Raw genomic sequence first — 87,893 nt, 5'->3', positions numbered from 1 at the left:
AAGCCGTCATCCACAGGCCCGTAGGCTGGTCGAGGCGGGACCTCCCCGGGGCCTCCCGCCGGTTTGACCCCGGGATTCCGCAGCGCGTACCGTTGGCCGGTCCCCGGTATCGACCGGTGCCGCACGTCCACGGGAGCCATCCGACTCGCGTGGGTGGGCGGTGCCAGCCGAAAGGTGTCACGGATCTCGTGACGAGCACTGCCGATCCGCCCGGGGTCGATGCCCCTGAACCACCACCCGAAGGAAGAACCCGTGAGCAAGCGTACGTACCAGCCGAACAACCGTCGCCGCCACAAGGTGCACGGTTTCCGCCTGCGCATGCGCACCCGCGCCGGCCGCGCCATCCTCTCCTCGCGTCGCCGCAAGGGTCGCAAGAGCCTGGCCGTCTGACGGTCCGCCGCGCCGCCGCTCAGCTCGACCCCGCTGTGCTCCCACCGGCCCACCGGTTGGTCGACGCGGATTCGTTCCGTCTCGCCACCCGCGCCGGGGAGCGAGCGGGGTCGCGCACGCTGGTGGTCCACCTGTGGATCCCCGACGACGTCGACCGCCCGCCTCGTGTGGGCTTCGTCGTGAGCAAGGCGGTCGGTGACGCCGTCACCCGCAATCGCGTGAAGCGCCGTCTGCGACACCTCGCCCGGGAGCACGTCTCGTCGCTCCCGGGCTCTGCTGTGCTCGTGGTCCGTGCTCTCCCGGCCGCGGCCGAGGCGTCGTACGACGCCCTGGGCGAGGACCTGGCCCGCGGTCTCGCCCGGGTGCGCGGCCGTCTCGACGCGGGGCGTCCTGACCCGGTGCTTCCTCACCCGGTCTCGGGGTGAGAGCGGCATGAAGTACGTCCTGATCGCGCTCCTACGGGCCTACCGGGCGCTCATCAGCCCGCTCTACGGCCAGGTGTGCCGCTACCACCCCTCGTGCTCGGCGTACGCCCTCGAGGCGGTGACCCAGCACGGCAGCCTCCGCGGCAGCTGGCTCGCGGTGCGCCGGCTGGCCCGGTGCCACCCGTGGGCCGCCGGCGGCTACGACCCGGTCCCCCCTCGTCCCGCCCGTGCGCGCACGGGTACCCCGACCTCTCAGCAAGGAGCCTGATCGGTGGGCATCATCGGCGACATCTTCGGCTTCATCGCCACTCCCCTGTACTACGCCATCTCGGCGGTGCTGATCGCGTGGCACAAGCTGCTCTCCGCGATCGGGCTCGACCCGAACGGCGGCGCGGTCTGGATCCTCTCGATCGTCGGGCTGACGCTGGTGATCCGGGCGGCGCTGATCCCGCTGTTCGTCAAGCAGATCAAGTCCAGCCGGAACATGCAGCTCATCCAGCCCAAGGTCAAGGAGCTGCAGAAGAAGTACGGCCACGACCGGGAGCGTCTCGCCCAGGAGACGATGAAGCTCTACAAGGAGTCGGGCACCAACCCGTTCGCCTCGTGCCTGCCGATCCTGCTCCAGATGCCGATCTTCTTCACGCTGTTCCACCTGCTCAACGAGGCGGCGAAGGACGGCACCCCGCACGGCCTGCTGACCGAGGATCTCGCTCAGAACTTCGGCCAGTCCGAGCTGTTCGGCACCCTGCCGATCTCCAACACGTTCATCAACTCCGGCGGGCACGTCGGTGTGATGGTCCTCGCGGCCATCCTGGTCGTGGCGATGACGGCCACCACGTTCCTCACCCAGCGCCAGCTGATGAGCAAGAACATGCCGGCGGACGCCCTCAGCGGGCCGTACGCCCAGCAGCAGAAGCTGCTCCTGTACGTGCTGCCCGTCGTCTTCGCCGTCGGTGGCATCGCGTTCCCGATCGGCGTGCTGTTCTACTGGACCACCTCGAACCTGTGGACCATGGGCCAGCAGTTCTACGTGATCCGGAACAACCCTGCTCCGGGCACGCCGGCCTTCGCGGCCAAGCAGGAGCGGGACAAGGCGCGTGCGGAGCGCAAGGGTGGGACCGTGGAGACCACGGTCGTCGAGGCCGACCCCGAGCCGACCACCGAGCGCCGGCCCACGCAGCGCCAGCAGCCCCGCAAGCAGACCCGACAGCAACGCAGGTCCTCCGGTGGGCAGGGTCCCGCACGAGGCAAGACCGAAGGTGGGAAGCAGAAGTGAGCCAGGAGACGACCGAGCCGACCGAGCCGACCGAGGTGACCGAAGCCGCGGCCGAGGTCGCCGACGCGCCCGCCGCTGACGAGGCCCCTGCCCCCCTTTCGCGGGTGGAGCAGCTGGAGGCCGAGGGCGACATCGCCGCGGACTACCTCGAGGAGCTGCTCGACATCGCCGACCTCGACGGCGACCTGGACATCGACGTCGAGGGCGACCGCGCCGCCGTGTCGATCGTGGGCGCCGACCTGGCCCAGCTGGTGGGCCGCGACGGTGAGGTGCTGGACGCCCTGCAGGAGCTCACCCGCCTCGCGGTCTACCGCGAGACCGGCGAGCGCTCCCGCCTGATGCTGGACATCTCCGGCTTCCGCGCCCAGAAGCGCGAGCAGCTGGTCGCCCTCGCTGCCGAGACGGTCGCGCGGGTCAAGGAGTCCGGCGCGCCGGTCTCCCTCGACCCGATGTCGCCCTTCGAGCGCAAGGTCGTCCACGACGCCGTCGCCGCTGCGGGCCTGGTCTCGGAGTCCGAGGGCGTCGAGCCCCGGCGCCACGTCGTCGTCCTGCCCGAGTGAGGTCGGGTCCCCGGTCGTGACCGACGATGTTTCACGTGAAACCAGCACACCCTCCGTGCCGCCTGCGGCCCGGAGGGTGTTCGCTTCCGACCGCCTCCCCCTCGCCGAGCGGTACGCCGAGCTCCTCGCGACCGACGGCGTGGTGCGGGGCCTGATCGGACCGCGCGAGGCCCCGCGGCTCTGGGACCGACACGTGCTGAACTGCGCGGTCCTCGGCGAGTGGATCGACGAGGGCGTCGAGGTCTGTGACATCGGCTCCGGCGCCGGTCTCCCGGGGATCGTCCTGGCCATCGCGCGACCGGACCTGTGCGTGACCCTGGTCGAGCCGCTGCTCCGTCGGACCACCTTCCTCACCGAGGTGGTCGAGGAGCTCGGCCTGGACACGGTCACCGTCGTCCGCGGCCGCGCGGACTCCCTGCACGGTGAGCGCCGGTTCGACGTGGTGACCTCCCGCGCCGTCGCTCCTCTGGGCCGGCTCCTGGAGTGGTCCATGCCGCTGGTCGCGCCCGAGGGTGCGCTGGTGGCGATGAAGGGGTCCTCTGTCGTGGAGGAGATCGCCGAGGCGCGTCCGGTGCTGGAGGCGCTCGGCTGCGCGGAGCCGGTCATCCGTGAGCTGGGCACCGGTGTGCTGGAGGAGACGACGGGTGCCGTGCGAGTTTCCTGGGCCGATCCGGCGGCGGTATCTTGGCCCCCGGCCGCACGCTCCAACCGCGGCTCGGGTGCGCCGGCGGCGCGGTCAGCGAAGGCTCGCCGACGTGGTCGGCCGCGCCCCGCGCGGTAGCACGCAGGATCACCGGTCCGCAGAGTTATCCACCGATCCAGAGCCCCCGCTGAGCGTGACTGTCCACAGATTCACCTAGTTTCTCCACAGGAGCCGCAGTGCCGGACCAGCCCCATGTTTCACGTGAAACCAGCAGCACCGGTGGCTTCACCGTGCGGACGGCGGCGGACCTCGCGTCGTACTCCACGGGCTTCGAGGACGACCAGACGCCGCTTGCCAAGGCCGCCCAGCACAGCATCCTGGCTCGACAGGGTGCTCAGGGCCGGCCGGCGGTCCCCCGCCCCGCGGCCACCCGCATCTTCGTGGTCGCCAACCAGAAGGGCGGCGTCGGCAAGACCACCTCGACGGTGAACGTCGCCGCTGCGCTGGCGCAGCTCGGCCAGCGGGTGCTGGTCATCGACCTCGACCCCCAGGGCAACGCCTCGACCGCGCTCGGCATCGAGCACCGCCGCGGCACCCCGTCGACGTACGACGCGCTCGTCGACGGCGTCCCCCTCGAGGAGGTCGTCGCCGTGAGCGAGGACCTGCCGAACCTGTTCGTCGTGCCCGCGACGATCGACCTGGCGGGCGCGGAGATCGAGCTGGTCAGCGTGGTCGCCCGGGAGAACCGCCTGAAGAAGGCGATCACGGGTCATCCCCTGGTCGGGAGCGCTGAGGACATCGGTGAGGACCGGTTCGACTACGTGATCGTGGACTGCCCGCCCTCCCTGGGCCTGCTCACGCTGAACGCGCTGGTCGCCGGCGACGAGATGCTCATCCCGATCCAGGCGGAGTACTACGCGCTGGAGGGCCTGGGCCAGTTGCTCGAGACCGTCGAGATGGTCAAGGCGCACCTCAACCCGGGCCTGGACGTGTCCACGATCCTGATCACGATGTACGACGCCCGCACCCGGCTCGCCGCCGGCGTCGCGGAGGAGGTCCGGGAGCACTTCGGTCCGCAGGTGCTGCGCACCGCGATCCCCCGCTCGGTGCGGGTCTCCGAGGCGCCGTCCTACGGACAGACGGTGATGACCTACGACCCCGGCTCCCCCGGGGCCCTGAGCTACCTCGAGGCCGCACGGGAGATCGCGACCAAGGGCCGCGCCACCACCGGGGCGTCGGCATGACCGCCAAGCCGGCCGCCCGGCGCGGCCTCGGCCGCGGCCTCGGCTCGCTGATCCCCACCGGCCCGCCGCCTGCGGATCCCGCGGACAGCACCACGGAGGACGCCACGCAGGACAGCACGGACGGCGCCGGCGCCTCCGGTGCCGCCCGGGCCGGCGCCGCGCGCGCTGGTGACGCAGGAGCGTCCGGGGCCGTGAGCGTCGCGCCGTCGGTGGACGGCGAGCCACTGGCGCCGGTCGCCGGGGCGTACTTCGCCGAGATCCCGGTCGGGCAGGTCGTGCCCAACCGCGCCCAGCCGCGCCAGGTCTTCGACGAGGACGCGATGGCCGAGCTCGTGCACTCGATCCGCGAGGTCGGGCTGCTCCAGCCGGTCGTCGTGCGGCGCACGGGCCCGGAGGCCTACGAGCTGGTCATGGGCGAGCGCCGCTGGCGGGCCTCACGGGAGGCCGGTCTCGAGCGGATCCCCGCGATCGTGCGGGAGACCGACGACACGGACCTGCTCCGGGACGCGCTCCTGGAGAACCTGCACCGCTCCGACCTGAACCCGCTCGAGGAGGCCGCGGCCTACGCGCAGCTCCTGGAGGACTTCGGCTGCACCCACGAGGAGCTCGCCCAGCGCATCGGGCGTTCTCGTCCGCAGATCAGCAACACCCTGCGGCTGCTGAAGCTGAGCCCTGCGGTCCAGCGGCGGGTCGCCGCCGGCGTGCTCTCCGCGGGGCACGCCCGCTCCCTGCTCGCCGTGGACGACGCCGGCCTCCAGGACCGGCTCGCCCAGCGCGTCGTCGCGGAGGGCATCAGCGTTCGCGGCCTGGAGGAGATCGTCGCCGTCGGCGAGACGGGCTCGGCCAAGCGGCCTGCTCGCGCCTCGCGGGCGACCACCGCCGACGTGGACGACCTGGTGGACCGGCTGGCGGACCGCCTGGAGACGCGGGTCAAGATCGACGTGGGACGGACCAAGGGCAAGATCACCGTGGAGTTCGCCTCCGTCGAGGATCTCCGCCGGATCGCCGACATCATGGACCCCCGGAACCGCAACGACCGGGTGATCTAACGACTTGTCGCTTTGTCGACAAATCGCTTCAGCGCTGAATCCACGTCGCGATCGGCGCCGCGAGGGTGTGCCGGGGCCCCGGGTGCGCGGCTGAGCGCCACCACGCACCCGGGGGAGCGAGCCGGAGGCTCAGCCCTGGCGCTTGGCCGCGCGGCGTGCGGCGCGGTCCCGCTTCTCCTCGGCGTCGAGGCGCTCGGCCTCCTCGGGCGTCGGGGCGGAGCCGCCGAGACGCGCGGGCAGCCACCAGGAGCCCGGAGCCTGCTCCTCGGCCGGGTAGGCGGCGATGGTCTCGTCGAGCAGGCTCGTCAGGGCCGCTCGCAGCTCGGCGGTCTCCGCGACCGGGTCCACGCCGGTCGGGTGGAGCGGCTCCCCGACCCGGATGCCGATGGTGGTGCCGCGGGAGAAGTCCCGGGGGTGGTCCTTGGTGAAGATCCGCTGCGTGCCCCAGAGGGTCACGGGGAGGAGGGGGACGCCGGCGGCCGCGGCGATGCGCACCGCACCGGTCTTGAGCTCCTTGATCTCGAAGGACCGGGAGATCGTCGCCTCGGGGAAGATCCCGACGGCCTCACCGCCGCGCAGGTCCTCCACGGCGGCGTGGAAGGAGGCCAGGCCCTCGCCGCGGTCGACCGGGATGTGGCGCATGGAGCGCATCACCGGTCCGCCGACGGCGTGGTCGAAGACCTCCTTCTTGGCCATGAAGCGCACCAGGCGGCCCGATGGGTTCGCCGCGAGGCCGCCGTAGATGAAGTCCAGGTAGCCGATGTGGTTGAAGGCCAGCAGCACGCCGCCCTCACGCGGGACGTGCTCGGTGCCGCTCATCTGGAAGTGCTGTCCGAGGAGGCGGAACGCGGTCTTGGCCGTCCAGATGATCGGGGGGTAGCTGATGTCGCGCATGCGGTGAGCGTAGGACCCGCGCGGCGGCGTCCGCGCAGGGGTCGTCAGCGGCGCAGGGCGAGGAAGTCGGCGATCCGGCCGATCGCCTCCTCCAGCACGTCCACCGCGGGCAGGGTGACGAGCCGGAAGTGGTCGGGGTCGGGCCAGTTGAACCCGGTGCCGTGGGTGACCAGGAGCTTCTTGGCGCGCAGCAGCTCGATGACGAACTCCTCGTCGTCGGCGATCGGGTAGACCTCGGGGTCCAGCCGCGGGAAGCAGTACAGCGCGCCGCGGGGCTTGACGCTGGAGACCCCGGGGATCTCGTTGAGGAGGCGGTGGGCGAGCATCGCCTGCTCGTAGTAGCGGCCACCGGGGCCGATCAGCTCCTCGACCGACTGGTAGCCGCCGAGCGCGGTCTGGATCGCGTGCTGCGCCGGCACGTTCGCGCACATGCGCATGTTGGCGATGAGCGTCAGGCCCTCGATGAAGTCGGTGGCGAGCTCCTTGGGGCCCGAGATCATCACCCAGCCGGCGCGGTAGCCGCAGACGCGGTAGGCCTTGGAGAGACCGCTGAAGGTCAGGCAGAGCACGTCGCTGCCGGCGTACGTCGCCGCGTGGTGGTGGACGGCGTCCTCGAAGAGGATCTTCTCGTAGATCTCGTCGGCCATCACCACGAGGTCGTGGCGACGCGCGATGTCGATGAGCCCCTTGACCGTCTCCTCGCTGTAGACGGCGCCGGTGGGGTTGTTGGGGTTGATGATCACCAGGGCGTGGGTGTTCTCGGTGATCTTGGCCTCGATGTCGGCGAGGTCGGGGTTCCAGTCGTCGTCCTCGTCGCAGCGGTAGTGCACCGCGGTCCCGCCGGCCAGGGTGACCGCGCCGGTCCACAGGGGGTAGTCCGGGGCGGGGACGAGGATCTCGTTGCCGTCGTCGACGAAGGCCTGGAGCACCATCGAGATGAGCTCGGAGACGCCGTTGCCGATGAAGACGTCGTCGACGCGGACGTCGCGCAGACCGCGGGACTGGTAGTAGTTCATCACCGCCGTGCGGGCCTCGTAGATGCCGCGGGAGTCGGCGTACCCCTGGGAGTCGGGGAGGTGGTGCACCATGTCGGCGATGATCGCCTCGGGCGCCTCGAAGCCGAACGGCGCGGTGTTGCCGATGTTCAGCTTGAGGATCCGGTGGCCCTCGCTCTCGAGGCGCTGGGCCTCGACCAGGATCGGACCACGGACGTCGTAGCGGACGTTGCGGAGCTTGCGGCTCTGGCGGATCTGGCGCACGGCGCCCATCCTGGCAGGCACGTGCCTAGCATGGTCGACCAGGAGGTGCCCCCCGTGTCACGCAAGGTCGTCCGGCTCACCCTCGACCACCTCGAGGCGCTGCCCGGTCCGTGCCGGGACTGCCTGTTCTGGGAGCTGGACCCGGTCACCCGACGCCGGGTCGACGACGCGCCGGCCGAGAAGCGCGCCTGGCTCTCGGAGGTGCTGCGCGAGTGGGGCTCCTGCGGCCAGGTGGTCCTCGTCGACGGCGAGCCCGTCGGCCACGTCCTCTACGTGCCGCCCGCCTACGCGCCCGGGGCGGCCGGCATCCCCACGGCCCCGGTCAGCGCCGACGCGGTGCTGCTGACGTCGCTGCACGTCGACCCGCGCCACACCGGCGGCGGGCTGGGCCGGATGCTCGTCCAGGGCATGGCCCGCGACCTGGTGCTCCGCGGCGGCATCCGCGCGGTCGAGGCGTTCGGGACGACCCTGCCGCACGCGGTCGCGCCGTGCCTGGTGCCGACGGGGTTCCTCTCCGCCGTGGGCTTCGGGACCCAGCGCAGCCACCTGACCAACCCGCGCATGCGGATGGAGCTGCGCTCGGCGCTGACCTGGAAGGACGAGGTCGAGGCGGCCTTGGAGCGGCTGCTCGGCGCGGTCCGCCCGGCCCCGAAAGCGGTACGGCCCCCGACCTCGTCCCGAGGGACGGTGTCGAGGGCCGCGAGGACCGGGCCGGTCAGGCGCTGATGAACTCCGAGAGCTCGTTGAGCAGCGTCGCCTTCGGGCGGGCGCCGACGATCGTCTTGACGACCTCGCCGCCCTGGTAGACGTTGATCGTCGGGATGCCGGTGACCCGGTAGGACGACGGGGTGACCGGGTTCTCGTCGACGTTCATCTTCAAGAAGGTGATCTTGTCGCCGTGCGAGCCGGCGATCTCGTCGAGGATCGGGGCGACCTGGCGGCACGGGCCGCACCACTCCGCCCAGAAGTCCACGAGGACGGGCTTGTCGGACTTGAGGACCTGCGCCTCGAACTCGGCGTCGGTCACGGCTGCGATGTTGCCCACGTGAGGGTTCCTTCCCTGGAGTGCGGAGTCATGCGGGGGTCGTGCTGCGGTGCGGTGCTGCTGGGTGCCGCTAGGTGCTGCGGGGTCTGCGCTCGGTGAACACCCCGTCGGGGGCGGTTGTTCCCCCGGCCGGGCCGTGGGGGAGCGGGTCAGGCGCCGGCGGTCTGCACGGTCTCGGCGGCGACCTCGGCGTCGACGCGCGCCTGCGCGTCGGCGGGGGTCTCGGAGACCGTGTCGAGGGCGGCGAGGAAGCGCTCGGCGTCCAGCGCGGCGGCGCAGCCGGTGCCGGCAGCGGTGATCGCCTGCCGGTAGTGGTGGTCGACCAGGTCGCCCGCGGCGAAGACGCCCGGGAGGTTGGTGCCGGTCGAGGGGTGCTCGACGACGACGTACCCGTTGGGATCGAGGTCGACCTGGCCGCGCAGCAGCTCCGAGCGCGGGTCGTGGCCGATGGCGATGAACAGGCCGGTCGCGTCCATCCGCCGGGTCTCCCCGGTGACGGTGTCCTTGAGGGTGAGGCCCTCGAGCCGGTCCTCGCCGTGGATCTCCTCCACGACGGTGTTCCACTCGATCTCGAGCTTGGGATCGGCGAAGGCGCGGTCCTGCATGATCTTGGAGGCGCGCAGCTCGTCGCGGCGCACGATGAGGGAGACCTTCGAGCCGAAGCGGGTCAGGAACGTCGCCTCCTCGATGGCGGAGTCGCCGCCGCCGACCACGGCGATGTGCTGCTCGCGGAAGAAGAAGCCGTCGCAGGTGGCGCACCAGGACACGCCGCGGCCCGAGAGGGCGTCCTCGCGGGGCAGGCCGAGCTTCCGGTAGCCCGACCCCGTTGCCAGGATGACCGCGCGGGCGGTGTGGGTGCCGGTGGCGGTCTTGACGACCTTCACGTCGCCGGTGAGGTCGACCTCGACGACGTCGTCGGGGACCAGCTCGGCGCCGAACCGCTCGGCCTGGGCGCGCATCTCGTCCATGAGCGCCGGGCCCATGATGCCGTCACGGAAACCGGGGAAGTTCTCGACCTCGGTGGTGTTCATCAGCGCGCCGCCGGCGGTCACCGAACCCTCGAACACGAGGGGCTGGAGGTTGGCACGCGCGGCGTAGACCGCCGCGGTGTACCCGGACGGCCCGGAGCCGATGATGATGACCTGACGGGGTGCGGTGTCGGGCATGGACGTCGACGTCTCCTCGGTGCGGTGGCTACCGGCGGCGAGCCCGCCGGTCGTGCATGGGGTCCAACCGATCGTAGGTGAGGAATGTTCCGCGGCTCAGCCCGCGGGGAGCGTGGTCGAGCGCAGGATCACGCCGGTGCCGCACTGGAGCAGGTCCGCGACCTGGCTGTCGCCGGCGGGCGCGCGGAAGACCAGCACGTGCGGCTCGCCGTCGTAGCGCACCGGGACGGCGACGCCGGGGCCCCAGTCGGCCGGGGTGCACTCGAAGAGCCGGCCGCCCGCCTGGGACCCGCCCGCCTTCGACCCGGCGCCCCCGGAGCGGCGGTCGCGGGCCGCCAGCTCGCCGGACGAGCGGCGCTCCCCGGCATCGTCGACGACCTGGCGGGCGCGCAGCGCGTCGGTGGCGAAGTGGTCGGCGCGCACGCGTACGGGCGCACGGTCGGCCGCGAAGGCCTGCAGGGAGTCCGTGGTCAGGGAGGTGCCGTCGTCCGCGTCCGCCCCGCCGTCGGTGCTGCCCTGCGGGGAGGGGGCGCGCTCGTCCTCTGCGCTCGACGCGGACGCCGGCTCGTCGCGCCCGGCGCTGGTGTCCGCGGCGGTGCTGGCGTCGGTGCCGCTCGAGCCGGGCACGACCTGTGCGAGCCCGAGGCCGGCGACCGTCACGACGGCGGCCGCGGCGAGCAGGCCGGCGGCGCGGCGGCGGCGACGCCGCTCGAGCTCGGTGACCGAGGAGGGCACGTCCGTGCCCTCGGCGAGCTGCGCGAGCACCCGGTCGAGCCGCGCGGCGACGTCGACGGGCACCGGCTCGACGTGCCGGGCGTCGGTGAGGCGGCGGCGCACCTCCTCCTCGCGGGGGTCCGGTGCCGGGTCGCGTCCGGTGAGCGACGGGCTCATGGTGCACCTCCTTCGTGCGTCTCGTGCGGCGTGGGGACGGCCGAGGATCCTGTCAGGCCGACCGGTCCTCCGACGGACGGGGCGGCCCCCGGGTTCCGCGCAGGTGACCCCGGCCGCACCGGACGCTCGATCTCGAGGAGGTCGGCGAGGCGGGCCCGGCCGCGCGAGCAGCGGGACTTCACCGTCCCCACCGCGCAGTCCAGGATCGCGGCCGCCTCCGCCACCGGGTAGCCCTCCATGTCGACCAGGACGAGCGCGGCGCGCTGCTCGAGGGGGAGCGTGGACAGTGCCGCCAGGATCGCCCGCCGGCGCTCGCCGCGCACGCTGACCTCGGCCGGGTCCTCGGTCTCCGGCGCCGCCGACGAGCGCGCTCCGCGGTCGCCGTACTCCTCCAGGTCGTCGGGGAGGACCTCGGTGCGCCGGACGCGGGAGGAGCGCAGCCGGTCCAGGCAGGCGTTGACGACCACCCGGTGCAGCCAGGTGGTCACCGCGGCGTCCCCGCGGAACGACGCCGCCCGGCGGTACGCCGCCACGAGACCGTCCTGGAGGCCGTCGGCGGCGTCCTCGCGGTTGCCGGTGGTGCGCAGCGCCACGGCCCACAGCCGGTCGCGGTGCCGGGCGACGAGCACGCCGAAGGCCTCGGAGTCCCCGGCGACGTGCGCGGCGAGGAGCTCGGGATCGGTGCGCGCGTCGGCGCTCACCTCGGTGCTCACGGGGCGCTCACCCGCGCACCACGACCTCGGCCACCTCGCCGCGGTAGCCGCCGTCGACTGCGGGGAGGGAGGTCAGCCAGACCACGACGTACCGCGCGGTCGTGGGCTCCTCGAGCTCGACGCGGCCCCGCTCCTCGAGCGTGTCGGACCCGGCCAGGGTGAGGTCGCGGACGGCCGTGGGCTCGGTGTCGGAGACGTAGACCGACACCTCGGTCGGGGCGCCCACCAGCGTGAGGCCCACCTCGGAGACCTCCTGCGGCGAGCCGAGGTCGAGGACGATCCCGACGCCGGTCTTGAGCCCGCCGGGGCCGAGCTGCTGCTCGTAGGTGGCCGTGCGCCACGCCGTCGCCGGGTCCGCGTCGGCGGCGAGCGGCACCAGGTCGGGGTTCTCCTCGCCGTCGCCGCCCTGGGGGTCGAGGTCGGTGACGCCGCGGACGGGGACGGCCGAGAGCGCCCGGGCCGAGGGGGAGGCGTCGCGGGGCGGGTCCTGGGAGCCGGTGCCGAGGGGGCCCCGGCCGCGGCCGAGGTTGACCCCGACGACGGTCGCGACGAGCACCGCCGCGCAGAGCGCCAGGATGATCGCCAGCCGCATCCACCGCCGGCCCGGGACCGGCTCCAGCTGCTCGGTCTCCTCGCCCACGGCCGGCAGGGCCGAGCCGGTGCCGCGGCCGTCGCCGTCGTCCCAGGGCCAGTACGACGGGTCGCCGGGCGCCCCGCCACCGCCTCCGCCGGCGTGCGGGCCGGCGTCGCCGTGCAGCACCTCCACGCGCGGGCGGCGCACCGGGGCCCCGTCGGCGGGCTCCGGCGCGAACAGCGGCCGGCTCGGAGGCTCCTCGAACGGCGGCGGGGGCGGCACCGGGTCGGTGCGGCGCTCGAGCCAGGTGACGTCGTCGGCCTCGTCGTCGAAGATCGGCAGGCCGGCCTCGGTGGGCAGCTCGGCCCGCGGCGAGGTGGGCCCGGGCTGGTCCTCGGGCTGGGGGTCGGCCTGGTCGTCGGGCTGGTCGCCGGGTCGGGGGGCGGGGTCGGGCTCGCGCTCGTGGGGCAGCACCTCGGGCACGGGCGGCAGCACGATCGTGGTCGGCCGGTGCAGCGCCGGGATCATCGCGGCGAGCGCCTCGGGCATGCCGGTGGGGTCGCCGACGAAGTCCTCGAGGTAGGCCGCCACCCCGCGGGCGGTGGTGACGTCGAGCAGGTCGCGGCGGGCGGCGTAGGGGTTGAGCAACGCCTCGCAGAGCGCGTCGAGCGGCCGGGGGACCCCGGCGCGGACCTGGCGGGGCCGCAGCACGTGGCCGTGCTCCTGGGGCGCGGCCGGGACCGCCGACGGCGAGACGCCCGCCCACCGGCCGGTGAGCGCGGCGTACAGCAGGCCGGCGAGGTCGACCACGTCGGTGGCGGTGCCGTCGGTGGGCAGCCCGTGGAGGGCGGCGTCGACGCACATCCCGATGACCTTGACCTGGCCGGTGCGCTCGACGAGGACGTTCTCGGGGACCAGGCGGCCGTGGGAGACGCCGGCGGCGTGGGAGGTGGCGACGGCGTCGGCGACCTCGCCGACCAGCCAGGCGGCCTTGCGGGGCGCGAGCGGCCCGCCGGTGGCGAGCAGGATGTCGAGGGAGGCGCCCGAGCCCCACTCGTTGACGACGTAGCAGACGCCCTCGAGCCGCTCGGCGTCCAGCACGCGCAGCACGCGGCGGTCCAGCACGGTCGCGGAGCGGCGGGCCGCCTCGATCAGGCCGGGTGCGCGCTCGTCGTCGGCGTCGATGACGTGCAGCGCGACGTGCCGCTCGAGGACCCGGTCGTGCGCTCGCCAGAACAGCCCGCCGCTGCTCTCCGACAACAGGTCGACGAGGCGGTAGCGGTCGGCGAGGACGTCGCCTGGCCGTGCGGTCTGCGGCACTGCCTCCTCATCCCCTTCGACGTCGACCACCGGGGCGGGCCGACCGGCCCCGGGCCCGGCCATCGTAGGACCGTCACCGACCCCGGGGCAGCGGAAGGCGTCGGGTGACCGTCTCGAGCACCGAGGTGACCTCGGTCAGCCGCAGCGCGCGGGCCGCCGCGACGAACACGACGATGTCGACGGCGACGACGACCAGGGCCCGCAGGACGGCGACCGGGTAGGACGACTCCTCCCCGACGACGTCGAGCAGGCCCGAGGTGAGCCAGGCGGCGGCGGTGGAGGCGGCCACCGCGAGCGCAGCCCGCACGAGGAACCGGACGAGCACCGGCGTGCGCAGGCCGCCCAGCCGGCCCCGGAGCACGGCGTAGGACAGCAGCGCGCCGACGAGGTACGCCGCGGCGTACGCGACGGCCAGCGCGGGCGCGGTGGCGGCGGCGTCGGTGGTGTGGACCAGCACGAGCGCGGCGAGCACGTTGGTGACCCCGACCGCGCACTGGATGAAGAAGACGGTGCGGGTCTGCTCGAGGGCGTAGAAGCCGCGGAGCATCAGGTAGTGGACGGTGAAGAGCACCAGGCCGGGCCCGAAGGCAGCCAGCGTGCCGATGTAGTTGGCGTAGGTCGGCGCCGCGGCGCCCAGCGAGATCACCCGGGCGAGCTCGGGGGCGACGACCGGCAGCAGCGCCGCGAACGGCAGCACGACCACCAGCGCGGTGCGCAGCGTCGAGGACAGCGTCCGGGCCAGGCCGGCGAGGTCCTGGTCGGCGGCGCGGCGCGAGAGCGTCGGCAGGATCGCGGTCGCCAGGGACACCGTGATCACCGAGTGCGGGACCATGATGATGAGGAACGCCGCGGAGTAGACCGAGTAGCCGGTGCCGTCCGAGGCGCCGTCCGCGGTGCCGCCGGAGGCGAGGCGGACCACGACGGTGTAGGCGATCTGGTTGACGATGACGAACAGCACCGTCCACACGCCGAGCCTGAGGGTGTGCCCCAGGCCGGTGCCGCGGAAGTCGAAGCGCGGTCGGTAGCTGAACCCGGCGGCGCGCAGGTAGGGGAGCAGCACCAGCAGCTGGGCGGCGATGCCGAGGGTCGACCCGAGGCCGAGCACGAGCTCCTGCTCGGCGGTGAACCCGCCGGACCGCTCGGCCTCCGAGGCGGTGCCGAAGAGCACGAGGTAGAGCAGCAGCACCGCGACCGAGATGACGTTGTTCGCGATCGGCGCCCACATCATCGGGCCGAACCGCCCGCGGGAGTTCAGGATCTGCCCGAGGAGCACGAACATCCCGTAGAAGAACACCTGCGGCAGGCACCAGCGGGCGAAGTCGACGACCGACTCGCGCGCGTCGGCCGGCACGCCGGGGTCGACGTACAGGTTCATCACCCAGGGCGCCGCCACGACCAGCGCGACCGTCACGGCGCCGAGGAAGAGCGCGGCGAGGGTGACGACGCGGTTGGTGTAGGCCTCGCCGCGGTCGGCGTCGTGGGAGGCGGCCCGCACCAGCTGCGGCACGAGCACGGCGTTGAACACCCCGCCCGCGAGCAGGATGTAGAGCATGTTGGGGATCGTGTTCGCGATGTTGAACACGTCGGCGTGGAGCAGGTTGCCGAGCGCCGCGGCGAGCAGCAGCGTGCGGACGTAGCCGCTGAGGCGGGAGACGATCGTGCCGGCCGCCATCACCGCGCTGCTGGAGAGGATCGAGCGCTGCTCGTCCCGGGGCGGGTCCTGCGGCCGGCCAGGCTGCTGGTCCTGCTGGTCCTGGGGGTCCTGGGGGCGGTCCTGGGGGCGGTCGGTGCGGGTCATCCGGTGGCCTCCTCGCGGCGGGCGCGCCGCACGCGGCGCACGAGTCGGACGGCGATCGCGCTGAACAGCAGCAGCGCGCCGGCGCCCATGATCACCCAGATCACGGCGCTGGCCTGGATCGAGCGGATCGAGACCTCCTCGGCGGAGCCGAGCGGCGTGGGGGTGTCCTCGGGGTCGTCGGTGTGGTCGGTGAGCACGAGCCGGACCCGGTGGACGCCCGGCTCGCGGGTGCTGGCGTCGAGCAGGACCGAGACCCGCTGGTTCGCCCCGACCTCGACGGTCCGGGGGCCCTCGATGGAGAGCGCGGCGGGGTCGTCGGTGACGGCCTGGATGCTGACCTCGATGGGCTCGGCGAGCTCGTTGACCACGGTCGCGCCGAAGCGACCGTCGGCGCTGGAGAGCGCGACGCCGCGCGGCGCCTCGATGGTCACGCTGTCGAGCTTGCCGTCGATCCAGCGCCGGGAGGCCAGGAGGGAGAGGCGCGTGGTGGTCGACCGGCCGCGGGAGGAGTACGACACCGCGGCGAACGCCTCGTCGGAGACCTCGCCGGCGACCTCGGTGTTGTCGCGCAGCACGCGCTGGAGCACCTGACCGGCACCGATCAGCCCGGTCGCGGTCTCGAAGGTCTCCGGGTCGAGGCGGCGCTCGGCCTGCCGGGCGGGGTAGTCGAGGTCGGCGAGGTCGACCGGCGTGCCGGTGCGGTCCGCAGCCTCGGCGACCGTGCCGAGGGAGACCCAGCCCTCGTCGAGCCCCTCGAAGAAGCCGCTGGCGGAGTCCGGCGCCCAGCCGGCGGGCAGCTGCACGACGAGCGGCTTGCGGCCCGGGGAGGTGAGTCGCACGGCCGCCTCGGCGAGCACCCGCTGGCGCAGCGCGACCGCGGCGAGCGGGTCGTCGGGGCCGGGCCCGCCCGAGGCGGCGCCGGAGGAGGTGACGACCAGCCGGCGGCCCCCCACGGTGGCCACGCCGGGGGCGTCCTCGCCGAGCATCCGGTCGGTGACCAGGAGCGTGTCGGAGGGGGAGACGGCACGGATCGCGGCGGGGTCGAGGTACCCGCTCGGCGACCCGAGGGCGGGGGTGGTCGGGACGTCCCAGGTGGCGGTCACCTCGGTGCTGCGGTCGCGGGTCCGCTCGAGGAGCCCGGGGTCGGTGGCGAGGGCGCCGGCCACGTCGAGGTCGCCGTAGGGCAGGGCGAGCACCTCGTCGCCGGACATGGCCGCGCTGAGCCGGTCCAGCCACGTCGCCGCCGCCTCCGCGGCGAGGAGCTCGTCGGCGGTCGGCTCGTGGCCGCGGCTCGCCCGGTCGCCGCCGTTCTCACCGTTCTCACCGTCGCCGCTGTCGCCGCTGTCGCCGTCGCCGCCGTCGCCGCCGTCACCTTCGTTGCCGCCGTCGCCGTCGGGCTCGGGGGAGAAGCTCGCGTCGGGCCCCTCCGAGGGCCCGCCCTGGTCGCCGGGCTCGGTCGGCCCGAGCGAGCGGGGCGGGTTCCCGTCCGCCAGGCGGCGTACGGCGTCGACGAGCGCGGGGTCGACCAGCCAGGAGACGGGCCGGTCGCCAGCGGAGGCGCCGAGGTCGACCAGCGAGCGCAGCGTCCCGCCGGTCTCGAGGGTCCGGGTCCAGGAGGTGACGTCGGCCAGCGAGCCGTCGGACTCGTGGTCGATGGGGCGGCGCAGCGGGACCACGATCGCGGTGCGGATCTCCCCGCGCGTCGTCCGCGGCACCAGCGGGAGGAACGTGCGGGCCCGGCCGTCCGCGCCGTCGACGCGGCCCGCGGCGGACTCGCCGAGGGCGTGGACGCCGAACCAGTAGACGCCGGCGGCGTCCACGGTGATCCGCGAGGCCGGCAGGGTCAGCCGGAACGGCGCGGCCTCGCCGGGCGCCAGCTCGTCGACGACGTCGGAGACCTCGACGATCCGGTTGCCGACCTCCTGCTCGGCGGGCACCTCGGTCGCGGCGGCCAGCTCGGCGGCGGTCGTCATCGGCGTCGAGCCGAGGAAGGGGTAGAGCTTGATCGCCGACCAGGTCTCGTCGCTGCGGTTGATCACGGAGCCGGCGACCCGGATCGGTCCGCGGCGGGGGATCGCGCCCGGCGTCAACGACTCGATGGTGACGCCGAGCGGCGCGGTGTCGGCCTCGACCGCGGCGACCGGAGCACGGGTCGCCACGACCGGGCTGGCGGGGGCCGGCGGGACCACCAGGCCCGTGACCGCGCCGGCCAACGTGAGGACCGCGGCCGCGAGAGCAGGCCGCAGCGACCGGGGGCGAAGCATGCGGACGACACTATCCGTCCGTCCGCACCTAGAATCGTCCCCCGTGTCCGACGCTCCCCTTCCCCCGCTGCAGCTCGCCGACGTCCAGCGGTCGGTGGCCGAGGAGCTCGACCGCATCGCGCCGGTGATCGACGAGCTCGGCCGCCGCTTCGCCGACGCCGGTCACGAGCTGTCCCTCGTCGGGGGGCCGGTCCGCGACGCGATGCTCGGCCGGCGGCACAACGACCTGGACTTCACCACCTCCGCCCGCCCCGAGCAGACCGAGCGGCTGCTCAAGGGCTGGGCCGACGCGATCTGGGACATGGGCCGGGCCTTCGGCACGATCGGCTGCCGCCGCGGACCCTGGCAGGTCGAGATCACGACGTACCGCTCCGAGGCCTACGACCCCTCCTCCCGCAAGCCCGACGTCGACTTCGGCGACAGCCTCGACGGCGACCTCGGCCGCCGCGACTTCACGGTCAACGCGATGGCCGTCCGGTTGCCCGGGCGCCAGGTCGAGGACCCGTACGGCGGCGTGGTCGACCTCGCCCACCGGGTGCTGCGCACGCCGGGCCGGCCCGAGGACTCCTTCTCCGACGACCCGCTGCGGATGATGCGGGCCGCACGGTTCGCCGCGCAGCTGGGCTTCACCGTCGACGACGGCGTCCGCGAGGCGATGACCGCGATGGCCGACCGGATCTCGATCATCTCTGCCGAGCGGGTCCGCGACGAGCTGGTCAAGCTGGTCTGCGCGCCGTACCCGCGACTGGGGCTGACCCTGCTGGTGGAGACCGGGCTCGCGGCGCTGGTGCTGCCGGAGCTGCCCGCGCTGATGCTCGAGCGCGACGAGCACCACCGGCACAAGGACGTCTACGAGCACACCCTGACCGTCCTGGAGCAGGCGATCGACCTGGAGGACCGGCTCGGCGGCGAGCCGGACTTCGTCTCGCGCTTCGCCGCGCTCATGCACGACGTCGGCAAGCCGCGGACCCGCAGGTTCCTCGACGACGGCACGGTCACCTTCCACCACCACGACGTGGTCGGGGCGAAGATCACCCGCAAGCGGATGCAGGCGCTGCGCTTCTCCAACGACGAGATCGAGGCCGTCACCAGCCTCGTCGAGCTGCACCTGCGCTTCCACGGCTACGGCTCGGGTGAGTGGACCGACTCCGCGGTGCGCCGCTACGTGCGCGACGCCGGCGACCAGCTCGAGCGGCTCCACGTGCTGACCCGCGCCGACTGCACGACGCGCAACCAGCGCAAGGCCGCGCGTCTGGCGCGCACCTACGACGAGCTCGAGGAGCGGATCGCGCGGCTCTCGGAGCAGGAGGAGCTGGCCTCGATCCGGCCCGACCTCGACGGCAACCAGATCATGGGGATCCTCGGCATCGGCCCCGGGCGCGAGATCGGCGAGGCCTACCGGCACCTGCTGGAGCTGCGGATGGACCACGGCCCGCTCGGCGAGGAGCGCGCCCGCGAGGAGCTGCTCGCCTGGTGGGCGGCGCGCTCGGCCTGAGCGCGGGTCAGCGGCGCACGGTCGGCAGGCCCGGCCCGCTGCGGTCCACCGGCAGCAGCGCGCCCGCGGGGACGCCCGGCGGCGGTGCGCACTCGCCGGTCGGCAGGGTGCACGCGAGGAGCAGGTCGGTCTCGCCGTCGAGCCCCCCGCCGACGGCGGTCTCGTCGTCGAGCCAGGAGTCGAGCTCGTAGACGTCGACCGGCGAGCGGGTCACCACCGGCGCCCCGCCGCCCTCAGGCACCAGCCGCACCGGGCTCCCGTCGGTCGGGTCGACGATCCGCCAGGTGCCCGCCGGGTTGGTCAGGGCGTCCTCGCCGCGCAGCGCCGCGAACCAGTCGGTGTCGTAGACCTCCGAGGCGGAGTCGGCCACCACGCTGCCCTCGCCGCTCGCGAGGTCGTGGGCGCGCACGCCGTCCGGCCCGGCGACGTACGCCGTGGTGTCGGTGAGCCCGAGGACCTCGGGTGACTCGGCGTCCTCGTACAGGTCGGCCAGGTCGTCCTCGCCGACGTCGCCCATCCCCTCGCTGCTGCGCACGACCTCCTCGCCGCGGACGGTGTCGACGACCACCGCGGTCGCCACGGGGGTGCCGAAGGCGTCCTGCTCGCCGGTGGCCGGGTCGATGAAGGCGAGGTAGCGCCCGTCGGGGGAGGTCCGCAGCGTGTCCGGCTCGACCCGCGCGCCGGTCTCCTCGAGGCGGTCCTCCGTCGCGAGCAGCAGCGGTGCGCCGGGGCCCTCGTGGTCGCCGGCCGGCACGAGGTAGACCCCGTCGCCGGCGACGACGTAGGCCTCGATCTGTTGCTCGGTGTCGATGACGGTCCCGTCGCCGAGGTGGACCGCGCCGTCCGCCGCCCAGACCAGTCCCGAGGGGTCGACGGGGGCGGCCGCACCGGTCCACGCCGCCGCGCCGTCGGTCCGGGGCTCCGCGGCCGAGCCGTCCTCCCCGCACCCGCTGAGCACGAGCAGCGCCGTGACGGTGAGGCCGGTGACCGTCGGCAGGAGTCGGGGGGTGCGCATGCTCGATCCTCTCAGGCCGCTCGTCGAGGCCGGCCGGGTCAAGGGAGGAGGGAACGGAGCCGGTCGAGGAAGCCCCCGCTGCCGGAGTCGCTCTCCTCGTAGGACTCCGCGGTGGTGGCCAGCCCGCCGGCGGTGATCTCCGCGGAGATCCGGCCCTCGCCGAGCCAGCGGGCGGTCTCCTCGAGGTGGGTGGTCGCAGCAGTGGCGAAGGCCGAGCCCTCGGGCACGTCGCCGAGCACCCCGCCGGCGAGCGTCATCCGCGCGACCTGGCGCTCGACGGCGGCGAGCCCGACCTGCACGTGCGCGAAGAGCAAGGACGCCTGGGCCAGCGTGACCGGCTGGACCTCGATGGTGCCGCCGTCGGCGAGGCCGAGGTCGGAGTACGGCGTGACGGTCATGTTCAGCGCCGCCCAGAGGTCGGCGAGGTCGCCGCTCCCGGGGGAGGAGTACTTCTCGGCCCCGGACTCATAGGTCGTCAGCAGCCCCTCGGGCAGCGCCACGATCCCCTCGGACATGTTCGGCAGCTTCACGGTGCGCAGCGGGTCGCCGAGCGAGCTGCCGCCGGCGAGCACGCTGTGGAGGTTGTAGCTGGTCAGGGTGCTGCCGTTGCCCCGGCCCAGCGAGCTGCTGAAGACGATCTCGCTGCCCCGGACCGCGATGCCCTGCACCTTCGGCGGCGTCGGGTAGGGGCCGCCGGACTCCTGCCACCTGCCGTTCATGCGGTCCCAGGTGTACGTCGAGAGCCGGCCGGGGCCGTCCTCGTTGTGCGTGCCGACGTACATCGTGTCGCCGACGATCGTGGAGTAGGCGCCGGCCTTGAGCTCGACCGGGGTGTCCAGCACGGGCACGGTGCTGCCGGGGGCCGCGTGCTCGATGGCGGAGAGGTCGTAGGCGAAGAGCCGCGGGGGCTTGTCGGAAGAGGTGACGTAGACGGTCCCGTCGTGGACCGCGACGCCGCCGGCGTGGTCCGGGGCGGTGTCGCCGGCGCCGCCGCGGCCGAGGTCGACGGTCTGCACCAGCTCCCCGGTCTCGGGGTCGATCAGCGAGAGCCGGGCCCGGCCGTCCTCGGTGTACGTCGTCTGGAGGAGGTGGCCGGAGTCCGGGTCGTAGCCGAGCCCCTGGGGGATGCCGCCGTCGTCGTCGCCGGTGGCGAGGGTGTCGGGGATGATCGGCCCGTGGTTGGAGGGGTTCTCCAGGTCGCGGCGCAGGGAGCGGAGCAGGCCGTTCTCCAGCCAGTCCTCCTGCTCGTCGGTGAGCGGGTCGGTGACCAGGAACTCGGTGGCCTCGGCGAGGCGCGTGCCGTGGGCCCGCCGGATCACCGCGAGGGCGAGCATCACCCCGGCCCGGAGGATCATCAGCGAGGCGCCGTCGGTGGCCTGCGCCTTCTCCCGCCGCCACAGGGCGATGATCCGCCCGGCGTCGGCGGCCATCACCTCATAGCTCGACTCCGCCGCCTGGAGGGCGAGCGCAGCGCGGTTGAGCCGGATGAAGGAGACCTCGCCCGCGGCGCGGGTCGCCCAGGCGCGCATGTTGAACCTGGTGCGGGCCGAGGGGCTCTCCCAGTCCGGGGTGTCCTCGGCGTAGCGGATCAGGGAGACCTCGTCGCTCGCGTCGTCCATCGAGCGGCGCACGTCGGACTCGAGCGCGGCGACCGCCCCCGGGTCGCCGGAGGTCATGTCGGCGTACATCGCCTCCGGTCCGTTCATGACGCCTGCCTACCCAGGCGTCCTCACGCGGAAACCGCGGCGCCCCACTAGGGTGCCGCCCATGGCCAGCACGGAGACCACCGAGGACCTCGAGGCGACCATCGAGATCGCCGCGCCGCCCGCCACCGTCTGGTCGTTGGTCGCCGACCCGACGCGCGCCCGCGAGTGGAGCCCGCAGGTGCTGCGGACCTTCGTGCGCGGCCGGCCGGTCCAGCAGGGCACGACGTTCCTCAACCTCAACCACCGCGGCCCGCTGGTGTGGCCGACGACGGCGAAGGTGACCACCTTCGACCCGCACGTGCGCTTCGCCTTCCGGGTCACCGAGAACCGCACGACCTGGTCCTTCACCCTCGCCCCGACCGCCGACGGCGGCACCCGGCTGACCAACCGCCGCGAGACGGCCGAGGGCATCTCGGGCCTCTCGCTGGTGATGACCCGCGTCGCCCTCGGCGGCGTCGACACCTTCACCGACGAGCTGCGCGCGGGCATGCGCGAGACGCTCGCGAAGATCAAGGCCGCCGCCGAGGCCTCCGCCTGAGGCGTCCCCCGCCGGCGCCGCAGGTCGGGCCGGGAACGCCGACGGCCCGCCCGGAGGACCGGGCGGGCCGTCGTACGTGAGTCTGTGGGGACTCAGTGGTGCGGGGAGGTCACTCCTCGCCGGCGATGAAGGCCTCGACGCGGCGGCGACCCTCGTCGTCGGGCAGCTGCACCGGCGGGGACTTCATCAGGTACGACGACGCCGAGATGATCGGGCCACCGATGCCGCGGTCCTTGGCGATCTTCGCGGCGCGGATCGCGTCGATGATGATGCCGGCCGAGTTCGGGGAGTCCCAGACCTCGAGCTTGTACTCCAGGTTGAGCGGGACGTCGCCGAACGCGCGACCCTCGAGGCGGACGTAGGCCCACTTGCGGTCGTCGAGCCACGCGACGTAGTCCGAGGGACCGATGTGGACGTTGCGGTCGTTGACCTTGTCGGCCAGCGAGCCGGTGAGGTTCGAGGTGACGGCCTGGGTCTTGGAGACCTTCTTGGACTCCAGGCGCTCCCGCTCGAGCATGTTCTTGAAGTCCATGTTGCCGCCGACGTTGAGCTGGTAGGTGCGGTCCAGCGTGACGCCGCGGTCCTCGAAGAGCTTCGCCATCACGCGGTGGGTGATGGTGGCGCCGACCTGGGACTTGATGTCGTCCCCGACGATCGGGACGCCGGCGTCCTCGAACTTCTTGGCCCACTCGGGGTCGGAGGCGATGAAGACGGGGAGGGCGTTGACGAAGGCCACGCCGGCGTCGATCGCGCACTGGGCGTAGAACTTGTCGGCCTCCTCGGAGCCCACGGGCAGGTAGGACACCATCACGTCGGCCTGGGTGTCCTTGAGGACCTGGACGACGTCGACGGCCTCGGCGGCGGACTCCTCGATGGTCTGGCGGTAGTACTTGCCGAGGCCGTCGAGGGTCGGGCCGCGCTGGACCTCGACACCGAGGGTCGGCACGTCGCAGATCTTGATCGTGTTGTTCTCCGAGGCGTTGATCGCCTCGGACAGGTCCTTGCCGACCTTCTTGTCGTCGACGTCGAAGGCGGCGACGAACTCGACGTCCTTGACGTGGTAGTCGCCGAACGCGACGTGCATCAGGCCGGGGACCGCGCCGGAGGGGTCGGCGTCCTTGTAGTACTCGACACCCTGCACCAGGGACGTGGCGCAGTTGCCCACTCCCACGATTGCTACTCGAACCGAACCCATCGGGGTCTTCCTTCCTTGAACCTGTACGGAGGTCTGTGTGCGCTGCGCTTGTTAGGTCTGCGGTGCTGCGGTCGCGTCGGGGGGCGGCGCCCCGCCGTGCTGGCCGAGGTTCCGCTCGGCGTTGATCAGGTCCGAGAGCCACCGGACCTCCCGCTCGACGGACTCCACACCGTGCCGCTGGAGCTCGGCCGCGTAGCGGTCGACCTCCTTCTCGGTCATCGACAGCTCGCGCTGCACCCGGTCGAGCCGCTCCTGGAGGCGGATGCGGCGGCCCTCGAGCACGCGCAGCCGGATCTCCATGTCGGTGCGCCCGAAGAACGCGAACCGGATGTCGAAGTTGTCGTCCTCCCACGCGGCCGGGCCGACCTCGGACATGAGGCGCTCGAACTCGCGGGTGCCGGCCTCGGTGACCTGGTAGACGATCCGAGGGCGGCGGCTGACGGTGACCGCGGTGCTGGTGGACTCCTCGATGAGGTTGCCCCGCAGCATCTTCTTCAACGTCGGGTAGAGCGAGCCGTACGACAGCACACGACCCCACCCGAGCATGAGGTTGAGCCGCTTGCGCAGCTCGTAGCCGTGCATGGGTCCCTCGTGCAGCAGTCCGAGGACTGCCAGCTCGATGGTCTCGCTACGACGTGCCACGCGACCTATCGTAGCGATATATCCACCCGTTGCGAACCAGCGACCTATCGGCGGGTGCCGGGTGACCGAGGTCGCGCTCAGCGACGGGTCTGGCCCGGTCTCGGTGCGTACCCTGTCCAAGGTCGTGCGTGGGCTCGCCCCGCCGCGCGGCTGTCCCGTCGTGCGTCACATCAGGAGAAGGACCAGCGTGAGGAATGGCAAGCGCCGGGCCGCTGGCCCCGCGGTGAAGAAGCAGCCGAAGCGGGCTCCCCGCACCCGCAAGCAGAAGCTGTGGCGAGCAGGCCGGTGGCTCCTCGCCCTCGGCCTGGTCGGCGCGCTCCTCGCGGGCGCGGCGTTCACCGTGCTCTACCGGACCGTCGACATCCCGGACCCGAACAAGGACTTCGAGACCCAGACCACCTTCGTCTACTTCGACGACGGCAAGACCGAGCTGGGCCGGTTCGCCACCCAGAACCGGGTCTCGATCGACCTCGACCAGGTGCCCCAGGCGCTCAAGGACGCGGTGGTCGCCGCGGAGAACGAGTCGTTCTGGACCGACAGCGGCATCGATCCGGTCGGCATCGTCCGCGCGGCGTTCAACAACGCGCGGGGCGGTTCGCGCCAGGGCGCCTCGACGATCACCCAGCAGTACGTCAAGGTGCTCTACCTCTCCCAGGAGCAGAGCTACCAGCGCAAGATCAAGGAAGCGATCCTCTCGCTGAAGGTCCAGCGCCAGCAGAGCAAGTCCCGCATCCTCGAGGGCTACCTCAACACCATCTACTTCGGCCGCGGCGCGTACGGCGTCGAGGCCGCCGCCCAGGCCTACTTCCAGCGGCCGGCGAAGAACCTGGACCTGCGCCAGAGCGCCGTCCTGGCCAGCGTCCTGAACAACCCCGGGCGCTTCGACCCCGCCAACGGCAAGGGCGCCCGCGAGGACCTGCTCGGGCGCTACCAGTACACGCTGAACCAGATGGCCGACCTCGACATGATCACCGAGGAGCAGGCCGAGAAGGCCAAGCGCCGGCTCCCGAAGTTCCCGAAGGAGGAGGCGCAGAGCACCTACGGCGACCAGAAGGGCCACATGCTCACGATGGTCCGCAAGGAGCTCGAGCGCCTCGGCTTCGACGGCGAGGAGATCCAGGGCGGCGGGCTGCGGGTCACCACGACCTTCGACCCCGAGGCGATGGCCGCGGCCAAGAAGGCCGTGGTCGAGGAGCGGCCCGAGGGGTTCCAGGACAAGGAGCTGCACGTCGGCGTCGCGAGCGTCGAGCCCGGCACCGGCGCGGTGCGCGGCTTCTACGGCGGGCAGGACTACCTCCAGTCCCAGATCAACTGGGCCGTCGCCGGCGGCCAGGCCGGCTCCACGCTCAAGCCCTTCGCCCTCGCCGCCGCGATCAAGCAGGGCTTCGCCCTCAAGGACACCTTCGACGGCAACTCGCCCTACGTGCTGCCCGACGGCACCGAGGTCACCAACCAGGGCGACGCCAGCTACGGCTCGGCGATCGACATGATCTACGCGACCCAGAAGTCCGCGAACTCCGCCTTCGTCGACATGACGATGGCGATGGACGACGGCCCGGAGAAGATCGTGGAGATGATGAACGACATGGGCATCCCGCCGGCGGAGGCCGGTCGGGGCGGGGCGGGCTTCCCGAGCACCTCGCCGGGCCTGGAGCCGGTCGCCACGGCCGCGCTCGGCAGCGCGACGGTCAGCCCGATCAACATGGCCAGCGGCTACGCGACCATCGCCAACGAGGGCGTCTACGCCGAGCCGTTCATCATCGAGAAGGTCGTCGACCGCACCGGGACGACCCGCTACTCCCACGAGGAGGAGGGCCCCGAGCCGCGCCGCGTGCTCGACGCCGACATCGCCGCCGACGTCTCCTACGCCCTGCAGCAGAACGTGACCGGCGGCTCCGGCACCGCGGCCCTCGCGCTCGGCCGCCCTGCCGCCGGCAAGACCGGCACCGCGACCAACGGCCGCGACGAGGTGTCCTCGGCGTGGTTCGCCGGGTACACCCCGCAGATGTCGACCGCGGTGATGTACGTCCGGGGCAAGGGCAACGAGCAGCTGCTCGGCTGGCTCCCGGACTACTTCGGCGGCGCCTACCCCGCGCGGACGTGGACCAACGCGATGCAGTCGCTCATGGAGGGCCTGCCGGTCGAGGAGTTCCCCGAGCCGGCGTACGTCGACGGCGACGCGCCGACCGACGGCCACGCGCCGTACGTCCCCCCGCCGTCGCCGACCAAGAAGCCCCAGCCGTCGCAGCAGCCGCAGCCCAGCACCGAGGTCGAGACCGAGGAGCCGACCCCGACCCAGGAGCCGACCCCGACCCAGGAGCCGAGCCCGAGCCAGCAGCCCTCGCCGAGCTGCGACATCCTCGGCTGCGACGAGACCTCCTCCCCGCAGCCCAGCCCGTCGCCGTCGGCGCCGGCGCCGTCCGGCAGCGCCACCCCCGGCTCGGGTCCGTCCCGGGCGCCCGAGCAGTCCGGTCGGGAGTGACCTCCCGGTGAGGAGCGCGGGCGACGGGCACGTCCACCCCACCCAGGACGACCCCGTCGCCCGCGCCCTCAGCGAGGGCGTCGGCGGCCCGATGGGCAGCCGCGGCGCCGGCCACCGCTGGTGGACGCCGGTGCGGGTGGTGCTGGTGGTCACCGCCGTGTGCTTCGCCCTCGGGATGGTGCAGAAGCAGGCCTGCTTCGAGGAGACCTGGAGCAACGGCCAGGATCGGTACGTCCACATGTGCTACTCCGACCTGCCCTACCTCTACACCGGGCGGGCGATGGTCGAGCGGGCCTGGCCCTACACCGACGACGAGCAGGTCCGCGACCGCTACGAGGTCATGGAGTACCCCGTCGGGATCTCCTACTGGGCCTGGGGGACCGCCTACCTCGCCCAGGCCGCGGACCACCTGGGGCTGCCCGACCTCGCCGAGCGCGCGCAGCAGCCGGTGGACACGCTCTTCGGCGACCCCGAGATCCAGTCGGAGATCCGCTGGTACGTCGTCGTCAACGCGCTCGGCCTGGCCGCCCTCGCGCTGCTCACCGCCTGGTTCCTCGCCCGCACCCACCGGCGACGGCCCTGGGACGCGATGATGTACGCCGCCTCGCCGGCCCTCGCGCTGACCGCGCTGATCAACTGGGACCTGCTCGCCGTGGTGCTCGTCGCGGCCGCGACGTGGGCGTGGTCGCGGGACAAGCCGGTGCTGACCGGCGTGCTGATCGGGCTCGGCACGGCGACCAAGCTCTACCCGCTGTTCCTGCTCGGCGCCGTGCTCGTCGTGTGCCTGCGGCGGCGGCGGATCCGCGACTTCCTGCTCGCCACCGCGGCGGCGGTCGCCGCGTGGGTGGTGATCGACCTGCCGGCGTACCTCACCGGGCCCGAGCAGTGGGCCGTCTTCTGGTCGTTCAACTCCGAGCGGGGGCCCGACCTCGGCTCGATCTGGCTGGTCGTGCAGCAGGCCACCGACACCGCGATCAGCGCCCACACCGTCAACATCGGATCCTGGCTGTTCTTCGGCGCCTGGTGCGTGGGCGTGCTGGTGCTCGGCCTCCGCGCGCCCGAGACGCCGCGGCTGGCCCAGCTGGGCTTCCTCGTGGTGGCCGGCTTCCTGCTGGTCAACAAGGTCTACTCACCGCAGTACGTCCTGTGGCTGCTGCCGCTCGCCGTGCTGGCCCGCCCGCGCTGGCGCGACCAGCTGGTCTGGCAGGCCGGCGAGGTCCTCTACTTCGTCTCGGTCTGGTGGTACCTCGGTGACTACCTCGCCCCCGCCGGCGGCGGCGACGCCGGCGTCTACTGGGTCGCGATCCTCATCCGGCTGGCCTGCGAGCTCTACCTCGTCGGCATCGTGGTCCGCGACGTGCTCCGCCCCCAGCACGACCCCGTGCGCGAGGACGAGTACGTCGCCCCGCCGCCGCGGCTCGTCACCGGCTGACCGGGGTTGTCCCGGCGCCGGCTACTCGACGACGACGCGGTCGAAGGCGGTGGCGGTGAACCGGACCCGCACGTCGACCTCGTCGCCGACCTCCGGCACGTGCGAGCCGGAGGGCAGGAACAGCATCGAGGCCTGCATGTGCGGCGGCTCGGCGAAGAGCCGCTGCTTGCCGTCGATGGAGAACGGGGAGCGGACGAAGCCGACCGCGTCCAGGCCGCCGCGGGCCAGGGTGGCGGCCCGCGCCCGGATGCCGGAGTCGCCGGTGGGCGCCTCGAGGCCGATGCCGTGGGCGGTCCCGCCGCTGACGACGAGCAGGTGGCCGGACTTCGGCGCGGTGCGGCCGCGGTAGCCGAAGGAGTCGCCCCGCTCGACCGGGTGCACGTCGAGCACGGTCGCGGTCACGCGCAGCGCCCCGCGGTCGCCCAGCCACAGGGCGGTGCCGACCCGGGGGCGGATCTCGTAGTCGGCGTACGACGCGCGCAGCGTGGCCAGCTCGTGGTCGGTGAGGTGGCTGACCCAGATCGTGTGGGTGTCGAGCTCGGCGGCCACCACGTCGTTGAGCAGCCGCTCGACCTCGCCGAGGTGGGAGCCCTGGGCGAGGGGGAGGTGCAGCGCGACGCCCTCGAGCCGGGCGCGGGGGTGCGCGCGGAGGCTGTCGGCCGAGGCCCACAGCTCGCGGGCGCCGTGGCCGTGGCGCTGCATGCTGGTCATCCGCTCCAGCACGAAGCGGGCGTCGGGCTGCCGGGCGAGCAGGTCGGTGAGGTCCTGGGGCCGGCTGACGGTGTGCACCACCCGGTCGGCGAGGGCGGGGTCGACCTCGAGCGCGGCGCCGAAGGGCCGCCAGGGGGTGAGCACCAGCAGGCTGCCGTCGAAGCGGGTCGCGACGTGGGACAGCTCGTCGTAGGTGCCGACCGCGATCGTGTCGACGCCGAGCCACTGGCTCTTGCGGGCGAGCCGGGCGAGGGTGAAGCCGTAGCCGTTGCCCTTGCAGACCGGGACCAGCCCGGGGTGGGCGTCGGCCACCGAGCGCAGGTGCGCGCGCCAGCGCTCGCCGTCGACGTGGAGGACCAGGCTCACCGGGTCACCCCCGCCGCAACATGTAGAGGTCGAAGGCGCGGTACAGCGGCCGGTGCAGCGGGAGGTCCCACTCCCCGGCGTACTCCACGGCCTCGCCGCCGGTGCCGACCTTGAACTGGATCAGGCCGACGTGCGGGTCGTCGGGGTCGAGGGTCTCGGTGATGCCGCGCAGGTCGTAGACGTCGGCGCCGGCGGCGATCGCGGCGCGCATCATCGCCCACTGGACGGCGTTGGAGCCACGGACCTCGCGCTTCTCCGAGGAGGAGGCGCCGTAGGAGTACCAGGCGTGCGCGCCGACGCGGATCGCGATGGTCGCGGCGACCAGGTCGCCCTCGTGCCGGGCGAGGTGGAGGGTGATCCGGTCCGGCTCCTCGGCGGCGAGCGCCTCGACCATGGTCCGGAAGTACGACAGCGGGCGTGGGGTGAACCGGTCCCGCTCGGCGGTGTGGACGTAGAGGTCGTGGAAGGCCTTGAGCTCGGTGCCGATGCCCTCGACGGTGCTGGTGGAGGTGACCTCGACGCCGGCCTTGGCGGCCTTCTTGATGTTGCGGCGCCACAGCTGGTTCATCCCCGCCAGCACGTCCTCCTCCGAGCGCCCGGCCAGCGGGACCTGGAAGACGTGCTGCGGCTGCCCGGCGGCGAACCCGCCCGCGACGGCCTGGGAGCGCCAGCCGAGCTCGCGCAGCTGGGAGACCACGCGGGCCCCCGCCCCGTCGCGCTCGGTGGGGGCGAGCTCGCCGAGGCGGTGCACGCCCTCGTCGGCGATGCCGGCCTTGATGGCCGCTGCGTCCCAGCGACGGGTGACCACCGGCGGGCCGATCCGCACGCCGAACGCGCCGCGGGCCTTGACGTGGGCCGCCATGGGGGTCAGCCAGGCGGCGAGGTCCTCGTCGGCCCAGTCGATGAGCGGGCCCTCGGGCAGGTAGGCGAGGTAGCGGCGCACCTTCGGCAGCTGGCGGTAGAGCACCAGCGCCGCCCCCACGGGGGCCTCCTCGCCGTCGCGGAACCAGCCGATCGACTGGCGCCGCCACTCCCGCTTCACGTGGCCCCACGCGGGGGTCTGGAGGAACGACGCGGAGCGCTGGGCCCGGACGAAGGCGAGGTGCTCGGACTCGGAGATCTCGCGGACGGTCAGCACCGCTCCACGCTATCCGACCCCCGCCGGGTCCCCGGCGCCCCGTGGGCCAAGTCGTGGGTCGGCCGTGGGTCGGCCGTGGGTCAGACGCGCTCGCGCAGCCAGGCGAAGTCCGCGAGGTGCTCCTCGGGGCCGCCCGGCGTCTCGCAGACCACCGGCGCCCCGGCGTCGCGGACCACCGCGGCGAGCAGGTCGGGGTCGATCCGCCCGGCGCCGAAGTTGGTGTGCCGGTCCGCGCCGGAGTCGAAGTCGTCGCGGCTGTCGTTGCAGTGCACCAGGTCGATCCGCCCGGTGATCCGGCGTACGTCGTCGACGACCGTCCCCAGCGCGTTGCCGCCGGCGTGGGCGTGGCAGGTGTCGAGGCAGAACCCCACCTGCTCGAAGCCCTCGGCGGTGGAGATCGCGTCCCAGACCCGGCCGATCCGGTCGAGGTGGCGGGCCATCGCGTTGTCACCGCCCGCGGTGTTCTCGATCAGCAGCGGCACCTTGATGTCGGTCGCCTCGATCGCCTTGCGCCAGTTGTCGAACCCCTTCTCGGGGTCGTCGGCCTTGTTCACGTGCCCGCCGTGGACGATCAGCCCCTTCGCGCCGACCTCGGCCGCGGCGTCCATGTGCTGCTGGAGGAGCTTGCGGCTCGGGATGCGGATGCGGTTGTTGGTGGTGGCGACGTTGATGACGTACGGCGCGTGGACGTACAGGTCGACGCCCGCGGCCTCGGCGGCCTCCTTCAGCGCGGCCGCGCCGCCGGCGTACCGGACCTGCGGGCCCTTGTAGTCCTGCGGGTCGCCGAGGAAGAACTGCACCAGGGGCGCCTGCCGCGCCTGCGCCTCGGCGACGGGGTCGGTCTGGTCGACGTGGGCGCCGATCGGGAGGGTCGTGGGGGTCCGCGGGGCCATGCGGGCCACCCTACGAGGGGCCGCCGACACGATTTCGGGGCGGTCGCCGCGCGCTGGTACCTTGTCCTGTCCTCGCGCGACCGCCCACCGACGGGTCCGGGAGCCGGGGACGCCCCGCCGCGCGGCTCGCTGCCGGTGGGGACGCAAGCCCTCCTGCCACGGAGAGACCGTGGCCGCCGAAGTCCACAGGAGGTGGAGACCGCTTTGCGTGCCTACGAAGTCATGGTCATCCTCGACCCCAGCCTCGACGAGCGGACCATCGCGCCCTCGCTCGACAAGTACCTCAACGTCATCCGCAACGACGGCGGTGCCGTCGAGTCGGTCGACGTCTGGGGACGTCGTCGCCTCGCCTATGAGGTGAAGAAGAACGCCGAGGGCATCTACGCGGTGATCTCGCTCAACGCCGAGCCGGCGACGGTCAAGGAGTTCGACCGTCAGCTCACGCTCAACGAGTCCATCCTGCGCACCAAGGTCATCCGGCCCGACGCCCGCTGAGCTCCCCGGAGCCCGGTGGGAGTCGTCCCCTGTGGATGACCCCTTCCCGCTGTCGGCGGCCTCGGCCACGATGTGCGGGATCGCAGACACGACTCTGACCAGCAGCACCAAGCCAAGGAGACCCTCATGGCAGGCGAGACCGTCATCACGGTGGTCGGCAACCTCGTCGACGACCCGGAGCTGCGCTTCACCCCCTCGGGTGCGGCCGTGGCGAACTTCCGGATCGCGTCGACGCCGCGCACCTTCGACAAGCAGACCAACGAGTGGAAGGACGGCGACGCGCTGTTCCTCTCCTGCTCGGTCTGGCGTCAGGCCGCGGAGAACGTCGCCGAGTCCCTCCAGCGCGGCATGCGTGTCGTCGTGCAGGGCCGCCTGAAGTCCCGCCAGTACGAGACCCGTGAGGGCGAGAAGCGGACCGTCTTCGAGATCGAGGTCGAAGAGGTCGGTCCGTCGCTGAAGTACGCCACGGCCAAGGTCACCCGCGCCCAGCGCTCGGGTGGCGGCGGCGGTGGCGGCGGGTTCTCCGGCGGTGGGGGCGGCGCCCCCTCCGGCGGTGGCGACGACCCGTGGGCCACCCCGGCACCCGCCCAGGGTGGCGGCGGCCAGGGCGGGTACGGCGGTCGCGGTGGCGGCCAGGGCGGTTCCGGAGGCGGTGCCCCTCAGGGTGGCGGCGCTCCCGCGAACGACCCCTGGGGCGCTCCCGGCGTGGGCTCCGACGAGCCCCCGTTCTGACCGTTCGGAACGTTCCGTCCGCGGGCTCCTCGGCTCACCGGCTGGTCCAGCACCACCCACTCACGCACATCCCTCAACCATTCCGCCCCTGCCCGCCTCGCGGCGGCGCCGGGTCGGGCTTCTAGAAAGGAAGCACCACAATGGCCAAGGCAGTGATGCGCAAGCCCAAGAAGAAGGTTTGCCAGTTCTGCAAGGAGAAGGCGACCGGTGTCGACTACAAGGACACCACCCTGCTCCGCAAGTTCATCTCGGACCGCGGCAAGATCCGCGCCCGTCGGGTGACCGGCAACTGCGTCCAGCACCAGCGCGACGTGGCCACGGCTGTGAAGAACGCCCGTGAGGTCGCCCTGCTGCCCTACACCTCGACCGGTCGCTGAGAGGAGCGGGAACGATGAAGCTCATCCTGACCCAGGAGGTCACCGGTCTCGGTGGCCCCGGTGACGTCGTCGAGGTGAAGGACGGCTACGGCCGCAACTACCTCGTCCCCCGTGGCGTCGCGATCCGTTGGACGCGCGGCGCCGAGAAGACCGTCGAGTCGATCAAGGCTGCCCGCGCCACCCGCGCGGTCCGCGACCTCGGCCACGCCGAGGAGATCAAGACCAAGCTCGAGGCCAACAGCGTGGCCGTCAAGGTCCGCGCCGGTGCCGGCGGCCGCCTCTTCGGCGCCGTCACGACCGCCGAGATCGCCGAGGCCCTCCAGGCCAGCTCCGGCGAGGCGGTCGACAAGCGCACGATCGCGATCAAGAACCCGATCCGCGCGCTCGGCAACCACGAGATCTCGGTCCGGCTGCACGACGAGGTGTCCGCCACGGTGGCCCTCAACGTCATCCCGGCCTGATCCCCCGCTGCCGTTCGGCAGCACCAGCACCACCCCACCGGGGCCGTCCCTCTCGTCGAGGGGCGGCCCCGGTGGCTTTTTCGGCACGGCTCTCGGGGTAGTCACGGACGTTTCTGTCCGTCCCGGGGGTAGTCACGGACGTTCCTGCCCGTGACTACCCCGACGACACCGACACGGACCCCGGATCCGGCCCGGCGTACGTGCCGGGGTCAGTGGGCGAGGACGGCGTCGATCCGGACCGTCTCGCCGCGGCCGATCTTCTTGGCGCGCACCTGGATGGTGCCGCTGACCAGCGGGTCGAACTGGTTGCGGATCTGGTAGACGTGGAAGCGCTTGTACGTCGGCGCCTTGAGGTTGACCGTGCGCCAGATGCTCTGCCCGATCTTGACCTGGACCTTGCCGAGCTTGGGGCCGCGCGGGGCGATGAGCCGCAGCTCGCGGACGTTCTTGCCCGGCATCGAGACGACGGAGCCGACCTTGGTGGTCTGCAGGAAGTCGTTGCCGAAGTACCCGCCCTGGCGGACGGTCTTCCAGCCGCTGCCCTTGCGGGCGGTCAGGTTGCGCGGCACGGAGAAGGTGAGGACCGCCGGCGTGGGGTCGACGTTGCCGGCCGCGTCGCGGGCGGTGGCCTCGAAGCGCTGGTCGCCCGGGGGCAGGCTGCGCAGGTCGGTGGTGCCGGGCGAGCAGGGCACGGGCGCCTGGTTGAGCGTGCAGCTGAAGCCGAGCGGGCTGCGCTCCTGGCTGCCGCTCGCGCCGAGGACGACCTGGAGGGTGCGCGAGGTGACCATCGGCCAGTCGGGGTTCTCCTCGTCGACCAGGCCGTTGACCCGGACCGAGCCCGCCGGCGCGACGGTGTCGACGCGGACGGCGACGGTGGCCGGGGCCGAGACGTCGTCGACGTCGGTCTCCGCGGCCTGGCAGCCCAGTCCGCAGAAGGAGCGGGGGTCCCGGGCGGCGTCGCCGGTGTCGACCGCGCGGACGCGGAAGGTGTAGGGCTGGGCCTCGGTCTCGGCCAGGTCGGCGTAGGACTGCTTCCAGACCTTGGCAGCGGCGTCGTAGGTGCCGCACGCGGTCCAGGTGGTCGGGACGGTGCTGCTCGCGAAGAACTGGCACTCGAAGCCGAGCGGGTCGAGGTCGGCGTCGGTGTGCCGGCCGGTGAAGGCGAAGGTCAGCTGCTTGCTGCTGACCCAGTTCTGGGCCGTCTGCGGCGTGGGCGTGTCGGTCACGGCCGCGTCGACGACGGGCGGGGCCTCGTCGTCGCAGGTGCGGCCCAGCAGCCCCGGGAGCGTCTGGTCGGTGACGGCCTCGCTCAGGCAGCCGGGCTCGGCCACCGCGGGGGCGGCGGCGGGTCCGGTGACGGTGACGACCGAGGCGAGCAGCGCGGCCGCGGGCAGGGCGACGAGTGCACGCAGACGTCGGGGTGTGGGCATGGGGGACTCCCTCTCTCTCCTGCCGGGGACAACGCGCGGGGGGTCCTGAGGCTATGGACCCGAGAGGTCGGCTGCAGGACTTTGCCCCGATCGCCCGGCCGTCGACGGCGCGCCGGCCCAGGCCCGGCCGGAGCAGGCGAAGAGCTGCCAGATCACGAAGAGGAGCGTGAGGACCGCGAGGGCCGCCGCCGCGGTGGCGAGCGCCTCGACGCCGGCGCCCAGCACCAGCACCGGCAGCGCGGCGACGACGGCGGTCAGGGTCACCGCCAGCCGCAGGCGGCGCGCGGCCGGGAGGTCCGCGGCTGCGGTCGCCCGCGCGGCCAGCACGTGGCACAGCAGCCCGACGAACCCGAGCTGCGGAAGGGTCAGCGCCCAGGCGAGGGAGGCGTCGACGTCCTCGAGCGCCTCGGCCACGGCGGGCACCCACAGCGGCACCGCGACCAGGCCGGCGAGCGCGGCGAGCCCCAGCAGCACGGTGCGCCGCTCGAGGTCGGCGGGGAACCGGGCGACCCCCACCAGCACGAGCACCCAGCCCAGGGGGTCCGGCAACCCGTCGTACTCGCCGAAGCGGGCGGTGAGACCGACGACGAGCAGTCCCATGGCGACGGACTGCAGCGGTTTCACGGGGTCAGGCTACGGACGCCGGTGACCAGCCAGGCGTCGCCGCGCGCGCGGTGGACCAGCACGACGAGGCGGGCGCCCATGAAGACCACGCCGAAGACCACCCACACCACGACCAGCCCGCCGCCCAGCAGGGCGACGGCGAGCACCGCGGGGGCGTGGAGGAGGAGGACGAGCAGGCCGGCCCGGGCGAGGTAGAGGCCGTCCCCGGCGCCGATGAGCACGCCGTCGAGGACGAAGACCACGCCGGCGATCGGCTGGGCCAGCGCCGCCACGACGAGCACCGGCACGAGCAGGTCGCGGACCGCGGCGTCCGCGGTGAACAGCGGCCCGAGGAGGGGGCTGGCGGCGGCGAGCAGCAGGCCGGTGACGATGCCGCTGACGATGCCCCAGCGGACCATCCGGTCGGTGACGGCCCGGGCCGCGGCGGCGTCTCCCGCGCCGAGGTGGCGGCCGGTGATGGCCTGGGCGGCGATGGCGATCGCGTCGAGCACGAAGGCGAGGAAGGTCCACAGCGTCAACGCCAGCTGGTGGGTCGCGAGGTCGATCTCCTGGTCCCGGCCGGTGGCGCCGATCGTGACGGCGTACGTCGTGACGAGCAGGGCCGCGCGCAGGGTCAGGGTCCGTACGACGAGGGCGACGCCGGCGCGCCCGGCGGCCCGGATCCCGCGTACGTCGGGCGCGAGCCGAGCCCCCTCGCGGCGGGCGCCGCGGACCACCACGGCCAGCAGCGCGACCGCGCTCGCGACCTGCGCGAGCACCGACCCGATCGCCGAGCCGGCCAGGCCCAGGCCACCCCAGGAGCCGACGCCGTAGACGAGGGTGACGTTGAGGACGACGTTGAGCAGGTTGCCGGCCACGGCGACGACGAGCGGGGTCCGGGTGTCCTGCAGGCCGCGGAGCACCCCGGTGGTGGCGAGCATGACCAGCAGCGGGGTCGTGCCGAGGAAGGCGATGCGCAGGTAGGTCACGGCGTGCTCGGTGACGGCCGGGCTGGGGCCGAACAGGCCGACCAGCGGCTCGGTGAGCGCGACCCCGGCGACGGTTACCAGGACGCCGATGAGCACCGCGAGCCACACGCCGTCGATGCCCTGGGTCAGCGCGCCGCGCGTGTCGCCCGCGCCGAGGTGGCGAGCGACGGCCGCGGTGGTGCCGTAGGCGAGGAACACGCACAGGCCGACCGCCGTCTGGAGCACCGCGCCGGCGACGCCGAGACCCGCCAGCTCCGGCGTGCCGAGGTGCCCGACCACCGCGGCGTCGGCCAGGAGGAACATCGGCTCGGCGACCAGGGCGAGGAAGGCGGGGAAGGCCAGGCGCAGGATGTCGCGGTCCAGGGCCGCGTCCTCGGGTCGACGCACCCGCGGAGCATAGTCCGGGTAAGAGGCAATCAGTGGTGCTGGCCCCTACGTGGGTAGCCCGCGGAGGGCGGTGGATAACCCCGGGTTGTCTGTGGAAACCACGGGGTCGGAGCGCTTTGTCGACAAACCGGCCGATGTCATCGGCGTGTCGCGGAGGCGAACGGAATCCGTGCCCAACTGATTTCGCTCCACATGTCCGATCGCGCGTTTCCGCAGGTCAGCGCGGTGCTTCGCGTCCGGTGGCCTAGTTCGTCCACAGGCTGGTCCCCATGCTGTGCACAGTCCGAGGCACGTCGTCCACGGGTTCACCCCGGTTATCCCCAGGACCTGTGGACAAGGTGGTGTCGCCGGACCGGCTCCGCCACGTACGGTCCTGGGGTCGCGGACCGATGTCGGTGGCCCTCCCTAGCGTCGGGGAGGAGCCGGCCCGGACCGTCGGGCGCCGGCGCTGCAGGACCGGTACACGAGCGGAGGAGGGCCCAGTGAGCATCGCCGAGTCGGACACCAGGGACGTCCCCGAGCCGCCGTTCGAGGAGTGGGGCGACGGCCCGGCGCCGTACGCCCCCGGCGAGCGGCCCTCCACCCCCGGTGACCGCACCCCGCCGCAGGACATGGCGGCCGAGCAGTCGGTGCTCGGCGCGATGCTCATCTCCAAGGACGCGATCGCCGACGTCACCGAGGTGCTGCGCGGTCCCGACTTCTACCGCCCCTCGCACGAGACGATCTACGACGCGATCATCGACCTGTTCGGCCGGGGCGAGCCCGTCGACATGATCACCATCGCCGCCGAGCTCCAGCGCAAGGGCGAGCTCCAGCGCATCGGCGGCGCGCCGTACCTCCACACCCTCTCGGCCAACGTGCCGATCGCGGCGAACGCGGCCTACTACGCCGAGATCGTCCGGGAGAAGGCGATCCTGCGGCGCCTGGTCGACGCGGGCACCAAGATCGTGCAGATCGGCTACGCCGGCGAGGGCCACGTCGACGACGTGGTGGACCGGGCGCAGGCGGAGATCTACCAGATCACCGACCGCCGCTCGAGCGAGGACTACGTCCCGCTGTCGGACATCATGGACGGCGTCCTCGACGAGATCGAGGCGATCAGCAACCGGGAGGCCGGCCTCTACGGCGTGCCGACCGGCTTCGCCGACCTCGACGACCTGACCAACGGTCTGCACTCGGGCCAGATGATCATCGTCGCGGCGCGTCCGGCCATGGGCAAGTCGACCCTGGCGCTGGACTTCTGCCGGGCCGCCTCGATCCACAACAACCTCACGAGCTGCTTCTTCAGCCTGGAGATGACGCGCTCGGAGATCACCATGCGTCTGCTCTCGGCCGAGGCGAAGGTGCCGCTGAACCACATCCGCAACGGCAACATGAACGACGACGACTGGGCGAAGCTGGCCCGGAAGATGGGCGAGGTCTCCTCGGCGCCGATCTTCATCGACGACAGCCCGAACATGACGATGATGGAGATCCGCGCGAAGGCGCGGCGGCTCAAGCAGCGCCACGACCTCAAGCTGATGGTCATCGACTACCTCCAGCTGATGACCTCGGGCCGCAAGGTCGAGTCGCGCCAGCTGGAGGTCTCGGAGTTCTCCCGGCAGATCAAGCTGCTGGCCAAGGAGCTCGAGATCCCGATCATCGCGCTCTCCCAGCTCAACCGTGGTCCCGAGCAGCGCGGCGACAAGCGGCCGATGATGAGCGACCTGCGTGAGTCCGGCTCGATCGAGCAGGACGCCGACATGGTCGTCCTGCTGCACCGCGACGACGTCTACGAGAAGGAGTCGACCCGCCCCGGCGAGGCCGACCTCATCGTCGCCAAGCACCGCAACGGCCCCACCCGCGACATCACCGTCGCCTTCCAGGGCCACTACTCGCGCTTCGTCGACATGGCGCACTGACCTGGTCGGTGCCGACAAGGGTCGAGCCTGAAATGCGGCCTCGAATCTGAAAGATCTCCAGTCCGCCGTCCGCGCGCCTCTTTCAGGCTGGATCGAACCGACCGGCCCGCCGAGCGTCGCGGACGCGCAGTCGTCCCGCGCGGCGTCGGTGCGGACCCCAGGTCGTCGATCGGCACCACTGGGCTCGTGGTGGGCGGGGGTGCGATCGGGATGGTTGTCGAGCGTTGCAGCGTCGGCTGGTCTTGTTGGTCGGTCTATGTCCTTCGGTGGAAGGCGACCTTCCCGTCGGGCAGGTGGGTGGTCTCGTACGCGGGGTCGTGGATCCGGGCGTGGTGTCTGGGGCAGAGGTTGCGGGCGTTGGCGAGGTCGGTCGTGCCGCCTCTGGACCAGGGGTGGTCGTGGTGGGCGTGGCAGAGGTGGGCTGGCCAGTCGCAGCCGTCGGCGGTGCAGGCGGGTTGGGCGAGGTTGAGGCCGCGGCGTTGGGCGCCGGAGAAGAGTCGGGTCTTGCGGCCGAGGTCGAGCAGCTCGGACCTCGTGCCGAGGACGGCGGGGATGAGGCCTGCTTCGCAGGCGAGGCGGCGGGCGGTGGCGGCGGAGATGACGCCCCCGTCGTCGAGCACTCCGGGCGCGAGGCCACCCACCAGCGAGTCGACGTCGATCGTCACCACGACGGTGGCGTTGAGGCCGCCGAGCTTGGGGAGCTGGTCGGTGGGGAGGTGTTCGAGGAGCTCGCAGAACGCATCGCCCATCCGCTCGGGCGAAGGGCGCCGCTCGACCTGATCGATCTGATCCGCCTCGGGATCCTTGGTCGCGGCCTGGTGCTTCGGGGCGGCGAACGCCAGCAGCGTCTTGTGCAGCATCGCCGCGTGGAGCTCGGGGATGGAGAACTTCCCGCGCACCGACCCCTTCCCGTCCGGGCACATCGTCAGCCAGGCGTTCGCGCGCGCCTCCCGCTCCTCACGTTCGAGGGCTCGGGCGTCACGGGCCTCGCCGATCTCGGGCGCGACGACGGTGAGGACGTGCTTGGCGAGCACCGCCAACGTCTTCGGGTCCAGGTGGGCCGCTTCGGCGAGCAGGTGCTGCTCGGCGCGCGCGGGGATCGTCGGATCCTCCAGGTCGTCGGGCAGCCGATCCACGCAGGCGGTGATCACGCGGGCGTGGTCGACGCTGATCGCGCCCTCGACCAACGCGGCCGCGGACGGCTCGTGCCGGTCGAGGGACTCCGCCAGCCGCGCCCGCCCCTTCGCGACCCGTCTTTCCTGCCGGGTCCGGTGGGCCCACCACGACGCCGTGTCGGTGGCCCCGGCTCGTTCGCCGGCGTGCCGGCGGTCGGCCTCGGCGACCAGCCGCAGCTCGAGCGCCTCGGCCTGAGCACGCAACCGGGACGCCTCGACGAGGGTCGCTTCGACGTCCTCATCGGACATCGACCACAGCTCAGCGGTCGCCGCTGCGCGGGTCTTCTTCCGGGACTTCGCGACAGCACGGCACACCGTGTGTGCGTGGTGTCGCGAGTCCTTGGCCATGGGTCTACTCAAGCACCGACCACCGACAGTCAGACCGGCGTTTCCCCAGGTCAGACCGCATATTGAGACACGACTTCGACGAGTCTCAGAGCCGGCCCCGCGACCCCGGCAGCCCACCCACCGCGAGCCGGGAGGCGACCGCAACCACGCGCCGTACCTCTCCCATAGCTGCCCCCACCGCAACCACCCACGACCCGCAGGCCATGATCGAGCCCACCGGGTCGCACGACGCTCGCCGAGGGGCCCACAACTGGACGACCACCCCGCCCGAACGGCTAGCGTCCCGACGTGGAGCATTTCCTGCTGGGAGACCTCGTCGTGGTGCGCGACGACGACGAGGTCGTCCCGTTCGACGACGAGCGGCCTCCGGACACTGTGCTGGGTGGGGTGCCGGCGAAGGCGGTGGCGCAGTTCCGCGTCGCGGACAGGCGCTGCCTCGCCGGGGTCGCCGACGGCGCCGCTGCGGAGACGGTCGGGCCCCAGGCCGGGCCCGGCCGCGACCTGCGGGGACATGTCCCGGACCGGGTGACGCTGGGCGCCACGTCGTTCGACCTGTGGCAGCTGCCGGAGTGGCACGTGGCCCGCCACACCGTTCTCCACCTGGTGCTGGTAGCCCGCGGTGAGCTGCTGGACAAGCGCGAGGCGCATCGCCTCCTGCTCGGCACGCTCGACGTGGAGCGGGACGGCGTACATGTCCTCCCCGACTCGATGGGCACGTTCGGCGGTGAAGGCCTCATCCAGTGCGCAGCCCAGTTCCGTGGCCACCTGACCGGGTTGACGGTGACCGTCGGCCACGAGGCGCCCGGGCCTGACCGCTGAGCTGTACCCGCGACAGGGACGTGCGCCGACGCGCCGGTCCGGGATTTCCCCCCAAATCGGTGACGCGGGGGCCATGCCTGGGTCGCGAGGCTGGGCGTCATGAGGTCAGGCGGGGGCGGGAGAGCGCGACGGGCGCTCGTGGGTGCCGTGGTTATCGGTGTCGCCGGCCTGACCTCGTGTGCCTCGGGCGGTGCGGCGGTCAGGGACGCGGACGGCGGCACGAGGATCCAGGCGGACTTCTACGCATCCGAGCACGGCGTCCGGGTCGGGATCAAGGTCGGCTATCCCGAGTCGCGGGAGGTCACCGACGCGCGGCTGAGCACCGGGGAGGAGTCCGTGCACGCGTCGCTGTACCCGCTGGACGGCACGGATCCGGATCGGGAGCCCGCGAGCGTGAGTCTCGCGCCCGGGGACCAGGTGCTGATCGAAGGCGTGCTGCTCGTCCCCTGCGCTGGTCCCGGCACCACACCGGTCTTCGAGGTCGTCTCGGAGTCGCAGGGGGCCGAACGCACCGATTACTTCACACCGGCCAACCTCGAGACCTACGAGCAAGCCGTCGCCGAGTGGTGCGCACGCCCGCTGACGATGAACGTCACCGGGGCGACGGTCACGCCGGACGGTGACTACGAGCTCCGGGTCGAGCTCAGCAACCCCGGCCCCGAGCCGGTGACGGTGACCTCGGCCGAGGTCTCGTCCGGCTCCTCGACCTGGCAAGAGACGACGGTGACGGTGCCTGCGGGGACCATCGAGCCGATGGTCATCAGGGGACACGGCCCTCCCGAGTGCGCGGCGACGCCGCCGTGGGAATCGGGGCACGTGCGCGCGGACGGCGAGATCATCCGTCCTGCGTCGGACGGATGGTGTTGACGCATCGGCGTGGAGCCCACCGCGTGTCGCCGTCGCCCTCCGGGCATGAGGCGACACGAGACTGACCGCATGAAGCTCCTCCTGCTGGGTCTGGGTCTCGGCGTCGTCGTCGCCGCGGGGTGTTCGCCAGCCGGTTCTCCGTCGTCGGCAGACTGCTCGGCGCAGATCCGCGTGGCAGATGTCGTGTACACCTCGCACGGGTCGACCAGCCGGGACGCCACCCGCCACGGAAGAGCCGACGAGGCGCAGTGTCACGACATCGGACCCGACGCCGGCGGTTCGGTGTTCGCCGACGACCCCGCACAGGTGCGCACCTGGACCTTCGAGGGCTACTCGCCGGACGAGGTCCTCGGCGTCAAGTACGGCACGAACGGGTTCGGGGTCTTCGTCGCCGACACGGTGCAGCCCGATCAACGCGAGCGCATCTACGCAGAACTGTCCGGCGAGGAGCCCTGAGGCACCCGGCTCGGCAGGAGCGGGCGAACCGCGACTCCGCTCGCTCGGCCCTGATGGGCCGAGCCGCCGCTAGCCTCGCCGCACGATGACCGACCAGCCGCCGCACGACCAGCCGCTCGGGTCCCCGTCCGCCTCGACGCCGGACGGCGCCGGAGCCCGGGAGACCGACTACGGGTACTTCGACAGGTGGCGCACTCGCGGTTGGCGGCTCGCGGTCGCCGTGGGGGTCCCCGCGGGCTTCCTCTCCGGCCTGCTGGCCGACTGCGGCGGCCAGCCCGACAACCGCGAGGAGTACGACGAGCACACCTGCGCCTGGGTGGCCCGGGAGGCCGCCGGGCAGCAGCTCGGGGGACCGGGGGAGCAGCCCGCGCTGCTGCGCCTCGTCGACATCACCACCCTCTCCGACTGGCGCACCTCCTGGTTCGAGGCCGAGGCCGATGCCGACGGCCGCCGCCTGGTCCTGGAGTGCGGTGGGGTCGGCGTCCTCGACAACGGGCAGGAGCAGCGCCTGCGGGTCCAGCTGCACGACGTCAGCGGCCAGGACGAGCCGTACGTCCGCATCGAGCCGGCGGGCCCGCGGATCCGGTCCTTCCGCTAGGCCCGCCGGGCCGCGGCCCCCGCCGTACGCTGAGGACGTGGCGACCGCGTCGGCACCGAGCCGCGCCGGGCGGCTGCTGAACGTCGGCCGGCGTCGCTTCGGCGCGTGGCAGCCCACGTGGTCCTGGGCCGCGGACGCCCTGCGGTCCTTCGTCACCTCCTTCCTGGCCCTCGCCGCGACGTTCTGGCTGCTCCCGGGCGACCAGGCCGACGACCGGCTGGAGACGCTGGCCCTCCTCGCCGGCCTCGTGCTGGTCCTCGGCGCGGTGCTGCGCCCGCTCCTGAGCCGGCTCACCGTGCTCACCGGGACCGTCGGGCTGCTGCTGGTCGGCCTGCTCGCGCAGGCGGTGGTGCTCGGGGCGGCACTGCTGCTGATCCCGTCGGCCGACCCGTTCAGCCCCGGGGAGCTCCTGGTCGCCTCCTGGGCGGCGACGCTCGTGGCGGCGGTCGTGAACTGGCTCTTCGACGCCAGCAGCGACGAGGCGTTCTTCGGCCAGCTGCTCCGCCAGTCCGTACGCCGCACCCGCGACGCCGGTGCGGACGGCCCGGGGCTGCTGGTGGTCCAGCTCGACGGGGTCAGCCTCCCGGTGGTCCAGCAGGCGATCGCGGCCGGCACGATGCCGGCGGTGTCGCGGTGGCTGCGCTCGGGCAGCCACGAGCTGCGCGGCTGGCACACCGGCCTGCCCGCCACGACGCCGGCGGGCCAGGCGGTGATCCTGCACGGCGACGTACATGCCGTCCCGGGGTTCCGGTGGCTCGACAAGGAGACCGGCCGGCTGCTGGTCATGCACAGCCCCGCCGACGCCGCGCAGGTCGAGCACAAGATGAGCGACGGCCGCGGGCTGCTGGCCGACGGCGGCACCGGCGTGTCGAACCTGTTCACCGGCGACGCGCCGACGCCGCTGCTCACCCTCAGCGCGGGGCGGCTGCCCGGCCACGACCCCGGCAGCGCGTCGTACGCCGCCAGCCGGTTCGGCCTGGTGCGCTCCCTGGGCCTCTTCCTCGGCCAGGTGGTCACCGAGCTCTACCAGGCGCGGCGGCAACGGGTCCGTGACGTGGTGCCGCGGGTCCACCGGGGCGCCGGCTTCGTCGCGATGCGGGGGCTGACCACGGCGGTGCTCCGCGACCTCGACGTGACGATCCTGGCCGACCAGATGAGCCGCGGGACGCCGGTGATCTACGTCGACTTCGTCGACTACGACGAGGTCGCCCACCACGCCGGCCCCACCCGCCCGGAGTCGCTGACCACCCTGTCCGGGCTGGACGGCATGCTGGACTTCCTCGACCAGGTCTCCCGCGAGGTCGGCCGGCGCTACGAGATCGCCCTGGTCTCCGACCACGGCCAGGCCCAGGGCTCGACGTTCCGCCAGCTGGCCGGGGAGAGCATCGAGGAGGTCGTCCAGCGCCTGGCCGAGGAGCACGCCGCGGCCCCGGGCCGGCCGGGCGAGGGCTGGCTCGCGGCGAACCTGCTGCTCGCCGGCGCCCCGGCGGACCGACGCGCCGTCACCCGGGCCGCGCGCTCGCTGGCCGGCGGGGAGCCGGACGCCGAGCAGAGCGTCACCTCCGACGAGCCGGGGCTGCTGGTCGCGGCCTCGGGGAGCCTGGCCCACGTCTACCGCAGCGACCTGCCGGGCCGGTTGACCCGCGAGCAGCTCGACGCCCTGCACCCGGGCCTGGTCGGCGGCCTGGCCGACCACCCCCAGGTCGGGCTGGTGCTCACCCGGCGCGCCGACGGCGCGGTCGTGGTCGACGGCGGCGGGGGTGGCTGGCGGGTGCTGGGCGGCCCGGCCGGCCCAGCCGATCCGGCCAACGCGGAAGGCGCCGGTCCGGACCCCGTCGCCGGCTACGGTCCGCGCGCCGAGGCCGACCTGCTCCAGCTCTCCACCCGCGACCACGTCGGCGACCTCGTGCTCCTCGGGGCCCACGACCCGGCGCTGGGCGAGGTGGTCGCCTTCGAGGAGCTCGTCGGCTCCCACGGCGGGCTGGGCGGCCCGCAGACCGAGGCGCTCCTGGTGCACCCCCGGGAGTGGGACGTCCCCGGCGCCCCCGGCGACGTCCTCGACGGCCCGGGGCTGCACGCGACGCTGGTCGGCCGGCTCGACCGGCTCGGGCTGCGCCGGTGACCGCCCTCGCCGTGACCTGGTGGGGCCACGCCTCGGCGACCGTCGAGCTCGCCGGGCTCCGCGTGGCCACCGACCCCTTGCACGTCCGGCGGCTGCTCCACCTGGTCCGGCACGGCCCGCTGCCGGCCGCCCCGGCGTACGTCGCGGACCTGGTGGTCCTCTCCCACCTGCACCTGGACCACCTGCACGTGCCGACGCTGCGGCGGATGGCGCCCGGCTCGGTGGTCCTGGTGCCGCGCGGCGGGGAGTCGCTGGTGCCGCCGGGGCACGACGTGCGCCCGGTCGTGCCGGGCGAGGAGGTCGTGGCCGCCGGAGCGCGGGTGCAGGTGCTGCCGGCCGACCACGACGGCCGCCGGCTGCCCGGGTCGAGCCTGCGCGGCCCGGCGCTCGGCTTCCGGATCGAGCACCGGGAGGTGTCGCTGTGGTACCCCGGCGACACCGGCCCGCGGCAGGACCTCGCCGGCGTCGGCGCCGTCGACCTGGCCCTCGTGCCCGTCGGCGGCTGGGGCCCGACCCTGGGGGCCGGGCACCTGGACCCGGACCAGGCCGCCGCCGCGGTGACCGAGGTCGGCGCGCGGTGGGCGGTGCCGGTGCACTGGGGGACCTTCTGGCCGGCCGGGCTGCGACGGCTGGACCGGCGCACCCACGAGCGGCTGTTCATCACCCCGGGGGCGCGGTTCGCCGCGGCGCTGGGCCCGGGCCCGCCGGCCCCGGTCGTGCTCGCCCCGGGCGAGCGGGTGCAGCTGTGAGCGAGCCGCCGCTGTGAGAGAGCGGGCGCCCTCAGTACGCCGCGTTCAGCACGCCGTAGCCCAGGCTCAGCACCGCCGTGGCCGCCGCGGCGGTGCCGAGCACCGCTGCCACCGCGGTGGGGGTCCGCAGGTGCCGCGCGGTGCCGCCGACCAGCGCCGCTGCGGCGATCAGGCACAGCACCCAGTAGACCGGGCTGGTCGTCTCGCCGACGACGGTCAGCCCATAGACCCCGTCCGCGACCAGCACGCCCGCGAGCGCCCCCGCGCCGAGGGCGGCCGGGACGACGCGGCGGCCGACCATCGCGGCGGCCGCCGCGCCGACGACCGGGCCCGCGACGACCCCGACCGCGCCCCAGAACGTCGGGTCGTAGACGAGGCCGCGCAGCTCGGAGGCGACGGTGTAGCCGAGCACCAGCGCGACGAACGAGACCACCCCGAGCACCGCGCCCCCGCCCAGCGAGGGCCGGACCGCCGCGACCAGGAGGACGGTCAGCAGCGTCCACCCCGAGGGGGAGTTGGCGAAGGAGCCCAGCGCGTCGGGCAGCAGTCCCTGGGCCCACGAGGTCGCGCCGCCCAGCGCGAGGCTGGCGGCGACGACGGCGAGGGCGGCCGGGACGGGGCGGGTGAGCACGGGATGGGCGGTGGGGGTCACGCCCCGATCGTCGCGGCTCGCAGCCCGCGGCACACCCGGTCCGGCCGCACGCGGTACCCAGGTCCCACGAGCTCGGTACCCGAGGACGAGGGACGCCCCGACGGCCGGCCGCCCCACTGTGACTCCGTGTGACCCCGTGTGACCCAGACTGACTCAGTGTGACCCGGCTCACCCCTAAGGAGGGGTCGGCGAGGTTTGCCAAGGGGCGGGCCGGACGAGGCTCGAAGGGTCGAACCCCCTACCCCACGAGGATGCTCATGCGACGTACGCCCACCCGTTCCACCTCCGCCCGCCTGGCCGTCGCCGGCCTGGCGTCGTTCGCGCTGCTGGGCCTGACGGCCTGCTCCGACGACGCCGACGACGAGGCGACCGACGAGCCGACCTCGCAGCCCAGCGAGCCTGCGGCCAGCGAGACGCCCGCGGAGGAGCCGGTCGCCGAGGAGGAGGAGGGCGAGACGGCCGCGTCGGGCGACCAGCCGGACTGGGCCGAGCCGCTGACCACGCCCGGCGAGAAGATCGCGACCATCGAGGCCGGCGACATCAGCATCGACGTGCACCAGGTCGGGACGACCAAGGCGACCAAGACCGGCCAGTTCGTCGACCCCGAGAAGAACAAGCCGATCATCGCCGAGGGCGACGAGATCGTCTTCGTCAACTACGTGGCCACCAACAACGGCGAGGACATCGACCTGGGCTCGAGCCTGGTCTCGGTGGAGGCGCGGTACGACGACTGGCCCTACATGCAGGGCATGGACTCGATCGTCGACGACACGCTCTTCGAGCAGATGGAGGTCAACGACGGCGCGCTCGCGGTGGGCGCCTTCCGCGACCCGTCGGTCTACACCCTCGGCGCCGGCCAGCAGATCTCCTGGGGCGAGAACTTCCTCTACCAGAAGGGCTCCCCGATCACCTTCGAGGTGACGATCGTCCCCGTCGACGCCGAGGGCGAGCTGCTCCACGACGACCGGATCGAGGGCACGGGCACCGCGAAGATCTCCTGATCGGGCCCTCCAAGCGGCGCCTAGGATGAGCGGCATGGCGAAGAAGACGTGGTCGGACCTGAGCCCGGGGCAGCAGCGGGCCGTCGTGGTGGCCGGTGCGGTCGAGACCGTGCTGACCGGCCTGGCCCTGGCCGACCTGGCCAAGCGCCCGGCCGACCAGGTCCGCGGCCCCAAGGGGCTCTGGCTCCTCGCCGCCTTCGTCCAGCCCGTCGGGCCGCTGGCCTACCTCACCCTCGGTCGCCGCTGACCCGGACGACCCACCCACCGCACGACCCACCCACTGCAGGGCTCCCGCGCCGGGAGCCCTGCAGTGGCACGGGATCGGACGCGGGGTCGGCCACGGGGACAGGCCACGGGGACGGCGCGAGATCACTACCCTGCGGGCCATGCGCCGCCGACCCGCTGCCGCCTCCGTGACCGGGGCCCTCCCCACCGTTCTGCTGCTCGTGCTCGCCGCCGGCTGCTCCGGCGGGAGCGCGGAGCCCGAGGCGGACGCCGAGCCGACCGCGGCTGCGTCCGCCGAGCCGTCCGCGACGGGCGGGACCGCCCCGCCGGTGACCTCCTCGCCGAGCGCCACCGACATCTCCGATCTGGTCGCCGGCCTGCCGCCGTGCTCCGAGGTGTGGGTGGACGGCGCGACGCTGCCCGCGGACTACGCCGGGTGCAAGGAGGCCGGCGGCGGCATCGACCTCGGCGTGGTGCTCGAGTGCGCCGACGGGGCCGGCCTGGCGGCGTACCACGACCGGCTCTGGGCCCGCCTCGGCGGCGAGATCACCGACTCCGGCGGGGGTGGCATCGCCCAGGACCCGGAGTACGCCGCCGACGTCACCGCCTGCCAGGGCTGACCCCGTCTGCTCGCCCGCCTGCCCGGCGCGGGCGGGACCGGCGTCGCTGCGCTCAAGGTCACATACCGACGGTCTGTCGCCGTCGAGACTGTTGAACTACGTTCAACAGCATGCGCCAGCGCCTCGCCACCGCCCTCGTCTCGATCGCCGGGCTGGCGATCACCGGGGCCTCCCTCAGCGTCCCGGCCGAGGCCGCGCCGATCACGGCCCCGGCGCCTGCACCCGCCGCGAAGGCCGCGCCCGCGAAGCTCGCCAAGGCCGCGAAGGCCGCGAAGGTCGCCAACCGATCGGTCGTCTTCGACCTGCGCAACCTCAACCAGACCTCGGCGCTGTGCCTTCCGGGCGGCGGGGCGCACCTGGTGCGCGGCCGCCTCGTCGGCCCCCGCCGCGACGTCAACGACGCCCCCGGCCGGCTGCGGGTCAACGTGCTGGTCCACGACGCCGGCACCGGCGGGTGGTTCTGGAACCTGCGGCAGGCGCCCCGCTTCGACTACGCCACCCAGTTGGCCCGCCGCGGGGAGACCTCGCTGGTCCTCGACCGCCTCGGCTACGACCGCAGCCCGCTGGCCAACGGCAACGCCACCTGCCTCGGCGCGCAGGCCACGATGCTCCACCAGGTCGTCCAGCACCTCTACTCCGGCAGCTACGGGTTCGCCGACCGGCGCGGCGAGGACGACCAGCCGCCGCACGCCACCCACGTCGTCCTCCACGGCCACGGGACGGGCGCGACCGTCGCCCAGCTCGAGGCCGCGGAGTTCGCCGACGTCGCCGGGCTGGTGCTGATGTCCGCGCCGACGGCCGGCCCCTCGACGCTGGCGCTGCGCGAGGGCGCCGAGCAGCTCGGCCGCTGCCTCGGCGGCGGGGGCTACGCGGCGTACGGCGCGACCCCGGCGCGGTTCCGCGAGCTCCTCTTCGCCTCCGCGCCCGCGAAGGTACGTCGCCTGGCGACCGCCCGGCGCAACCCGACCCCGTGCGGCGACGTGTCCAGCCTGCTCGGCGCGGTCGGGTCGGCGGCCCTCTCGGCCGGCGGGGTCGACGTGCCGGTGCTGGTGCTCTCCGGCGAGCGCGACGCCCGGGCCGGTGCCCTGGACCAGCGGGCCGCGGAGTCGATGTACTCCCGCAGCGAGCGGGTCGTCGCGCGCACCGTGCCCGGCGCCGGCAGCGCGCTGCCGCTGGAGGCCGGCGCGCCGTCGGTCCGCTCGACGGTGCTGCGCTTCCTCTCCGGCGTGCGCCCGACCCTCTAGCCCGACCCGCTAGATCGTCCCTCGAGCAGTGCGGCCGGCGCGCCACTCCTCGGCGAGGATCGCGTAGGCGTAGCTGTCCAGCCATCGCCCGGAGCGGTGCAGCGCGTCGGCGACGGTGTGGCTCTCCCGGCGCATCCCGAGGCGCTCCATGATCCGCCAGGACGCGGTGTTCTCGGCGAAGCAGCCGGCGGTGACCCGGCGCAGGCCGAGGTCCTCGAAGCAGATCCGCAGCAGCTCGGCGGCGGCCTCGGTCGCGTAGCCGTGCCCGGTGTGGTCGGGGTGGAGGACCCACCCGAGCTCGGCCTGGACGGCCAGCCCGCGCTCGGCGACCTCCGCCTGCGCCCAGGCGTCGGTGAGCCGCAGCATCAGGTCGCCGATGACCTGGCCGTCGCGCTCGACGACGAGCAGGTGGTCGAGCCGCTCGGGGCGGTCGAAGTCGGCGACGTACGTCTCCCGGTCGGGTGGGCTGCTGGTGAGCCACTCGTGGCTCGCGGGGTGGTGCCGCACCTCCCACACCGCTTCGGCGTCGGCCGGGGTGACCCGGCGCAGCAGCAGCCGCTCGGTGCGGCAGGGCCAGGCGACCGCGGACAGGTCGACCGGCGGGCGGGCCGGCGCGGGCTCAGCCACGCGACCGACGACCGAGCAGGCCGCCACCCCACAGCGCCCACAGGACGAGCAGGGGCTGGAAGAACAGCCGCACGAGCCGCTTGGTGTCGGTGTCGAGGCCGAAGGCGTCGGTGCCCTCGACGTACTGCGCGATGTTGCCGGGGAAGATCACGACGTAGAAGGCCGCGAGCAGCGCGCCGACGAGGCGCTGGTGGCGCGGCAGCGCGACGAACGCCGCGCCGAGGCCGATCTCCACGACCCCGGAGCCCAGCACCGTGAGGTCCTCGTCGACGGGGAACCAGTCGGGCACCTGGGCCTGGAACTCCTGGCGCTGCGTGGTCAGGTGGAGCACCCCCGCGCCGACCATGATCGAGCCGAGGGCGACACGGGCGGCCGTGCGGGCGAGCGACATGCAGCGAGGTTACCGACGCGGGGTGAGACGCGGGCTGAGGTGGGAGACTGCCGCACGTGACGAGCGAGACGGTGGGCCGGGTGCAGCAGGTGGGCCGGATGGCCGAGCGCGCGGTGGAGGCCGCGACCAGCGTGGGCCGGGAGGTCCAGGCGCGGATCTACCGCGAGGGCGTCTTCGGGCGGCGACCGGTCGTGCCGGTGGAGCCGGCCGCGCTGGAGGCCGCCGCGCAGCGCCGGATGAGCCCCGAGGCGTGGTCGTACGTCGCCGGGGGCGCCGGCCAGCAGCGCACCGTCCGCGCGAACACCGAGGCGTTCGACCGGCACCGGATCGTGCCGCGCATGCTGGTCGACGTCGAGGAGCGCGACCAGTCCGTGGAGCTGTTCGGCCGCCGGCTGCCCTCGCCGTACCTCCTCGCCCCGATCGGCGTGCTGGAGATGGCCCACCGCGAGGCCGAGCACGCGGTGGCCCGGGCGGCCCGCTCGCTCGGCGTCCCGATGGTGCTCTCCACCCAGGCCTCGGTGCCGATGGAGGAGGTCGCGCGAGACCTCGGCGACTCCCCGCGGTGGTACCAGCTCTACTGGTCCAAGGACGACGGCGTCGTGGACTCCTTCGTGCGGCGCGCGGAGGAGATCGGCAGCGACGCGCTCGTCGTCACCCTCGACACCCACGTGCTCGGCTGGCGCACCCGCGACCTGGACCTGGCCTACCTGCCGTTCGCGCGGGCCGAGGGGATCGCGCAGTACCTCAGCGACCCCCACTTCCGCTCGCTGGTCGAGCACCGCGCCGCGAACCCGCCGGCCGTCGACGGACCGCAGCCGCGCCCCACGCCGGCGGCGGTCCGCGCGCTGCTGTCGATGACGCGGCACTACCCCGGCCGGTTCCGCGACAACCTGCGCTCGCCGCTGCCGCGCGCCGCGGTCGAGACCTTCCTCGACGTCTTCTCCCGCTCCTCGCTGACCTGGGAGGACCTGGCCTACCTGCGCGAGCGCACCTCGCTGCCGATCGTGCTCAAGGGCATCCAGGACCCGCGCGACGCCCAGCTCGCCCTCGAGCACGGCGTCGACGGGATCGTGGTCTCCAACCACGGCGGCCGGCAGGTCGACGGCGCGATCGCCTCCCTCGACGCGCTGCCCGCGGTCGTCGACACCGTCGGCGGGCGAGTCCCGGTGCTCTTCGACAGCGGCGTGCGCAGCGGCGCCGACGCCTTCACCGCCCTCGCGCTGGGCGCGCAGGCGGTGCTCGTCGGGCGGCCCTGGGTCTACGGCCTGGCGCTGGCCGGTGAGGACGGCGTCCGCGCGGTCCTGGAGCACCTGATGGCCGAGCTCGACCTGACCATGGCGCTGAGCGGGGTCACCGACCTCGCCGGCATCACCCGCGACCTGCTCGCCTGAGCCGAGGGCACGAGGTGGGCGGACGGCACGCCGCGCCGACGCATGGCGGCGGGCAGGGGCACAGTCACGGGCACAGTCACGGGCACGGGCATCGTCACAGCCATGGGCACGGGCACGGGCCGGCGGCGGAGGTCGACGTACGCCGCGGTGCCCGGGCGACACTGCTCGGCGCGCTGGCGCTGGCCGGCGTGGTCGCGCTCGTCGGGCTGGTGCTGCTCTGGCCGGACCGGTCGGCGGCAGCCGACCTGCGCGAGGAGGTGGCCTTCCAGGGCCCCGGCGTGCTGCTCGTCGACGCCACGCTGCGCTCGCTGGAGGAGGGCCGGGCCTCGGTGAGCATCGAGGAGGGCCCCGACGAAGGTGCCCGGCGCACCGTCGACCTCCCGCCCGAGGTGGCCGCCTCCGGCCTCGAGCCGGGCGACACCCTGCGGCTGCAGTCGCCGCCGCCCGCGGACGGCACGGACCGCACCTACGTCTACTTCGGGACCGACCGGGACGCGACGATGTGGGTGCTGGCCGGCCTGTTCGTGCTGGTCGTGCTGCTCGTCGCACGCTGGCGCGGGCTGCTGGCGCTGCTGGGGCTGGGCTTCGCCGGGCTGGTGCTGCTCGGGTTCATGCTGCCCGCGCTGCTGACCGGGGAGCCCGGCCTGGCCGTCGGCCTGGTCGGCTCCACGCTGATCATGGTCGTCGTCCTCTACACGACCCACGGGTTCTCGATCCGCACCAGCGCCGCGCTCGCCGGCACCCTGGCCGGGCTGGTGCTCACCGCCGTGCTGGGGCTCGTGTCGACCCGGACATCGCGGCTGACCGGCTTCGGCGACGAGGCGGCCGGGCTGCTGACGACGTACATCCCGGCCCTGGACCTGCAGGACGTCTTCACCTGCGCGCTCGTCGTCGCGGGGCTCGGCGTCCTCAACGACGTCACCATCACCCAGTCCTCGGCGGTGTGGGAGCTGCGCGGCGCGGCGCCGGGGTTGACGCGGCGGCGGCTCTTCCTCAGCGGGATGCGGATCGGCCGCGACCACATCGCCTCCACGATCTACACGATCGTCTTCGCCTACGCCGGCACCGCGCTGGTGCTGCTCATGGTGCTCTCGCTCTACGGCCTCCCGCTGGGGGACCTGCTGGCGACCGAGGAGATCGGCCAGGAGGCGGTCCGCACCCTGGTCAGCAGCATCGGGCTGGTGCTCGCGGTGCCGATCACCACCGCGATCGCGGTGTGGACCGTGCCGGGGCCGGTCCCGGCGTCGTCGCGGTAGGGCAGGCTGGCCGCGTGCATCACATCGGGATCGATCTCGCCTGGGGCGAGCGCCAGCCCACCGGCCTCGCCGTGCTCGACGAGGACGGCGCGCTGGTGCACGTCTCCGCCGTACGCACCGACGACGAGATCGCCGAGCAGCTGGCGCCGTACGTCGAGGGGCCCTGCCTGGTCGCGATCGACGCCCCGCTCATCGTGCGCAACGAGACCGGGTCCCGGCCCGCGGAGAAGGCGCTGACCCGGGACTTCCGCCGCTTCGAGGCCGGCTGCCACCCCTCGAACCTCTCCAAGCCGGAGTTCCGCGACGGCCCCCGCGGCGCCCGGGTGTGCAAGCGCCTGGGCCTGGACATGGACCCCCGCTCGGGCCGGGCACGGCGCGCGATCGAGGTCTACCCGCACCCGGCGACGGTCGTGCTCTTCGGGCTCGAGCGGACGCTGAAGTACAAGGACAAGCGCGGCCGGGACGTCGACCTGCTCCGCAGCGAGCTGCTGAGGCTGATGGACCACGTCGAGACGGTCGTGCGCACCGACGGGCCGGACGGTGCTGATGGCGCCGAGGGTGCCGAGGGTGCTGAGGGTGCCTGGGCCTCGCTGCGCCTGGCCGTCGAGACGGCCACCCGCAAGAGCCAGCTGCGGGTGGTGGAGGACCAGGTCGACGCGGTGGTGTGCGCCTACGTCGGTCGCTTCGCCGACCTCCACCCCGACCGCACCACGGTCTACGGCGACCTCGCCGAGGGTTACATCGTCACCCCGTCGTTGCCCGACGAGAGCGCCGCGATCCGTTCGGCGATCCAGACGTACGCCGCGCAGCACGCCGAGCTCTCCGCCGCCGGCGAGCAGGCGGTCGCCCTGGTCACCTCGATCCTCGACGAGGCCGGCATCAACTACCTCTCGGTCACCGGGCGGACGAAGTCGGTCGTGTCGTTCGCGGAGAAGGCGGGGCGGATGCGCGAGGGCCAGCCGATGTACCCGAACCCGCTCACCGACATCACCGACCAGCTCGGCGTCCGCGTCATCACCTACGTCCAGGACGACGTCGAGACCGTCGCCGGACTCCTCGCCGACCAGGTCGTCGTCCACCTCGACCGCGACATGGGCCGCGAGACCGCGCGCGAGGGCCGGTGGGGGTACGCCTCGCGGCACCTCCTGATCGCCCTCGACGCCGCGCGCGAGTCCCAGGCGGCGTACGCCGGTCTGCGGGGGCGGGTCGCGCAGGTGCAGGTCCGCACGGTGCTGCAGCACGCGTGGGCGGAGTTCGAGCACGACATCCGCTACAAGGGCTCGGTGCCCGAGGAGCACGCGCCGGAGTTCGACCGCCGCTTCACCCTGGCCGCGGGGCTGCTGGAGCTGGCCGACCGGGAGTTCTCCACCATCCGCGAGCGGCTCCGCGCCGAGCCGGCGCCGGTCGCCGCGGCCGGCGAGGTCGCCGACGACGACCCGCGCCTGGACCCGCGCGAGCTCGCGGCCTTCCTCGCCGGGCAGTACGCCGACGCCGGCTGGTCGCGCACCGACCACTACACCTGGATCTCCGGCCTGCTCCTCGAGCTCGGCATCACCTCCCTCGACGAGCTCGGCGAGGTGCTCCGCCCCACCGCGGCCCTGGCGATCAACGAGCGGATGGACTACCGCTACCCGCCCGGCGCCGTCCGCCGCCTCGACGACGCCCTCCTCGCTGTCTTCGGTGAGCAGTACGTCGAGCTCCACGGCAACGCCCACCGCGCTCCGTTGCTGCGTCAGCGGCTCGAGAAGCTCGGCGGCTGACCGGCGCGGGCCCTGGCGGCCACCCCGCTGGTCGAGCAGCGAGCCCTGGCGAGCGTGTCGAGGCCCGGTGAGGTGCCTTCGGCCTGGTGGTGGCGGTGCGGGCACGACCGGAGGCGGCGGGTTGGTGCGTTGTAGAAGGACTTTGAGAAGGACGTGGTTGCGCGCCGTCGTGGTCGAGGCACCTGGGCGCGGTTGCTTCTCGCTCACGGTGGGCGGGGGTCGACCGTTGTGGTTGCGGTGGTCGAGGGATGCAGCTTCGGTGGATCTGGCTGGTCGGTCTATGTCCGCCGGTGGAAGGCAACCCGCCCGTTCGGGAGGTGGGTGGTCTCGAAGGCGGGGTCGTGGATGCGGGCGTGGTGCCGGGGGCAGAGGTTGCGGGCGTTGGCGAGATCCGTCTTGCCGCCGTGGGCCCAGGGTTGGTCGTGGTGGGCGTGGCACAGGTGGGCGGGCCAGTCGCAGCCCTGGGCGGTGCAGGTGGGCTGGGTGAGGTTGAGTCCGCGGCGTTGGGCGCCGGAGAACAGTCGCGTCTTCCGGCCGAGGTCGAGCAGCTCGGACCTGGTGCCGAGCACGGCCGGGATGAGACCGGCCTCGCAAGCCAGCCGGCGGGCAGTCGCGGCGGAGATCGCGCTCCCGTCGTCGAGCACTCCCGGCGCGAGCCCACCCGTCAGTGACTCGAGGTCGAGGGTGACGACGACGGTGGCGTTGAGGCCGCCGAGCTTCGGGAGCTGGTCGGTGGGGAGTCGTTCGAGGAGCTCGCAGAACGCATCCCCCATCCGTTCCGGTGATGGCCGGCGCTCGGCCAGTTCCGCTTCGGGATCTTTCGTAGCGGCCTGGTGCTTCGGGGCGGCGTAGGCGAGGAGGGTCTTGTGGAGCATCGCGGCGTGCAGCTCGGGGATCGAGAACTTCCCGCGCACGCTGCCCTTCCCGTCCGGGCACATCGTCAGCCACGCACCCGCCCGAGCCTCACGTTCCTCACGTTCGAGGGCGGCTGCGTCGCGGGCCTCGCCGATCTCGGGCGCGACCACGGTCAGGACGTGCTTGGCGAGCACCGCCAGCGTCTTCGGGTCGAGGTGCTGAGCCTCGTGCAGGAGGTACTGCTCGGCACGGGTGGGGACGGTGGGGTCCTCGAGGTCGTCGGGCAACCGATCGACACACGAGGTGACCACCCGGGCGTGGTCGACCGAGATCGCGCCCTCGACCAGCGCGGCCGCCGTGGGCTCGTGCCGGTCCAAGGACTCCGCCAACCGCGCCCGCCCCTTCGCCACCCGCCGCTCCTGGCGGGTCCGGTGGGCCCACCACGACGCGGTGTCCGTGGCGCCGGCTCGTTCGCCGGCGTGCCGACGGTCGGCCTCAGCGACCAGGCGGAGTGCGAGGGCGTCGGCCTGCGCACGGAGCTTCTCGGCCTCGACAAGGGCGGCTTGGACGTCCTCGTCCGACATCGACCACAGGTCCGCGGTCGCCGCCTGGCGGGTCTTGCGGCGGGACTTCGCGACAGCCCGGCACACGGTGTGTGCGTGGTGTCGAGAGTCCTTGGCCATGGGTCTACTCAAGCACCCGCCACCGACAGTCAGACCGGCGTTTCCCCAGGTCAGACCGCATGTCGAGACACGACTTCGAGAAGTTTCGGCCCGGTCTCGGGAGGCCGCCGCAACCACGCGCCGTACCTCTCCCGTAGCTGCCCCCACCGCAACCACCCGCGACCCGCAGGCCGCAGGCGGGAAGCGGCGGGGCGGAGAGATCAGGAGGACGGCGCGGCGGCGCGGAGCTTCTCGAGGAGGGGGAGGGCGGCGTCGGTGAGGAACTGCTCCTGGAGGGCGTCGCCGACCTGGACGAGGGCGATGTCGGTGAAGCCGGCCTCCCAGTAGGCGGAGACTGAGTCGACGATCTTGTCGAGGTCGGGCCCGCAGGGGATGGCGTCGGCGACGTCCTCGGGGCGCACGAACTGCGTGGCGCCGGCGAAGCCGGCGGGGGTGGGCAGGTCGGCGTTGACCTTCCAGCCGCCGGCGAACCAGCGGAACTGCTCGTGCGCGAGCGCCACGGCGGCCTCCTCGCTCGGCGCCCAGCAGATCGGGATCTGCCCGACCGCGCGGGCCGGGGAGCCGATGGTGGGGGCGCCGTCGATGCCGTTCCAGCCCTCGATGAGATCGGCGCGCGGCTCGGTGCCGATGAGGTGGTCGGCCAGCGGCGCCAGCTGCTCCAGGCCCCGCTCGCCGGCGACGGCGACGCCGATCTCGACGGCCTCCTCGGGGAGGTCCCAGACGCGGGCGGACTCGACGTCGAAGTGCTGCCCGCGGTAGTCGACGAGCTCGCCGGTGTGCAGCGCGCGGATGATCTCGATCGCCTCGGTGAGCATCTCCTGGCGCTGCCCGATGGCGGGCCAACCGGCGCCGACGACGTGCTCGTTGAGGTTCTCCCCGCTGCCGAGCCCGAGGGTGAACCGCCCCTCGGCGAGGATCTGGAGGGTCGCGGCCTTCTGGGCGACGACGGCGGGGTGGTAGCGCAGCGTCGGGCAGGTCACGTACGTCATCAGGCCCACCCGCTCGGTGGCCTGGGCGACCGCGCCGAGGACGGTCCAGGCGTACGGCGCGTGGCCCTGCTCGGTCAGCCAGGGGGAGTAGTGGTCGCTGGAGACCTCGAAGTCGAAGCCGGCGGGCTCGGCGGCGACGGCGTACTTCACCAGCTCCCGCGGGCCGCTCTGCTCGGTCATCAGGGTGTAGCCGAAGCGCGTCATGCGGGAGCGGTACCCACGCCCGGCGGGGAGACGCAGGGCCCGGCGGGCAGCGACGACTCAGTCCCGCTGGTCGTCGGCCTTCTTCTCGGTCCGGCCCATGCCCGGCAGGTTCATCACCAGCTTGCTGAGCTCCTGGGTGACCTCGAGCATCGCGTGCATGTCGGGCGCGCGGTGCCGAGGCGGCGCAGCAGCGGCATGATCTCCTCGCGACCGGTACCCCCGGCCCCGACGTACCGTCGGGTGGCATGACTCCGACGGATCTGTTGAAGGACGCGTTCGGTCGCGTCGTGGAGAGCGGTACGGCGGTCGTGGACGGCCTGACCACCGACCAGCTGGCCGTGCGGCCGGCGCCGCAGACGAACTCGATCGCGTGGCTGGTCTGGCACCTCGCGCGGGTGCAGGACGACCACGTGGCCGACGTGGCCGGCCGCGAGCAGGTGTGGACCGCGCAGGGGTGGGTCGACCGGTTCGACCTGCCCTTCGAGTCGGGCGCGACCGGCTACGGCCAGGACGCCGAGGCGGTCGGCCGGGTCCGGGTGTCGGCGGACCTGCTGGCGGGCTACCTGCGCGCGGTGCACGAGCAGACCCTGGCGTTCCTCGACACGGTCGCCCCCGAGGACCTCGACCGGGTCGTCGACGACAGCTGGGACCCGCCGGTGACGCTCGGCGTGCGGCTGGTGAGCGTGCTCGACGACGACGCCCAGCACGTCGGCCAGGCGGCGTACGTCAGGGGGTTGCTGGGCGCGTGATCCGGTAGCGCACGAAGGACGGCACCGCGAGCGCCGCCACGACCGTCCCGACGACCACCAGCACGCCGCCGCCGGCCGCCGCCGCGGCGGTGCCGACCGCGGCCGCCGCCGCCCCGTGCGCGACGTCGGCGACCCGGGGGCCGCCGGCGACGACGACGATGAAGACGCCCTGCAACCGGCCCCGGACGGAGTCGTTCGCCGCGGCCTGGAGCATCGAGCTGCGGAACGCCGCGGAGGCCATGTCGGCGGCGCCGCCGACCACGAGCATGAGCAGCGCGGCCACCAGCATCGGCTCGCGCCAGCGGTCGGCCAGCCCCACCGCGAGCCCGAAGCCGGTCATGGCGACGCCCCAGACGAGGATGCACCAGATGACCGCCAGGCCCTGGCGCTCGATCCGCGAGACCCAGCCGCTGAGCACGCCGCCGATCACCGCGCCGGCGGGGATCGCGGCGAAGAGCGCCGCGAAGACCAGTCCGCCCTCGTCGGGCCCGCCGAAGTCGAGGTGGGCGATCTCGGGGAAGAGCGCCCGTGGCATGCCGAAGACCATCGCGATGATGTCGACCACGAAGGACATGAGCAGCACGGGGTGCCCGCGCAGGTAGGCCAGCCCCTCGACCACCGACCGCAGGCCCGGCGCGCCCGCGAGCGCGCCGATCACCGGCAGCGGGGGCAGCCGGACGACCGCGCTCAACGTCGCGAGCAGCGTGAGGGTGTCGACGAGGTAGAGCCACTCGAAGCCCAGCACCGGGATCAGCGCGCCGGCCACGAGCGGCCCGGCGATCGCGCCGGCCTGGAAGACGGTCATGTTCAGCGAGTTCGCCGCGGGGAGCAGCTCGGGGGGCAGCAGCCGCGGGAGCAGGGCGCTGCGGGTGGGCTGGTTGACCGCGAAGAACGCCTGCTGCACCGCGAACAGGCTCAGCAGCAGCCACACGTCGACCCCGCCGACCGCCGCCTGGAGCCAGAACAGCGCGCTGGTGCCGATCAGCCCGAGCGTGGTGACGATGAGGATCGTGCGGCGGTCGAAGACGTCGGCCAGCGCGCCGCCGTACAGCCCGAAGACCACGAGCGGGACCAGGCCGAAGAGGCCGGTGAGCCCGACGTACGCCGAGGAGCCGGTCTCGGCGTAGATCTGCGCCGGCACCGCGACCACCGTCAGCTGCGCGCCGATGACGGTGATGATGTTGGCGACCCACAGCCGCCGGAAGTTGTCGTCGCGCAGCGGCCGGGTGTCGGCCAGCAGTCCGCGGAAGCGCTGCGCCGCCTGCCCCGATCCAGCCACGGGGCGGAAACCTACGCCCCGGCCACGAAACGATGACGAACCCACCCAGACGATTGCCGCGGGCCGAGGGCCTACGGTGTCCTGTCCCTCGCGTGGGGGACGCCGGGCGGACATCAGGCGGACAGCAGCGAGGGGCAGGGGCGTGACGACGACGGTGGACGAGCGGCCGGGAGGCCTGCGCGTGCGGTGCGAGGGCGTCGTGCACCTCTACCGCACCTTCGAGGGCCACGACGTCGTCGCGCTGCAGGGGGTCGACCTGACCATCGCGGCCGGCGAGCGGGTGGCGTTCCTCGGCCCCAGCGGGTCGGGCAAGTCCACGCTGCTGACCCTGCTCGGCGGGATCCAGAAGCCCAGCGCCGGCCGGATCTTCCTCGGCGAGGAGGAGGTCTCGCGGATGGGCGAGCGCTACCTCGCCCGGGTCCGCGCCCGCCGGGTCAGCACGATGCTCCAGGGCTCGACCCGCAACCTGCTGCCCTACGCCACCGCCCGCCAGAACATCGCCTTCGCCCGGCTCGCGCTGTCGTCGGCCGAGCGGCGCGCGGCGCTGCCCGAGGCCGAGCTGCTCGGCCGGGTCGGCCTCGAGCAGCAGGCCGACCAGGTCGTCTCCACGATGTCCGGCGGCCAGCGGCAGCGGCTCGCCCTGGCCTGCGCGGTCTCCACCGGCCCGCAGCTGCTGCTCGCCGACGAGCCGACCAGCCAGCTCTCCCACGAGGACCGCGACCACGTCATCGCGCTCATCCACTCCCTCGGCGACGACCTCGGCACCACCGTCGTGGTCGTCACCCACCAGCCGGAGGTCGCCGCGACCTTCCCCCGCACGGTGACGATGAAGGGCGGCCGGGTGGGGTCGGAGGGCCGCGACGGCGCGGAGTACGTCGTCATCGGCTCCGAGGGCGTCGTGCACCTGCCCACCCACCTCGCCGAGCAGTGGCCGCCCGGCACGCTGGTGCGGATCGAGCCGGAGGACCACAGCCGGCTGGTCGTCTCCCGCTCCGAGGAGGAGGGGCGATGAGCGCGCTGCGCCTGACCGGCGTCTCCTACGTCGTCGGCCGCCCGCTGCTGGAGGGGATCGACCTCGAGCTCCGCGCCGGACGGCTGACCGCGCTGTCCGGGCCGAGCGGCTCGGGCAAGACCACCCTGCTCTCGATCGCCGGCGGCCTCCTCGAGCCGACCACCGGCACGGCGTCGTGCGACGGCGCGCCGATGTGGCTGGGGACCGGCGACCCGCGGCCCGAGGTCGCGTTCGTGCTCCAGGTCTACGGGCTGGTGCCGATCCTCTCGGCCCGGGAGAACGTCTCGATCGCGCTGCGCGCCCGCGGCGTCGAGCCGGCCGAGGCCGACGAGCGGGCCGAGGCCGCGCTGGCCCGCTTCTCCATCGCCGACCTCGGTGACCGGCAGGTCGAGGAGCTCTCCGGCGGGCAGATGCAACGCGTCGCGCTGGCCCGTGGGCTCTGCGTCGGCGCGCAGGTGCTGCTCGCCGACGAGCCGACCTCCGAGCTCGACGAGGGCAACCGCGGGCTGGTGCTCGCCGAGCTGCGCCGCGAGGCGGAGCGGGGCGCGGTCGTCGTCGTCGCCACCCACGACCCCGCCGTCGTCGAGGCCTGCGACGACCACGTCGCCCTCGACGAGGGCCGGCTGGTGCGCGTCGACATCGGTGCCGCACCCGCTCCCGCGCCCGCTGCTGCGCAGGCCACTGCACCTGCGCCCGCGGCTGCTCCGGTCACCGAGCCTGTCCCCGCGGCCGACCCAGCCCCCGAGCCCGCCCCCGAGCCCGCCCCCGAGCAGCGGCCGGCGCCCGAGGTGGACCACGCGCTCTTCCGCCGCCCCAGCGACCCGTCGGGCCCCGCGTGAAGCGGACCCTCCGCGGCGCCTGGTCGCGCCGCAGCACGCTCCTCCCGCTCCTGCTGCTCACCGTCGTGGTGACCGCCGGCTGCGTGAGCGTGCTCGGCGTGGCCGCGGCGGCCGGCACCTCCGCGGCGCTGGCCGTGCCGCTGCTCGTGCTCGGTGCGGTCGCGGTGCCGACGACCGGTCGCGAGCTGGCGGCCGCCCGGCGCGGCGAGGTCGCGATCGCCCGGCTGCGCGGGCTCGAGGGCCGCTCGCTGCACGTGCTCCTCGCGCTCGAGCCGCTGCTGGTGCTCCTCCTCGGCGGGCTGGCCGGCTGGCTGCTCGGCACGCTGGGCGCCCGGGTCGCGACGACGGCCTGGACCGACGCCGACCCGGCGACGTACACGCTCGGTGGGGTGGTGGCCACCCTCGCCGTCGTCGTCGCGGGCCTGGTGGGCGTGGTGGCCGGCATGGCCGGCGCGCTGCGCGAGCCGCTCGCCGACCAGGTCACTCCGGCGGCGCGACCGCGGCGACGCGGGCTGGTGGCGACGTTCCTCGACGTGCTGGTCGTGGTCGGGGCGGTCGTCGCGGCCTACCGCGCCTCCACGGTGCCCGCCGACGAGCCCGACTGGGTCGTCCTGGCCGGCCCGGCGCTGCTCGGGCTGGCCGTCGGGCAGGCCGCGGTGCTGGTCGTGCGCCTGGGCGCGCGGGCGGTGGTGGCCCGCGCGGGCGGCTCGCTGGCCGGGTACCTCGCGGCCCGCCGGATCGCCCGGTCCGCCGACGCCGGCGACGCGCTGCGCGTGCTGGTCGCCGCCGCCGTCGTGGCCGCGCTGGCCGCCACCGGCGCCGCACAGGTCGGCGACTGGACCGACGAGACCGCGCGGCTGCGCGCCGGCGCCCCGGTCGTGGTCACCCAGCCCGAGCAGGACGCCGACGGCCTCCTGGGCCTGACCCGCGACCTGGACCCCGACGGCCGCTGGCTGATGGCCGCGGTCGTGGTCCCCGGCGGCGGCAGCGTGCCGGCGCGACGGGTCTTCCTCGACACCGAGCGGTACGACGCCGTGGTCGGCGACTTCCTCGCCGACACCCCGGCCGCGGGCGTGGCCGGCCACGTCGCGGAGCTGGCCGGCACCTCCGCCGGGGTCGTCACCGGCGGCACCCTGGTGGTGACCCTGCGCGGGGTCAGCCCCCGCACCGACGGGCTGCTCCGGCCGCTGGTGACCCTGGAGCTGCGCGACGCGAGCGGTGAGGAGCGCTTCGTGCCGGTGTTCGCGGAGGTCCCGCGCGACGGCTCGCCGGTGACCGTCGAGCGCCCGGTGACCGACTGCGCGGACGGGTGCCTGGTCGAGCGGGTCGTGCTGGACCGCACGCCCGGCACCAGCCCGCTGCCGTACGTCCTCTCCGGCCTCCGGCTGCGCCCGCCCGGCCCGGCCGACGCCCCGGAGGTCGACCTGCTCGACGGCGGCTGGGAGCCCGAGGGCCCCGACCGGTTCGGCCGCCCCGGCGGCGCGCTGCCGGTCGACCTGGGGCTGCTGGCCCGCACCGCCGACCGCCCGCAGGTCGCCGTCCGCACCGTCGAGGCGCCGAGCACGCCGGTGCTGGCCACCGACACCGCGGTGTGGCCCGACGGGCCGCCGCTGCTCGACTCCGTCGGCGGCGACGACCGGCCCGCCGGGGTGCTCGAGCGCTTCCCCGCGCTCCCGCTCGTCGAGGCCGACGGGCTCCTCGCGGACCTGCCGCGCGCCGCGGTGGGCAGCCCGCCGACCGTGCCCGCCGCGGAGCCGATGGTGCTGGTCCGCGCCGACGCCCCCGGCGACCTGGTCGAGACCCTGGCCGACGCCGAGGGCGCCGAGGTCCGCACGCTCGCGCAGGTCGAGGAGGACGTGGCCGCGGAGAGCGGGTCGGCGCAGGCGCTCGTCTACGCGCTGGTGGCGGGCTTCGCGCTGCTCGTCGCGGTGCTCGTCCTGGTGACCGCGGTCGCCCGCCAGCGCGCGGGGTGGCTGCGCGACGTCGCCGCGCTCCGGGTCGTCGGGCTGGCGCCCGCGCGGCTGCGGGCCGCGGGGCTCGCCGAGGCCGCCTGGCTCGCCGCCGCCGCGCTCGTCGCCACGGTCGTCGGCGCGGCCCTCGCGGCCCGCCTGCTGCTGGCGCACCTCGCGCTCGTCGACGTGCCCGAGCACGCCGTGCCCCTGACCACCGGCCCGGCGCTCGCGCCGCTGGTCGTCGCCGCCCTCGTGGTCGCCGCCGTCGTCCTGGGCGTCACCGGCCGCGGCCGCACCGCCCCCGCCGCCGAGAGCCGCCCGGCGATCCTGCGCGAGGAGGCCACCCGATGAGGACGCTGCTCGCCACCGTCCTGCGCGGGCTGCGCTCGCGCGCCCTGCTCTCGGGCGGGTCGGTGCTGCTGCTCGCGCTGGCGATCGGGTCGGCCGTGCTCGGCCCGGTCTTCTCCGCCGCGGTGACCAGCTCCTACCTGGTCACCCGCCTCGACGAGGCGCCCAACCGGCTGACCGGGCTGTCCTGGGTCTACCAGCCCGGCGCGGCCGCCCCGTCGGTCGCGCGCGGCATCGCGGCCCAGGTGACGGCGGCGTACGACGGCCCGTTCGCCACCCCGCAGACGACCCTGCTCACCGAGCAGTCCCCGACCCCCGCCGGCGTCTGGCGGCTGACCGCCGCGCTCGAGGCGTGCGAGCACCTCGAGGTGACCGGCGCCTGCCCGGAGCAGCCGGGCGAGGTGCTGATGCTGGCCGGCGACGCGGAGTTCACCTCCACCGAGATCGGCGAGACCCTCGACCTGGGGGCGCTCGGGGAGCACCGCGTGGTCGGCACCTACCGGGTCCCGGACGTGAGCGAGGAGGACTTCTGGTTCGACCTCACCCGGTTCGCCTCGATCCCGCCGGCGGAGCGCCGCGCGGGGAACATCCCCTACCAGCCGGCGCCGCTGGTGACCGTCGAGGACGCCTTCGCCGCCCTGGAGGTCGCCGCCGTCGGCTGGTCGGTGCTCGTCGACCGCCGCCTCGAGGTCCCGCCGGACCTCTCGCTCGCCGACACCGAGCAGGCCGAGCGGACCGCCGCCGGCCTCGACGGCCCGCCCCGCGAGGTCGGCGAGGGCACGCTCACCGGGCGGTCGATCAGCGACCTCGGCACGATCCTCGACGAGACCCGCGAGCAGCAGCAGACCGCCCGCGCGTCGGTCACCCCCGCCGTCGTCTCGCTCGTGCTGGTCGCGCTCGCGCTGCTGCTGCGCCTGCTCACCGCCGCCGCCGAGCTGCGGCTGCCCGAGCTGGCGCTCGCCTCCCTGCGCGGGCTCGGCCGGCGCCGGATGTGGTCGCTGGGGCTCTCCGAGCCGCTCGTGCTGCTGGTGGCGGCCGTCCCCCTCGGCGGCGCGCTCGGCATCGCCGCCGCGCTCGCGCTGGTCCGCGCCTGGCTGGTCCCGGGGCTGCCGCTCCCGCTGCCGTGGGAGGCGCTCGCGGCCGGCGGGCTGGTCGCCCTCGCCTCCGTCGGGGTCGCCGTCGCCTCCGTCGGGCTGGTGCTCCGCACGACGCTGGCCGAGCAGCTGGCCGGCGTGCGGCGCCCGAAGCGGACCGGGCGGGTCGCCGTGGTCGCCCAGCTGGTGCTCGTCGCGGCGGCGGTCATGGTCCTGCTCAGCACGCTCTCCGCCGCGCCGGGCGATCCCGACGTCACCGACCTGGTGCTGCCGGTGCTGCTCGCGGTGGTGGCCGGCCTCGCGGCCACCCGCGCCACGGCCTGGCTCGCGGGCCGGTGGACCCGGCGGCGTACCCGCTCGTTGCCGGGGTTCGTCGCCGCCCGCGCGCTCAGCCGGCGCACCGAGGGCACGCTCGTGGTGCTGCCGGTGACCGCGGCGCTCGCGATCTGCGTCTTCGGCGCGGGCGTCCACGACTCCGCCGCCGAGTGGCGCGCGAGCGTCGCCGCCACCCGCGCGCCCGCCGACGTCGTCTGGCGCTCCTCGCTCCCCCTCGACCAGACCGTCGACCTCACCCACCGGATCGACCCCGAGGGGCGGTGGCTGATGGCCGCCGGCACCCTGGTCACCCAGGGCCCGACGTACGCCGTCGTCGACGCGCCCCGCCTCGACCGGGTCGCCGCCTGGCCCGACCAGTGGACCCCCGGCACCTCCGCGGCGGAGGTCGCGCGGCGCATCGAGCCGCAGGGCACCCCGCCGCAGCTGGCGGGGACCAGCGTGCGGCTGACCGCCACCGTCGACGGCACCACCGAGCGCGACCTGTCGGTGCGGCTGCGGCTGGACGGGACGGGCGGCGACCGGCCGCGGTACGCCTTCCTCGGCCCGTTCCCCGCCGGGCGCACCACGACCGTCACCGAGCCGGTGCCGTTCTGCCGCGACGGCTGCGAGCTCGACGCGATCACCCTCGGCGGCGCCGCCGCGCTGCCCGTCGCGATGGACGCCGTGGTCACCCTCGAGGACCTGCGCGTCGACGACGAGCCGGTGACCGACGCGTTCGTCGGCGCCGGCTGGGTCCGCTCGCCGACGGCCACCGCCGAGGCGGCGGTCGGCGCGGTCGAGGCGACGTCCGGCTCGGGCTCGGGCTCTGGCTCGCTCGCGGTGTCCGTCGACTCCGAGGGCACGCCGGTGATCGCCCAGCTGGTGGCCGGGGCGCTGCCCGCGGCGCTGCCGGTGGTGGCGGGCCTCGACGCCGTCACCTCCGCGCAGGGCGGCTCGTCGTCGATGACGAGCGCGCTCACCTTCCCCGTGGACCCCGTCGTCGAGGCCGGCTCGGTGCCGCTGCTCGGCCCGATCGGGCTGATGGTCGACCACGGCATGCTCACCTTGGACCGCGAGGTCTACGAGCAGGACGCCCCCGTCTACGTCCTCGCCCGCGGCGACACCCCCGCGGCGGTGCAGGACGCGCTGCGCGACCGGGGCGCCTCGGTCGAGACCACGCTCGAGGACGTACGCCGCACGCTCGACCAGGGCGCCTACGCCCTGGCCCTGCGCCTCTACGCCGTGGTCGCCGCGCTGGTGCTGCTCATGGCGCTGGCCGGCCTCGTGGTCAGCACCGCGGTCCAGCTGCCGTCGCGCCGGCGCGACGCGGCCTCGCTGCGCGTGGTCGGCGTGCCGCGCCGGTCCGTGGCCGCCGCGGTGGTCCTCGAGCTCGCCGTCGTCCTCGGCAGCACCGCCGTCGCGGGCCTCGCCGCCGGCTCGTTGGCCCAGTACGTCGTGCTCCGCACGGTCACCCTCGGCACGGTCGACACGGTCACCACCCCCGCCCTCGTCGCCAGCATCGACCCGGCCCGCCTGGTCCTGCTCGCCCTCCTCGCCGCGGTCCTCCTCGGCACGGTCGCCCTGGTCAGCGCGGTCCTCACCGTCCGCGGCGCCCGCGGGTCGACCCTGCGGGAGACCGCTCGCTGACCGGCCCGCTGACCGGCCCGCTGACCGGGCCGGGGCTACCGTCGAAGCCGTGCGACGACCCGTGCCGGAGCAGCCCGGACCCGGCCAGGAGTCGGTGTGGGACTACCCGCGCCCGCCCCGGCTCGAGGCGACGTCCGCCCGCCTCGAGGTGGTGCTCGGCGGGGTCGCGATCGCCTCGACCACCCACGGCTGGCGGGTCCTGGAGACCAGCCACCCGCCGACGTACTACCTCCCGCGCGAGGACTTCCTCCCCGGCGCGCTGCGGCCGGCCGAGGGGTCGAGCACGTGCGAGTGGAAGGGCCGGGCGGCGTACGTCGACCTGGTCGGTGGCGAGCGCGGCGACCGCGTCGCGCCGCGGGCGGGGTGGACCTACCCCGAGCCGACGCCGGCGTTCCGCGACCTCGCCGGCGCGGTGGCGGTGATGGCCGGCGCGGTCGACGCCTGCTTCGTCGACGGGGAGCGGGTCGTGCCGCAGCCCGGCGGGTTCTACGGCGGGTGGATCACCTCGGCGGTGGTCGGCCCGTTCAAGGGCGACCCCGGCACCTGGGGCTGGTGAGTCAGCAGCCGCCGGACTCGGGCAGCCCGAGCAGGCGGTCGGCGAGCAGGTCGCACCAGAGTCCCGACCCGGGGCCGCCGTTGACCGCGCCGTCGGACTCGCCGGGGTGCTTGACCCACAGCCGGCCGTCGAGGCCGCCGTCGAAGACCATCTTCGGCGCCTTGCCGAGCCGCGCCCAGGTGGGGTTGATGACGTCCCCGGCGACCGGGATCGGCGCGCCGTTGCGGGAGGTGTCGACGACCTGCTTGACGCCGGTGACACCGATCTTCTTCAGCTCCCGGCGCAGGAACGTGCCGTAGGCCAGCTCGTCGCGCAGGCTCCGGAAGTTCGACACGTTCGTCGCGATGCCCCGACCCAGGCCCACGCCGGCGCGCTTGAGCAGCAGCGCGCGTCCGTCGTACGGGCGCCAGTCGCTGTGCCCCGCGTCGAGGTAGACCCACGCGCCCGCGGCGCTGAGCCGCTTGACCGCGAACCGCAGCAGCGCGAGCCGGTCAGCGACGTCCTCGCAGCCGGGGTCGCCGATGAACGGGATCGCGTCGGGCTCCAGCACCACCAGCGGCTTGCTGCCGCGGATGCCGGCGGCGACCTTCTTGACCCAGGCCTTGTACGACGCCGCGTCGGCCGCGCCGCCCGCGGAGTGCTGCCCGCAGTCCCGGTCGGGGATGGAGTAGACGACCAGCACCGGCGTCTTGCGGGCGGCCGCCGCGAGGAAGGTGTAGTCCCGGACGACGTCGCGGACCTGGTGGGTCGGGTAGTACTCGATGCCCAGCCACAGCGCCTGCGACCGCTTCGCGATCGTGCGGTGCCGCGTCTCGCCCTCGGTGACGGCCGGCATCCGCTGGTCCACGAACAGCCCCTGGGTCCGGCGCGGGTCCTTGTTCTTGCCCTTGCCCTTGCCCTTGTCGGCCTTCGTGCCCGTGCTCTTGCCCGTGCTCTTCTGCGCCGCGGCGTCGATCGTGGTCGTTGCGGCCGAGGCCTGCGGGCGGGCGCCCGCGATGTCCGGCGTCATCGTCGCGGAGGCCGTGAGGGCGACGACGGCCGTCGTGGCGAGCGCGGCCAGGGGCGCGCGCAAGGGCCGGGGGAGCATCGCACCAGGGTAGGTGGCCCACCTCGACGGCGCGGGCGAACGACGGAGACCTCGGCCACAGAGGTCGGCCCCGGTCCCGCCCCCGACCGGGGGTGCCCCCGCCTACGATCGGGCGGTGACCGCATCCCACGACCTCGCGCCGCTCCCGCTGCCCGCCCCCGACGCCGCCGAGGCCTGGCTGCGCGCCCGCACCGACGAGGGGCTGGCGAGCGCCCGCGCGGCCGTGGACCGCCTCCGCGCCGACCCGCCGACCGACGCCCTCGCCGCGCTCGAGCAGTGGGACGCCGTCACCCGCACCCTCTCCGACGTGGCCGCGGCCGGCTCGCTGTTCGGCAACGTCCACCCGCTCGAGGCGGTCCGCGACGAGGGCGACCGCGCCGAGCAGGAGGTCGACAAGCTGGCCACCGAGCTCGCCCAGGACCGCGCGCTCCACGACGCGTTCGCCGCCCTCGACCCCGCCGGCCTCGACGAGCAGGCCGCTCGCCTGCTGGAGCGCACGCTGCGGGACTTCCGCCGCGCCGGGGTCGACCGCGACGACGCCACCCGCGCCCGGATCGCGGAGATCAACGACCGGCTCACCGAGCTCGACCAGACCTTCTCCCGCACCATCCGCGACGACGTCCGCTCGATCCGGGTCGCCCCCGAGCGGCTCGCCGGCATGCCGCAGGACTGGCTGGACGCCCACCCCGCGGGCGAGGACGGCCTGGTCACGATCACCACCGACTACCCCGACGTCGTCCCGGTCCGCACGTTCTGCCACGACCCGGAGGTGCGCCACGACATCTCGGTGGAGTTCCTCCAGCGCGGCTGGCCGCAGAACGACGCGGTGCTGCGCGAGCTCTTCGACCTCCGCCACGAGCGGGCGACCCTCGTCGGGCACGCCGACTGGCCGTCGTACGACGCCGAGGTCAAGATGATCGGCTCCGGCCCCGCCATCCCGGCCTTCATCGACCGGATCGCCGACGCGGCCGCCGGCCCCGCGGAGCGCGACCTGGCCACCGTGCTGGCCCGGCTGCGCCAGGACCGGCCCGACGCCGACGGGCTGAGCGCCGCCGACTTCGCCTACTACGAGGAGCTGGTGCGCAAGGAGCAGCTGGAGGTCGACGCCCAGCAGGTGCGCACCTACTTCGAGTTCCCCAAGGTCCGCCAGGGCCTGCTCGACGTCACCGGCCGGCTCTTCGGCCTGCACTACGAGCCCGTCCCCGACGCGGTCGTCTGGGACCCCGACGTGACGGCGTACGACGTCACCTCGACCGCCGACGGGTCGGCCGTCGGGCGGATCTACCTCGACCTGCACCCGCGCGAGGGCAAGTACAACCACGCCGCGCAGTTCACCCTCGTCGACGGCGTGGCCGGGCAGCAGCTGCCCGAGGGCGTGCTGGTCTGCAACTTCTCCCGCGGGCTGATGGAGCACGACCACGTGGTCACGCTCTTCCACGAGTTCGGCCACCTGGTCCACCACGTCCTCGGTGGGCACGGCCGGTGGGCGCGGTTCAGCGGCGTCGCGACCGAGTGGGACTTCGTCGAGGCGCCCAGCCAGATGCTCGAGGAGTGGGCCTGGGACGCCGAGATCCTGCGCTCCTTCGCCACGAACGCCGCCGGCGAGCCGATCCCCGCCGACCTCGTCGACCGGATGCGCCGGGCCGACGACTTCGGCAAGGGCACCTTCGCGCGGGTGCAGATGTTCTACGCCGCGATGTCCTACTACTTCCACGCCGAGCGGCCCGCCGACCTCACCGCCCGGATGGTCGAGCTCCAGGAGACCTACTCCCCGCTCCGCTGGATCGAGGGCACCCACATGTTCGCCAGCTTCGGCCACCTCGGCGGCTACTCCTCGGCCTACTACACCTACATGTGGTCCCTCGTCATCGCCAAGGACCTGTTCAGCGCCTTCGACCCCGACGACCTGTTCGACCCCGAGGTCGCCGGGCGCTACCGCGACCGCGTGCTCGCCCCCGGCGGCGCCAAGGACGCCGCCGACCTGGTCGCCGACTTCCTCGGCCGGCCCTACACCTTCGACGCGTACGCCGCCTGGCTGGCGCGCTGACCCCCGCCCCGCCCCCGCCCGCTGGTTGAGCAGCGAAGGCCGCGCCCCCGCCGCTGGTTGAGCAGGCGAGCGCCAGCGAGCCGTGTCGAAACCCGGTGACCCGACCGCGGCCTGTGCCACGGTCATCCGCCCGCGGCGTACGCCGGGTGGTGGGGGTCGGGGCCTGCGGCTCCCGCCCGTCGTCCGCCTCCGGCCCCGACCGCGCGGCGGACAACCGGATCCACCGGGCGCGCGTCCCACCGGCATGCGCACCCTCCCGGCCGGCCTCGCCCTGCTGCTCCTGCTCGCCGGCTGCGGGGACGGCCCACGGAGCGGGGCGGAGGCTGCGCCGGGCGCCGGGGAGGAGCCCACCTCGTCGAGCCCGACGGCCTCGGCGGAGCGGGAGATGCTCGTCCCGGACGTGGTGGCGATGCCGGTGGCGGCCGCGCAGGCGGCGCTCGAGCGGGCCGGCCTGACCGCGCGCCGGGTGGAGGGTGCGGGGTCGGCGTGCGTGCCGGCCGGTGAGGTGGTCGGTCAGCGCCCCGCGGCGGGGCGGTCGGTGCCGATCGGGTCGCGGGTGACCGTCGAGGTGAGCAGCGGCGGGTCGGGGGTGTGCGGCCTCGGCCTCCCACCGGCCCCGGCCGAGCTGGACCGCGTGGCGCGGTTGTTCCTGCGGTTCGCCCGCGGGGAGGGGCCGCCGCCCGTGGACACCCCGGTCGACCTGTACCTCGGCGGCCGGTTCGTCGAGACGGTGCCGACCACCGACACGCTCGACCGGGCGGCGTGGGAGGTGTGCCCCGAAGGGGGCTCGTACGCCGGGGCGACCTGCCCGTTCTCGGTGTTCGAGCCGCTTGCCGGATCGCCGCGGGTCGCCGTGACCTCGCGCGACCCGCAGCACCCGTGCGCCCATCCGAGCCCGCTGCCGGGGGCCGCCGAGGGCCGATCGGTGACCCTCCAGCCCGACGAGGCGCTGGCCTGCCCCTCGTGGTTCGCGGTCCAGCTGCTCGTGAACGACGTCGGCCAGGTGACCGCGGTCAACCTCGTGCACTCCGAGCCCTAAGCAGCTGTCCGGCCCGGCCATCAGGGGGTCGTGTGCCTGCTCGGGGGCCTACTTCTGGGCCTTTGCATCCGCTTCCGGGGCAATATTCTGGCCCAGAAGCGGATGCAACCCACCTATAGGTGGGACGCGCGCCCCCGCCAAACCACCCCCACCGCGACCGGTCAGATCCACCCCATCCGGCGGGCGACGGCGCAGGCGTCGTGCCGGTTGGCGGCGCCGAGCTTGGTGACGGCGCTGGAGAGGTAGTTGCGGACGGTGCCGGGCGAGAGCGAGGCGCGGGCGGCGATCTCGTCGACGGGCGCGCCGTCGGCGGCGAGCTCGAGGACGTCGGCCTCGCGCGGGGTCAGGGGGCTGTCGCCGGCGGCGATCGCCTCGGTGGCCAGGTCCGGGTCGACGTACCGCCCACCGGCGTGGACCGTGCGCACGACCTGGGCCAGGGTGGCCGCGGAGGTGGTCTTCGGCAGGAAGCCGCGCACCCCGGCGGCGAGCGCGCGCTTGAGGTGGCCGGGCCGGCCGTGGCTGGTGACGATCACGGTGCCGCACGCGGGCAGGGAGCGGGCGAGCTGCTCGGCGACCCCGATGCCGTCCAGGCCGGGCATCTGCAGGTCCAGCACGGCGACGTCGACCCCGGCGTGGAGCGCGGCGGCCGCCGCCTCGGGCCCGGAGGCGGCCTGGGCGACCACGGCGAGGTCGTCCTCGAGGTCGAGCATCTGGGCGAGCGCCTCGCGGATGAGGTTCTCGTCGTCGGCGAGGAGGACGCGGATCGGCGCGGTCACGGCAGCACCATCCGGACGGTGAAGGTGTCGGCGTCCCGGCCGGTCTCGAGGCCGGCGCCGAGGCTGGCGAGCCGGGCGCGGACGCCGGCGAGACCGGTGCCGTCGCTGCCGGCCGCGGGCAGGGCGCCGTCGTTGCGCACGGTGAGCGTGCGGTCGTCGTACGACACCGACACCGACGTGGCCCGGGAGTGCCGCAGCACGTTGGTGACGGCCTCGCGGACCACCCAGGCGGCCGGCTCGTGCCAGTCGGAGGGGAGGTCCTCGACCGCGAGGGTGGCCTCGATCCCGGCCGAGCGGAGCAGGGCGACCGCGCCGTGGAGCTCCTGGTCGAGGTCGACGGCGCGGTAGCCGCGGGCCAGTTCGCGGGCCTCCTTGAGGCCCTCGTGGGCCAGCGACCGGACCTCGAGCATCCGGCCGGCCGCACGGTCGTCGCCCCGGCCGGCGAGCGTCGCGGCGAGCTCGGCCTGCACGGCGATCGTCGAGAGCCGGCGGCCGAGCACGTCGTGGACGTCGCGGGAGAAGCGCAGCCGCTCCTCGGCCACCGCCAGCGCCGCCTCGGCCTCCCGGCCGCGGTCGAGCTCCACGACGATGTCGAGCAGCCACAGCGAGAGCCGGACGGTGAGCATGAAGAACGCCCCGGCGAGCAGGCCGTACGCCGCCTGGCCGGGGTCGCGGGCCGGCAGCCAGGCCGCGAGGCCGATCGCGACGACCGTGGCTGTGGCGACGCGCCGGTCGCAGTAGCCGCCGAGCCCCCAGGCCAGCGAGAACGCGATGACCAGGCCGGCGCCCGCAGGCAGCTCGCCCGGCAACGCGGCCGCCCCAGGGACCGCGACGAGGGCGAGGACGACCAGGGTGAGCGTGCTGCGGCGGGGGATGGGCCCGTCGTGCGGGTAGAGCCGGATCGCGTCCCGCAGCGCCCACGCGGAGGCGGCGGTCAGCGCGAGGCCACCGGCGAGGAGCGCGCCGTAGCCGACCGGGTGGTCCCGCGCGACCGCGGCGGCGCTGACGAGGAGGACCCCGTTCATCAGCGCCGCGATGACGTAGAGCGACTGGCGGGTGTAGAGGTCGACCCGCTCCACCTGGTCGCGTCCGCTCCAGGAGCCGCGCCACCACCGTTCCGCCACGGGCTCGACCCTAGCGACGTCCACGCTCACCACCGCCGACCAGCACCGCCGATCACCAGGCGGCTCAGGACCGGGGCTCCCAGCGCATCGAGCGCCGGGCGAGGTAGACGGCGAGCGCGGTCCAGGCGACGAGCACGAGCAGCGGCTGGCCGGCCGGGGCCCACGTGCCCGCGAAGTCCAGGGTGCGCTCGGTGCTGCCGGTCTCCATGCCGAACCAGGTCACCCGGACCAGGTCGGTCATCGCCGCGCCCGGCGTCAGGTCGGTCCAGCGGCGTACCTCCTCGGGGAACCCGATGGCGACCTGGCCGAGCACCGCCAGCACGATCACCGGCATGCTCGTGATCTGCGCGGCCTCGGCGTTGCGGGTCCACGCGGCCGTCCACAGCGCGAACGCCGCGAAGAGCAGCAGCGTGAGGACGACCGAGGCGGCGTAGAGCAGCGGGTTCAGCGGGGCGTCCTGCCCGAGCAGCATCGCCACCGGCACCGCCACCACGGCGGTGGCCAGCGCGATGACGAAGCCCGGCAGCGCGAGCGAGACGATGATCTCCGCGTCCGTGCTCTCCCCCGTGCGCAGCCGCTTGAGCACCAGCTCGTCGCGGCGGGTGACCAGCTGGGAGAGCAGGTTGTAGAAGACCGGGAACAGCGCGGCCATCATCAGCGCGGTGACGATCGCGGCGGCGCCCGCGCCGGAGGCCTCCGAGCCGCTGTCGCCCACGAGCAGCAGCAGCAGCAGCGGCGCCAGCGGCAGCACGACGGCGTAGATCAGGGTCAGCCGGTTCCGCAGCACCAGGGTGGTGTTCGCGCGGGCCAGGCCCAGGACGCGGGTCGGGGACAGGGTGGTCGTGGTCATCGGACGGCTCCTTCGAGGGGCGCGGACTGGTCGGCACCGTCGGCACCGGAGGCGATCGCGAGGAAGACCGACTCCAGCGAGGCGCTGCGGGCCTCCAGGCCCGCCAGCCGTACGCCGCCGTCGGCCGCGGCCGCGAGCAGCGCGGTGAGCGTCGCCTGCAGGTCGTGGGACTCGATCGTGGTGCTGCCGTGCTCGGTGCTGACCCGCGCGGCGGCGGGCAGGCCGGCGAGGTCGGGCAGCCCGGCCGGGGCGGCGCCCTCGAACCGGATCGTCGAGGGGTGGTCGGCGCCGAGCTGGGCCGGCGTGCCCTCGCGGACGATGCGGCCCGCGTGCATGATCGCCACCCGGTCGGCCAGCTCCTCGGCCTCCTCGAGGTGGTGGGTGGTCAGCAGCACCGACCGACCGCGGTCGCGCAGCCCGGCGACCAGCTCCCACACGCGGCGGCGGCTCTCCGGGTCCAGGCCGGTGGTGGGCTCGTCGAGCAGGACCACCTCCGGGTCGCCGAGCAGCGTGCAGGCCAGGTCGAGGCGGCGCAGCTCCCCTCCGGAGAGGCTGCGGACCCGGACGTCGACCCGGTCGGCCAGGTCGAGCTCGGCCAGCGCGTCGGCGACCGGGCGGGGCGCGGTCATCGTCGCGGCCCACATCGTCAGGGTCTCCCCGACGGTGAGGTCGGCCGGGAACCCGCTGCTCTGCAGCAGGACGCCGGTGCGGCGGCGTACCTCCGCCCGGTCGGCGACCGGGTCCAGCCCCAGCACCCGCACCTGGCCGGCGGTCGGGGGCGCGAGCCCCTCGACGACCTCCAGCGCGGAGGTCTTGCCGGCGCCGTTGGTGCCGAGCAGGGCGACGACGGTGCCGGGCTCGACGACCAGGTCGACGCCGCGGACCGCCTCGAAGGCCTCCGCGCCGCTGCCGTAGGTGCGCCGCAGGCCGCGGACCTCGATGTGGGGGCTGCCGGGATCGGTGGTCATGGCTCCACCCTCGCGGTCGATCGCGGCCGATCCCAGTGCGCCCGCTCATCGGTCACCCGTGACATCTGTCAGGTCGGTGTGCCCTCGGAATCCCCGGAGGGCCGGGGAATCCGACAGCAGCCCCCTTGTCCGCCTCCCACCCCCCGGATACAGTCACGATATATCGTTAACAGATCGTGAACACATCGCGATACCCAGACTTGAGGGAGCACGACATGAAGCACCACCACCACCCCCAGCGCGGGGGATCGGGCCCGTGGGGCCCCTGGTCCGACCTCGGTGGCCACCTCAGCGGTCGGCAGGGCGGCCACCACGGCCGGCGCGGCGGACCGCCGCCGTGGCTCGCCGGCCTGTTCGGCGCGCCGGACGCGCGTGAGGGCCGGCGCGGTCCGCGGGTGCGCCGCGGGGACGTGCGCGCCGCGATCCTCGACGTGCTGGCCGGCGCCGAGGAGACCGAGCCGCTCAACGGCTACCAGGTCATCCAGGCGATCACCGCCCGCAGCGAGGGCGCCTGGCGGCCGAGCCCGGGGTCGGTCTACCCGACGATCCAGCAGCTCGAGGACGAGGGCCTGGTCGAGGGCGACGACGCCCGCGGCCGCCGCGCCCTGCGGCTGACCGCCGAGGGACGCACCTACGTCGCCGAGCACCCCGACGAGCTCGCCGCCGTGTGGGCGCCGTTCGAGGCCGCGCGCGAGGACAGCAGCGGCGGCGTCGACCTGCGCCCGGAGATCGGGCAGGTGATGAGCGCGGTCTGGCAGATCGTCACCTCCGGCACCGAGGGCCAGCGCCGCGCGGCCATCGACGTCCTGGTCGACACCCGCCGCCGGCTCTACGGGATCCTCGCCGACGGCGACCCGGCCGACACCGAGGACCTGGACGACGCCGACGCCGACGGCGCAGCCGACGAGCCCGGCGCCGACGACGCGCGCCCCGCGGGCTCATGAACGAGCACCTGCGCATCGGGGACGCCGAGCGCGACCGCGCGGCCTCCGACCTCGCCGAGCACTACGCCGAGGGCCGGCTGACCGCGGCCGAGCACGCCGAGCGCCTGGACCGGATCTGGGCCGCGCGCACCCGCGCCGACCTCGTCCCGGTCTTCGGCGACCTCCCCGCGCGCACCGCTGCGTACGCCGCCGTGCCGGCCCGTCCGCGGCACCGGCCCTCCTCGGTGGTGCTCGCGCTGGCCGGCGTCCTGCTGGTGCTGACCGTGCTCACCCACCTGCCGTTCGTGCTGGTGGCGCTGCTGCTGTTCGTCGTGGTCCGGCGACACCGGCGCCGCGCGTGGTTACCCTCCGGTACGTGACGAGCCCCTCCTTCGACCTCGGCCCCGACCACCTCGAGCTCCAGCGCTGGGTCCACTCCTTCGCCGCGGACGTGATCCGCCCGGCCGCGGCGGAGTGGGACGAGCGCGAGGAGTTCCCCTGGCCGGTGCTCGAGGAGGCGGCGAAGATCGGCCTGTACTCCCTGGACTTCTTCGCCACGCAGAGCTTCGACGAGACCGGGCTCGGCATCCCGGTGACCATGGAGGAGATCTTCTGGGGCGACGCCGGCATCGGCCTCGCGATCGTCGGCACCGCCCTCGCGGCCGCGGGCGTCAGCGCCAACGGCACCCCCGAGCAGGTCGGCGAGTGGGTGCCGCAGATGTTCGGCGAGCCCGGGGACCTGCGGCTCGGCGCGTTCTGCTCCTCCGAGCCCGACGCCGGCAGCGACGTGGGCGCGATGCGCACCCGCGCGACGTACGACGAGGCCACCGGCGAGTGGGTCCTCAACGGCACCAAGACCTGGGCCACCAACGGCGGCATCGCCGACGTCCACGTCGTGACCGCCGTCGTCGACCCCGACCTGCGGACCCGCGGCCAGGCCTCGTTCGTCGTGCCGCCGGGCACCAAGGGGCTCAGCCAGGGGCAGAAGTTCCACAAGCACGGCATCCGCGCCTCCCACACCGCCGAGGTGGTCCTCGACCGGGTGCGCGTGCCGGGCCGCTGCCTGCTCGGCGGCAAGGAGAAGCTCGACGCCCGCCTGGCCCGGGCCCGGGAGGGCACCCGCGCCGGTGGCAACGCCAGCATGGCGACCTTCGAGCGGACCCGCCCCGCCGTGGGCGCGCAGGCCGTCGGCATCGCCCGCGCCGCCTACGAGGTCGCCCTGGACTACGCCCGCACCCGCGAGCAGTTCGGCCGGCCGATCGTGGAGAACCAGGCGATCGCCTTCGCGCTGGCCGACATGCGGGCCTCGATCGACGCCGCCCGGCTGCTGGTGTGGCGCGCGGCGTGGATGGCCAGCCAGGGCAAGTCCTTCGAGGCGGCCGAGGGCTCGATGTCCAAGCTCGTCGCCGGCGAGACCGCGGTCAAGGTCACCGGCCAGGCGATGCAGATCCTCGGCGGCAACGGCTTCACCCGGGAGTACCCCGTCGAGCGGATGGCCCGCGACGCCAAGATCTACACGATCTTCGAGGGCACCTCGGAGATCCAGCGGCTGGTCATCGCCCGCGCGATCTCCGGCGCCCAGATCCGGTAGGCCCTGCGTCATCGCCGCAGGTCACCGGCCTTCTGCCAGGTGGCGACGTGTCTCTGCCGACGGACCGGAGCGTCCTCATCTGTCCCGTCCGCCTCACCCGTCCAGCAGGGCGAAGGTCGCCAGCGCGTGCACCAGGGTCTCGCCGTCCTGCTCGATCTCCGCGTCGCAGACGGTCAGGCTCTGCCCACGTTTGCCCACGGCGGCGGTGACCACCAGCTGCCCCGGCTTGCCCGGGCGCAGGTAGGTGACGGTGAGCTGGCTGGTCGCCGTCGATCCCTCGTCCAGGGTGCTCATGATCGCTGCACCCATCGCGGTGTCGACCAAGGTGGCGAGCATCCCCCCGTGGACGGCGCCGGCGTGGTTGAGGTGCTCCTCGCCCACGTCCACCACCAGGGTCGCCCGCCCGTCCGTGGCGTCCGGGGCGCGTGCGCCGATCAGCGAGAGGAATCCCTGCGGCTCGTCTGTCATGACCACCAGGTACCCGGGACGGTCGTGGTTCGGTACGTCCTACGGACGTACCGAAGTCGTCCGGCGGGCACCCGCTGCGCGGCGGGCCAGGAGCCAGAAAGGACTTCGGTACGTCGGGCGGTCAGGCGGTCTCGCCGGCACCGCCCGGGGCGTCGTCGACGACCGTCTCGTCGCTGGGGGTCGTGCCGTCGAGGACGGCGAGCAGCCGGCCGATCGCGGCCGCGGTGTAGGGCTCGAGCTCGCCGCCGTCCGCGCCGAGGTCGAACCGGCTCAGGAACACCACGTCGTTGTCGATCCGCGCGGCCGAGAGGCGGATCGCGACCGGGAGCTCGAGGCCCTCGGCCGAGGCGGACCCGATCGCGCTGATGTTCAGCTGCTCGTCGACCTCCTCGGCGGAGGTCTCCTCGTCGTGCTCGACCTCGAGGGTGAAGGTGGCGCCGTCCTCGGTGACGTCGATCTGCTCGCAGTCGGCGAGCGCGGCACGCAGCCGCTCGAACCGCTCGGTGACGTCGTCGAGGGAGTCGTAGGACGACACGCCGCTGGAGATGGCAGGCGTCTCGAGCTCGGTGGCGGCGACGTACGACGCCTCGGCCTTGGCCGCGGACTGGTCGAGGTCGTCGTCCACCGCGGCGAGGCAGCCCAGGCCGGTGGAGTCCTCGTCCTCCGCCTCGGGGTCGTCGTTCGGGTCGTCGTCGTCGACGGTGAAGCCCGGGCCGAGGTTCTGCGGCGAGAGGACGGCCTCGTCGACCTGGGCCTGGTCCAGGACCACGACCTCGCTCGGGATGCCGTTGCCCGCGGTCCCGGAGTCGTCGTCGGAGTCGCCGGAGCCGCACGCGGTGAGCGCGGCGGCCAGCAGCAGGGCCCCGGCGACAGGGGCGGAGCGGCGGGGACGAGCGAGCACGGCGACCTCCTCGGGCGGCTGGGGCGGGGTCGACGGTACCCCGGCCGCCGGCGGGTCAGCTCGCCGCGTCGAACCGCAGGCCGAGGGCGTCGCGGACCTCGTCGACGTCCAGCCCGGCGAGGTCCAGCCGGCGGCGTACCTCCGCCTCGTCGAGGTCGGCTCCCGGACCGGTGGCCCGCTGGAGCAGGTCCCCGGCGACGGCGATCCGCGCCTCGTGGGTGGTGCACCCGATCGCCAGGTAGGACTCCAGCAGCCGCCGGCCGTCCTCGTCCAGCCACGTGTGGTTCTCGGTCATCGGGGTTCTCCTCTCGCGTGCGGGAGTGCTGCGCCGACGAGCCGTCCCCCACGTCGGCTCGTCGGCGCAGACAAGTCTCCGCGTGCGGGGCGCTCCGACGCGCCCGCGACGTGCCGCTCGGACGATCCCGAACAACCGCGGACGGTCGGTGCGAGTGCCTAGGCTGGTGGCTGCGCCGCGCAGGGCGCACGCACAGGCTGGATGGGGATCTCGGGTGATGGACGGACGGACGCGCGACGACGTAGACGAGGCCGGCGTGGACGGCGCCGCCGCGGCCGGTGGCACCGGCCGGTGGGACCGGTTCGCCCACGAGCTGCAGGCGCTGCGGCGGGCGGCGGGCGAGCCGTCGTTCGCCGAGATCGCCCGGCGCGTGGCCGAGCTCCGGATCGCCGACGGCGCCGACGAGCACGCGGCCCGGGTCGCGCGGACCACCGTGTACGACGCGTTCCGCACCGGCCGCGCCCGCGTCAACGTCCCGCTGGTGCGCGAGATCGTCGCCGCCCTCGACGCCGACCCCGCGCTCGTCGACGGCTGGCTGGCCGCGCCCGCCCCCTCTGCCCCCTCTGACTCCGACTCTGACTCCGCCTCGCCGACCGCCGAGCCGCCGGTCGCGCCGTCCGTGCCCGCCGCGCCGAGCGAGCCGAGCGAGCCGAGCGAGCCGAGCGAGCCGAGCGGGCCGGCCGTCGAGGGCCGGCGCCCGCGGCGGCGTACCGTCCTGCTCCTCCTGACCGCCCTCATCGCCGTGAACGTGCTGGGCCGGGCCTTCGTCGACCTCTTCGGGCTGCCGATCTACCTCGACATGATCGGGACGGCGTCGGCGGCGATCGCGCTGGGACCGTGGTACGGCGTGGCCGTCGCGGTGGTCTCGAACCTCGCCGGGATGGCCTCGAGCGGGGCGGACTCGGCGCCGTTCATGCTGGTCAACGCGGCCGGCGCGCTGGTGTGGGGGTACGGCGTGCGCCGGTGGGGGATGGGCCGGACGCTGCCGCGGTTCTTCACGCTCAACCTGCTCGTCGCGGCGGTGTGCAGCCTGGTCGCGGTCCCGCTGCTGCTCGTGGCCTTCGGCGGCTCGGTGGGGCACGGCCAGGACCTGATCGCCTCGAGGATCCTCGACACCACGACCAGCAGCGTCCTGGCGGTCGCGCTGGCCAACCTGCTGGTCTCCCTGGCCGACAAGGTGATCGCCGGGTTCGCCGCGCTCGTCGTCGTCTCCGGACTGCCGGCCGGCCTCCGCGCCGGGGCACCGATCCCGGTCGTCGTGGCATCGGAACCGGGGCCGGGGCCGGGCCGGTGAGGCAGCGCTTCCGCGGGCGGATCGCCGGCACCGGCACGACCAGCGGGGTGCGGGTCGTCGTCGGGCACTGGCACGACACCCCGCTCGGCGCGTTCTCCGACGCGATGGTGGAGACCGCCGCCGGGCACCGCGTGCTGCTCGCGCCGCACCGGGCCGCGGCGGACTTCATCGCCGCGACCTACACCTTCGACGAGGTGCGGATCGAGCCGTTCTCGGTCGTCGTCGCCTCCGTCGTCGCCTCCGCCCCGTCCGCCTCCGTCCCGGCCCCCTCCGCCTCCTCCGGCGAGCGGTGGCTGGTCCGCTCGCCCTCGCTCCGCCTCGACCTCGTCGTCGGCGCCCGGACCGCCCTGGGCCGACTGCTGCGGCTCGTGCCGGCCCGGCTCGCCGCGGCGCCGGCGTTCTGCGCCCTCACCGACCCCGTCGCTCGCCTGCTGCTCGACGGCGTGCGCACCCGCGGCTCGGCCGCCGGCGCCCGCCGCGAGTGGTACGGCGCGACCGACCACCACGCGCTGACCGCCGCGGACGGCTCGTTCGACGGCGTACCCCTCGGCGGCCTCGCGCCGGTCGACCCGCCCCCGCGCTTCGGGTTCTCCTCGACCCCGCCCCGCCCCTCAGTCACCGACGTGGTCACGACCGTCGAGCTCTGACGCCGGCGCCGCTCCCCGGGTCCCCCGGGTCTCCCGGGCTGTCCGGAGCGCTACTTCTGGGCCTCCGTCTCCGCTTCCGGGGCAATATTTCGGCCCAGAAGCGGATGCATCCCACCTAAAGGTGGGACGCGCACCCCCCGAAAATCACGCCCGCACCGCAGGCATGACCGTCTCGGAGACGAGCCGCAGCGACTCCCAGGAGGGGGCGGCGGGGAGGCCGCCGCAGGCGGGGTGGGAGGTGACGAGCCGGACGTCGCGGGAGCGGATCCGCTCGACGAGGTCGTCGGGGGTGCAGACGAGGTAGACGCCGGCGGCCTGCATCTCCTCGACGGTGGTCGAGGGGTCGAGGACGTGGGAGGCGGCCTCGCCGTGCCAGGCCTGGTACGCCGTGGCGTCGGCCAGCAGGTGGTGGCCCCACCGCTCCCAGAACTCCGCGGGCCGCTCGGTGCAGAACACGGTGGCCGGGCCGGCGGGCGCGGTGATCACGAGGCCGGGCTCCCGGCCGAGGGCGCGGCACGCGGCGACGTACTCCTCCTTCAGCGCGGGGTCGGCGTGCTGGGGCTGGAAGGCGAGCCCGAGCCGCGCGGCGCGGCGGGCGGCCGCGGGCGACCCGCCGCCGTAGAGGAGGAAGGGGTGCGGGTCGCTGTACGGCCGCGGGGTGACCCGGCCGGCGGCCCAGGCGTCGAGGATCGTGGTGATCGCGGCCTCGACGTCGCGGCCGCGGGTGCGCCAGGGCTTGTCGAACAGCTCGTACTCCACCTCGCGGTAGCCCAGCCCGAAGGTGAACCCGACCCGGCCGCCCGCGAGGTGGTCGAGCACCGCGATGTCCTCGGCCAGCCGCAGCGGGTCGTGCAGGTTGACCAGCAGCGCCGCGACCGTGATCGGCACCCGCCGGGTGACGGCCGCCATCGCCGAGGCGACGAGCAGCGGCGAGGGCAGGTAGCCGTCGTCGGCGGCGTGGTGCTCGGAGAGCATGATCGCGTCGTGGCCGTGCGCGTCGACGTACGCCGCCTGCTCCAGCGAGCGCGCGTAGACCTCCTGCCGGGTGGCGGCGTCGCCGCCCGGGACGCGGAAGTCGTAGCGGGTGACGAAGGTGGCCATGGCTACAGGGTGGTGCTCCGGTCGACCCACGTCGAGGACCCGACCGTTCTGGTCTCGATCAGTCGGGACCCGTCAGGTCCGCGGAGCGGTGGACCCACACCGAGGTGGTCTCCATCCCGATCTTCCGGTACAGGTCGAGCGCGCCGGTGCGCGAGTCGGTCGAGAGCTCGAGCCCGGACGCCCCGTGGGAGCGCGCGACCGCGGAGCCGTCCGCGAGGAGCGCCTGGGCCAACCCGCGGTGGCGGCGGTCGGCGCGGGTGGCGAGCTTGTCGACGTACGCCGTGTGGCCGTCGAGGTGCAGCGAGGCGACGGCCGCGACGGCCCCGTCCGGGTCGACCGCGACGCGCAGGTGCCACGGCTCGAAGCCGGGGCGCTCCCAGACCGTCGCCCCGAAGTCGTCGAGGGGCTCCCGCTCGCGCACCGACCACTCCAGGAAGGCGTCCTCGGCCACCGTCCAGACCTGCTCCCGCTCGCCCGCGGTCGCCGCGCGCACGACGTACCCCTCCGGCAGCGGGCGCGCGGGGACGGGGCGGTCCGGGGGGAGCCGGAGCACCCAGCTGGTCCAGCGCACGGTGCAGCCCAGCGAGGCCAGCAGCCGGTCGCCCGGCGACCCCTCGGGCACCTCCTGGCCGACGACGCTCGCGCCGAGGCCGCGGGCGGTCGCGTGCACCCAGCCGGCGAGGGCGGTGCCGATGCCGCGGCCGCGGACGTCGGGGTGGACGGAGACGTCGGCGCGGCCGGGGTGGGTGAGCTCGGCCGAGGCGACGAGGCGGTCGCCGTCGAGGACGCCGAGGGAGCGGGTGGCGAGGTCGTAGGAGGGCCGCTGCCAGTCCGCGACGATGTCGGCCTCCTCGATGACGACCTCGCCGAGGTCGGCCAGCTCGGAGGCGGCCATCACCTCGAAGACCGCGGGGGCGTCGGCGGTCGTCAGCGGGCGGGTGGTCAGGCCGGCCGGGAGCGGGATGGGGGGAGGCACACCGTCGATGGGACCACGCGGACGACCGACGGGACCGCCCCTTTTCCTCGGGGCGGCCCCGTCCGGGGTCGAGCGGTGCTGCTGGTCAGGCGTTCTTGATCGCGGAGATGTCGAAGTCGAGCTTGACCTTCTCCGAGACGAGCACGCCGCCGGTCTCGAGCGCTGCGTTCCAGGTCAGGCCCCAGTCCTTGCGGTTGATGGCGGTGCCGCCCTCGAAGCCGACGCGGAGGTTGCCGAACGGGTCCTGGGCGGAGCCGGTCTCGTCGAAGGCGATGGTGACGGCGTTGGTGACGCCCTTGATGGTCAGGTCGCCGGTGATCGCCCAGGTGTCGTCGTCGACCTTCGCGACCTCGGTGGAACGGAAGGTGATCTCGGGGTTGGCCTCGGCGTCGAAGAAGTCGGCGGAGACGAGGTGACCGTCGCGGTCGGCGGAGCCGGTGTCGATGCTGGCGGTGCGGATGGTCAGCGAGACCTGCGAGGCGGAGGGGTTCGCGGCGTCGATGCGGGCGGTGCCCTCGAACTCCTTGAACGCGCCGCGGACGGTGGTGACCATCGCGTGGCGGGCGGAGAAGCCGATCCGGCTGTGCGAGGCGTCGATCGTGTAGTCGCCGGTGATGTCGTCGACGGCGGCGGTGGCCGGGTCGAACACGTCGACGGCGGCGGGGGCGGCGGTCTCGGCCTTGCGGCTGAAGATGCTCATGGGGGTGCTCCTCGGGAGTGGTGGCGACTGGACGACCACGAAGTCGTTCAGGTTTCAACCACTAGAACGGACCGCGGTCCGCTTCCATTCCCGAACCGGGGGAGGTGGTCTGGACCACCCGCGCATGGCATGGGCATGGCATGGGCATGGCGCTGCCGCGGCGCCGAGCCCCCCAGGGGCGGCGCCGCGGTGGCGGGGCTGGTGGGCCGGCGGAGTGAGGGCCGGCGCTCAGGCCGCGGGGGCCACGAGCGCCGGCGCGGTCGCCTCGGCGGCGGTCACCCAGCGCGCCTCCATGCGGATGCGGCCACGGCCGTCGACGACGGGCACCCAGCGCTGGACCGGGTGGGTCCGGGGTGTGGGGGACGCCTGCGGTTCCGTCATGGGACACCTCCTGTTCACCATCTGTTCACCTAGCATAACCTCGCCCCACCGGGACGGGCCAGAAGGTGTTCAGGTCCGATTCCACGCTCCACCTGGCGACCCCCAGCGGTCGCGGAGTGGGCCGGACGCTCCCCGGGGCCGGGGCGAGGCCGACCCGCCACAGGTGCCCCCGGTGGGGGCGGTGACCGATCGCACCGCGGCCCGGAAGAGGCACCAGGGTGCGGAACCTCTACCGTGGGAGGGTGAGCACCACCGACGACGCCTCTGCCCCCATGACCACCTTCGCAGACCTGGGCCTCGACGACGCCGTGCTGCGCGCGCTCAAGGACGTCGGCTACGAGACGCCGTCGCCCATCCAGGCCGCCACGATCCCGCCGCTGCTCGCCGGCCGCGACGTCGTCGGCCTGGCGCAGACCGGCACCGGCAAGACCGCCGCGTTCGCGCTGCCCATCCTCAGCAAGCTGGACCTGAAGCAGAAGACGCCGCAGGCGCTCGTCCTGGCCCCCACCCGTGAGCTCGCGCTCCAGGTGTGCGAGGCGTTCGAGCGGTACGCCGCGCACCGCAAGGGCGTCCACGTCCTGCCCGTCTACGGCGGCCAGGCCTACGGCGTACAGCTCTCCGCCCTGCGTCGCGGCGTCCACGTCGTCGTCGGCACCCCGGGCCGGATCATGGACCACCTCGAGAAGGGCACCCTCGACCTCTCCGAGCTGCGCTTCCTCGTGCTCGACGAGGCCGACGAGATGCTCAACATGGGCTTCGCCGAGGACGTCGAGACGATCCTCTCGAGCACGCCGGAGGACAAGAACGTCGCGCTGTTCTCCGCGACGATGCCCGCGCAGATCCGCCGGCTCTCCAAGAGCTACCTGCGCGACCCGCAGGAGATCACCGTCAAGGCGAGCTCCACGACGGCCGCGAACATCACCCAGCGCTACCTGCTGGTCAGCTACCCGCAGAAGGTCGACGCGCTCACGCGCATCCTCGAGGTCGAGAACTTCGAGGGGATGATCGTCTTCGTCCGCACCAAGCACGAGACCGAGACGCTCGCCGAGAAGCTGCGCGCCCGCGGGTTCTCCGCCGCCGCCATCAACGGCGACGTCGCCCAGGCGGTCCGCGAGCGGACTGTCAACCAGCTGAAGTCGGGCAAGCTCGACATCCTCGTCGCCACCGACGTCGCCGCCCGCGGCCTCGACGTCGAGCGGATCAGCCACGTCGTCAACTACGACATCCCCACCGACACCGAGTCCTACGTCCACCGCATCGGCCGCACCGGCCGCGCGGGCCGGACCGGCGACGCGATCTCCTTCGTCACCCCGCGCGAGCGCTACCTGCTCAAGCACATCGAGAAGGCCACCAAGCAGCCGCTCACCCAGATGCCGCTGCCGAACGTCGACGACGTCAACGCCACCCGGCTCTCCCGCTTCGACGACGCGATCACCGCCGCGCTCGGCCAGACCGACCGGATCGACAAGTTCCGCGACATCATCGGCCACTACGTCCAGGAGTACGACGTCCCCGAGGTCGACGTGGCCGCCGCGCTCGCCGTCGTGGCCCAGGGCGACACCCCGCTGCTGCTCGACCCGGCCGCCGAGGCCCGCGCGCCGCGCATGGACGACCGCCCCGACCGCAAGGACCGCGGCGACCGGCCCGAGCGGGGCGAGCGCCGCCCGCGCGGCCGCACCGACGTCCCGATGGCGACGTACCGGATCGCCGTGGGCAAGCGGCACAAGGTCGAGCCGCGCCAGATCGTCGGCGCGATCGCCAACGAGGGCGGCCTCCAGCGCGGGGACTTCGGGCACATCCAGATCCGCCCGGACTTCTCCCTCGTCGAGCTGCCCGCGAACCTGCCGCCGACGGTGTTCCAGAAGCTCGAGGAGACCCGGATCTCCGGCAAGCTCATCGAGCTCCAGCCCGACGGTGGCTCGAGCCGCCCGGCGGCCCGCAAGCCCCGCCACAAGGACTGACGCCGGCCGGTCCGGCCACGAGCGACGCCCCGCGCAGGTCCGCGGGCGGGGCGCCGTCGAGGCTTGTCCGCGCGCCGAGTCTGTGAGTTCATGTTGACATGACGTCGAGCGAGCGCGTGCAGCGCTGGTCCGTGGGCGACCTGGCGGGCCGGTTCGGCCTGGCCACGCACGTCCTGCGGCACTGGGAGGACGTCGGGCTGCTGACCCCGGCGCGTGACGGCGCGGGGCGCCGGCGCTACGGGCAGGACGAGGTGGTGCGGGTCGCGGTGATCTTGCGCAGCAAGGCCGCCGGCATGAGCCTGGAGCAGATCGCGGTGATGCTCGACGCGGACGCCGCCGACCGGCACGCCGTCCTCCAGGCCCACCTCGACGACCTGGACCGGCGGATGCAGGACATGGAGCGCTCGCGGGAGATGACCGAGCACGCGCTGCGCTGCGGGGCCCACGACATCGCGACCTGCCCGCGGTTCAAGGCCGCGGTGACCGACCTGGTCGAGGGCAAGCTCGACGCCTTCCCGACCGGTCCGGAGATCCACGCGATGCTCGGCTGACCCCGTCACTGCACAGTCACTGCCCCGTCAACTGCGCAGTCACTGCGCAGCCACCGTCCGGGCACCCTCCGGGCACTGTCCGGGCGGACTGGTAGAAGGGTCGCATGCGACGACTCGGGCACCTCGCCGTCGCGGCCACCCTCCTCGCGGGGGCGGCTGCGAGCGGGTGCAGCGCGGACGACAGCGGCCCCGACCCCCGCGAGGCGGCCGAGACGCTCGCCGGCGCGCTCGCGGGCGGCGACCTCGCCGAGGTCGCCTTCGACGACCCCGCCGAGGAGCCGCAGGCGGCCTACGACGAGGTCGTCGCGGGCCTGGCCACGGGCGAGGACGGCCCGGCGCCGGACGTCGAGGTCGGTGAGGTGCGCGAGGGCGAGGACGGCTCCGCGACCGCCGCGCTCACCTGGACCTGGCCGGTCCTCGGGCCCGCCGAGGGCGCTGGCGAGGATCCTGGCGAGGATCCTGGCGAGGACCCCGCCGACGGCGCCTGGACCTATGAGACCGAGGCGAGGCTGACCGAGGTCGACGGCGCCTGGCAGGTGGCCTGGGACCGCGCGCTGGTCGAGCCCAGCCTGGCCGAGGACGAGGTGCTGGACCGCACGACGATCGCGGCCGCCCGCGGCGAGGTCACCGGCGCCCGCGGCAAGGCGCTGGTCACCGATCGCCCGGTCATCACCTACGGGGTCGACCGGGCGCGCGTGCCGCGCCAGCGGGCGGTCGCCGACGCCCGGGCGCTCGCCCGGCTCGTCGACATCGACCCGGCGGCGTACGCCGAGCGCGTGCGGGCCGCGGGCGACAAGGCGTTCGTCGAGGCGATCACCTACCGCCGCGAGGACGTGCCCGCGGGCCTGGTGGCCGCGATCGGCCCGCTGCGCGGCGTCATCGCGATCCCCG

The 87,893-nt window shown here is 74.1% G+C and carries 85 protein-coding genes (1 of these 85 only partly in view); 47 read left to right on the top strand and 38 right to left on the bottom strand.

The genetic code is table 11. From position 1 onward, the window contains the following. Window positions 1-252: 252 nt before the first annotated feature. From rpmH to HPC71_RS20795, 8 genes are all read left to right on the top strand, one after another. A complete protein-coding gene (gene rpmH / locus HPC71_RS20830) occupies window positions 253-390 on the top strand; it encodes a 50S ribosomal protein L34 (protein WP_011758123.1) in 138 nt (45 codons plus the stop codon). A gap of 35 nt (window positions 391-425) precedes the next feature. Then, the gene (gene rnpA, locus HPC71_RS20825; protein ID WP_171897150.1) at window positions 426-815 is read left to right on the top strand and encodes a ribonuclease P protein component; all 390 of its coding nucleotides are present in this window, start codon (window positions 426-428) and stop codon (window positions 813-815) included. 7 nt (window positions 816-822) lie between these two features. Continuing rightward, window positions 823-1,083: a membrane protein insertion efficiency factor YidD gene (yidD, locus tag HPC71_RS20820; RefSeq protein ID WP_154612360.1), complete on the top strand. Its 261-nt coding sequence runs from the start codon at window positions 823-825 to the stop codon at window positions 1,081-1,083. A 3-nt stretch (window positions 1,084-1,086) separates the two neighbouring features. Continuing rightward, window positions 1,087-2,091 carry a membrane protein insertase YidC gene (yidC, locus tag HPC71_RS20815; protein WP_171897149.1) on the top strand — a complete coding sequence of 335 codons (1,005 nt, stop codon included), beginning with the start codon at window positions 1,087-1,089 and terminating at the stop codon, window positions 2,089-2,091. Continuing rightward, complete coding sequence (locus HPC71_RS20810) at window positions 2,088-2,651, top strand: Jag family protein (RefSeq protein WP_394370159.1); 564 nt, start codon at window positions 2,088-2,090, stop codon at window positions 2,649-2,651. The genes yidC and HPC71_RS20810 overlap by 4 nt, the downstream gene beginning before the upstream one ends. A gap of 76 nt (window positions 2,652-2,727) precedes the next feature. Then, complete coding sequence (gene rsmG / locus HPC71_RS20805) at window positions 2,728-3,432, top strand: 16S rRNA (guanine(527)-N(7))-methyltransferase RsmG (protein WP_321207487.1); 705 nt, start codon at window positions 2,728-2,730, stop codon at window positions 3,430-3,432. 152 nt (window positions 3,433-3,584) lie between these two features. Next, window positions 3,585-4,538: a ParA family protein gene (locus HPC71_RS20800; RefSeq protein ID WP_171897145.1), complete on the top strand. Its 954-nt coding sequence runs from the start codon at window positions 3,585-3,587 to the stop codon at window positions 4,536-4,538. Beyond that, on the top strand, window positions 4,535-5,587 hold the full coding sequence (locus HPC71_RS20795) for a ParB/RepB/Spo0J family partition protein (RefSeq protein ID WP_154616045.1): 1,053 nt from the start codon (window positions 4,535-4,537) through the stop codon (window positions 5,585-5,587). The genes HPC71_RS20800 and HPC71_RS20795 overlap by 4 nt, the downstream gene beginning before the upstream one ends. Before the next feature lie 129 nt (window positions 5,588-5,716). On the opposite strand, the gene HPC71_RS20790 is transcribed toward HPC71_RS20795, so the two are convergent. Both HPC71_RS20790 and HPC71_RS20785 read right to left on the bottom strand, forming a co-directional pair. After that, complete coding sequence (locus tag HPC71_RS20790) at window positions 5,717-6,481, bottom strand: lysophospholipid acyltransferase family protein (RefSeq protein ID WP_154616047.1); 765 nt, start codon at window positions 6,479-6,481, stop codon at window positions 5,717-5,719. Window positions 6,482-6,525: 44 nt separating this feature from the next. Further along, window positions 6,526-7,740 (bottom strand): pyridoxal phosphate-dependent aminotransferase, encoded by a 1,215-nt coding sequence (locus HPC71_RS20785; RefSeq protein ID WP_171897144.1) that lies wholly within the window; start codon window positions 7,738-7,740, stop codon window positions 6,526-6,528. 54 nt (window positions 7,741-7,794) lie between these two features. Here HPC71_RS20785 and HPC71_RS20780 point away from each other — a divergent pair, with 54 nt between their 5' ends. After that, window positions 7,795-8,466 carry a GNAT family N-acetyltransferase gene (locus HPC71_RS20780; protein ID WP_171897143.1) on the top strand — a complete coding sequence of 224 codons (672 nt, stop codon included), beginning with the start codon at window positions 7,795-7,797 and terminating at the stop codon, window positions 8,464-8,466. Here HPC71_RS20780 and trxA read toward each other — a convergent pair. The 7 genes from trxA to HPC71_RS20745 form a co-directional block, all read right to left on the bottom strand. Continuing rightward, a complete protein-coding gene (trxA, locus tag HPC71_RS20775; protein WP_284438246.1) occupies window positions 8,456-8,785 on the bottom strand; it encodes a thioredoxin in 330 nt (109 codons plus the stop codon). The genes HPC71_RS20780 and trxA overlap by 11 nt on opposite strands. A 149-nt stretch (window positions 8,786-8,934) precedes the next feature. Then, a complete protein-coding gene (trxB, locus tag HPC71_RS20770) occupies window positions 8,935-10,023 on the bottom strand; it encodes a thioredoxin-disulfide reductase (RefSeq protein ID WP_284438261.1) in 1,089 nt (362 codons plus the stop codon). A 24-nt stretch (window positions 10,024-10,047) separates the two neighbouring features. Next, complete coding sequence (locus HPC71_RS20765; protein WP_154612365.1) at window positions 10,048-10,842, bottom strand: hypothetical protein; 795 nt, start codon at window positions 10,840-10,842, stop codon at window positions 10,048-10,050. Beyond that, window positions 10,839-11,555, bottom strand: a complete 717-nt coding sequence (gene sigM / locus HPC71_RS20760) for an RNA polymerase sigma factor SigM (protein ID WP_171897141.1) — start codon at window positions 11,553-11,555, stop codon at window positions 10,839-10,841. The genes HPC71_RS20765 and sigM overlap by 4 nt, the downstream gene beginning before the upstream one ends. 7 nt (window positions 11,556-11,562) lie before the next feature. Next, window positions 11,563-13,449, bottom strand: a complete 1,887-nt coding sequence (locus HPC71_RS20755; protein WP_154616049.1) for a protein kinase family protein — start codon at window positions 13,447-13,449, stop codon at window positions 11,563-11,565. Between the two features lie 73 nt (window positions 13,450-13,522). After that, window positions 13,523-15,247, bottom strand: coding sequence for a murein biosynthesis integral membrane protein MurJ (murJ, locus tag HPC71_RS20750; RefSeq protein WP_154616051.1), 1,725 nt, complete (start codon window positions 15,245-15,247; stop codon window positions 13,523-13,525). Continuing rightward, window positions 15,244-17,511: a DUF6049 family protein gene (locus HPC71_RS20745; RefSeq protein ID WP_154616053.1), complete on the bottom strand. Its 2,268-nt coding sequence runs from the start codon at window positions 17,509-17,511 to the stop codon at window positions 15,244-15,246. Before HPC71_RS20745 ends, murJ begins: the two co-directional genes overlap by 4 nt. 94 nt (window positions 17,512-17,605) lie before the next feature. On the opposite strand from HPC71_RS20745, the gene HPC71_RS20740 reads away from it, so the two are divergent. Beyond that, the gene (locus HPC71_RS20740; protein ID WP_432806462.1) at window positions 17,606-19,006 is read left to right on the top strand and encodes a CCA tRNA nucleotidyltransferase; all 1,401 of its coding nucleotides are present in this window, start codon (window positions 17,606-17,608) and stop codon (window positions 19,004-19,006) included. A 7-nt stretch (window positions 19,007-19,013) separates the two neighbouring features. Here the strand turns inward: HPC71_RS20740 and HPC71_RS20735 are convergent, their stop codons facing one another. Continuing rightward, window positions 19,014-20,021: a hypothetical protein gene (locus HPC71_RS20735; RefSeq protein ID WP_154616055.1), complete on the bottom strand. Its 1,008-nt coding sequence runs from the start codon at window positions 20,019-20,021 to the stop codon at window positions 19,014-19,016. Between the two features lie 38 nt (window positions 20,022-20,059). Next, window positions 20,060-21,727, bottom strand: coding sequence for an SdiA-regulated/phytase-like domain-containing protein (locus HPC71_RS20730; RefSeq protein WP_154616057.1), 1,668 nt, complete (start codon window positions 21,725-21,727; stop codon window positions 20,060-20,062). 61 nt (window positions 21,728-21,788) lie between these two features. Here HPC71_RS20730 and HPC71_RS20725 point away from each other — a divergent pair, with 61 nt between their 5' ends. Further along, window positions 21,789-22,265: an SRPBCC family protein gene (locus HPC71_RS20725; RefSeq protein ID WP_154612372.1), complete on the top strand. Its 477-nt coding sequence runs from the start codon at window positions 21,789-21,791 to the stop codon at window positions 22,263-22,265. A gap of 109 nt (window positions 22,266-22,374) precedes the next feature. Here the strand turns inward: HPC71_RS20725 and HPC71_RS20720 are convergent, their stop codons facing one another. Beyond that, entirely contained in the window at window positions 22,375-23,460 is a 1,086-nt protein-coding gene (locus tag HPC71_RS20720; RefSeq protein WP_154612373.1) for an inositol-3-phosphate synthase, read from the bottom strand. A gap of 51 nt (window positions 23,461-23,511) precedes the next feature. Next, complete coding sequence (locus HPC71_RS20715; protein WP_171897140.1) at window positions 23,512-24,102, bottom strand: PadR family transcriptional regulator; 591 nt, start codon at window positions 24,100-24,102, stop codon at window positions 23,512-23,514. Between the two features lie 187 nt (window positions 24,103-24,289). Between HPC71_RS20715 and HPC71_RS20710 the strand changes: the two genes are divergently transcribed. Both HPC71_RS20710 and HPC71_RS20705 read left to right on the top strand, forming a co-directional pair. Continuing rightward, window positions 24,290-26,584: a transglycosylase domain-containing protein gene (locus HPC71_RS20710; protein WP_253943830.1), complete on the top strand. Its 2,295-nt coding sequence runs from the start codon at window positions 24,290-24,292 to the stop codon at window positions 26,582-26,584. A gap of 7 nt (window positions 26,585-26,591) precedes the next feature. After that, window positions 26,592-28,016, top strand: a complete 1,425-nt coding sequence (locus HPC71_RS20705; RefSeq protein WP_253943829.1) for a glycosyltransferase family 87 protein — start codon at window positions 26,592-26,594, stop codon at window positions 28,014-28,016. A 21-nt stretch (window positions 28,017-28,037) separates the two neighbouring features. On the opposite strand, the gene HPC71_RS20700 is transcribed toward HPC71_RS20705, so the two are convergent. The 3 genes from HPC71_RS20700 to HPC71_RS20690 all read right to left on the bottom strand — a co-directional run bounded on the left by HPC71_RS20700 (window position 28,038) and on the right by HPC71_RS20690 (window position 31,124). Then, complete coding sequence (locus HPC71_RS20700) at window positions 28,038-29,093, bottom strand: alanine racemase (RefSeq protein WP_171897138.1); 1,056 nt, start codon at window positions 29,091-29,093, stop codon at window positions 28,038-28,040. A 4-nt stretch (window positions 29,094-29,097) separates the two neighbouring features. Then, on the bottom strand, window positions 29,098-30,231 hold the full coding sequence (locus HPC71_RS20695; protein ID WP_253943828.1) for a lipid II:glycine glycyltransferase FemX: 1,134 nt from the start codon (window positions 30,229-30,231) through the stop codon (window positions 29,098-29,100). Window positions 30,232-30,311: 80 nt separating this feature from the next. Beyond that, entirely contained in the window at window positions 30,312-31,124 is an 813-nt protein-coding gene (locus tag HPC71_RS20690) for a deoxyribonuclease IV (protein WP_154616061.1), read from the bottom strand. A gap of 204 nt (window positions 31,125-31,328) precedes the next feature. Here HPC71_RS20690 and rpsF point away from each other — a divergent pair, with 204 nt between their 5' ends. The 4 genes from rpsF to rplI all read left to right on the top strand — a co-directional run bounded on the left by rpsF (window position 31,329) and on the right by rplI (window position 33,189). Next, entirely contained in the window at window positions 31,329-31,619 is a 291-nt protein-coding gene (rpsF, locus tag HPC71_RS20685) for a 30S ribosomal protein S6 (protein ID WP_154612376.1), read from the top strand. Window positions 31,620-31,745: 126 nt separating this feature from the next. Further along, window positions 31,746-32,351, top strand: a complete 606-nt coding sequence (locus HPC71_RS20680) for a single-stranded DNA-binding protein (RefSeq protein ID WP_154612377.1) — start codon at window positions 31,746-31,748, stop codon at window positions 32,349-32,351. Window positions 32,352-32,491: 140 nt separating this feature from the next. Then, window positions 32,492-32,728 (top strand): 30S ribosomal protein S18, encoded by a 237-nt coding sequence (gene rpsR / locus HPC71_RS20675; RefSeq protein ID WP_154612378.1) that lies wholly within the window; start codon window positions 32,492-32,494, stop codon window positions 32,726-32,728. Between the two features lie 14 nt (window positions 32,729-32,742). Further along, the gene (rplI, locus tag HPC71_RS20670; protein ID WP_154612379.1) at window positions 32,743-33,189 is read left to right on the top strand and encodes a 50S ribosomal protein L9; all 447 of its coding nucleotides are present in this window, start codon (window positions 32,743-32,745) and stop codon (window positions 33,187-33,189) included. 209 nt (window positions 33,190-33,398) lie between these two features. Here the strand turns inward: rplI and HPC71_RS20665 are convergent, their stop codons facing one another. Genes HPC71_RS20665 through HPC71_RS20655 form a run of 3 tightly spaced genes read right to left on the bottom strand, consistent with a single transcriptional unit; the run spans window position 33,399 to window position 36,598 of the window. Then, window positions 33,399-34,619 (bottom strand): hypothetical protein, encoded by a 1,221-nt coding sequence (locus tag HPC71_RS20665; RefSeq protein WP_154616063.1) that lies wholly within the window; start codon window positions 34,617-34,619, stop codon window positions 33,399-33,401. Between the two features lie 51 nt (window positions 34,620-34,670). Then, window positions 34,671-35,243, bottom strand: coding sequence for a hypothetical protein (locus tag HPC71_RS20660; protein WP_154616065.1), 573 nt, complete (start codon window positions 35,241-35,243; stop codon window positions 34,671-34,673). Then, window positions 35,240-36,598, bottom strand: a complete 1,359-nt coding sequence (locus HPC71_RS20655; RefSeq protein WP_253943827.1) for an MATE family efflux transporter — start codon at window positions 36,596-36,598, stop codon at window positions 35,240-35,242. The genes HPC71_RS20660 and HPC71_RS20655 overlap by 4 nt, the downstream gene beginning before the upstream one ends. Window positions 36,599-37,080: 482 nt before the next feature. Here HPC71_RS20655 and dnaB point away from each other — a divergent pair, with 482 nt between their 5' ends. Then, the gene (gene dnaB / locus HPC71_RS20650; RefSeq protein WP_216656497.1) at window positions 37,081-38,499 is read left to right on the top strand and encodes a replicative DNA helicase; all 1,419 of its coding nucleotides are present in this window, start codon (window positions 37,081-37,083) and stop codon (window positions 38,497-38,499) included. Between the two features lie 254 nt (window positions 38,500-38,753). Here the strand turns inward: dnaB and HPC71_RS20645 are convergent, their stop codons facing one another. After that, entirely contained in the window at window positions 38,754-40,022 is a 1,269-nt protein-coding gene (locus tag HPC71_RS20645; RefSeq protein ID WP_154616067.1) for an HNH endonuclease signature motif containing protein, read from the bottom strand. 288 nt (window positions 40,023-40,310) lie between these two features. Here HPC71_RS20645 and HPC71_RS20640 point away from each other — a divergent pair, with 288 nt between their 5' ends. The 6 genes from HPC71_RS20640 to HPC71_RS20615 all read left to right on the top strand — a co-directional run bounded on the left by HPC71_RS20640 (window position 40,311) and on the right by HPC71_RS20615 (window position 45,633). Beyond that, the gene (locus HPC71_RS20640) at window positions 40,311-40,841 is read left to right on the top strand and encodes a hypothetical protein (protein WP_154616069.1); all 531 of its coding nucleotides are present in this window, start codon (window positions 40,311-40,313) and stop codon (window positions 40,839-40,841) included. Window positions 40,842-40,979: 138 nt separating this feature from the next. After that, complete coding sequence (locus HPC71_RS20635) at window positions 40,980-41,708, top strand: hypothetical protein (protein WP_171897137.1); 729 nt, start codon at window positions 40,980-40,982, stop codon at window positions 41,706-41,708. A gap of 69 nt (window positions 41,709-41,777) precedes the next feature. Beyond that, on the top strand, window positions 41,778-42,164 hold the full coding sequence (locus HPC71_RS20630; protein WP_154616073.1) for a DUF6281 family protein: 387 nt from the start codon (window positions 41,778-41,780) through the stop codon (window positions 42,162-42,164). A gap of 85 nt (window positions 42,165-42,249) precedes the next feature. Then, entirely contained in the window at window positions 42,250-42,762 is a 513-nt protein-coding gene (locus tag HPC71_RS20625; protein WP_171897136.1) for a hypothetical protein, read from the top strand. A 37-nt stretch (window positions 42,763-42,799) separates the two neighbouring features. Next, window positions 42,800-44,884 carry an alkaline phosphatase family protein gene (locus tag HPC71_RS20620; protein WP_171897134.1) on the top strand — a complete coding sequence of 695 codons (2,085 nt, stop codon included), beginning with the start codon at window positions 42,800-42,802 and terminating at the stop codon, window positions 44,882-44,884. Continuing rightward, window positions 44,881-45,633: an MBL fold metallo-hydrolase gene (locus HPC71_RS20615; protein ID WP_154616077.1), complete on the top strand. Its 753-nt coding sequence runs from the start codon at window positions 44,881-44,883 to the stop codon at window positions 45,631-45,633. The genes HPC71_RS20620 and HPC71_RS20615 overlap by 4 nt, the downstream gene beginning before the upstream one ends. Before the next feature lie 31 nt (window positions 45,634-45,664). Here the strand turns inward: HPC71_RS20615 and HPC71_RS20610 are convergent, their stop codons facing one another. Further along, the gene (locus HPC71_RS20610; RefSeq protein ID WP_195849531.1) at window positions 45,665-46,285 is read right to left on the bottom strand and encodes a DUF6518 family protein; all 621 of its coding nucleotides are present in this window, start codon (window positions 46,283-46,285) and stop codon (window positions 45,665-45,667) included. 257 nt (window positions 46,286-46,542) lie between these two features. On the opposite strand from HPC71_RS20610, the gene HPC71_RS20605 reads away from it, so the two are divergent. The 4 genes from HPC71_RS20605 to HPC71_RS20590 all read left to right on the top strand — a co-directional run bounded on the left by HPC71_RS20605 (window position 46,543) and on the right by HPC71_RS20590 (window position 49,375). Continuing rightward, on the top strand, window positions 46,543-47,286 hold the full coding sequence (locus tag HPC71_RS20605) for a hypothetical protein (RefSeq protein ID WP_154612390.1): 744 nt from the start codon (window positions 46,543-46,545) through the stop codon (window positions 47,284-47,286). Window positions 47,287-47,320: 34 nt separating this feature from the next. Further along, complete coding sequence (locus HPC71_RS20600; RefSeq protein WP_154612391.1) at window positions 47,321-47,533, top strand: PLD nuclease N-terminal domain-containing protein; 213 nt, start codon at window positions 47,321-47,323, stop codon at window positions 47,531-47,533. Between the two features lie 139 nt (window positions 47,534-47,672). Further along, the gene (locus HPC71_RS20595; protein WP_154616079.1) at window positions 47,673-48,131 is read left to right on the top strand and encodes a hypothetical protein; all 459 of its coding nucleotides are present in this window, start codon (window positions 47,673-47,675) and stop codon (window positions 48,129-48,131) included. A gap of 110 nt (window positions 48,132-48,241) precedes the next feature. Continuing rightward, window positions 48,242-49,375 carry an alpha/beta hydrolase gene (locus HPC71_RS20590; RefSeq protein WP_154616081.1) on the top strand — a complete coding sequence of 378 codons (1,134 nt, stop codon included), beginning with the start codon at window positions 48,242-48,244 and terminating at the stop codon, window positions 49,373-49,375. A gap of 9 nt (window positions 49,376-49,384) precedes the next feature. On the opposite strand, the gene HPC71_RS20585 is transcribed toward HPC71_RS20590, so the two are convergent. Next, entirely contained in the window at window positions 49,385-50,002 is a 618-nt protein-coding gene (locus tag HPC71_RS20585) for a GNAT family N-acetyltransferase (protein WP_171897132.1), read from the bottom strand. After that, window positions 49,995-50,393 carry a DoxX family protein gene (locus HPC71_RS20580; protein ID WP_154612394.1) on the bottom strand — a complete coding sequence of 133 codons (399 nt, stop codon included), beginning with the start codon at window positions 50,391-50,393 and terminating at the stop codon, window positions 49,995-49,997. The genes HPC71_RS20585 and HPC71_RS20580 overlap by 8 nt, the downstream gene beginning before the upstream one ends. Before the next feature lie 56 nt (window positions 50,394-50,449). Between HPC71_RS20580 and HPC71_RS20575 the strand changes: the two genes are divergently transcribed. From HPC71_RS20575 to HPC71_RS20565, 3 genes are all read left to right on the top strand, one after another. Further along, window positions 50,450-51,784 carry a lactate 2-monooxygenase gene (locus HPC71_RS20575; protein WP_253943826.1) on the top strand — a complete coding sequence of 445 codons (1,335 nt, stop codon included), beginning with the start codon at window positions 50,450-50,452 and terminating at the stop codon, window positions 51,782-51,784. Between the two features lie 188 nt (window positions 51,785-51,972). Further along, window positions 51,973-53,040, top strand: coding sequence for a YibE/F family protein (locus HPC71_RS20570; protein ID WP_253943825.1), 1,068 nt, complete (start codon window positions 51,973-51,975; stop codon window positions 53,038-53,040). A 14-nt stretch (window positions 53,041-53,054) separates the two neighbouring features. Continuing rightward, on the top strand, window positions 53,055-54,800 hold the full coding sequence (locus HPC71_RS20565) for a DUF429 domain-containing protein (protein ID WP_171897130.1): 1,746 nt from the start codon (window positions 53,055-53,057) through the stop codon (window positions 54,798-54,800). Window positions 54,801-55,078: 278 nt separating this feature from the next. Here HPC71_RS20565 and HPC71_RS20560 read toward each other — a convergent pair whose 3' ends face one another. Together HPC71_RS20560 and HPC71_RS20555 are read right to left on the bottom strand one after the other, a co-directional pair. After that, a complete protein-coding gene (locus HPC71_RS20560) occupies window positions 55,079-56,338 on the bottom strand; it encodes an HNH endonuclease signature motif containing protein (RefSeq protein WP_154616083.1) in 1,260 nt (419 codons plus the stop codon). A gap of 200 nt (window positions 56,339-56,538) precedes the next feature. Continuing rightward, on the bottom strand, window positions 56,539-57,531 hold the full coding sequence (locus tag HPC71_RS20555) for an LLM class F420-dependent oxidoreductase (RefSeq protein ID WP_154616085.1): 993 nt from the start codon (window positions 57,529-57,531) through the stop codon (window positions 56,539-56,541). 245 nt (window positions 57,532-57,776) lie between these two features. Between HPC71_RS20555 and HPC71_RS20550 the strand changes: the two genes are divergently transcribed. Further along, window positions 57,777-58,280, top strand: a complete 504-nt coding sequence (locus HPC71_RS20550; protein ID WP_154612401.1) for a mycothiol transferase — start codon at window positions 57,777-57,779, stop codon at window positions 58,278-58,280. Here the strand turns inward: HPC71_RS20550 and HPC71_RS20545 are convergent. Then, a complete protein-coding gene (locus HPC71_RS20545) occupies window positions 58,258-59,559 on the bottom strand; it encodes an MFS transporter (RefSeq protein WP_171895910.1) in 1,302 nt (433 codons plus the stop codon). The two genes, HPC71_RS20550 and HPC71_RS20545, sit on opposite strands and share 23 nt — an antisense overlap. A gap of 142 nt (window positions 59,560-59,701) precedes the next feature. On the opposite strand from HPC71_RS20545, the gene HPC71_RS20540 reads away from it, so the two are divergent. Genes HPC71_RS20540 through HPC71_RS20520 form a run of 5 tightly spaced genes read left to right on the top strand, consistent with a single transcriptional unit; the run spans window position 59,702 to window position 67,322 of the window. Beyond that, a complete protein-coding gene (locus HPC71_RS20540; RefSeq protein WP_253943824.1) occupies window positions 59,702-60,571 on the top strand; it encodes an ABC transporter ATP-binding protein in 870 nt (289 codons plus the stop codon). Then, entirely contained in the window at window positions 60,568-61,410 is an 843-nt protein-coding gene (locus HPC71_RS20990; protein WP_195849532.1) for an ABC transporter ATP-binding protein, read from the top strand. Before HPC71_RS20540 ends, HPC71_RS20990 begins: the two co-directional genes overlap by 4 nt. Further along, window positions 61,407-63,713, top strand: coding sequence for an FtsX-like permease family protein (locus HPC71_RS20530; protein ID WP_154616089.1), 2,307 nt, complete (start codon window positions 61,407-61,409; stop codon window positions 63,711-63,713). The genes HPC71_RS20990 and HPC71_RS20530 overlap by 4 nt, the downstream gene beginning before the upstream one ends. Beyond that, window positions 63,710-66,766: an FtsX-like permease family protein gene (locus HPC71_RS20525; protein ID WP_154616091.1), complete on the top strand. Its 3,057-nt coding sequence runs from the start codon at window positions 63,710-63,712 to the stop codon at window positions 66,764-66,766. Before HPC71_RS20530 ends, HPC71_RS20525 begins: the two co-directional genes overlap by 4 nt. A 49-nt stretch (window positions 66,767-66,815) precedes the next feature. After that, window positions 66,816-67,322 (top strand): DUF427 domain-containing protein, encoded by a 507-nt coding sequence (locus HPC71_RS20520; RefSeq protein ID WP_171897128.1) that lies wholly within the window; start codon window positions 66,816-66,818, stop codon window positions 67,320-67,322. A 1-nt stretch (window position 67,323) separates the two neighbouring features. Here HPC71_RS20520 and HPC71_RS20515 read toward each other — a convergent pair whose 3' ends face one another. Then, window positions 67,324-68,409, bottom strand: a complete 1,086-nt coding sequence (locus tag HPC71_RS20515; RefSeq protein WP_154616093.1) for a glycoside hydrolase family 6 protein — start codon at window positions 68,407-68,409, stop codon at window positions 67,324-67,326. Between the two features lie 115 nt (window positions 68,410-68,524). On the opposite strand from HPC71_RS20515, the gene HPC71_RS20510 reads away from it, so the two are divergent. Both HPC71_RS20510 and HPC71_RS20505 read left to right on the top strand, forming a co-directional pair. After that, window positions 68,525-70,456 carry a M3 family metallopeptidase gene (locus HPC71_RS20510; protein WP_171897127.1) on the top strand — a complete coding sequence of 644 codons (1,932 nt, stop codon included), beginning with the start codon at window positions 68,525-68,527 and terminating at the stop codon, window positions 70,454-70,456. Between the two features lie 244 nt (window positions 70,457-70,700). Continuing rightward, window positions 70,701-71,495 (top strand): PASTA domain-containing protein, encoded by a 795-nt coding sequence (locus tag HPC71_RS20505; RefSeq protein WP_154616095.1) that lies wholly within the window; start codon window positions 70,701-70,703, stop codon window positions 71,493-71,495. Window positions 71,496-71,656: 161 nt separating this feature from the next. On the opposite strand, the gene HPC71_RS20500 is transcribed toward HPC71_RS20505, so the two are convergent. The 4 genes from HPC71_RS20500 to HPC71_RS20485 all read right to left on the bottom strand — a co-directional run bounded on the left by HPC71_RS20500 (window position 71,657) and on the right by HPC71_RS20485 (window position 75,213). After that, the gene (locus tag HPC71_RS20500) at window positions 71,657-72,271 is read right to left on the bottom strand and encodes a response regulator transcription factor (protein WP_171897125.1); all 615 of its coding nucleotides are present in this window, start codon (window positions 72,269-72,271) and stop codon (window positions 71,657-71,659) included. Next, a complete protein-coding gene (locus tag HPC71_RS20495) occupies window positions 72,268-73,395 on the bottom strand; it encodes a sensor histidine kinase (RefSeq protein WP_154616097.1) in 1,128 nt (375 codons plus the stop codon). The genes HPC71_RS20500 and HPC71_RS20495 overlap by 4 nt, the downstream gene beginning before the upstream one ends. Window positions 73,396-73,459: 64 nt before the next feature. Continuing rightward, window positions 73,460-74,245, bottom strand: coding sequence for an ABC transporter permease (locus tag HPC71_RS20490; RefSeq protein WP_154616099.1), 786 nt, complete (start codon window positions 74,243-74,245; stop codon window positions 73,460-73,462). Further along, a complete protein-coding gene (locus HPC71_RS20485; protein WP_154612410.1) occupies window positions 74,242-75,213 on the bottom strand; it encodes an ABC transporter ATP-binding protein in 972 nt (323 codons plus the stop codon). Before HPC71_RS20485 ends, HPC71_RS20490 begins: the two co-directional genes overlap by 4 nt. Window positions 75,214-75,428: 215 nt before the next feature. Between HPC71_RS20485 and HPC71_RS20480 the strand changes: the two genes are divergently transcribed. From HPC71_RS20480 to HPC71_RS20470, 3 genes are read left to right on the top strand one after another with little or no spacing between them, the layout of a single operon-like run. Next, a complete protein-coding gene (locus HPC71_RS20480; RefSeq protein WP_154616101.1) occupies window positions 75,429-76,157 on the top strand; it encodes a PadR family transcriptional regulator in 729 nt (242 codons plus the stop codon). After that, on the top strand, window positions 76,154-76,516 hold the full coding sequence (locus HPC71_RS20475; RefSeq protein WP_154616103.1) for a DUF1707 SHOCT-like domain-containing protein: 363 nt from the start codon (window positions 76,154-76,156) through the stop codon (window positions 76,514-76,516). The genes HPC71_RS20480 and HPC71_RS20475 overlap by 4 nt, the downstream gene beginning before the upstream one ends. Further along, window positions 76,513-77,727: an acyl-CoA dehydrogenase family protein gene (locus HPC71_RS20470; protein ID WP_171897124.1), complete on the top strand. Its 1,215-nt coding sequence runs from the start codon at window positions 76,513-76,515 to the stop codon at window positions 77,725-77,727. The genes HPC71_RS20475 and HPC71_RS20470 overlap by 4 nt, the downstream gene beginning before the upstream one ends. A 93-nt stretch (window positions 77,728-77,820) precedes the next feature. On the opposite strand, the gene HPC71_RS20465 is transcribed toward HPC71_RS20470, so the two are convergent. From HPC71_RS20465 to HPC71_RS20455, 3 genes are all read right to left on the bottom strand, one after another. Continuing rightward, entirely contained in the window at window positions 77,821-78,195 is a 375-nt protein-coding gene (locus tag HPC71_RS20465; protein ID WP_154612413.1) for a PaaI family thioesterase, read from the bottom strand. Between the two features lie 121 nt (window positions 78,196-78,316). Further along, a complete protein-coding gene (locus HPC71_RS20460) occupies window positions 78,317-79,096 on the bottom strand; it encodes a hypothetical protein (RefSeq protein ID WP_154616105.1) in 780 nt (259 codons plus the stop codon). 55 nt (window positions 79,097-79,151) lie between these two features. Further along, window positions 79,152-79,391 carry a hypothetical protein gene (locus HPC71_RS20455; protein WP_154612415.1) on the bottom strand — a complete coding sequence of 80 codons (240 nt, stop codon included), beginning with the start codon at window positions 79,389-79,391 and terminating at the stop codon, window positions 79,152-79,154. Between the two features lie 217 nt (window positions 79,392-79,608). Here HPC71_RS20455 and HPC71_RS20450 point away from each other — a divergent pair, with 217 nt between their 5' ends. Both HPC71_RS20450 and HPC71_RS20445 read left to right on the top strand, forming a co-directional pair. Next, window positions 79,609-80,685, top strand: a complete 1,077-nt coding sequence (locus tag HPC71_RS20450; protein ID WP_154616107.1) for an ECF transporter S component — start codon at window positions 79,609-79,611, stop codon at window positions 80,683-80,685. Continuing rightward, complete coding sequence (locus HPC71_RS20445; protein ID WP_171897122.1) at window positions 80,682-81,332, top strand: hypothetical protein; 651 nt, start codon at window positions 80,682-80,684, stop codon at window positions 81,330-81,332. Before HPC71_RS20450 ends, HPC71_RS20445 begins: the two co-directional genes overlap by 4 nt. A gap of 144 nt (window positions 81,333-81,476) precedes the next feature. Here the strand turns inward: HPC71_RS20445 and HPC71_RS20440 are convergent, their stop codons facing one another. The 4 genes from HPC71_RS20440 to HPC71_RS20425 form a co-directional block, all read right to left on the bottom strand. Continuing rightward, window positions 81,477-82,433, bottom strand: a complete 957-nt coding sequence (locus HPC71_RS20440; protein ID WP_154616109.1) for an LLM class flavin-dependent oxidoreductase — start codon at window positions 82,431-82,433, stop codon at window positions 81,477-81,479. 58 nt (window positions 82,434-82,491) lie between these two features. Next, the gene (locus HPC71_RS20435) at window positions 82,492-83,409 is read right to left on the bottom strand and encodes a GNAT family N-acetyltransferase (RefSeq protein ID WP_216656496.1); all 918 of its coding nucleotides are present in this window, start codon (window positions 83,407-83,409) and stop codon (window positions 82,492-82,494) included. A gap of 85 nt (window positions 83,410-83,494) precedes the next feature. Further along, window positions 83,495-84,109 carry a YceI family protein gene (locus HPC71_RS20430; protein ID WP_154612418.1) on the bottom strand — a complete coding sequence of 205 codons (615 nt, stop codon included), beginning with the start codon at window positions 84,107-84,109 and terminating at the stop codon, window positions 83,495-83,497. Between the two features lie 228 nt (window positions 84,110-84,337). After that, window positions 84,338-84,490, bottom strand: coding sequence for a hypothetical protein (locus HPC71_RS20425; protein ID WP_154616111.1), 153 nt, complete (start codon window positions 84,488-84,490; stop codon window positions 84,338-84,340). Between the two features lie 242 nt (window positions 84,491-84,732). On the opposite strand from HPC71_RS20425, the gene HPC71_RS20420 reads away from it, so the two are divergent. The 3 genes from HPC71_RS20420 to HPC71_RS20410 form a co-directional block, all read left to right on the top strand. Then, window positions 84,733-86,451, top strand: coding sequence for a DEAD/DEAH box helicase (locus tag HPC71_RS20420; protein ID WP_216656495.1), 1,719 nt, complete (start codon window positions 84,733-84,735; stop codon window positions 86,449-86,451). 98 nt (window positions 86,452-86,549) lie between these two features. Then, a complete protein-coding gene (locus HPC71_RS20415) occupies window positions 86,550-87,002 on the top strand; it encodes a MerR family transcriptional regulator (protein ID WP_154612420.1) in 453 nt (150 codons plus the stop codon). A 104-nt stretch (window positions 87,003-87,106) separates the two neighbouring features. Next, a protein-coding gene (locus HPC71_RS20410) for a penicillin-binding transpeptidase domain-containing protein (RefSeq protein WP_154616113.1) crosses the window boundary here: on the top strand, window positions 87,107-87,893 show its 5' end (the start). 1,187 nt of this gene lie beyond the right edge of the window; only the first 787 of its 1,974 coding nucleotides appear in the window; the start codon lies at window positions 87,107-87,109; its stop codon lies off the right edge, out of view.

The sequence above is a fragment of the Nocardioides marmotae genome (assembly GCF_013177455.1).
Lineage (GTDB): Bacteria > Actinomycetota > Actinomycetes > Propionibacteriales > Nocardioidaceae > Nocardioides > Nocardioides marmotae.
The sequence above is the reverse complement of the archived record's forward strand: the minus strand, read 5'-3'. Positions and strand labels throughout refer to the sequence as shown.

Coding starts and splice junctions, on each gene's coding strand:
- yidD (WP_154612360.1), top strand. CDS start 823: ATGAAGTACGTCCTGATCGCGCTCCTACGGGCCTACCGGGCGCTCATC.
- HPC71_RS20795 (WP_154616045.1), top strand. CDS start 4,535: ATGACCGCCAAGCCGGCCGCCCGGCGCGGCCTCGGCCGCGGCCTCGGC.
- HPC71_RS20790 (WP_154616047.1), bottom strand. CDS start 6,481: ATGCGCGACATCAGCTACCCCCCGATCATCTGGACGGCCAAGACCGCG.
- HPC71_RS20765 (WP_154612365.1), bottom strand. CDS start 10,842: ATGAGCCCGTCGCTCACCGGACGCGACCCGGCACCGGACCCCCGCGAG.
- murJ (WP_154616051.1), bottom strand. CDS start 15,247: ATGACCCGCACCGACCGCCCCCAGGACCGCCCCCAGGACCCCCAGGAC.
- HPC71_RS20745 (WP_154616053.1), bottom strand. CDS start 17,511: ATGCTTCGCCCCCGGTCGCTGCGGCCTGCTCTCGCGGCCGCGGTCCTC.
- HPC71_RS20735 (WP_154616055.1), bottom strand. CDS start 20,021: ATGCGCACCCCCCGACTCCTGCCGACGGTCACCGGCCTCACCGTCACG.
- HPC71_RS20730 (WP_154616057.1), bottom strand. CDS start 21,727: ATGAACGGACCGGAGGCGATGTACGCCGACATGACCTCCGGCGACCCG.
- HPC71_RS20725 (WP_154612372.1), top strand. CDS start 21,789: ATGGCCAGCACGGAGACCACCGAGGACCTCGAGGCGACCATCGAGATC.
- HPC71_RS20720 (WP_154612373.1), bottom strand. CDS start 23,460: ATGGGTTCGGTTCGAGTAGCAATCGTGGGAGTGGGCAACTGCGCCACG.
- HPC71_RS20690 (WP_154616061.1), bottom strand. CDS start 31,124: ATGGCCCCGCGGACCCCCACGACCCTCCCGATCGGCGCCCACGTCGAC.
- HPC71_RS20680 (WP_154612377.1), top strand. CDS start 31,746: ATGGCAGGCGAGACCGTCATCACGGTGGTCGGCAACCTCGTCGACGAC.
- rpsR (WP_154612378.1), top strand. CDS start 32,492: ATGGCCAAGGCAGTGATGCGCAAGCCCAAGAAGAAGGTTTGCCAGTTC.
- rplI (WP_154612379.1), top strand. CDS start 32,743: ATGAAGCTCATCCTGACCCAGGAGGTCACCGGTCTCGGTGGCCCCGGT.
- HPC71_RS20665 (WP_154616063.1), bottom strand. CDS start 34,619: ATGCCCACACCCCGACGTCTGCGTGCACTCGTCGCCCTGCCCGCGGCC.
- HPC71_RS20645 (WP_154616067.1), bottom strand. CDS start 40,022: ATGGCCAAGGACTCGCGACACCACGCACACACGGTGTGCCGTGCTGTC.
- HPC71_RS20630 (WP_154616073.1), top strand. CDS start 41,778: ATGAAGCTCCTCCTGCTGGGTCTGGGTCTCGGCGTCGTCGTCGCCGCG.
- HPC71_RS20625 (WP_171897136.1), top strand. CDS start 42,250: ATGACCGACCAGCCGCCGCACGACCAGCCGCTCGGGTCCCCGTCCGCC.
- HPC71_RS20605 (WP_154612390.1), top strand. CDS start 46,543: ATGCGACGTACGCCCACCCGTTCCACCTCCGCCCGCCTGGCCGTCGCC.
- HPC71_RS20600 (WP_154612391.1), top strand. CDS start 47,321: ATGGCGAAGAAGACGTGGTCGGACCTGAGCCCGGGGCAGCAGCGGGCC.
- HPC71_RS20595 (WP_154616079.1), top strand. CDS start 47,673: ATGCGCCGCCGACCCGCTGCCGCCTCCGTGACCGGGGCCCTCCCCACC.
- HPC71_RS20590 (WP_154616081.1), top strand. CDS start 48,242: ATGCGCCAGCGCCTCGCCACCGCCCTCGTCTCGATCGCCGGGCTGGCG.
- HPC71_RS20580 (WP_154612394.1), bottom strand. CDS start 50,393: ATGTCGCTCGCCCGCACGGCCGCCCGTGTCGCCCTCGGCTCGATCATG.
- HPC71_RS20560 (WP_154616083.1), bottom strand. CDS start 56,338: ATGGCCAAGGACTCTCGACACCACGCACACACCGTGTGCCGGGCTGTC.
- HPC71_RS20555 (WP_154616085.1), bottom strand. CDS start 57,531: ATGACGCGCTTCGGCTACACCCTGATGACCGAGCAGAGCGGCCCGCGG.
- HPC71_RS20550 (WP_154612401.1), top strand. CDS start 57,777: ATGACTCCGACGGATCTGTTGAAGGACGCGTTCGGTCGCGTCGTGGAG.
- HPC71_RS20990 (WP_195849532.1), top strand. CDS start 60,568: ATGAGCGCGCTGCGCCTGACCGGCGTCTCCTACGTCGTCGGCCGCCCG.
- HPC71_RS20525 (WP_154616091.1), top strand. CDS start 63,710: ATGAGGACGCTGCTCGCCACCGTCCTGCGCGGGCTGCGCTCGCGCGCC.
- HPC71_RS20515 (WP_154616093.1), bottom strand. CDS start 68,409: ATGCTCCCCCGGCCCTTGCGCGCGCCCCTGGCCGCGCTCGCCACGACG.
- HPC71_RS20505 (WP_154616095.1), top strand. CDS start 70,701: ATGCGCACCCTCCCGGCCGGCCTCGCCCTGCTGCTCCTGCTCGCCGGC.
- HPC71_RS20490 (WP_154616099.1), bottom strand. CDS start 74,245: ATGACCACGACCACCCTGTCCCCGACCCGCGTCCTGGGCCTGGCCCGC.
- HPC71_RS20485 (WP_154612410.1), bottom strand. CDS start 75,213: ATGACCACCGATCCCGGCAGCCCCCACATCGAGGTCCGCGGCCTGCGG.
- HPC71_RS20480 (WP_154616101.1), top strand. CDS start 75,429: ATGAAGCACCACCACCACCCCCAGCGCGGGGGATCGGGCCCGTGGGGC.
- HPC71_RS20475 (WP_154616103.1), top strand. CDS start 76,154: ATGAACGAGCACCTGCGCATCGGGGACGCCGAGCGCGACCGCGCGGCC.
- HPC71_RS20465 (WP_154612413.1), bottom strand. CDS start 78,195: ATGACAGACGAGCCGCAGGGATTCCTCTCGCTGATCGGCGCACGCGCC.
- HPC71_RS20455 (WP_154612415.1), bottom strand. CDS start 79,391: ATGACCGAGAACCACACGTGGCTGGACGAGGACGGCCGGCGGCTGCTG.
- HPC71_RS20450 (WP_154616107.1), top strand. CDS start 79,609: ATGGACGGACGGACGCGCGACGACGTAGACGAGGCCGGCGTGGACGGC.
- HPC71_RS20440 (WP_154616109.1), bottom strand. CDS start 82,433: ATGGCCACCTTCGTCACCCGCTACGACTTCCGCGTCCCGGGCGGCGAC.
- HPC71_RS20430 (WP_154612418.1), bottom strand. CDS start 84,109: ATGAGCATCTTCAGCCGCAAGGCCGAGACCGCCGCCCCCGCCGCCGTC.
- HPC71_RS20425 (WP_154616111.1), bottom strand. CDS start 84,490: ATGACGGAACCGCAGGCGTCCCCCACACCCCGGACCCACCCGGTCCAG.
- HPC71_RS20415 (WP_154612420.1), top strand. CDS start 86,550: ATGACGTCGAGCGAGCGCGTGCAGCGCTGGTCCGTGGGCGACCTGGCG.